Source organism: Kosakonia arachidis (genome assembly GCF_900116535.1).
Taxonomy (GTDB): domain Bacteria; phylum Pseudomonadota; class Gammaproteobacteria; order Enterobacterales; family Enterobacteriaceae; genus Kosakonia; species Kosakonia arachidis.
Genome location: NZ_FPAU01000007.1, coordinates 1 through 115,343 on the forward strand (window position 1 = coordinate 1; position 115,343 = coordinate 115,343).

Genomic DNA, 115,343 nt, shown 5'->3' on the forward strand with positions numbered 1-115,343 from the left:
TCGCTGGCCTGATGTTTCGTCATAACGTAACGCACCAGCTCACGCTTCTCAGGCACCGTCAGAGTTTTTTTGCGACAACATCCTTGAGGATCTCGTGGTCCAGACTCAGGGAAGCGTACATCTGTTTTAGCCGATGGTTTTCGTCTTCCAGCCCTTTCATCCTTTTGATATCAGAAGACTCCATGCCACCATACCGGGATTTCCAGTTATAGTTGCTGGCCTCAGAAACACCGTTTTCCCGACAGACATACTTCACATGCCGACCCCCTTCAACTTCTTTCAGAACCCGCAGGATCTGAGATTCTGTGAAACGCGCTTTCTTCATGATGAGCCTCCATTGGTTGTGTTTTAACCAGAGAACTCTATTGTGCGGTAAGACTAAATTCAGGGGGGACTACAAGATTTTCTCATCCCTGGCGGTACGCTAACTGAGCGATCTGGAGGAGTTATTGACCGTTTAAGGCGCGCTGGATTTATACACAAAACATAGAATGGATTTGAATTATAAACAGATGGAGATAGCTCAATGTCCAGATTCATCCTTCCTGTTGCCGGTACGTTATGCCTGGCAATGGTCAGTCAGGCTGCATTTGCCGCTAATTTTACTCTGACCAGTGACGAGCTTCACTCAGGTAAATTTTCTCAAACCCAACTCTTGAGTGAGCCCTATGGCTTTGGTTGCAGCGGTTCAAACAAATCACCTTCTTTTAGTTGGAGCGGCGCGCCTGCCGGCACGAAAAGTTTTGCATTACAAATTTATGATCGTGATGCACCAACCGGACTTGGTTGGGTCCACTGGCAAGTAGTGAATATTCCGGCAAGTGCAAACGGTATCCCGGCAAGCATTGCGTCAGATAATAAAGGCCTTCCTGCTGGAGCAATACAGTCGCGTACAGACTTTGGCGTTCCGGGTTACGGCGGTCCTTGCCCACCTCAGGGCCAAACACATCGTTATGAAATCACACTGACCGCGCTGAAAGTTGAAAAATTGCCGGGTATCACAGCTGAATCAACGCCTGCATTGGTTGGGTTCATGACCAAAGCGAATGCCCTGGGCGAGGCTAAGATCGTTATCACACAAGGACGCTAATTAAATTTCCCGGGTCAAGGTAGCCTGTGTACCCATTGTTATCATCTCTTCTCTTACCTGGCCCGGGCCAAAGCCAAATCGATGACGAAAGCGAGAGGAAAATTTCGATGGGCTTTCATAACCCACTTCTAAAGCGATTTGCGTCACAGAGAGGTCGGTAACCTGTAACAATGTTAGCGCTCTGCACATACGAACATCCGCTATAAGTTTTGAAAATGAAGTATTCTCTGCCGTCAGTTTTCGCCGCAACGTGGCTTCTGACATTCCCAACTGGCTGGCTACGTGCTTGATATTCCAGGTATGGGAAGCATCAGATGAAATCAATCGCCTGATCTTTCGTTCAATTCCGTTTCTGAGATGCGCGCCAAAACAGATTCCATATTCATCCAGCCAGCCCAACATTTCATGCATGCGGCCAATCGCTAAAGCATCAGGTATCGACGCTGAGTCTGTAAAAACATCGGTCGTGTGATAGAACGATTTTCTGAAGCTTTCGCTGGTAGCTTCCAGTGCATACGCTTCGTTAATCTTGGTGCATCTTGAATTACGGCAGGTATAATCCGTAACGACTTCACTACTGAAGCTTAACCAGTCGGCTTCATAGGTTCCGCTTAACGAGCAGGGAGTATTAATAATGTCAAAAGACTCCCCCTCTCCGACAATCACTGCATCCCCTGAAGTTAATTCAATTTCATTACGTGCCCATCTGATGATTTTTGTACCATGGCGGATAAGAATAATGGTGGGCTCATCCACAGTAATATTTTTAGCTAATAATGGTTGAACTTGCAGTACATGAGCAGAGCTGCCCACACCAGTGCGGCTCGTAATTTTTCTTTCCGTCATATCAAACTCCTCAGGTGATGGCCGGTTTACGACCGGCCATCACAGGTACATTAGCAACTCGCGGTCTGTTCTGTTACTCGTTGGTTTTGATATCCCAGTTTCTCAATATGGATACGGATTCGGTCACCAGCCTTAAGCCAGACAGGTGCTGGCTTCATGCCTAAACTTACTCCGGCAGGGGTGCCCGTAGCAATGAGATCACCGGGCTTTAAAGTCATATAGTGACTAACGTAAGAGACTATTTCTGCTACAGAGAAAATCATCTGGGAAGTGTTGCTCTGCTGACGCTTTTCGCCATTTACTTCCAGCCAGATCTCTAATTCATGTGGATTTCCAATTTCATCGGGAGTGACAATATAAGGGCCAACAGGTCCAAACGTATCGCAGCTTTTCGCTTTATCCCATTGAGAAGACTGGAATTGAAACCCCCGGTCTGAGACATCATTAACAATTGAATAGCCAGCAACAAAACCTAAAGCGTCTTCAACGCTAACCTGCTTTGCCTCACGGCCAATCACAATTCCCAGTTCAGCTTCCCAGTCCAGTTTTGTTGAATGGGGAGGAATAACGATGTCATCATCAGGGCCATTCAGACAACTCGGAGCTTTAAAAAAAACAACGGGTTCATCAGGTACAGGGAGGTCTGCTTCATGAGCATGATCGAGGTAGTTCAAGCCTATTGCGACAAATTTAGAGACCGATTTAATCGGTGTCCCAAGTCGATGATTCCCTTTCACCTCAGGGAAACGGGAAATGTCCTGCTCTTTAATCATCGTCAGTACGAATGGCAGTGTTTCAGGCGTTATATCCTCTACCATCTCAGATAAATCGCGTAATACGTTGTTTGCATCTACTATGCCTGGCTTTTCCAGACCAACATCACCATAACGACATAATTTCATATAACGCCTCTTTAGTTTCTCAGAGTGGATAACTGTAAATGACCCAGGGGAATTCAACTTTTTCCTCACCGCCCGAAAACATGGGGATGCGGTTCAGTTGGGAAGCGGGAAAATAAATCTTTTTATCCGGGCCAACAGACAAGGCGATAGGCCAGACAATACGTCTATCCCTGACAAGAGGAGTTATCTCCCCTTCAACTGACATCACTGATATACCGTTATTTTCGGCATCACTTAGATAGATATTACCGGCAGGGTCGCGGCACATGCCCGCAACCCATGTTCCAGTTTCTCTGTAGACACTGATATCTTTGGCGATCTCATCTTCGCTTTTTGAGAAATCGGTGATGAGTTCAAGATCAACCCGGAAGATTCTTGCTCCAAAAAGACACATAAATAAAAGCGTCTTGTTGTCCTGATGAATTTCTAATAAATCATTGTGAATGTACATCGGCTGACCATTTAATAAATGTATCTTCCGGCCTTCAATCACAGGGACATCTTCTGGCTGACAGCGCAACAGGTTGTGGCCCACCAGGATACGTCTGTAGGAGTTGTCTCTCAGGTCTATAACGTAAAATGAGCCTTCGCGAGATTCAGCCATAACAGCATAATTTCCCCAAAAGCGAATATGGGCCAGCCGGGTTCCCTTGTGTGCATCACTGTGTTTAAAAAAGATCGTGCGAAGGGTATTGCCCGTAGCAATATCCAGTTCGATGAGCTTCACTGCACCCTCGATAGCATCGCTGAAATACGGGGCGGCGGCATCTAAAACCCATAAACTCCCGAGGCCATCGCTAAATATGCTGTTTACATCCACAAAATGCTTTGTCGGATCACCGAGTCCATCCCATCGATTCCAGTCGTTGTTCGGGAAAGGCATCCAACTGCCATCACTGGCAATTTCAACTACGCCGGGTGTTGGCCCCATCCAGCCTGGCATGCTTGCAAACATACGTCCGTCAGGCGAGACAACCACACCATTCCATAAAAATCGTTCAGAGGTAGAGACCTCTCTAAGCTGAGTTGTCATAATGCATTCCTAAAGATGTTTCAGCGCTGCAAAATAGATTTTAAACCTATAAAATCTATTTTTCATAAAAAAGTAGTTTTGCAGATCAAAAAGAAGACTATGAAAGACAACCTTGCGACCAAAGACAGCCTTACCCAATCCACCTATTCACGCCTCAGGACTGCTCTTCTCAGTTGCCAGCTCGTCCCTGGCTCGCGGGTGAATACAAAGGAATTGGCTGAAAAGCTTGAAACAAATGTCGGTGCAATCAGAGAAGCGCTTTCGCGCTTAACGTCCGAGAACCTGATTATCGCCGAACCGCAGAAAGGTTTTCGGGTAACACCCGTATCTTTGAAAGATTTACTGGATCTCACCGCGACACGGAAACTCATTGAAGGTGAGTGCCTTAGCGAATCGATAATGCATGGTGATGTGATCTGGGAAAGTGAGATAATTTCTTCTTTTCATACTCTTGTCAGATATGGTGCTGGGCCGGATGAACAATTAGGTAGTGAAGAATGGAACCGACGGCACAACCGATTCCATGATGCGCTGACAGCGGCATGTCCCAATGAGTGGTTGCTACGAATACAACGCAATTTGTTTGAACAAAATGAGCGATACAGAATGCTTTCTGTCAATCTTACTGCAGGTGAGCGAGACCTTAACGGCGAGCACAAGGCTTTGATGGAAGCGGCTTTGGAGAAAGATGCCGTGCGGATACGTGTACTGATGAGCAACCATATACAGCTAACCACTGATGCCTTGATGCGATTGTTTGACGAAAAAGGTTCACTTCGCCTGATCGTATAGTGAGCGATTGGGGAAACAAAATGCGCGATTCAGCCGGGTATGTTCATTTTAAATGCTCCAGACTCGGAGGTGATATTTATCATGAAGGGAATTTCTATGAAGATAAAACACCTCCTGGGCTGCTTACTGACGCTGATGACATTACCTGCCTGTGCAACTCAGAATTATGTCCTGGATGATGTAAGACTGATTGATGGAACAAACAACCCGGCTCATGAGCACATGAGAATTGTGCTCAGTGAAAATATAATTAGCGCCGTAGGCCCTGCCTCATCGCTTCCTCTTCCGCAAGGCGCTGACGTCAGGAATTTGCATGGCCAAACTGTCATGCCAGGTATCGTTTCCGATCATGTTCACCTTGCACAATTCAATGGGGTCCAGCCTTCTCCTGCTGTATATACCCGGGAAAATATCATTGCTCAGTTAACCCTCTACGCAAAGTATGGTGTGACTACTGTTATGTCGTTGGGTGTAAACCGCCCCTTATTTTATGATATTCGTGATGAATAACATCCGGGAAAAACATCAGGAGCAGATGTCTTGGGTGCTGATCATGGTATTGGCGTTCCACAGGGAGTACCTCCGGTATATGTTGGGGAAGATCAACTGGACCGTCCGACAACTCCCGATGAGGCTCGCGCTGCAGTAAGGGCGGCAGTTACAAGGAAAACAGATGCAATCAAATTATGGCTGGATGATTTTCAGGGGCAGAAACTTGTCAAAATGAAACCTGAAATCTATAAAGCTGTCATCGAAGAAGCGCATCTTCACAACCTGAAAGTATTTGCTCATATATATTATTTGCAAGACGCAAAAGATCTTATTCGCGCGGGTGTTGATATTCTCGGGCATGGTGTTCGTGATAAGCAAGTTGAGAAGGAATTTATCGATTTGCTGAAACAGCATAATACGGTGTATATACCTACGCTTGGTGTGGATGAATCTTTCTATCTGTTTGCGCTTCATCCTGAGTTACTTAATGCGCCAGAGGTTAAAGAAGCGCTTAACCCTGAACAGCAAAAAGGCAGCAGAAACAACTCAACAGCCCGGCATTTAAAACGTGGAAAGCTGGATTTGAGACCAACCGGCAGAATACCAAAATTGTGTTTCGTAGCGGGGCGAAAATGGGTTTTGGTACTGACTCAGGGGCAAAGCCAATGCGTATTCCCGGTTATGCAAAGCGCCGGGAACTGGAACTGCTGGTTAAGGCGGGTTTAACCCCACTTGAAGCCTTATCCCTTGCAACTAATTCGGCTGCACTAACACTGGGGGCAGGTCACCCGTTATGCTCAGTGATACACAATGCCGCACCGCAAGGCCAAAAGAAAAACTCTAAGCTTGATGGATGGGTAAGCAGTACTGACAGCTGTGCTAATGTTTCGTAAACGATGATGCATTGGTGTTTTATTATTGATTAATATAAATATTTATTGATATTTAATTTAAACCTATAATCGACCTATAGTCTCTGTAAACCGTGTATATCAGATCCATAGTGTCGGAATTTTTGTTCAGCATGCGTAGCCAGATACTTATAAGCTCTGCACGTCACATTCCCATTCAAAACCTTTCAAATAAGTTTTCCATATACAGCATGTAAGTTCTACGAATGTCTGCTGAATGCCAGGAGGGGACATTGCAGGCCCCAAGCGAGTTAATCACTAAGGTTGGATATGTTGGTCGTCGACCTGAAACGGAGGTTACACAATTTTGGTGATTCCGTCGGAGAACCTTGATTAAGCGATAAAAGAGATCGCACTGCATTTCCAGAAATAATATTCTCAGCAAGGCAATGCGAGTCCTCGTTTTTTGTAAAAAACACTCTGTCAGATCTGGTTATCCCATGCCCCCTGCTGATGAGCCCTGAGCATATCCTCAACAGCCTGCGGCACGACATTGCGAAATTTACCGGTATCAGCGGGAACGATCTCTACCATACGATCAATCATCTCTTGTGCATCGAGATGACCGAACGGCGATGCGAGAGCCTCATCGAACTGAGCACGCAGTTCATCCCGGCGAGTGACATGTTTCTCATCACTAAGCCAACGGAAAGGTGTGTCTGCCATCGTTTCATTAAACCCGGTGTAAAAGGCTCCGGGATTGATGGTTTGGACCTTAATTCCATAACCAGCTAATTCCTGCTGCATGGCTTCGGCTATAGCCTCGAGGGCATGCTTGGTGGAGGCGTAAACCCCCCAGTTAACCGGGGAAAATAGTCCACTCATCGATGAGGTGAAAACCACTTTTGCCTGTTTTTTCTGGTTGATCCATTTACGAACGAAAGCTTGTGTTAATATCAGTGGAAGAAAAACGTTGACCTCAAAGTTCTTTCTGACCAGATCAATGGGGATCTCAAATACAGGTCCACCTTCCCCCATGCCGGCATTATTCCATAGAACATCAACATCGAAATGCTGGGCGAAATCCATATCATGTGGATCACACAGATCCAGCTTCTCAACCTGTAAACTGGTAAGCCCGAGCTCCCTGGCTTTCATGCGCAAGGGGGTAACCTGAGGCGAGCACTGAACAGTGGCTATAACGTTGTGACCTTCTTGAGCCAGCCTGATAGCTGCTGCTTCACCGAACCCGGAGCCTGCACCGGTAATGAGAATAGTCTTTTGCATGGAAATCCCTCGTTGTTGGGTATGAAATACAGCTAAAACGACTGAATCGATGATGGTAGAACGAAGGTAGAGGCAGAATGGTTCATTGCCGATGACTGTTTAAGCAGAACATTACTTTTCATTTTAACCGGCATATTTTTGACAATTTATTGAATTACGCGAACAATCTATGACTTTGCTTCGGGCTATAAAGCCAACGAATATCCAACATTTGTCATTTTTTAAAAAGCTAACATATGTCTGATTTTGATTCAACCCCTCACAAGAGAAAACCCATTCGACGTCCTGTCCAGGAACGTTCATTAGAACGCATGGTGCGGGTTATCGAGGCCGCCGAGCACATGCTCGTAAAACTCGGACCTGAAAAAACCTCAATACCGGCCCTTGCAGAAATGTCCGGGGTACCGAGAGCCAGCATTTATCCTTTTTTCCCGGATAAGTACGCGTTATTTGCCCATATTTCCCAGATCCATACCCGGTCTATCGGTGAGGCTATTGCTCATTCAGGGGTATCCCGTGCCGGCACGCTCAACGCCTGGGTAGGCACCGTCATAGATATATGTGTGATCTATTACAACGAACATCCTGCTGCGTGCGTGCTTCTCATGAACGGTTTTTTTCGCGATACCGACCGTGCAGCTCACGCAGCCAAGAATATTTCAATCGGACAACTTCTGCGAAATGCAGCAGAGCGATTCAGAGAGTACCGGGAGTTTCCATTGTCACCAGACGTTGCAACAATTGCCGTAGAGATTGGTTTTGCCTGCCTGAAATTTGGCTATGCACAGGAGGGGTATATCAACAACGCGGTGAGAAACGAAGCCTGTCGTGCGGTCATGGCTTATCTGGATCTCTGGCGGGATGCTCCGGGAGAGGATCTCTCTAAACAAAACGCCCTGTGACTTTCAATGTAAACGAGAGGTTTCCGGGTGTGAATGAGTAAAGATGACGAAGCAATCGCCGTTTACACCCGTCTGAAACTTCCACGATATTGCTGGGGTGTGATGCTGATTCGCCGTTGAAAAGCACTACGCATCTGGTCGGGACCGGAAAAACCACAGTTGAAAGCGATTGTCTTGAGGGCCAGTTCTGTCGATTCAAGCAAGTTGCGGGCCTGATTAAGGCGTACCCCTTCCACGAATTCATGCGGCGTGACGCCCAGTTCAGTAACGAAGAGACGCGCAATGCTGCGCGGGCTGACGCCACCAATATCTGCCAGCCGCTCAACCGGAAAGGCCTCGCCCACATGCTCCATGACATAGGTTTGTACCTTTCCCAGCGGAGTTTCAGGATCGCGGCTAACGACGAGCAGCGGGCTGAACTGGGATTGACCACCCTGCCGTTGCGCCACAACAACAAGTGCTTTGGCACATGCAAGCGATATAGCCGGTCCATGATCTTCTCCTACCAAAGCGAGGCTAAGGTCAATGCCGGCCGTAACGCCAGCGGACGTTACAAGGCGACCGTCGCGCGCATGGATTCGATCATGCTCGACCCGCGCTAAGGGGAACTGCCTTGCAAGCTGATCCGAACAAAGCCAATGGGTCGTGACGGTTCGTTCATCGAGAAGCCCGGCATGACCCAGAGCAAAAGCGCCGGTGCAAATCGAACCATATCGCTGGGCCGCAACACCCCATTTCCTTAGCCACGTTGACATGGCAGCGTCGGGTAGAGTGTCAGGAAGGTGCGGGCCGCCTGCAACCAGAACCGTGTGAAAAATGCACTCGGCCTGATCGAAGCTAAGGTCAGCGACCATCCACATTCCGTTGGAGCTGCGCAAACGCTGTGTGCTGGCCGCAACCAGGACACAGTGGTAATGGTCCTCTTCCGGCAAAAAGCCATTAGCCGTTGTGAACACATCCAGCGGGCCGGCAACATCGAGCGCCTGAACGCCTTCGAAAATGACAACTGCAACTTCTCTCTTTGCCATGAGTGCCCTTTTACTTTGTCACATGATCCAGGGTTCCGGTCACTCCCCCCTAAAACAGTCGTTGGCAGTTTATCACAGACGCCTGGCAGCTTTCAGCGTAGCAACGCGATTGCTGCCAGGTTTGGTTACCGCGATGATGAGTAGGTCGGCTACAAGGTCTTCTTCGAAAACCGGCCTCGACATCAGGAGAAGTATCTTGACTCACCTCCACCACGCAGCGTCGGCGATTCACGGCGTAGCTGTTCCCGACAGCACACTGGCCCGCGCCATCACCGAGTTTGTGCGCGACACCGAAACAGAGTTGCTTTTCAACCATTCGAGCCGAGTCTACTTTTTCGGGGCCATCGCCGGACAGCAACACGGCCTGAGCTTCAATCCAGAGCTGCTGTATGCAGCCACGATGTTTCACGACATTGGCTTGATGCCATCGCACAGCAGCGCCGATCTGCGCTTCGAAGTCGATGGCGCGAATGCCGCCCGCGACTTCTTGCAAAGCTACAAGCTTGATCCAGCCGACATTGAAAAAGTCTGGACTGGCATTGCACTGCACACCACGCCGGGCATACCGGAATTCATGCACCCCGTGATCGCCCTGACAACCGCTGGCGTCGAGATGGATGTACTGGGCCTGACTTATGACCGCTATTCCGCTGACATCCGTGAGGCCGTGGTCGCAGCCTATCCCCGTACACCGGCTTTTAAAGAAGAGATCATTCAGGCCTTTTACGACGGCATCAAGCATAAACCCGGCACCACCTTCGGCAACGTCAAGGCAGACGTTATTGCCGACAAAGAACCGCATTTCCATCGCGGTAATTTCTGCTCCCTCATCCGATGCTCACATTGGCACGGCTAACCGTCTTGTCCACCAAATCAATTAGTACCTGAGGAGAAATACCATGAGTACACCTGACATTATCCTTGTTCATGGTGCCTGGGCCGATGGGTCCAGCTGGGCCAAAATCATTCCTCTGCTGAGCGCCAGGGGCATGACTGTCACTGCCGTACAACTCCCACTTACCAGCTTCGACGCCGATGTCGCGGCGGTTAGTCGTGCCATCGCGCTGTCACAAGGAGATATCGTTCTGGTGGGGCACAGCTATGCCGGTGCCGTGATCGGACAGGCTGGCAACGACTCCAGGGTGAAACGGCTGGTCTACATCGACGCCTTTGCGCCGGACGCGGGGGAGTCAGCCGGATCGCTCTTTGCCCAGTTTGCAGCAGCCCCGCTCAATAATGAGATCAGGCCGGACGCAGAAGGCTTCCTGTCGCTAACACCCAAAGGCATTGCCACCTTATTTGCACAGGACCTCGATCCCATTGAGCAGACGATGCTGCATGCAACTCAGGGTCCGATCAATGGTGCCGCACTCGGCGGCACGTTGAGACAGGCCGCATGGCACAGTCGTCCTTGTTTTTATCTGATTGGCGAAAACGATCTGGCAATCCTGCCCGTGGAACAGGAACGCATGGCCACGCGTATGAATGCAACGATCAAACGTGTCGCTTCCAGCCATGTTCCGATGTTGTCACATCCGCTCGCCGTTGCTGACTTCATCGTTATGGCTGCTGCCAGTTCTTGTTGACTACTCCAATGACTGACCAGTTAACCATATTGATACAGCAGAAGATCCCTTGCGAGGATCTTCTTTAGGGGAAAGAAAGTTGTTTATAACGCCACTACGGGTTGCATGCTTCCCTGGTCGGCAATGGAAGCGGACACGGTTAGCGTGACGACTGTTTTGCCATCAACGGCAACGTTTTTTTTGCGTCGCGAGGGAAACAGATTGCAGCAGCCAGCGTTATTGCCGAAACAGCGAACATATAATACGCAGGCGCAGGGGCACCCCAGCTATGCGATAGCCAGGCAACAATAAAGGGAGAGAAACCGCCGAAGGTCATGGTGGCCAGGTTGTAGCTAATCGACAAAGAAGTCACCCTGTTCTCTACCGGGAACAGTAATGTCAGCATGGTCGGCATCGTTGCGAACTGCGCGGCCAGACACAGACCGAGAAGGAACTGCATAATCAGCATATGGGTAAGAGTTGGCGAATGAATAACCCAGCTAAACAGGGGCAACACCATCACAAAATAGCCGATGGTTGCAATAAGGAAAACAAACTTTCGCCCTATTTTATCTGCCAGTATCCCCAATAAAGGGATAATAACGGCCATCATGCTGACGATACCGATTTGGATTGTCAGTACGCTGGTGATGGGCATATCGAGTTGCTTGCTGGCAAAACCCGGCATATTAATCAATAAAACGTAGAAGCCCACTGTTCCACTTACCACCAGGCAAAACCCAAGGATAATCTTACTGAAATCCAGCCTCGTTTTATTGCCAGGCTGTTTTTTCTCGCTCTGTTGATTAACAAACTCGTCAGATTCAGAAAGGTTATTTCTTATCCACAGCCCGACCGGGCAGATAATCAGGCCGACGGCAAATGCAATTCGCCAGCCCCAGTTGTCCAGACTGTCGTTAAATACGTTGAAGATAATCATCGAAACAATGGAGGCTAATACCACCGCAAGGCATTGGCCAAAAAGTTGCCATGAACCATAAAACGTTTTCTTGTTCTCATCCGATCCTTCCACCAGATAGGATGTTGAGCTGGCATATTCGCCACCGGTGGCAAAGCCCTGGATAAGTCGCGCGATGACAATCAATATCGGAGCAGTGATCCCTATCTGATGATACGAGGGGGCGAGTACAAAAAGTGCCACCGCAATAAACATCAACCAGATAATCAATTGCAGGGCGTTCTTTCTGCCAAATCTATCCGCATAGACGCCAATGACTAATCCCCCGATTGGTCGGGTGAAAAAACCTACACCAAATGTTGCCAGTGAGATCAGCAGTGAACTGTATTCATTATCAACCGGGAAAAACTGCCTGGCGATAACGGCTGCAAAAAAACCATAAATAAGGAAGTCATACCATTCAAGGATATTGCCAATGGTGCCAGCAATAATTTTCTTCTTGTTGTTCATTTTATTCCCCCTCGGGTGAATGCGCTAAAATAAAGAGTGAGCTAGCCCACTTTCGTTAATTGCTCCCGGTTTATTTTTTGCGGTCCATTGCGTGGCCTTTTCATATTCACTAGCCAACCGAAGAACGGCCATATCGCTTCGAGGGCGTCCTATTATCTGGATGCCCGTGGGTAGTCCTGATTCATTAAAACCAACCGGAACATTGGCGATAGGGCAACCAGAAAGGCTGCCTAATATTGTGACCTCCATCCAGCGGTGATAGGTATCCATTTCCCGACCGGATATTGTTTGAGGCCAGGGAGTGTTTTTATCAAATGGGAAAACCTGGGCGCTGGGCAATATCAGGTAATCGGTGTTCTCAAAAATTGTAATCAGCTTTTTATAAAGTAAGGTTCTCACCGCCGAGGCTTGTATAAGTTGCATTGCGCTTAACTGTAAGCCATTTTCAATTTCCCAAATGGCTTCTGGTTTAAGCCATTTCCGTTTCTCGGGGACGGAATATAGAGGCTCAAGACTGTGCGCGACGTGAGCATGCCGGAGGGTACGCCACGCGTTCCAGACAGTTTCATAATCGATATCAATAGCGACCTTATGAACGTCACAACCGAGTGATGAAAATGTCTCCAGAGCTTTCTCACACAGGGGAAGAATTCCGTCTTCCAAAGGGAGATGGCCTTGTAGATCACCAAGCCAACCGACCCGAAGAGAAGTACAGTCAATCGCCAGTGATTCAGTAAATTGTTCGCCAGTTTCGCTGAGCGAAAGCGGTGCCCGATCGTCGCGACCGGAAAGGGTCGCCAATAAAAGGGCGACATCCTTAACGCAACGCCCCATGGGGCCTTCATAGGCCATCTGATTAAAGAACAATTCGTTGCTTTCCGTTAGAGGAACACGGCCCTGGGAGGGCCGAAATCCAATCACGTTATTGAAAGCGGCAGGGTTACGTAACGAGCCCATCATGTCGCTACCGTCGGCAATCGGAAGCAGGTACAGCGCCAGGGCCGCGGCGGCCCCCCCGCTGCTACCTCCGGCGGTAAGTTGATGGTTATACGCATTACCCGTCGCACCGAACACTGAATTATACGTCTGTGAACCTAGCCCAAATTCAGGCGTGTTGGTCTTGCCAATGATAATGGCACCCGCTTGTTTAATTCTTTCCACTATTAATGCATCCCGATCGGGAACATCATTCGCGAAAATAAGTGAGCCCCGGGTAGTTGTAATACCACATGTTAATGCAAGGTCTTTAACGGCAAAAGGTATTCCATGCAGCCAGCCGTGATACTCTCCGTTCGCTAATGCGCTATCCTTTTCTTCTGCCGCTTTGAGTAGCTCATCTCTATCCCGCAAACTGACGATGGCATTAACGCGAGCGTTAAAAGTCTCAATATGATCGAGATATATTTCCATGACATCACGGCAGGCTATTTCTTTATTCCTGATCAAGTATGAAAGTTGATGAGCTTCGAGAAGAACAATACTTTTATTATCAAACATAGCCTGACCTTCTATTTTTCTTCATTCAGGACAATACGACCAATGACCTGGAACTTTTTATTGTCAAAAAACTTAAACCAGGTTGCTATGGCCGCACCAATGACAAAACTGGCTAATACAATCCACGGTATGGCCTTATAAAAGAGCGTATTTGCTGCTGTACCTGCTGCGAAATCCATATTGGCAAAAAGCAAATAAACAACGTACACCATACCTGTCCCCCCCATTAACGGTGCAAGGAACGTTTTAAACCAGTGGCTGTTTTTACGGTTTTCTCCATTCGCGTGGAAATAGAAAATAACGGCAAAGGCGCACAGTGCCTGGACTATCATGATCCCCATGGTGCCCAGTATTGCCAGCAGGGTGTAAATATCAGCATAAGGGTCTTTTCCCGCCAGTAGGAACAACACGATGATGATACAGGCAATCACAGTCTGAACCGTTGAGGCGATATGAGGGGAACCATGTTTGGGATGGGTAAGGCCCAGCGTTTTACCCGATAACGGAAACAGGTTTTCCCGGCCCAGCGCATAGATATAGCGTGCGGCGCAGTTGTGAAATGCCATCCCGCACGCGAAGGAACCGGTGATGACAAGGATTTTGAATATTGAAACTGCCCATTCCCCCAGATATTGACGCGCCGGGCCATAGAAGATTTCTGCGGCTTTATTAGGATCCTGCGCCAGCGCGATGGCTTTCTCTGGCCCGGTCCCTGCAATCGCCATCCAGGAAATGAACACATAGAAAAGCCCAATCCCAATTACTGCCAGTAACGTCGCCAGTGGAATGATTTTCTTAGGGTTTTTTGACTCTTCACCATACATTGCCGAGGACTCGAACCCCACCCAGGACCAAAAGGCGAAAAACAGCCCAATGCCTGCATTCGCGCCCGACACACCCGCCGCTGGCGAGAAAGCGTTAAATGGGTTGATCGACTCAGGAACAAAGCCCTGCGGTCCACCACCATGTATTAGTACTGCGCCGGCGACCAGGGTTAGAATGAGTATTTCCAGCACCAGACAACAGCCCAGCACTTTCGACGTCAGTGATATATCAAAATAACTGAGCACCCCATTGGCGATCAGCATGGCCAATGCAAAAACGATCCAGTGGATGTGTATGCCGGAAAGCCCGTGGATTAAGTCTTCGCAGAAAAAAGCGAAAATACCCACAAGTGCGGCCTCAAATACAATATAAGTTACTGTAACCGCAACCCCAGCCGCCATACCGATGATGCGCCCTAACCCATGAGAGATGAAGCCATAGAATGCGCCTGTGGCGGTGATGTACTTCGCCATCTGTGCATACCCGATGGCAAACAGGGCAAGGATAATAGTCGCCACAAGGAAGCCCCCCGGCGCGTACTGCCCGTTTCCGCTGCCGACCGCAATGGGGACATTACCGAGCATCGCGGTAATGGGAGCCGCAGTCGCGACCGTCATGAACAATACGCCGGTTAAACCTACAGCATTAGGCCGCAGGCGCTGGACCGCCGTTGTGCTGGTTTCTTCTCCAGCAGGGCAATTAATGATCTGATCACTCATACGATTACCGCTCCGTCAGGAAATGCAGGAAGATGATTCGGGAAGGATTTGGCCACCATCGACAATCAGTGTCTGCCCAGTGATATACCCGGCTGCCTGAGAGGCAAAAAACAGCGCGGCGGCGGCAATGTCATCAACGCTGCCAAGGCGCTGCAGAGGGACAGATTGCGCCATAGCGGCTATGTAATCGTCCCCCATCCCCGCCAGCCCTTCGGTAATGATATTGCCCGGAAGGATGGCATTGACGGTGATATTATCTTTGGCCAGTTCCAGTGCGGCCGTGCGCATAAAACCCAGTTGCGACGCCTTGCTTGCGGCATAGTGCGCCCAGCCGGGGTATCCCGTGACAGGACCGGTGATAGAAGAAGTAAGGATAATGCGCCCGTGATTGGCTTGTTTCAGCCATGGGATAGCTGACTGTACGCACAGGAATGTGCCTTTACTGTTTACCGCGTGTACGTCATCCCATTCACTTTCCGTCATATCGCTCAGAGCGGCGGAAGGAAAGATACCCGCGTTGCAGCACAGTACGTCCAGACCGCCGAGTTGTTCCGCGCAAATCGCGACGGTCTCTTTCACTTGTTGAGCAACACTGACGTCACAGACGTAACCTTTTATCGTCAAACCTTCTGTACAAGCGATGCTGATGGCTGTCGCCAACTTGTCGGCATTACGGGCGGTGATCGCCACATTGCTGCCATTGCGTGCGAAATGCAGCGCCAGCCCCAGCCCAATGCCGCTACTGCCACCGGTAATCAATATGGTTTTACCTTTTAGATCCTGATACATAAGTTTCGCCCCGTTTAAGTCATGCCATGAATTGTCGGCACACCAACTTTTCGCTGCTCATGTCTGCGAGCTGACGTGCATTTCGACAAAGAATAATCACGCAAATGTTGAATGATCAACATTATTTTGTTGTATTCTTCACGAAATATAATGCGTCAAAATGGGGAACCATATTGGTGCAACACGATGATATTTAATCATCTGATAAATATAAATATTATACTAATTTCATGGAATTTTTATGCCGTATCATCTTCCTGATGCAGGATTCGCTCCTTTTCAGGGCGCTCAGCCTGTGAGACGAGAAAAATTAACTATAATTAATTGATTAAATGATAATTAAATAGAGCGAATAGCTGATGGATTAAATTTTTCGGCTTTTATCTTGCAAAAAAAAGAAACCCAACATAAAAATATTGGCACTTCTGACATTTTGGGTGTTGGCCATGCTATATCACGACAGCTACATAGAGAGAATCAGTGGGTTACTACGCGCAGCGCTACCGCTCTGGGGGCTGAGCGAAAAATCGGAACTGGCGTTGCTCACTTTTTCAGAAAACGCCACATTTCTGGCGACTGAAGCCGACGTCAGACGCCGTTTGGTCTTGCGTGTTCATCGGCCAAATTATTGCCAGCATGCAGAAATTATTTCGGAGCTGGATTGGTTGAATTCCCTGAAAACCAGTCGCGTTATCAACGTTGCAGCGCCGATTCCACAGCTTAACGGCGAGCGGATAGCACGGCTGGAAGATGAGACATCCGTGACTTTTGTGGTGGCGTTTGAATTTGTTGCGGGGGCTGAACCAGACAATACCCGCGATTTGTCTTCATGGTATCGCAGGCTTGGGGAAATCGCTGCGCGCCTGCATCTACACAGCCTGGACTGGCAAAGGCCGCCCGCATTTACCCGCAAGATTTGGACATTTGAAACCATTATTGGCAAACGGGCGTTGTGGGGCGACTGGCGTAGCCTGAGTCATTTCACACCGGAGGAGATCACGCTTTTAGAACAAACAGAGAGACAGCTCAAAGCACAACTTGACGACTATGGGTGCGCCCCGGATCGCTTCGGGCTGGTTCATTGTGATATGCGCCTGGCTAACCTGCTGGTGGAGGGGGAACAAATGACCGTTATTGATTTTGATGATTGTGGCATTTGTTGGTTTGGCTGGGATTTCGCAACCGCGGTGAGCTTTATTGAAGACGACCCGTTACTGGGTAATTACCAGGCCGCATGGCTGGAAGGTTATCAAAGCGTACGCCCGCTTAGCACGCAGGATAAGTCTATATTACCCGCGTTAGTGATGCTGCGCCGCCTGCAACTCAGCGCCTGGATAGCCAGCCATGCGGAGACACCCACAGCACAGCGGCTGGTTGCCAGTTTCCCTGCGGGGACTGTCATGCTGGCCAGGCAATATCTGCATGAGCATGCAGTGAACATGGCTCCGGACGCGCAGCAGGAGAATCTACAATGACAGAAAAAAAACAAATACTGGGTCTCAACCGCTTTGAGAAAAGCGACAGTGCCGCGCTGGATGACGGGTTGGTTAATCAGATCACCCGGCGGCAAAATACCCAGGGCGCTTCTTCGGTTTTATTCTATCAGCAGCCGATTGAGATGGTCAGCGCGCGCGGCGTCTGGATGTATGACGCGGCAGGCAACCGTTATCTGGATATGTATAACAACGTGCCAGGCGTTGGCCATTGCCATCCAAGAGTCGTGGAGGCCATGTCCGTGCAGGCGGGTATGCTCAATACTAACACTCGCTATTTGTTCCCCGTGCTGGAGCGTTATTCCGAAACCTTACTGGCCACCTTTCCGGCGCCGCTCGCTAACGTGGTGTTCACCTGCACCGGCAGCGAAAGCAATGATATTGCACTGCGTATTGCAAGAATGGTGACAGGCAGGCAGGGAATTATCGTCACTGAAAGCGCCTATCATGGCAATACAACGGCGGTGATGGAGGTTTCGCCATCAGGGCTGAAGCGACAATCGTTGCCACCTTATGTCCGTACGGTGCCTGCGCCCGATGCAAATACCTTGCGGCCTGGCCAACAGGTTGCGGAGGTCTTTGCCGATGCGGTGCAATCGGCGATGGATTCGCTCAATGCTGAAGGCTTTGGCTGTGCAGCCCTACTGGTAGATACCATTTTTTCAAGCGATGGCGTATATGCCGACCCTGCGGGTTTTCTCAGCCTGGCTGTGGCGCGTGTACGCGCAGGGGGCGGCTTATTCATTGCGGATGAGGTCCAGCCTGGTTTTGGCCGAACGGGTACACATTACTGGTGCTTCCAGCGTCATGAACTGGTGCCAGATATCGTCACGCTGGGCAAGCCGATGGGGAATGGCTTCCCAATGGCAGGCGTTATCACACGGCCAGCGTTACTCGACAGATTTAGTCAGGAAACGGAGTACTTTAACACCTTTGGCGGTAATCCCGTGTCGGCCGCGGTGGGCCTTGCGGTATTGCAAGTTATTCGGGAAGAAGAATTAATGTCTAATGCAGAGCGTTGTGGTCACTATCTCAGGGCCGGACTGCACAACCTTGCTAACCAATACCCGGCAATAAGTGATGTGCGCGGCGCCGGGCTGTTCAATGCGGTTGAGTTCCGCCAGCCGGACAGCAAGAAACCGGACACCAAATTGACGCAGCAGGTGATCAATGAGCTGAAAGGCGAAGGCATCCTGATTGGTGCTGCGGGGGCGTATGGCAACAGTTTGAAAATTCGGCCTCCACTTTGTTTTAGCATCGATAACGCAGACTTTTTTATCGATAAATTGGCACGCGTAATGAGCCGTTGCGCGCGACGTTAAGCAGTATGGCCCGGTGCAACATTCAGCGCTTTGTGTTTTGTTGCACCGCCCAGATATACTGGGACACGGTGATGTTTTTTCAGGAGAGGTGGCAGTTAATGTCGATAAGGAAAACAGTACGTCAGCAAAATATACTCAGTGCAATCAGCGAGTCTCCCAGCTTACGTATTGTCGATCTGGCGCGGGTTCATCAGGTGACAACAGAAACAATTCGGCGCGATCTGGATGAACTTACCCAAAAAGGATTGTTGAACCGTACTTATGGCGGCGCGGTGCGGGCAATGAACACCGAGCCTACCGTGACAGAACGTCACCGTTTGTTTACCCAGGAGCGAGAACATATTGCGCGGGAAACGGTGCAGCAAGTGGGCGATGGCAAAATGTTTATGCTGGGGTCGGGAGCGACGACAGTGCACGTGGCCAGGCGTATGGCAACCGATCTACGGGATATCACGGTGATTACTCACTCGTTCGGTGTTGCTACTGTACTGTCGATGAACCCGACGATCAGGGTTATTGTGGCGCCGGGCGATTATATTGCTTCTGAAGGGGCCATGGCGGGTGCGCAAACATTGAGTTTCCTGCATCAGTACTCTGCAGATTACGCCATTCTTGGGGCCAGCGGCGTGACAGCTGACGGGCCCAGCGAAGCGTTAATTGATTGCGGTATGATTTATAAGACCATGATTCAACGCGCGAACAAAAGCATCATTGTGGCGGATCATTCAAAGTTCGATATGGTATTTCCTTCCCATTACGCTTCCTGGCAGGCTATTCATCGTATTATTACGGATAAACCGCCTGCAGATCACATACTCACCACCTTGAAAAAAGAAAATGTAGAGATCTCCGTATGTGAATGACGTGCTAATTATTAATCTTTAATGAGCCCCAAGGATTGATGTTCTGACAGGTAGAACCGACTCTCTGTAAAGCTGACAAATAGCGAGGCTGTAAAAGCCATCAAGCTAATATGAGAACAGAGAGTACGGATGCTCATCAGGGCTCACAAAGCCGGCTATATATGTGTGGATACTTTGTCAGAAAAAGACCTGCGGGTGCTTGCATCGGCGAGGTATCCATATAAGCGATTTAGCATCTAGCGTGATTTTACCTGACATTTATTATCCCACTATCATATTGTTAACTGCTATAAGACCTTTTTCGGCCAACTATCCCAGAGTGCTCGTGTCATCATTTTACTATTTTGACTACCTTGTGGTTCGAAATCAGTAGTAATTCCGACCTTATCGAGATTCCATAAGTTAATCTCTTCGGAGGTGTTTTTTATCTTTTTATAATGTGTGAAAGACGAACCCACTTTGCACAGCTCGGCGTTCTTATCACTAATCTTAATCGCGCTGTAATTTATATCATCATCCCCTCTACCAAAGTAGAGGTAGGACGTGACAGGGCCAGCTTCACTGCTTCCGACAATAATTGATACACCGCCCGAAGGGGAGTGTTCAGATAATTTCTTTGCGTCTGTAATCGTTAGGTTATGAACAGGACTGGAGGTATCGCTCGTTTTCATTTTTAGCATTGCAGGAGTGGTACTTGCACATAAGGAGACGCTAATTCCGGATTCAAGAATACAGGAAAAAACATCGATACTTTCTTCTCCACATAAACCGGGATTGTGTTGTGCCTGGCTAGTCACTGAGCCAGGATTAATCATGTTTTCAGCGAAAATAGTTTGACAGGGTAAAATCAGCACAATAAAAGTGGCTGATTTCATTATAGTATTCCAATGCATAATAATACTCAGACAGGTTGTAAAAAAAACAATATTAAAAATCAGATAGTTGCCAATCCGCTTAGTATCATTGTTTTTTAATAATGTGTTTCAACAGAAAATCAACAGAACGATGAACAACATAAAAGTCCGCTAATTATTAACTCGCAGTATAAAGACACTTCTTTTGACCTGCTATCCATTGATAATATACCGCGATATCAGGAATGTCTTCATTAGCACAACATGCGGACAGCACCATGAAGAAGTGTTTCCCGACGAACAGACCATTAGTATTCTTCGCGAGGTTGATGCCAGATGTAAGCGCACCTGTTTTAGTTCCAGGCACTGTTTACAGGGAGGAGAACAATCATCACTATCATCTGAACTAAAAACCACTCTCATTTTTACGGTGGTATTTATTTATCATAAACAAATGAATTTTAGAAAATGTCACTTTTTTACTTTTCTATTGTGGAACGCTTCATAATTTCATATTTTATTTAACTAACTGACAGTCCAGTCACTTTTTGAAGTGGTAAGCATGCCCTCCCCCGCAAAAATAATGAGTAATTTTGAATATCTTTAGTTGCATTAACATCGGGCCGCCGATAAAAGGCCGTTAACGTGGAATCCATCTGAGTTAACGCATAAGCGTTGGAAACACTAATGGTAACTTAGCCAAACATATTCATATACATTGTCTTTATTAGATACACTTTTTATAAGGAAGAACGGAAAAACACAAATAGCACAGATTATTCAATATGTTATAAATGAAAACCAAAAAACACTCACAGATGCGTCCCTCTTTTACCTTAAAAAACCATTATTACACTTTGGCTAAATATTTTTTAAAAAGTTAAATTGTGACCTTGATCATTTAAATGTACCCGTTAGTACATTTAATGTATACTGGTTTTCATTATGGTAAAATGCGCTATTTCAGCATCCACCTGAAAACTTTTTGTTGCATGGAGAAGTAAAACGCCATCACTGAAAAAACAGCATTTATGAAAGCACCATCTCTAAGAAAAACCTGGAGATTACCTATGTTGAAATTAATTGCAGCATCAAGAAGACGACCGGGTCTGACCCGAGCAGATTACCAGCGATACATTGAGTTTTATCATGGTACGATCGCACGCAACACCCGGGGAGCATTGCATCAATATATCCAGAACCATGTCATTGATAGCGCCTTTGGCACGTTACAGGATGAAGCACATCAGCAAATCGCTGATCGCGATGGAATTGTAGAGTTATATTTTAATAACTTTTCTGAAATGATCCAGACACTCGAGCCCCCAGTCCCCAGCGCCACCAGTGATGACGGTAAGTTCTTTGCTGATGAACCCAATAGCATCACGATTATGTCAGAGGAAGAGGAAGTCAGCGTTGATTCTCCGCTACCGCAATTCAATCCCGGTCTTGGCATAGTAAAAAATGTTGGGGCATTGAAAGTGTTCCATTTTATTATGCGTGACGAACACGTATACCCGGAAGATTTCTTTATCTATTGGAAAAAGGCCCATTATGCTGCGCTGGAAAAATCACCGTATGCCAGATCGCAACTCCGCCGGTGTGTCATGAGTAAACGCCTACGGCTAAATGATAACGATGCTGCGGCACGCAATCATTTTAAAATGGTCAACCCGCCAAGATACGATCTTGTTGTCAGTCACTGGTTTGACACCATCGAGCAGGCCGGTGCGTTTCGCGAATATGTCGACAATCTGCAAAACAGCGATCTCCACTTTGCCAACTGGTCAAAATCCTTTTTCTTGTACACCAAGCAAATCGTTATTATTCGTGATACTCCACAATAAATGTCAGGCTAATTAGTCTGAAGGAGAAGATATGAGCCAGATTATCCCTGAACAGGTTCAACCCACTTATGATGAGTATTTAGCAGCGACGAAGCATAGAGCACTACGCCCGGATTTAACCGAGCAGGAGAAACAACGTCCCTTCGCAAAATACTATTATGATGTAATTACTGAACCTGACCCTCAACACTATGCGATGATGGATAAACCGTGCGATCCCAATAAAGCACTCTACCCAGAAAAGAGGAATGATTTACTCAATCCAGGCGATCTGGATATAGAAACCGGGTGGTGTAATTTAAAAAATGGCGGCGGATTTATTGCTAATAAAATGGTATACCCAGACATCACGGCTGACATGATAGATTGGTGGTTTTCTTGGCATCCCCTGGAAGATTTACGCTATCGCATCTGGTATCCACCGCAGCACGGTGGGTTAACCGTCAGCCCGGAAAACCGTAAACGTCTGCTTGATGACACTATTCCGTACCGGGAAAGAAACTGGGGCGTGGTGCACCATGTCACCGAAGACACAAACTGTGGGATGGAAAATATCGATATTCATTTTATGTCGCCACAGGATTTCGGGTTTGATATGACGCGCTGGAAAAAACCCAACGTAGCCACTTTCGCCGGCGGCGTTGGCTGGGGTGTCGCCGTCGATAAAACCGATGACAGCATTACCGCGCCGGCCATTATGTGTCATATTTTCCGTGAAACGAACGAAGGTCTGGAACACCGCACCCGTTTCTGGCTCGGTTATCGGTTTGTTGATGGGCAACCCGAGCTGTCACTACCACCCGGCGTTGCCGTGCCTGCCCCGGCAATTCAGGGGCTGGCACGGCATAATGTCTGCGAATTTACCCGATTCAGAGATTTTCTGCCGAAAATTTATGCAGAACTTGGCGGAAAATCTATTGCCTGATGCCAACGGCCCGCGTTATTGACGTGGGCCATTTTTTAAGCTGGCTACTTTTTACAATACTGAGAGATAAAAACAGCCACGACTTCACGTGTATGCATAGCGATATCCTCAGGGCTTACCGTAAACGTTTTAATCAATAACGATTTAACCAGGAATACGCCCCAACAGGCAGAGACAAAAATTTCCGCGGCGCGATAAGGTTCATTGCCAATAAATTGCGGATGGCTGGCAAGGCAGGCACCGAGATTCTCCACACGTTTTCCTGGGCCTGATTGCCAGAAGTATTCTGCGAGTTCGGGGAAATTCGTTTTCTCTGCAAGAAGAATATTAAACAGGGTGCGTAAATCATCCTGCATTAATGTCATCACCAGACTATTGCTGAACTGTTGCAATATAATGGGCAATTCTTCATCAGCAGAAAGGCTTTCATCCATCTGTTCATTCAGCAAGGTAATACGTTTTGAAATCACTTCTATAAATAATGCCTGTTTCGTCGGATACAGTGCATATAATGAACTTTTTGAGGCCCCGGCCCTGATGGCGATATCCAGCATTTTCGCCTGGCTATAACCGTATTCAAGAAATACATCGGTTGCGATTTCCAGCAGTTTTTCAACACGGACCGCAGCTTCACTCGCTTTTGGCCGCCCCCGCGTATGACGTAAGTTGTTAACCATACGTTATGTCACCCACTATTGCGATTCATGGCCTAATTCTGTAACAAATTGCCCCATATCACCAGCATATTATTACCTTAGGAGAGACGCTCGCGGGAAGTAAAACTGACGATATGCCGTACAGGTTCGCAGTAAAGAATGAATCAGGAGAGGAGGTATAAACAGGGGCGACAACTCATCAACAGACTAACTCATTGACGTACCAACGCCTCAAGCAATACGCTTTATTTATTTTCCCTGCCCGCCCAGCAGACGACCAGTTAATGGCATGCTGATATTAATCCAGAACGTATCCCCGCCAGCTGTATTTTCTGCCAGATAGTCATGCTGGTACTCAGCAATAAAATTAAAATATTTCCAGCGATACGAAACACCCGGTCCAATTGTCAACTTCTGAGCCCGATTACCAATATCTACGCCACCTTGTTTATCTGCAGTCATTTGTTTCCATAATCCGCCGAGAATGGCCGGTTCAAATGGACCGACATGCCACCCGAAAACAAAATCCAGATATAAAGAATCACCACTGGTATAGTTTGTATTATTATTGCGGGTATTAAACGAATAACGAGGATTGATGGCAATATCAAGCCCAGAGGGATTATCATAGCGAATTCCCATCACTGGCTGGATTGACCAGTAATTATTCCCCATGTTGATTATATTATTTTTATCATATGCCCCAGTTGGTAGAACGAAATCAAGCCCTGCTACCATATGTAGCCATGTGGTAAGTTGCCATTTCCCGTAAACCGGATTAAAAATAATATCGCCTACGCCCCGGGCGTAATCTTTACTTTGAGCTGCAGATACCGACATATCAATATAACCCGTTGGGATAATCAGTTGTGAAGAAAAAGTTGACATACCCAATGGGGTCACATCCCATACATTAATAAAACGAAAGCTATTAATAACCCCTTTAACATCGAGCCCAACATTTCGTTTATTGCCATCACCATCATAGAGTGATTTTTGATGAAAATAATTTAGCTGATTAAAATAATATAAACCGGGCGCAGGAGGGATTTCAGCTGAAAAATAACTTGATGAGCCAGGCATGTAAGAATATTTACCATTTTCTGCAGCATCACTGTTACCGCATACCAGAAGTAATACGGATAGCAGCACACTCCAGAAAGAAAATAAATATCGAAAACAACACCGAATAGCGGACACCGACCATCTGGACATATGCCTATAATAGATCGCTAAGGGATAGTCAAAACCATAGTATTTACCCCGTAAAAAGAAATAATAAGTCGCCCACCTGTTATATGTACGATAAAGCATAGTATACGCTCTCATAGATATAGATATGGAATTTCCTGTCATACCGGAGTATCACAGGAAATTGAATAGATACGTTATATCATGGTCGAAATGGGTGGCTACGTAATATATAAACAGGCGATAGTAATCACTCTCTTCCGACCGATTCCCTCGCCGGATTTAATTTACGCCTGCAACAGTCCAGTGTTTATGTAATAAAAATTGATTTTCGACTTCATCAGCAACGGCCATTTGCAGGTCGGGGACAGATATTGACGCCGGAATACCATTATCCATTAACATAAAATCCACCCCGGTTTGATAACCACCCACTTTCTTGCCCGGACGATAAAACCACGGCGGTGATAAGAAGCTCCAGTTAAAACCTTTGTCCGCTTCAAATAAGTCCAGTGCGACGCGACACCCTTCCAGCAAAGGAACGCGTTTCCACCCCGCCACAGCTTGCTGCAGTTCATGATCCGGCTCGCTCCGGGCCAGTAGTCCTTTTTCACGCCGCTCTGCGGCAGCAAAGAAAAATGATTCGTGGGTTATATCGCCCAACCATCGTAAATGCTCTGCTGGCGCAATCCCGAAATACCATTGTGGGAAACGGGGATCGTCGAACATTTGCATTCCGGGTTTGACATATAAACTTGCGGCACCGCCAATATAGATAAGATAGCGACCTTTCGCCTGTTTGAAGCAGCGGATAATTTTACGTGTCGCCTCAACCTGACGGTAATAAACCTGCATATCCACTTCATGCCCACCGGAAAAAGCGCTGACGACAACGTCATGGCCGCGAATATTATTCACTACGGACTCATAACTATCGTCAAGAATATTACAGGTTATGGATGATAAATTTTTTTGTGGCGGGCATTTTTCCGCATCCAGGGCAAGCCCCGTTATGTGATGACCCCGTAGCAGCAACTCCTGAGTCAGGAGTTGCCCCCCCATACCCGTATGGCCAATAATTGCAACTTTCATGACTGCCTCCTCGTTATCAGAACATAATGTTCTTCTGTCTGACATTGTAAACAAATGACATCTTTACAATGTCAATTATTTACTTTCTGGCAGCAATCCAGTTCACCTTTCCCTTATATTTCTCATGTCCGCATCGCGGCTTAATAAAATAACAAGTCAATTACTGAAGAAAATATAAAAAATTTAATTCACCGTTGTGTTTCAGACTTACGTTTCCGTAAATAGCATCCATAAAAAAGCGGCACATCGTCTCAGTGCCGCTGTTATTCCTGCCCCGACAACCTATAATTACAAGGCCTTCAGTATCGCCTCTACACTCTTTTTCGCATCACCAAACAGCATCTGTGTATTCTCCTTAAAGAACAACAGGTTCTGCACCCCCGCGTAACCGGTGTTCATGGACCGTTTGAACACTATCACATTCTGCGCTTTCCAAACCTCCAGTACCGGCATCCCGGCGATCGGACTGTGTGGATCGTTCTGCGCCGCCGGGTTCACCGTGTCATTGGCCCCTATCACCAACACTGTGTCGGTCTGGGCAAAATCCTCGTTGATTTCATCCATCTCCAGTACGATATCATAGGGCACTTTCGCCTCCGCCAGCAGCACGTTCATATGCCCCGGAAGGCGCCCTGCCACTGGATGAATGCCAAAACGTACATTCACCCCGCGCGCTCGCATTCTCTCTGTGATTTCCGCCACCGGGTACTGCGCCTGCGCCACCGCCATCCCGTAACCCGGCGTAATGATGACCGAGTCAGAATTCCTCAGCAGCTCCGCGGTTTCCTCTGCGCTGATTTCACGGTGTTCCCCCGTCGCCTCCTCGCTGGTAGACGCCCCGCCATCCGTGCCGAATCCTCCGGCTATCACGCTGACAAACGAACGGTTCATCGCCTTACACATAATGTACGACAGTATCGCCCCTGACGAGCCCACCAGCGCCCCCGTCACGATTAGCAGGTCATTGCCCAGCATAAAACCTGCCGCCGCAGCAGCCCAGCCAGAATAGGAGTTCAGCATCGACACCACTACCGGCATATCCGCCCCGCCAATCGACGCCACCAGATGCCAGCCAAACGCCAGCGCAATCGCTGTCATCAGCAGTAAGGATACCTGCTGCCCGCCACTCCCCGTGCGCACAAATATCACCAGCAGCACAAACAACATCACCAGTGCCGCAAGATTCAACGTGTGACGGTGCGGCAACATCAGCGGTTTCGAGGAGATTTTCCCGCGCAGCTTGCCGAATGCCACCACCGACCCGGTGAAAGTGACCGCCCCGATGAACACCCCCAGAAAGACCTCCGTCAGGTGAATGTTCTCCATCACGCCTGTTATGCCCGGCTCGTGGTCAATGAAACTGTTGTACCCCACCAACACCGCGGCAAGGCCCACAAAACTGTGCAACATCGCCACCAGCTCCGGCATCTCGGTCATTTCCACCCGCCGTGCCAACCAGCACCCTGCCGTGCCGCCGATAACCATCGCCAGAAGTATCCACACCACCCAACTGACCTCTGTTCCCAGAACCGTCGCCACCAGTGCAATCGCCATCCCGACAATACCGTATAGATTCCCCTGTCGTGATGTCTCGTGCTTCGACAGACCCGCAAGGCTGAAAATAAACAGAATGGCCGCCACAATGTATGCTGCTGTTACCCGTCCTCCGGACATGTGCTACCCCTTAATTCTTACGGAACATTTTCAGCATGCGCTGCGTCACGGTGAAACCACCGAATATATTGATGCTGGCAATCAGGACCGCGATAAAACTCAGCACGCTGACCCAACCACCGTGCCCTATCTGCAGCAACGCCCCTACGACGATAATTCCCGAGATGGCGTTGGTAACCGACATCAGCGGCGTGTGCAGCGCATGGGAAACATTCCACACCACGTAGTAACCCACCACACAGGCCAGCGCGAACACCGTGAAGTGTCCGAGAAACTCCCGTGGCGCCACACTCGCCAGCCAGCCGAACAGAGCAATGGCCAGCGCCATCAGCCCGTATTTCCGCCACGGGCTGCCCGGTTTCTCACTCTCCGCAGTCTGAGCGGCTTTTGCCTGTGTGGCCTGCGGCTGCGGCCTGGCGGACACCTGTACTGCAGGCGCGGGCCAGGTCACTTCTCCCGCCCGCGTTACCGTCACGCCACGCACCACCACGTCCGCAAAATCAATGGTTATCGTGCCGTCTTTGTTCTGACACAGCAGCTTCAACAGATTCACCAGGTTGGTACCGTAAAGCTGGGAGGACTGAGTCGGCAGGCGCCCGGGTAAATCGGTGTAGCCGATAACTTTCACCCCGCCCGGAGTGGTGAACACCTCACCTGGCACGGTGTACTCGCAGTTTCCGCCGTTCTGAGCCGCCAGGTCCACCACCACACTGCCAGCCCTCATGGTATCCACCATCTCGCGGGTAATCAGTTTCGGAGCCGGTTTGCCCGGTATCAACGCCGTGGTGACAATAATATCCACCTCCCTCGCCTGGGCGGCGAACAAGGCCATTTCCGCCAGGATAAAGGCGTCCGACATCACCTTCGCGTAGCCGTCGCCACTCCCGGCTTCTTCATTAAAATTCAGCTCCAGAAATTCGGCACCCATGCTTTTCACCTGATCCTTCACTTCTGGACGGGTGTCAAACGCCCGGACCACCGCCCCCAGGCTACCTGCCGTCCCAACGGCGGACAGACCGGCCACCCCGGCACCAATCACCATCACTTTCGCGGGCGGCACCTTACCGGCAGCGGTGATCTGCCCGGTAAAGAAACGGCCGAACTCATGGGCAGCTTCCACAATGGCCCGGTAACCGGCGATGTTCGCCATGGAGCTGAGTGCGTCAAGCGCCTGAGCACGGGAGATACGCGGCACACAGTCCATAGCCATCACTGTGATATTGCGTGTCGCCAGTTGCTGCAGCAACTCCGGGTTCTGGGCAGGCCAGATAAAACTCACCAGCGTGGCGCCTGCGTGAGGCAGGGATATTTCATGCGCCAGAGGGGCGTTCACTTTAAGAATGATATCAGCCTGCCAGACCTGCGCCCTGTCAGCCACCGTCGCGCCAGCGGCGCGATAGGCATCATCGTCAAAACTGGCCAGTTGTCCTGCGCCGCTTTCCACTGCGACACTGAAACCCAGTTTCAGTAACTGCTCCACGGTCTTTGGCGTCGCGGCTACCCGGGTTTCGCCGCTGAGCACTTCCATGGGGATCCCAATATTCATATGAACCTTTTCCCACAAAACCTTTTCCCGATGTAGCCCCGCCTGCAGAGGCTACACGACGTCCATCCATTCAGGCCGATACTGGCTCCTGGCGAATTAACCCAAGCATGGCGCGGGTTTCATCCGGTGTGGCGATGGTTTTGTCCATTTCAGCCGCAGCCCGTTTAACGCGTTCGACAAACCAGCTATTGGATTGCGCAAGTTCACCCTTGCGATAGAAGATATTATCCTCCATCCCTACCCGGATATTTCCCCCCAGCGCCAGCGCGGCGAACATAATAGGCAGATGCCCACGACCAATGCCCAGCGCCGACCAGGTGAAATTATCACCCAGATGTTGCTGACAGGTTTCCAGCAGGAACATCAGGTTGCGGACTTCGGCGGTCATTCCGCCTGGCGCACCCAGTACAAACTGGAAGTTCGGCGTCCCCGACAGCAGCTCTTTTTTGCGATAGTACAGAACGTTGTAAATCATCCCGGCATCGAAAATTTCGAATTCCGGCTTGACCTTGCATTCATGCATGCTCGCGGCCAGTTTTTCCAGGAAGCGCGGGGTGTTCTCAAATATGGTGGAGTGCGCCCAATTCATAGTGCCCGCATCGAACGACGCTATTTCCGGGCGTAATAGCTGAAATGGTTTCATGCGCACGGCATCATCCAGCCCCAGCCCGCCCGAGGTCGTCAGATTAATCACGATGTCGCTGCGTGCCCGGACCAGCCGGACAGTCTCAGCAAACTTGTCAAAATCCATCGACGCATGGTTCTCATCATCACGTACATGGATATGGGCGATGGAAGCGCCCGCCTCCCAACAGCGCACAATTTCATCCGCCTCTTCCTGGGGGGTTAGCGGGATCCAGGGGGTGTCACTTTTTTGCGGCCAGGCGCCGGTACAGGCGACAGTCAGTATGACTTTATTTTCAGATGACATAATTAACCTCTTGAAAATTATTCTTTTTCAACAATCATAGCCAGCCCCATGCCACCACCGATGCACAGAGTCGCCAGGCCGAAGCGCGCATGGCGGCGCTGCATTTCATGTAGCAGGGAAACCAGGATACGGGCGCCGGACGCGCCAATCGGATGACCCAGGGCAATCGCGCCGCCATTAACGTTGGTTTTCGCCGGATCAATACCTAACCCTTTGATAACGCTCAGGGACTGAGAGGCGAACGCTTCATTGGCTTCAATGACATCCAGATCGTCAACGTGCAAACCCGCCTTCGCCAGAGCATTGCGGGTCGCCGGGACCGGGCCATAGCCCATAAAGTTGGGATCGACGCCTCCGTTCCCCCAGGCGCGGATCACCGCCAGCGGTTGCAATTGCAGTGCGGAGGCTTTTTCTCTGCTCATCAGTACCAGCGCGGCCGCACCGTCATTGATGCCAGACGAGTTCCCCGCAGTCACCACGCCGTCAGAACGGAAGGCCGGTTTCAGGCGAGAAAGTGACTCCAGCGTCGTACCGTGGCGGGGAAATTCATCGGTTTTGACATAGCGTTCCTCTTTGCGGGTGACGATTTTCACCGGTACGATTTCATTATCAAAGCGACCGTTTTTCTGCGCCCACTCGGTGCGCTGCTGGCTCTCTGCCGCATATGCGTCAAGCGCCTCCCGCGAAAGGTGATATTTCTGCGCGAGGTTTTCCGCCGTCATCCCCATGTGCTCACCGGAGAAGGCATCAGTCAGACCGTCGCTTAACATGCTGTCCACCAGCAGACTGTTGCCCATGCGCTGTCCCCAACGGGTCGCCGAGGCAAGGTACATAGCGTTGCTCATACTCTCCGTCCCGCCCGCGACCACGACGTCCACGTCGCCAAGCGCAATGGCCTGCGCCCCCAGAATGACGGCCTTCAGGCCGGAACCACACACTTTGCTGACATTAAACGCACTCTTTTCAAAAGGAATGCCGACCGAAATCGCGACCTGACGTGCCACGTTCTGCCCCAACCCGGCTCCCAGGACATTTCCCATGATGACCTCATCGACATCATCGGGTTTGATGCCCGCGCGGGCGATCGCCGCAGATACCGCGTACTCCCCTAACTGAATGGCGGAAAGCTCTTTCAACACGCCCGCAAAACAGCCAATTGGTGTACGCGCTGCACTGACAATAACAACATCCTTAACACTCATATTTATTACCCCACAGTTGACAGTGTGGCATGCTGTAAATAGCCCAGCAGCCCTCCACGACTTTATTTACGGGATAAACGGTCGGCGCCTGGTAATAGCCACTTTTCCGCAAGGAAATCACCAGTAAAAATAAAATAAAATATTTTTAGACATTACTTTAAAAAATAATCACCCTTCTCGTTTTTTAAACAAGAAATCATACAGACAATAAATAATACCAGGCGCGTTACAGATTAAATACCGTTATCCGGTTGCATGCATTTAAAAATAAATGGAAACACACTTTTTATCGTTTAAATGCAACCTCCGTAACTGTAGGTTCTTTCCGGTACGTCATTGAGATTGTCTTCGTCAATTTCAGCAACACAACGCACCATCGAACCATCGCCCAAATACCAGCGTAGCGGGAAACAAAAGAAGCGGAACCGTTTCCCGGAGACTTTATCTAAATTCCCGCCCAGGTTTTCCACACCGACAATACCATGGCCCAACATTTGTTTATGACAGGGTTCCCATGTCCCCCAACAACCAATTGCTTCCAGATCACCAAATTTCGCCTCGTAGGCATCCTGACCATGAATTTTAATGTACAGTTCTTTATCAAATTCAGCGTAAGCCTCTTCGCCAAACTGGCTGATATATTCATCGGTAATTGGCCGCCCTGATGCGCCGAGCAAATTCATACGGGTCGCACCATTATTTCCCATCGCGGTGTGTAATGGATGATCCAGCGCCTGCATATCCATTGCCACACATTTGACCTGATGTTTGACGAACCATTTTCCGGCCTCAACCCCGGTACCGCAGGAATAATGATAATACTCTTTGGAGTCATCAAATTTACGGTGCATACCAGTATTTAAACACACGACCATTCCGGCCAGTTCTGCTGGTTTAATATTTGCCCGTTGGCAGGCGTCTTCTAAATGTTCAGGGAGAATCAACCCCCAGCGCCCTACCCGGATCTCCAGACAAATGGCATCCCCGGTATAAGCATCCACCGGCATTTCATGCGTATAGCGCGCCCTTTTACCATCAAATTCCATTTCCATTACATGACGCGGTGCATCACAATGCGTCCCTGTGTGCATGGTGCAGGAAATACGCTGCGTTAATACACCGCCTTTTGCCATCGTGTGCGCGTTGTCAATCAGTGGCTTATCGAAATATGGCCAGCGCGGCGTATCAGCGCTAAAGGGATGTGTTAAATCGACAAAGACTTTCTTACTCATTTTTATGACTCCTCTGATGACTGTGTAACACGTTGTAAATAATTCAACAGACGCTCACGGCTTTCATTAATAGTGGTCTCGTCCCAGGTCTGAAACCCTTCGCAGGATTTGAACCCCAGTTTGCCCTCCGCCACGAGGCGTTTTAATAGCGGGGATGGCGTGGTGGCATTATTCAGATGCGGGAAGATATATTCGTGAATCGCCAGCGTCAGATCTGTCCCCACCATATCGGCATTTTCCAGCGGTCCCAGCGTTGGCAAGCGCAGCCCAAAACCAAAGCGAATACCTTCATCGACTGTTCGCGCATCCGCAATCCCCTGTTCCACCAGGTAAATCGCTTCGCGCCACAGGGCATGCTGAAGACGATTGACCAGAAACCCAGGAACATCTTTATTCACCTTGACGGGGCGTTTTCCCGCCCAGCTAAGCAGTGACACTGTGCGTTCAAACAGCGCTTCATCGGTCCACTGGGTGCGGATAACTTCCACCAGAGGGATCAGAAATGCCGGATTCCAGAAGTGCGTTCCCAGCACACGCTCTTTGTGCCGCACATCACGCGCAATTTCGCTGATACTGATAACCGACGTATTTGAAGCCAGGATAGTCTCCGGCGGGCAACAGGCATCCAATTCCCGAAACAATTGCTGTTTCAGCGCCAGTTGTTCCGGTACGCACTCGAACACAATTTGCGCCCCGGCGACACTGGCGGGCAGCTTGTCGCAAAAAATGACCCGGCCCAGGATTGCGTCAATGGTGGCCTCGTCAGTCTGCATACGTTGCAGATTGGCCCTGATCATCTCCGGTGCCTTATAAATACTGGCGTCAACATCATAAATCGTGACGTTAACCCCACGGGCGGCAAAGATCTGAGCAATACCGCTGCCCATCAACCCGCCCCCCAGAATTGTGACCTGCGTGACTGAGCACGACATGATGCTCTCCTTTTAACCCGCGGTGCAGCCACCATCGACATAGATAACCTGGCCGGTAATGAAATCAGCCGCCGGGGAACAGAGATAAATGACCGAGCCGACCATATCTTCCACGACCGCCGCACGCCCCATAGGGATACGGTCGAGGAAGATTTTTTTCAGTTTTTCATCCTCCAGTACTTCCTGAGTCAGCGGTGTCCAGAAAATCGTCGGTGCGACAGCATTAACATTGATGTTGTATTTCGCCCATTCCGTCGCCAGTTGTCGGGTCAGCAAATTAATCGCCCCCTTAGAGGTACCATATGCCGCATAGCCACCAGGATGCCCGGCGAATGCCCGCACCGAAGAGGTATTCACGATTTTGCCGAATCCCTGCTTAATAAAAATGTCACCGAACACTTTGCAGGGAATAAATGTACCGGAGACGTTAATATCAATAACTTTGCGAAAATCGCCAATATCAAAGCTTTCCGCCGGGTGACGAATGGCGATACCCGCGATATTAATGAGAAAGTCGATTTTCCCCCATGTTGCTATCACGTTATCGGCCAGCGCTTTCACTGAGGTTTCGTCGGTCATGTCCGCCGCAAACGCGATGGCTTCGCCCCCGGCTTCATTCACCTGCTGTACCGTTTTGTCCAGCGTCGCCAGCGTGCGCCCCGTCACCGCAATTTTGACGCCAAAATTCGCCAGGCCGCGCGCGACTCCTTCACCGAGAGAACCTGCGCCGCCGGTAATAACCGCGACTTTATTTTCAATATTAAACAGTGCCTTAACTTTATTATCCCAGGACTTGTCCATGCCTTTATTCCTCAATGATTACGCATTGCTGGCGATAACCAGCATGCTGGTCGGGAAGTTGGTGTGGTTGATGACTTCACGTTCTTCGAAAGGGGCGATGAAAACCGCTTCGCCTTTACTGACAATACGGGTTTCAGTTTTGGTCCGGATAGTGATGGCCCCGTCCAGCACCACGTACAATTTCTCTGTCGGGGAATCGGCGTACGCCCACTCGGCCCCGCCGCCGGGCAAAAAATGCGATAACCCGCACCAGAATTGTTTTGCGTTGCATAAAGCGCCGTCGCACAATTTGAGGGCAACCATGCCGTAATGTAACGGCGGGTCGTAGGCTTTTGCTTCGCTCACCTGAATGACTTTCATGGGTATACATCCTTCTTTTATGAAAATTGGGTTAATGTCTCTGAAACCCGCAGCGGTGCCGTAGTCTGCGCGATGACTTCATCGACGGTGGTGTCGCTGGCGATTTCCCGCAAAATCAGCCCGTGTTTAACTTCAATCACGGCCTTTTCGGTCACAATCAGGTTGACCTGGCCCGCAGCGGTGAGGGGCAGACGGCAACGCGGCAGGATTTTTGACTGGCCATTTTTGTCACAGTGTTCCATGGCGATAATGACGCGCTTCGCGCCGTTGACCAGGTCCATCGCGCCCCCCATTCCCGGCACCATCTTGCCGGGGATTATCCAGTTGGCGAGGTTGCCTTCTTCGTCCACTTCCAGGGCGCCGAGCACCGTGACGTCCACATGGCCGCCGCGGATAATGGCGAACGACAGGGCACTGTCGAAAAACGCGGCCCCCGGCACGGCGGTGACGGGTTGCCCACCGGCGTTGGTTAAATCGCTATCCACCAGCTCCATGGCGGGCTCAGGCCCCAGCCCGACCAGGCCGTTTTCCGACTGGAAAATCACGCCGAGGCTGTCGTCCACATAGTTGGCAACCTGCGTCGGCAAGCCGATCCCCAGATTGACCAGGTCTCCTTTTTGCAACTCACGGGCTACGCGACGTGCAATACGTTCCCGGATGGCGTTTTTATCCATGGTGTTATGCCTCCCTCACCAGGTAATCGATGAAAATACCGGGCGTGTTGTAACGATCGGCGGCTGCACAATCCATCGGAACAATGGATTCACATTCCGCGATCACGACGCGGGCGGCAGTCGCCATTACCGGGTTAAAGTTTTTGGTCGTTTTATTAAACAGCGCGTTACCGGCTGTATCGGCGACAGAGCACCGAATCAACGCGATATCCGCCTGGAGCGGGCGTTCCAGCAGCCAGGGCTCCCCATCGATAATCACCTGTTGTTTCCCGTTTTCAACGACAGTACCCAGCCCGGTGCGGGTGAGCACACCGCCCAGCCCGGCCCCACCGGCACGGATACGTTCAACTAACGAGCCCTGGGGGATCAGTTCGGCCTCCAGTTCTCCCTGCGACATTTGTCGGCCCGTTTCCGGGTTTAAACCAATATGAGAGGCGATAATTTTTTTAATTTGTTTATTCGCGACTAATTTGCCGATACCACGATCAAGCAATCCGGTATCGTTCGCGATAACTGTGAGGTCACAGACTCCTTTTTCGACCAGTGCGTCAATTATTTTTTCTGGCGTACCCACTGCCATAAAACCGCCGATCATGACGGTCATACCGTCCTCCACCATGGCAGCCGCTTGTTGTGGAGAAATAATTTCTTTTCCCAGCATGACATTATTTCCTGAATAAAATTGATACCCCATGCGAATACAGAATGGATTAATTATGCAATCGACACATCCTGTTTCCCCTTACATTTATCATTAATCATAAAAATCAATACAGCGGCAATAAGGTCCATAACAATAAATGACATATATGCACCATCATAACCACCGGTATATTTAAGACTAATGGCAATGACAGCGAAACAACTTACTCGAAATAAACAGGCAATCGTGGATACCAGGCGATTCGCTGCCGCAAAATCATAGCGACCAAATACGGTACCAACCATTGATGTGCAAAGCTCTTTTATTCCTGCAATACTGGCACCAACCAGTAGCAGCGTAATATAGGTAAAAACCTCATTTCCCCGAATCAATAAAAAAGAATGAGTAATCGCGAAGAAAAAAGCATAAACAACACTTGTTTTACGGGTACCTATTTTGACGTCCACCCATCCCCAGAAATAACTGAAAATAGCGCAAATCAACGCTGCGGAAGTAAACATCCAGACTGCGGTTTCTTTCTCATAGCCAACCGAGATCAGCCGGGGAATAAGCTGACTGACGACACCAATATCCACCAACCAGAGCAAGCCATAGCCAACGGAGATTAACCACATTTCCCGGTCTTTAAATAAAACCCGGTAGGTAAACGTGCTCTGATAATCGGCCTGCATGGCAAGGTTGGTAGTCTGCTGTTCCCGGGAGATCGGTTCATTATCTGGATAAAGCCCCAATTCCTCAGGCGTATTGCGGATCCAGAATATCGAAATAATACCCAGTGTAATCAGCACGCCGCCGACAACGGCATAAGCGCCTGGGATACCGAACCGGTTGAAGAGAAAGAACATCAGGGGAATTAATGTCGCGGTACAAAATGACATTCCCATTGTTGCCCACCCCAGCGCCAATCCTTTTTTACGCGGGAACCAACTATTTAGTAACGTTGCCGGAACATTAAAACAGCAGCCGGTTGCCAGCAAATTCATTAATGCCAGACCGATGGCATATTCCATATAAGACGTTATCCGGCCGAACCAGATCATGGTCAAGCCAAGCGCTAACAACCCAATGATAGCAATTATTTTCGCGCCGCGTCGTTTAATCATTTCGGCAATAATCAGCGCACCAACAACACCTATCCAACCCGCAGGCGTCGAGAATGATAATAATGTTGCGAAATCCCAGCCATGCAGATCGACAAAACTCTGGACAATAACGTTCAGCCCATCCGCAGTCCAGGCCGCAAAGTTGTAATACATCAACATGCTGAAGCCAACCATGCTCCAACCCCATGCACCAAAATTACTACGTGTGACAGAAGAGTAAGATGTTGTCTGGCTCGTTATATTGTTTGTGTTTTGCATAAACCTCACCCAGTTAATAAATTAAGCCGTCAGTTATCCAGCCAGACATTAGAAAATGATGCCCGGATGCGTTATAAACACATCAAGCCCAGGTAAATGTCACAATGAAAATTAACCAACTGAAATAAGATTAAAAATACTCCTGCGACATTAGAATATTAATGCCTTTTGCAAATATGAAAAACGCTATACAGAATAATGCGTTCCTTCATTAGCCCCCACTTGACTGTAGACCCGAGGGAAGACTCTTTAAGTTGCGATAAAAATGATCACCGGCAGTGGAAGAGATAGGCCCGGTAGTGACCGGATTCCCGAAAAATATCATACGGGTCATGATGTGAGCGTCAGAGAGAGAGGCATCCTCGGATAAGCACGAGACATGCGGCTCGAAATGATAACCTTTGCAGTACATGATCATAACCTCATGTGCAGTGAACATGGATTTATTCTGGCAGTTCACAACGGAGGTGAATGGCAAAGGTTAACATTTGCTGAGCGGTAAAGTTCACAGATTACACAATCTGCCGGAGCGCCACCTCACGCAGACCATCGATATCAAGCACCTCGATGTTGCCATAATTAAGCGCCACCAGTTGCTGGTCCTCGAAATGTTTCAGTGTTTTGGCAACAAATGGACGTGAAAGACGCAGACATTCCGCCATAAATTGCATCGTAAAAGGAATATGCCTGTCCCGCTGAATACCTCTCTGGCCTTCTTCGCAGTCCACTAAAAAAGACGCGATACAAGCCTCACGCGAAGCAACTTTGTGCGTGAATAAAACCCGGTCGAGATCGTTGAGACGCTCAGTCAGCGAGTCAATCACCTGCATTTTCAGTTCATCATACTGGGCCAGCAACTGGATGGCATTGGCGCGCGGAAGTATCAGCAACTCGACATCAGTCATCGCAATAAAATCGCGATCCAGTGGCATGGATTTCCAGACAAAATTAAACAGAATCATTCTCCCAATTGGGACATGCGTTAGTAGTGTACGGTTGCCGCTTGCATGCTGTACGCTGGTAAAAAGGTGTCCTTTTAAAATCCATGCAATGACTTCAACATCCGCTCCCTGATGAAAAACAATGCTGCCAGCCTTCTCATTTCGCACACGGGCCTGGCGGAGCAACACCTGTTGCAGAGCATATGGGAATGTGCTCCATCCGGGAATCGTTGAAATAGTCTCATTAACCATGTTGTTTCCCTCTTTACAGGAAGAGCTAACCCATTCTCTACAATCGGCCTGGGGCCGATAGCACACCACACTGGATTTGTGATTGTTGTCAACAATAAAAATCGCAGGATCGCCGCAGCATCTTTGCCCACTACGCGCCGCGGATAAAACATTCAGGCGGGTACATCTCCTTTTCTGCCAATTGCCAAAATTTGCGTTTAAACGGCCCCCCTAAACTGGTGGTCATATCGCTCTGCGTTTGCGTCATCTATTTTTAATGACAGATAAAAAGAGTCACAACAACACAGTGATTCCTTTCTTTATGAGAATGATTAAACGGAGTGAATAGGTACTTACACCAGGAACAGGCCTTGTTAGCTTCAGCCTGTGTTAATCGTTAATCAAGGTGGGAGCCGAGCGCTTTAACTGCATTCGCCACAATGGAGGTGAAACAAATCGAATAAAAAACACGGCTGGCACGTTTACACACTAAACACATCAAGGATTATCAACATGACGCGTATCGTGCCCCTGATCGCTCTCGGATTTTTACTCAATCCCTTTTCGTTATATGCCAGTACTGCTAACTACAGTATCAACACGCAGAAAACAACGATTACTCTCTCCTGGCATGCCTTTGGGGATATGTCTGAGGCCAGACTCGGAGATGTGACGGGTGATATTGCACTCAATGCCGGAAACGACGAGGGCGATAATATCAATGTTTCCATTCCGGTGGCGACGCTGAAAGCGTCTAACAGGCTGTTAACCTGGCAAATGAAAGGCACGCTTTTTTTTGACGCCGGACGCTATCCGAACATCACATTCATCAGTAACCGCGTGGTGTCATTGGGACCCGGCCATTTTCGGATTTTTGGCACACTGGCGGTTAAGAACGTCTCGCGCCCGGTGATACTGGATGCCCTACTGATGGGGAAAAACACCGGATTCACAGATGCTGCGAATATTTATCTGCATGCCTCAACGACGATTTCACGCTCAGCATTCAATATGGACAGTTTCGCTGCGCTGGTAGATGACAACGTGATAATCAATATTGATATTCAGGCCCGCTTGCATCAGGCCGTATAAACTTCACCGGCAGCCCGTTAATTGGCATACCGGCGTATGCTTTTTGCTATGAAAGTGCAGCCTGCAGCGTCAGTGCGTTTTGTTGCAGTTGGGAAACAGGGTTACGGCCAATCAACACAAACTGATATCCTCTGGAATGCCACCAGACGAGATTCATCTTATGGCGCTGCTCATGATTCAGTTCTGTGCTGGCTGGATGGCGGTCCGGTGATATACACAGCGCCATCGGGCCATAATCGGCATGCATCCAGGCGATTTGCGCAATCGAGGTACTGTCATAGCGCAGCATACGCACCATTTTCAACTCCGCCCCATGCAGCACAAGTTGCTGCTCATTCGTCTGCAAACCTATGTCTTGTGCCGTACGCGTCAGTCCACGCTGCAATGCTGATGGAGAACTGTCTGCATCAAGCAACGTTTCTGCACTGTACAAAGACATATACTGTGCCTCAAGGTCACGAATTTTTTCGCTCTCACCCTGAGCCCTGGTTGCAGGGCGTGTGAAATAGCCCAGCCCCGAACCGATAACCAGAAAACTGAGCGAAGCCGCGATCAACGCGCGTCGGCTGACTCCCGTTGCCCGGGGAGTGGTTACCGATGGCTGGGCGAGCACATTGGTCAGTCGTGCTTCCAGGCGAGACTGCGGTGCCTCTTTCAGGAGTGGTGCGAAAGCGCGGGCAATGTCAGCCTGGTTGAACCTTAACACGTCTGTTCGTTCGGCCAGTTGTTCATCCTGACTGAGCGCGACCGCAAAACGCTCTGCATCACTTGCATGCATTTCGCCATCCAGCCAGGCGACTATCGCCTCATCACTGTACGGTGCTGTAAATCTCATTGGTTTCAATATCGCTTCTCCTGTACAGGGTGCGGCGTGTGAATAACCTGGGCGATTTTCGCCCTCGCCGAAGCCAGCCGGCTCATGATGGTGCCAATCGGAACAGACAACGTATCTGCCGCCTCCTGATAGGTAAAACCTTCGACATACACTAAAAATACCGCATTGCGTTGCGCTTCTGGCAAGGCACTCACGTGCTGCATAATTTTCGCATAGTGCAGGCGAGCCTCATCCTGTTCATAGGTATCCGGTGCCAGTAATTCATCGCTTTCGACGAACCCCTGCCCCAGCCGCACCCGGCGGGAACGCACCTCTGAAATCCAGATGGAATGCAGGATAGTGAATAACCAGCTGTCAATGCGTGTGCCAGGGGTGAACTGCGCGCTTTTTTCAAGCGCGCGGACACAGGTAGACTGAACCAGTTCTTCGGCAACCTCGCGGTTACGCGACAGAACCAGCCCATAGCGCCACAGGCGCGTCAGATGTTCAGCAAGATGCTGACGGACGTCACTGGTAGTGATTTTTTTATCCTCATTGCATTACTCAGGATTCAGGATGGCCGTCGATAGCAGCCTGCAGATCCCTGTATTCCTCGCAACGCTGACCGCAAAGTGTAGCGATGCTTTCCAGTTGCGCTTTTGCCAGGTCAGGACGCCCTTTCACTAACCATGCTTCACCAAGGTATTCACGTACTTTGGCATAGGTCGGATCGAGTGCTATGGAACGTTGATAATAGCCGATACCCTCATCAGTACGACCCAGCTTACGCGTGGCATAGCCCCGGTAATTCCAGGCTTCCGCAGTATCACCATTTTTCAGCGTGTTGAGCAGATCCAGGGCCGCCTGATACTCCCCTTTTTTTGCCAGATGATAAGCATAACGCGTTTTATCTTCATCACTGAGCTGGCTTGTTTTCTCGGCAACGCATTGCCTGGTCGTGCTGTCATACACCTGCCCGGTAGGACAATCCGGCGTTTTGCTGTTGGTATTATCGTCACCTGCGGCAAAAACCGGCGTGGTTAGCAGAACAAACGCCACGGGTAGCAGACGTTGAATAATTGCAGAATGTAAAAACGAAAATAGGTTCATGGTGAACTCCGGATTAACGAAAAGCGCGGCCAGGCAGCATACGACTCAGTACGCTGTCCCGTAACATGTAGTGATGAAAAAGCGCGGCCAGAGCATGTACCAATGCCAGGAAAACCAGTGCCCAGGCCACAGTGCCGTGCCACTGCGCGAGGGTATGTCGTAGCGTTGGTGTAATCTGCACCCACCCTGACAGGTCGAACAGGCCAAAGAACAGGAATGGCTCCTGCTGCGACCAGCGGAAAAGAAAACCGAGTACGATTTGTGCAAAAAGCAGAAGATAAAGCGCGCCGTGCATGCCATGTGCGAGCAGTTTAGCCAGCCTTGCCCCTTCAATTGGGGGCACAGAAAACTGGGCAGAGTACCGGCTGAATAGCCGCCATAACGGCCGGATTACCATTACCACTGCCAGTAGGATTCCGCAGGAAATATGAACGGCCTGCAACGCTTTTCTCAGTGGTGTTCCCCGTTCCAGTTGCTCCCAGATATGTGCGCTGGCAAACAGGAAAATGACACAGGCTGCGGTGACCCAATGCAGTGCCAGGGTAAAACTATCGTAGCGCTGTCGTGTTAACAGTGGCGTTGTCTCAGCCATAGAGTAGACTCCATCAGTTGTTGATGATGGGTAAACGCCACACCTTCTGAATCTATTCGATAAAAAATACTTTTTTTCGCTTGTTTATCCCGGCGCGCAGGTCAAAGGCCGCCTGTTTGTTGTTCTTTTCGTTCTACTTTGCAAAGATGTATTGCACACGATTCCAGGCCAGCCACTCAATCAGGTACAGGATCGATTCTGCACAATCCATCCCTGTGCTCCGGCATTAACGCGCTACGTGGCAACATTGGTGTCGAACTGATTCTGCTTTGAGGATTCCGCTATGACGACCTTTCATCAATTTACAGCCACCCGTCTGGACGGCCAGCTTATCTCTATGAACGACTACGCGGGTAAGGTGGTTCTGGTCGTTAATACCGCAAGCCTCTGTGGCTTCACGCCCCAATACGGCGGCCTTGAAGCGCTCTACATGAAATACGCCGCCCGGGGTTTGGTGGTGCTGGGTTTCCCCTGCAACCAGTTCGGTAAACAGGAACCCGGCGGTGCCGACGACATCGCGCAGACCTGTCATATTCACTACGGTGTGAGCTTCCCAATGTTCGAGAAAGTAGAGGTTAACGGAACCGCAGCGCATCCGATGTTTCGTTATCTGAAAAACGCATTGCCCGGCGTGCTGGGTGGGCGGATCAAGTGGAACTTCACTAAGTTCCTGATCGGGCGCGACGGTAAACCGCTCAAGCGTTTTGCACCGTTCACCACCCCGGAGAAAATGGAAGCCGCAATCCTTGCTGCACTTGAAATTTAAGTGTTTTGGTCATTCAACCCATTAAATTTTAGCGCGTTTGCGTAAAACTCATGTCCATGGGCGGATAACTTCCACTCTTCGCTCACAGCAGACCCGGCTATGTCTGGATTTGCAGCTGCGTGCCAGAAACGAGACTCAACGTCGCTCTCTAAGCTGCTCACGCATGCGAGGATAGTGCGTAATTAATGCAGCCCTGGCCGATTAACGTGGTACGCACAGCCTCAATAAGTGGGGTATGCGGTTCGTGGCCTAAGAAAGCGATCAGTTTTGCATTGTCCATTTGTATTGCCTGTTTCCACAAATAGCGCATCTCCAGCATTTCATGCAGTGTGGCGTTGAAAGGTGCCATCGCCGTGATGAGCCACCAGGGAAAGGATTTTACCTTCGCATTAACACCCGCAAGTTGTACGACACGCTGTATGGCTTCGGCCATTTCAGTACCATCGGCATCCCAGTGTCCTCGCATATGAAAGCAGGCAAAAGGGTCAAGTTGATCCCGACGCGCCAACAACGCAGACAGCGTTTCGGCGACATCCGGCAAGTAGGCCCACTGATGGCCTGTCCCGACTTTGCCTGGGTTTTTAATTATCTGCGGACGTTGCCCCGGTTTGATCAATCCCTGTGAAAACCAGTTGTTGCCCGCGTCAGGGCCAAAGAAGTCGCCAGCCCGCAGAATCAGCACCTTTCCGCCACGCTGCGCATAAGCGAACAGCGCCTTCTCCATTTGCACCCGTATTGCGCCTTTTCTGGTGACAGGATTTTGCGGAGAGTCTTCCCCCAAGAGTGGAAAGGCGTCCGGACCGTAGTTGTAAACGGTACCCGGGAGAACGATTAATGCGCCATTTCGTTCTGCGGCATTGATGGTGTTCTGTAACATTGGCAAAACCAGTTGTTCCCAGTTTCGATAGCCGGGCGGATTAACGGCATGAACAATCACACTACACTCTGACGCGGCAGCCGCGACCTGCTCAGCATTCAGTGCATCACCGTTTATCCACGTCATACTCCCCTGCTCTTCATTCCGCGGAGCGTTGCGGCGCAATGCACGAACGTCCCATTTTTCGCGGGTGAGTTTACGGGCGATTTCGCCACCGATTCCACCTGTTGCGCCCAATATGAGCACCTTGTTTTTGCTTTTCATTGTCTTACCTTTGCTGGATGTCTGCTTGACATCGTAGTCCCGGCGCAAGATAAATGTAATTGCATGACATCAGACAACAGGTATGCATTTTTGTATGAAGCTAAATATTCCATGGGAATGGTATCGAACCTTCCTGGCGGTGATGAAAGAAGGTTCCCTGTCAGGGGCAGCACGCATGCTTGCCATCACCCAGCCCACAGCGGGACGTCACGTGGCAGCACTGGAATCCGCCCTTGGCCTGGTTTTGTTTACACGTTCTCAGACCGGTCTTCAGCCCACGGATGCGGCAATCGCGCTGCAAGGCCATGCGCAAGCGATGGAAAACACGGCCAGTATGATAGCGCGTTCGGCTGCCAGCTTCAGTAACCACACCGCCGGGTTGCATGGCGTGGTTCGCGTATCTGCGAGCGAAATTATCGGTACTGAAGTGCTGCCCCCCCTGATTGCACGAATGAAAGAAGATTATCCACAACTTACCATTGAACTGGTGCTGTCTAACCGAACGCAGGATTTATTGAACCGGGAAGCGGATATTGCGGTACGCATGACCACGCCGGTACAGGAACAACTGATTGCGCGTCGATTAGGCAGTATTGAAATTGGTCTGCATGCCTCACCGTCCTATCTGGCACGCCATGCCGCACCGCAAAATATTGACGAGTTGTTCACCCATACGCTTGTGGGCTTTGATAAAATGACGCCCTTTATTTTACAGGCACTGAAACACTATCCTCAGTTAAATCGTGAACTTTTTACCGTGCGCACTGACAGTGATGTGGCGCAATTGAACCTTATTCGCGCAGGTACGGGCATAGGGATGTGTCAGGTTCAACTGGCCGATTTTCCTGTGGCGTTAGAGAGATTGATGCCTGATTTCTTTGCATTTCATCTCGACACCTGGCTGGTGATGCATGAGGACTTGCGCCACAGTAAGGCCTGTAAAACGGTGTTCGATATTCTCGCAGCGGGATTACAGGTTTATATCAATAATGTGGAGGACATGACGACGGACTCATCAGCGCCAGAAGGTGGCGGAATATCGGGCCTGGCAGGCGGGAATCACACGTAAATACGCCCAACCTCAATTTCGTCAGGGATGTCATAACTGTGAATCTGTTTCAGAAGGCAGAATAGCTGCTGTTCGCTCAGAGCAGACGTGGCTTGTATCGGGCTATGTTGATACCTGAAAAGCCAGCCATTACGCGGCCGATGATATTTGATATCGTCTAAGGAATTACTCATCTAAATAGATGAGGTCACTTGACGTTTACGGGCGAATATCTCGCGGCATATGCCGCTTTTTAAGCGTTGCATGTACCGAGCCTTTAGCAACAGCAGAATTAGATTGCCTTGCGTTTCTGCATCCCCGCAAAAAAGGGATCTTCTGGCATTTTCGTTTCACCCATAACCGATTTTGAAAAAGACAATTTTGCCATTCCCATGGCATCAGAACGCACTTTCAGGATGCATTGGTTTGTTTCGGCCAGAGAGACTAATTGTGGCAAGGTCAAGTTCCGAACAGCCTCGGCAACGCTATCATTCAGGCCAAGCATATACTCTGTCTCAGTGTTACCTGAAGCAGCAAGTCTCTGCACCAACAGAAGATAGGTCATATTAAGTTCTTGTATATCAAGTAAAATACTTCTTTGTGTAGACATGTATCACCAGAAGATAAATTGAGTAGCAATCAGGTACCTCCCTGCGCCTGTTCAAAAAGCGAGCAAATAATACATGTAAAATAAAACTTTTAAATATTTATTTTCAAATAAAAGGGATATATTTAAAAAATTCTTTACCTTCAAGTACTTAAAATTTAATGCCGGTAAAAAGCGCATTAATCCAAATGCGAATTAAAATCATTAAACTCAAAATAATATTTCTTTGTATTGCGTTAAATTTCGCATATTTGCTTTCCCTCATCCTCTCAGGAAAGTTTGATTTAATAACTCGATTCTTAAACACTGAGAATATCAGCAATGGTTGCAGAGGAAATCAGATTTACCAGAGCGGACAAAAGGTATCGCGCTGCCGCTTTCACCTTCAATTACAACAAGTATTACGTTATGCTCGGCATTAAAATCGCCTGAACCGTCTGAATGAAAAATGATAGTCTCCGAGGGCGGTTATCTGCTTTTTTGAGATCCTAAAGTTCACCTTCAGTCAGGCTGATAAGAGATTTAGCATAACGTACTCTACAGGAATACCAATGAAAACTTTACTGGGCAGTGCACTGCTTGTCGTTAGTTCATTTTCTTTTGCCGAACAACCGGCCCCCGTTGTTGATACCGAGGCAGGTAAGGTTCAGGGATATCGCACCGATGAAGGCATCAGCATTTATAAAGGTATCCCCTATGCGGCCAACCCCTTTACCCCTGAACGACGGTTTCAGAACCCCCAGCCCATGCAGCCCTGGCAAGGTATAAAAAAAACCGTGTCTGACTCGCCTGTGCCACAACCGGGAAGAAGCCCCGCGCAACCGCTGGTTGGCCAGGCAGGCGACTTAACCCTCAATATATGGCGCCCTGATGATGCCAAAGGGAAAATGCCGGTCATGGTCTGGATTCCCGGCGGGGCCTGGATCAGGGAAGATGCGACTGAGTCGGTTTATGACGGAAGCGTGTTTGCTAAAAAAGGCGTGATGATAGTCACGGTTAACTACAGAGTGGGGGTGGATGGGTTTATGCATTTTGCTCACCGTCCTGACAACCGTGGTATAGCTGACCAGATTGCTGCACTTAAATGGGTGCAGCGAAATATCGCCAACTTCGGGGGGGATCCCGACAAAGTGACACTCTTTGGACAATCTGCCGGTGCTGGCAGTGTTGCCATACATTTAGGAAACCCGGAGACCAAAGGGCTTTATCAGCAGGCCATTCTGCAGAGCCCTCCCATGCAGTGGCTTAGCCCTGCCGACGCAACACGAATAACCGAACAATTTTCCCGCAACCTACGCATTTCTGCCGATCCTGAGGCTGTGGCCAGAGTACCTTTTGAAACACTGGTTCAGAATGTCTTAAACGTTGGGAATCAAATCAAAGATACCGCGCAGTGGGGAAGGATTTCCCTGGGAGGCACTGCATTTTTACCGGTTGCCGACAATAAAATTATCCTCAAGAGCCCGATGGAAGACCTGGAGAATAACGATAGCAACCGTGTTCCGGTTATTGTTGGCAGCACCGACAGTGAGGCCAGATTATATTTGGTCCCCGGCGGCGGATTGCAAAAAATCTCAGATAAGGATGTGAGCACCTTCATTCATGATCTGGATCTCCCTTCAGGTGCTCTTCAGGCCTATGCAAAAAACAGTATTAATACGCAGAGCCCGGGTGATATTTACGCCCAGATAATGTCGGACTACACGTTCAGAATGCCTGCACTGAAAATAGCCAATATTATGCGTAATAACCAAAAAACATGGTTTTATAACTTTTCCTGGCGGTCGCCAGCTTTCAACGGCCTTCTGGGAGCTGCGCATTTTGTAGACGTCCCGTTTACGTTCGGGACGCTTCATACAAAAGAGGCAGAGAACTTTGTCGGCGTAAATCCGCCGGAGTCCTTGTCTGAAAGTATCAATAACGCCTGGGTCTCGTTTGCTAAATATGGCAATCCGGGGTGGCCGCAATATTCAGATAAAGATAAAAAAACAATGATATTCAACACAACAAGCAGCGTGGCGACCAGCAAAGATCCACACATAATGTCTCTGTGGGAAAAGTTCCGGTTCTGAAAATAACACGCCAGTAAATGACACTGACCGTTGTTCTCTCTGAGAACACCTCAGCGGATAACGGCATTAACACTTTTGCAGTATCATCGGTATCCGGCTTATGGTTACATCGTGCCGGATACCGGTAATCATTTATCCGAAACACGTATTCACTTTTCTGCCGCAAACTGGTTTATGCCCCCGGAACTGCCACCATGCGTATAAAAAGCGAGCTTTCAGTCCGTTAAAACGTGAAAGTTTAACGGGCCGTTTAACCCAATCTGCTACAGGTGGCTGATTTACGTTGTCTGGGTAATTTTAAGGGTACAAATACCCCATTTTGGTGTTTTAAGGAAAATGACCGTAGCCTATTCAAAAAATGAATCAAGCCAGAGGAACCTAATGGTTAATGCTTCCTTTTGTTCCGGTCATGTTCCCTCTGTCACCACTTCATCTCTCCCGTATTGACTTTAGCGCTCAGCTCGAGCGAACTTTTCCCCTGCAAATCAGGCCATTTTTTTTCCATGGTGCTGATAACACCGGCAGAATGTTTTTGTTCCTTCACCGCTGTGTTGAACGCCTTCAGATACTCTGAGGTAAAAGTAATCGCTTCTGCTCCGTGTGGTAGCTGTCCAAGATAGTGGCCCGGAATAACACGAGCAGGAGCAAGCGCTTTCATTTCAGATAAAGTCTTTATCCACGCATCACGGCTTTGCAGCGTCTGGGTATCTGCAGTCCACACATGGATACCCCATGACACGCCAGTTCCCCCCAGGATAGTTTTAGCTGAGGGTACCCATACATAAGCGGCATGGGATTCTGGGCTCCGTATTTCAACTTCTTCGCCATCAACGTAAAAACGTGTCTTGGTCGTCTGCTGCGGCACGATCACTTTAGCGGGCGCACCATCCTTTAACTGGGGGCCCCAGTAAGCAAGTTTTGCTTCCTGGGTCTCTTTAATGTGCTTAACCACTTCCGGAGTGGCCAATACCTGCACATCCGGGAAAGCGTTTACGACAGGTTCAAGGCCAAAATAAAAATCAGGGTCACCCGATGTGATCAGGACTGACTTCAGTTTTTTCCCGCTTGCACGGATCATCTCTACCAGTTTTGCGCCATCTTTAACACTGAACTGTGAATCGATCAGCATCGCTTCTGTGGGACCCGTAATCAGGGATGAGGAGACAGCAAATATTCCTTTATCCTGCGGATTGTAAACTTTAATACTGAGAGGGGCAGCCAGTGCATTGGCACTTGAAATTGAAACCAGCGCTAACAGGGGAATTGATATTTTTCTCATTAAAAACACCTTTCGTGGTTAAACCGAAAATAAACGCTCACAGCGTTTGCATACTGAGAGCGAGTCCGTATTGTCTACACTTCAGAAATCTGCGCCTGCTCAGTCAGTTAACATCCTGGAAAGGGCCTGGGGATCATGGTAGATTGCGGAGTTCTGAAGCAACTGAATTCCGCCCTCAGTTTCAGCGATAAAGGTAGGCACACCACGAGCCCCGTGAGCCTGCATAAGTGCCTGGGCATGGCTTGCACGAGCCTGGATATGAGCATGTAATGCCTCACTGGACGAAACAAAGAGACTGGCAGCCTCCTCAAGTTCCAACAACTGCAGTATGCCGACAAGCGTGGCTTGCGAGGTCACGTCGAGGCCATCCACATAACGCGCTTTCTGTATTGCCGAAAGTGCCTCCAGTTCCCGCTCTCGTTCAGTCAGTGCCACGGCGGTAAGTGCGGCAGTGGCATTACCACTGTCAAACAGTTGCTGGCGGTTGGCCAGAACATTAGCACGATATTTTTCAGTGAAAGGCTGGCCTGTCATTGACTGGATACGTTGATCATTACTCCAGGCATATGCAGCGAAATCGTCGTCCATTACGCTGGCACCATCACCGGAAAACAGGCCAGTGGGCAGTGGTTGAACCACGACATTCGTCGTATTGCGCAGGTAAGTTACTGCGGGCGTGGCCCCATAGCACCAGCCACATAAAGGGTCAAAAAGGTAATAAAGTGTCCTGGTCATAGGTCTGTCCCGAATGTTTGTTTTGCTCAAGACACTTTAATATTACCCTGCTGAAAGTTAAATCCACTCAAAGCGAACACAATGTATGGTAAAAGCAAACAAAGATGCCGATAGTACCGGATCTGATCTTGGTAATTTAAGACGTATGGCCTATTTTGTCGCGGTGGTAGAAACAGGCTCCTTCACCGCAGCGGCTGAACGTTTGAAAATAACCAAGTCGGTGGTCAGCCAGCAGGTCGCACGGCTTGAGAGTGAGCTCAACACCACACTTCTTGTTCGCACAACCCGCAAAATAAAAACGACCGAGGCTGGACATTTATTTTATCAGCGCTGTTCACTTATTCTGCATGAGGCAGAGGAAGCCTTTGAAGAGCTTGCTGATAGATCTGAAAAACCAGCCGGTGTGTTGCGGCTCACTGCACCATTTGATTACGGCATTGGCGTCGTCGTTCCGGCTATAGCCGAATTTACTACGCACTATCCCCACTGTAAGGTCGAAGCGGTCTTTAGCGATGAATGTCTGGATATAATCGACCAGGGGATAGAACTCTCGATACGTATAGGCTGGCTGACGGAATCAGGATTGCAGGCGCGTAAAATTGGCAAATTCCGGCAGGTCCTCGTCGCCCCGGCGAGCATGCGTGCGCAAACTAAGGAATTTTTACTTCCACAAGACATCAGCACGCTGCCTTTCGTAGTCAATACGGCTTTACGTGAGAATCGTCGCTGGAGTTTCAGAAGACATCAAGACGAAAGTCAGACAGTAAACATAACCCCTGCTATCTTTCTCAATTCAACGCTGGCCGTACGTGCGGCTGTGCTGGAAGGCGCAGGACTCTCGGTGCTGCCCGATTTCGTTGTTGAAGATGATTTGCTAACGGGGCGGCTCACACAAGTCCTGCCAGAATGGAGCCTCCCTTCTGGTGATATCAATGTCGTCTTCCCGCCAGCGCGGTTCAGACCCGCTAAAGTCAAAGCTTTTGTCGAATTGCTCAGGGAAAAGGAGTTGCGACGAGCCAGAATTTTGGATAATTACAGACCTGGAAAGAATTCCTGACAGAAGGGACAGCCCTTTCACCTTGCCGCGTTATGCCAGGAACGCACATGGCTAAAATAATGAGGTAAACACTGGCCTGGCCTTGAAGGGGAATACGATGCACCTTTGTAGCAAATTATCTCCGATGCGCCGTACGTTACATCTGAATTGAAGCCTGTTGAGAACAATGCCCTATCATCGGTGATTGGATTGAGCAGCCGATAGCTTTACGTGAGAATAAATCAACAATCAGTGTCACTCAGTCATACATAACTATCTCACTACAGCTACAGAGGCTATTTGGGAATAATGGCGGATACCCTCGTTCGTTCACGAAGCGGTGCTTTTGCGAAATAAGTACACGAATGGGTAAAGACAACATCACTTAATAAAAATTAAAGACATACACAATTAATCACGGTTCAATGTCTTTTGCTTCTGTTGTCTTTTGAGATCTTATCGCATCTCTTAAAGGCCGTTAACCCCCATAACATCACGAGGTTGACAGGATTTTTCTTTTTATGATGTCTCACATAATCTCACTAAAATGCGATAAGAAAAGCGCGTGCAGATGGGTACTTTTCTGCTCATCCTGCGCGCGCTGGAAACTCTTTTTTACGAGCCGGGTCAAGCGTAGACAGCTTCAAAAAAATTAGCGTATTTGTTATATTGTTACTCACTGATTATTCACCTCTGCGGTGCCAAAAAGAAAAAGATTCACCGCAACCCAGGACAATAAAATGTTAGATTACCGCTTCCCGACAGCTTTGCAGATGGTTCTCAGCGTAGCAATGGCGGAGCAATTGGGTGAACGTTCGACGAGTGCGATTCTGGCCTACGGGCTGGAAGCTAATCCGAGCTTTATCCGCAAATTAATGGTTCCGCTCACGCGGGACGGCATTATCGTCTCAACCCTTGGCCGCAACGGTTCTATTCATCTTGGTCGCCCGGCAGAACAGATCACCCTGCGCGATATCTATGTTTCCGTAATAGAAGATAAAAAGCTGTGGGCGTCGCGTCCTGACGTACCGGCTCGCTGCGTGGTCAGTGCCAACACTTGCTGGTACTTTAAATCTATCGCCGACGAGGCGGAGCAGGCCTCGTTAGAGGTATTAGCGCGCCATACCGTGGCAAGTGCGCTGGAAGAGGTTAAAAAAGTCGATTCCTGTGGGTGGGATACAGTACCCGAACTTATTGCTCAGTACAAAAAATCGTCTTAATACTTGGCCTGTTACGAAAAAAAACCGTCTTCACTCCGAAGACGGTTTTTTGTTATCTGCAACGTCCCTACGCAGGCAGAACGTTGCTTACCGGTTTGCCGCGCGTCACGAACTTACGCAACGTAACGTAAAACACCGGCGTCAGGAACAGACCAAACAGCGTCACACCCAACATACCGGAGAACACCGTGATCCCGGTGACGCCGCGTACTTCTGCTCCCGCACCGTGGCCGAGGATCAGCGGGATCGTCCCGGCAATAAAGGCGATAGAGGTCATCACAATCGGGCGTAACCGCAGGCGGCAAGCCTCCAGCGCCGCCTCCATGATACCTTTCCCCTGAATTTCGAGCTCGCGGGCAAACTCAACGATCAGAATCGCATTTTTACAGGCCAGTCCCATCAGTACGACCAGACCGACCTGCACGAACACGTTGTTATCGCCACCGGTCAGCCAGACGCCAAAAAGAGCGGACAGCATTGTCATCGGAACGATAAGGATCACCGCCAGCGGCAACGTCCAGCTTTCATACAGCGCCGCCAGCACCAGGAAAGCCAGCAGCACCGCGACCGGGAAGACAATCAGCGCCGTATTGCCCTGAGTGGCCTGCTGGAAACTCAGATCCGTCCATTCAATATTCATCCCATTTGGCAGTATCTGTTTAGACATTCCGGCCAGTTGCGTCATCGCCTGTGCAGAAGAGAGTATGCGAGGATCGGCATCGCCAATCAGATCCGCAGCCGGATAACCATTGTAGCGGATCACCGGATCCGGTCCGTACGTGGTAGTGATCTTCACCATACTGCCAATCGGCACCATTTCGCCCTGATTATTACGGGTGCGCAAATTAGCAATGTCTTCCACGCTGTCGCGGAATGGTCCATCGGCCTGCGCCATCACGCGCCAGGTACGTCCAAACTGGTTAAAATCGTTGACATAAGACGATCCCAAATAGGTTTGCAGCGTAGCGAAAAGATCGGTCAGTGACACACCCTGCGCTTTCGCCTTATCACGATCGACCTGCACATCCAATTGAGGAACGTTAGCCTGGTAGGTTGAGATAGGGAAATGCATCCCCGGCGTCTGCATAATCGCGCCGGACATGGTGTTGACCGCGTTTTGTAGCGCGCCATAGCCAAGACCGGCACGATCCTGTATGTACAGTGAATAGCCAGACCCCTGACCCAGCCCTAAAATCGGCGGCGGTAAAATGGAGAAACCAAAGCCTTCCTGGATTTGCGCGATTTTAGCGTTGATCTCAGCGTTAATTTGCGCCGCAGTGTGTTTACGCTGGTCGAACGGTTTCAGGCCAAAAAAGACCGTCCCGGTATTCGGCGTATTGGTGAACTGCAGTGCATTAAGCCCAGGAAAAGCGACCGCATAATCCACGCCTTCGGTATTCATACCGATTTCGCTCATTTTACGGATCACCGCGTCGGTGCGCGCTAACGAAGAGCCTTCCGGCATTTTCACGCCGCCAATCAAATAGAGCTTATCCTGTGTCGGAATAAACCCGCCGGGTACGGCTTTAAACATGACGCCAGCAGCACAAAGCAACAGCACATAAACCACAAATACCGCACCACGTCGTCCGAGCGTTTTGCCCACCAGCCCCTGATAGCCGTTCGAGCTGCGGTGGAAAAAGCGGTTGAACGGACGGAAAAGCCACCCGAACAGACGATCGATAAGCCGGGTAGGAAAATCTTTCGGTGCGCCGTGCGGCTTTAACAGCAGGGCCGCCAGAGCCGGAGAGAGCGTCAGTGAGTTGATGGCGGAGATCACCGTTGAAATCGCGATCGTCACCGCAAACTGCTTGTAGAACTGACCGGTTACGCCAGAAAGAAACGCCATTGGTACGAATACCGCGCACAGCACCAGCGCAATCGCGATAATTGGCCCGGAAACTTCACGCATCGCCTGATGCGCAGCCTGAAGCGGAGCAAGCCCCTCTTCGATGTTTCGCTCAACGTTTTCCACCACCACGATGGCATCGTCCACAACGATACCGATAGCCAATACCAGCCCGAACAAACTCAGGGTATTAAGCGAAAAGCCAAGCAGGTAGAGAATGCTGAACGTTCCCACGACCGATACCGGCACCGCGATCAGCGGAATAATCGACGCGCGCCAGGTTTGCAGGAACAGAATCACCACCAACACCACCAGCACCACCGCTTCCAGCAGCGTTTGCACGACCGCGCGGATGGAATCGCGCACAAAAACCGTCGGATCGTAAGGTGCCGCCCATTTCATATCTTCCGGGAAACGCTTAGACAGTTCGTCCATTTTGGCGCGCACCGCGTTAGACAAATCGATGGCATTCGCCCCCGGCGACTGGAAAATACCAATCCCGACCGCGTCTTTATTGTTAAGCTGGGAACGCAGCGCATAACTGCCGGAACCCATTTCTATCCGCGCCACGTCGCGCAGGCGTACCAGCGAGCCATCTTGCGCCGTTTTCAGAATAATATTGCCAAACTCCTCTTCCGTATGCAGACGACCCTGGGCGTTAATAGAGATCAGAAAATCGCTCTCTTTCGGCAGCGGCTCAGCGCCAAGTTGCCCGGCGGAAACCTGAACGTTTTGCTCCTGCATTGCCGTCACCACATCCGAGGCAGTCAACCCCCGCGCGGCCACTTTATTGGGATCCAGCCAGATGCGCATCGCATATTCGCCTGCGCCAAAAATCTGAATTTGGCCGACGCCGGGCAGACGCGCCAGTTCATCTTTCACTTTTAGCGTGGCGTAGTTACGCATATACAGTGAATCGTATTTACCGCCGGGCGAAAACAGATGCACCACCAATGTGAGCGTCGGCGATTGTTTCTGGGTGGTGATACCCAAACGCCGCACATCTTCCGGCAGACGCGCCTCGGCCTGTGATACCCGGTTTTGCACCTGAACCTGCGCCTGATCGGGATCGGTACCCGGACGGAAAGTGACGGTGGTCACCAGTACACCGTCAGAGCCTGCGACAGATTTCATGTACATCATGTTCTCAACACCGTTGATCGCTTCTTCCAGCGGCGTCGCCACGGTCTCTGCAATCACTTTCGGGTTGGCCCCTGGATACTCCGCTCTCACCTGCACACTTGGCGGTACGACGTCAGGATATTCGCTGACCGGCAACAGGGGGATGGCAATTAATCCTGTAATAAAAATCAGAATCGACAGCACTGCGGCGAAAATCGGCCTGTCGATAAAAAAGCGGGAAAAGTCCATGTGTTGGATTCTCAGGTAAGGGATCAGTTGAGGGCGGTGCTGTCGGTCATGGCAACGGTTTTCGCGTTAACCGGCATACCCGGCATAAACACTTTTTGTAAACCATCGACGATGACTCTATCGCCTGGGTTTAGCCCCTGCTGCACGATGCGTAAACCATCGGCCAGACGCCCCTGAGTAATATCGCGACGCTGCGCTTTACCCTCTTTATCCACGATATAAACATATTTTCGATCCTGATCGGTCAGCACCGCTTTGTCGTCGATAAGCGTGGCTTTGAATTCAGCGCTGCCTGGCAGACGTACGCGGGCAAACAGTCCCGGCGTGAACTGACGCTGTGCGTTATCCAACAGCGCACGCATACGGATTGTGCCGGTACTCGGTGTTAACTGATTATCAAGAAAATCCACTTTGCCCTGATGGGGGTAACCCTGCTCGCCAACAAGGCCAATCTCAACCGGTAGCGCCAGATGATTACTGGACGCCCCTTGCCCGCTGCGGGCGAGATTTTGATAGTGCAGGTAGGTCGCCTCATCCACGTCAAAGTAGACGTAAACCGTCTTCTGCGATACCAACGTGGTGAGCACGCTGGCACTGTCACCCGCAGTGACCAGATTACCGCTGGTGATCAACGCGCGACTGGCGCGACCATCAATAGGTGCGGTGACTTTAGTGAAATCCAGGTTAAGTTGCGCGGCATCAACCGCCGCCTGCGCGGCGCGAATGTCGGCCTGCGCCTGGGCGGCGGCCGAACGGCGCTGCTCCCACTCTTCACGGGAGACCAGGTTGGTATTGATTAATTTATCGGTACGGTTAGCCTCACTTTGCGCCAGGCTGGCCTGCGTTTTGGCTCTCGCCAATGTCGCCTGAGCCTGTTCCAGCGCAGCGCGATAGGTTCTGTCATCAATGGTGAACAGCACCTCGCCCTTTTTCACCTCCTGGCCGTCGGTGTAATTCACTTTATCGATATAGCCAGAGACGCGGGGGCGTAGCTGAACACTTTCCACCGCTTCAATCCGACCGTTAAAGCTGTCCCACTGACTAATGGATTTTACCACCACGTTAGCAGCGCTGACGGCGGGAGCTTGTGGTGCGGCATTTTGCGCGACACTGTTATCGCACCCGACGAGCAGTATGGAGAGTAGCATCGCACCCAGCGCATTCAGATGAAAGTTAACCCAAGGTTTTGGCAGGCTCATTATTTTTATTCCGCTAATTGTAGCCGCCGGGCAAGACGCAGCGGGAGACGCCGCGCCACTTCCTTTGTCCGGGCTGGCTTAAGGTCATTTGTGTCGTTCATCGCCACAAAACTGTAACAGTTTCAAATACACTATCGCGGCGATTGTAGGAAGGCGCTTAATTAAGTGCAAGAATAATTGTTGCACTTTATGTGCTATTTGCATCAACGGTAAATAACCCGTTTCGAACAGGGATTTAAATGCAACAATAAAACTTGCAATTAATGCAAAAGCGGGCCACCTTAAATGCAACAAACAAAGATGCTTTTTAATAAGCCTGCGTGGAGAAACAAGATGAATACTGGCGCATTTATGCACGATTTACTCGACTGGATCGACAACAACCTTGAAAGCCGTCTGGACATTGACACTGTATCCAGACGAGCCGGCTATTCGAAATGGCACCTCCAGCGGATATTTAAAGAACATACAGGCTATCGCCTCGCCGAGTATATTCGCGCGCAAAAGCTGCAAAAATCGGTCGAGCGCTTAGCCCACAGCGACGAGCCAATTTTGAACGTGGCCATCGCGCTGGGCTTTGACTCCCAGCAGTCCTTCAACCGCAGCTTCAAGCGTCAGTATGGCCAGGCACCCGGCGCGTGGCGCCGTAGTATCGGCTACCCTAAAGGTACACCTGTGCGCCAGCAGTCAACATAATGATGGGTCGGGGTTTCAGTTCAGGGAAATCGTCGGTCTGACAGTTGCGGGCCAATAATATGATGGTCAGGCCGCCCGGTGTGTCCGGTTTGACGTTTCATTAAAATCGCCGCTTTCTCCGGTATTCCTTTTGCTCATGGTGCATCCGTCACGGGAAAGGGGATCCAGTTTTTTGCGCAATCAGCAGGCGCACTCGATCGCTGTAATGATGCTTCCCCCGGAGGAACAGGTGAAACGCCGCCTGGACCTATGAGGAGCTGCGCCGATTCGATTAGCCAGCGTGCCGCATTGCTGAAATAGACGCCGTCCAGGGCAAAATGCAAAGTATGAGCGGCGTCATAGCCGCGTAACACCAACTGGCCGGTTTCGCCGGCGATGTGACTTAGGGAGATATCACGGTAGACAGGAATGTTGCTACCGCTCGCGTGAACATCGTATCGCGTATCAAAGTCGAGTGGCCGACGATTCCCCCGCATACAAACATCTTCGTAGCGGATATCGCTGACAATTCCGCCCCGGCTGATGTCACTTTTGATGCGCAGCCCTGAGGTCGTACCGTCAAGCGTCAAACCACGCACCCGAATATTGCTGACACCGCCCACCGTCTCGCTACCAATGGACATCCCGTGTCCCCAATAAAAATGGTTGTCTACTAACAGCACATGACGCGTAGGCCCACCAGCGCCAGCTTTAATCGCCACATTGTCGTCACCGGTTCTGATGAAGCTGTGCGCAATCAGGATATTCTGCGACGAAATAGGATCAATGCCGTCGGTATTACGGGCATTCGCCGGTGTATCAATACGTACGCCCCAGAAAGTTGCACCCCGGGCATTTTTCAGGGTGACATGGAAGCCTGGTGAATTTCGCAACGTAATCCCGTGAAAAATAATATTTGAGCCATCGTCTATTTCGATCAAGCGAGGCACATTCTGCGCCGCGCCTTCAGTCTGTGCACGGCGAGCCAGCTGCCACCATGATTCATCCTCTCCTTTCATCAGCTTACCGCCCTGCCCATCAATAACCCCTTCCCCGACAATGCCTCCACCGTCGGTGTTCTTAAAAAGAATAAAAGGCCGGCAGCCATTCCCCTTATGATCGAGAGTTCCACAATGCCCATTTTCGTCGTAAATACGTGGGTCAGTATTGGCTGCCAGTAGTGCCCCATGCGAAATCCAGAGCGTAACGCCAGATTTCATTGTCAAAGGTCCACTGGAGAAACGACCAGCAAGGAGTTGTAAGGCCTCACCCTGTGGGCAGTTATCAATAGCAGACTGGAGTCGTTGGGTATCGTCTCCTGATGAATAAACCTGCCGGGGAACCAGTCTTGCGCAGATATGCGCAGGCAGCACAGGCTCAGGCAAATCAGGGCTATCATGGGCCAATGCCGTCACGCTGAACGCTGATACCAGGACGGCTAACATGCCAGCAATTATTACTTTCAGATGACAGCGAAGAATAGACATAATGATCCTGATAACAGAATTTTTTGAAATAGTGTAGCGTCGACACGAGAAAAAAATGTGGCAAATGTATATTCAGTTGAAGTGGCGTTTATGTTCGTTGAGAAAAAAAAGATATAATTTTTCGTTTCTTCATTTTTAGCACCGTTAGTGAACATAACATAAATTAAATCGTGCTGACTTTAAGAAGTCATACTGTTTTTCATTGTGCTTTCCTTTTTATTTTATGTAAAAGGAGAACTGTTTATGCTTACTCATCGCTTCACGGTTTTGTAAAGACCCGTCCTGATATTGCATCAAGGGCATTAACGGCATGCTTAACCTCTTCGAAATCATGATAAAACTGATTATTTAACGGCATGTGTTTCAGGATCCCAAGACAATAGTTCAGCGCGTTTAACGCATTGTGTATCGGGTAAAGACAAAGCATGGCGTTACTGTTCAGACTGGACCTGGTTAACAGGCGAATATCCTGTTCAATACCGGCCTTGATAACCTCCAGTTTAACGTGCAGCAAACGCAAGGTATCAGGCTCTTCGGGTTCCAGCATCAACACGTTAATCAACCCAATGGCTTCTTTAAAGTTTTTAATGATGGAGTTAATAAAATTACGCGCTTCAGATTCCATGTTCGCTCCGTAAATAGTCATTAATGCCTTCACTGTCATCGGGTATCATTGATGTTTTTAGCTGCAGGCATGCAAAAGTAAACAGAATTGCAATATAAGTAAAAAAACAGCCGGGAAGTTACCTGCCGACGTTCTCATTTTTATTAGATAATTTTAACGCTATAAAAGTAAACTTTACTGCAATAACTTCGTTAAATATCGTTAGCGATATAGTGATAAATGACTTCAGTGAGATAAAAAATGGATATCACATGCGCCTGGAGATAATGGCTAACAAAATATAATGAAGTTATGTCGATCCGTTTTACCTGTGAGAACACCAAGACGCTGTAATGGGAATCAGATAAGGATGAATCGTCGTTAACTTTCAGCGCTTGAATTATCGGGTTTGATATCGCCGCCAGACGACCCTGTCGGATTGAATAATCGTGATAAAATATTTCTTCCGTACCGCATATGCATCCAAAACGTTAATCGAGTCGACCTGAATTATCTGTGACGCGAAAACGCTTATCCGCACGGACGCTGAATCGCCTGGCAGCGCAGCAACGGTCACCTACTCAGCACGCTGAATAAAGCGCATGGTATCCAGTAGATTATCTTTCTCTGCTTCCGTCAGGTTCGGGGAGGCGGTTTTCTCAGCCAACCAGGCCCGCTCTGAATAAGAGAGATGACCTGTGCGAAGTCGCTGGCTGATCATCATAAGCAGATGTTTGTCCAGTTCATTGATACGCTGTCTGATTCCGTCAAGACAACGGTCAGTGACAGATAAATCGGGTTGAGCAAACCCGTCGGCCAGATAGCGATACTGTATCGCTTTTCCCGCATTCATTAACGCACTGATGAACGGCTCCACCGACTGCGGTTCAAGCCCGGCCTCATGCGCAGTATTCCGCGCCGCCGACAGCACTTTTTCTTCCCGCGCTAAATCCTCCACAGGTAAATGATACTTCGCCTTGTAGGCCGCAACATCTCTCATTATCTGCATTCGTTCGGTCAAGATTAACGAAAGGGCATTAAGACAAATGGAAGCAGAGGCTCCCGCAAAAACGCTTCCGGACATGAGTAGATTTGATGCAAAAATCTTCATAACCAGCCCTCAAAGAAAGGTGAGACACTTAATTTACATGCGCGATTATAACTAAAAATTACTATTTCGTTTCTGGATGTAAGAACCTGGCTATAAGCAAAACCAGCTTTGCGTCGCGCTTGTTATCTCGCAGCACTTACGGATCCAGCGCTGGCGGCTAGCAAGCTCTCTTTTCAGGTACCCCTTACGCGATTAACACGGGCTGAACAAAGGCGCCTGCGGAATAATTACCAAACCAAGGTTCTGCACACATCATTCACTTTTCATTAATTTAATTACGTTATTATTTCATCAAAGCGGCTTTAGGTAAGGAAATGTAACACGCTGATATCCATGTAGATTCATTGGCACTCCGCAAGTCTTGTAAGAGGCTGCGATTGAAATGTGGAAAAAACGTTAGCAGGCCTTTCGTGCTGGGGCGATCCGCCGTTTTATGATGACAAAAGCGGGGCGCGTCAGGAGAGGTATTCGCATTTTCTAAACTAACGCCTCGGATTATTCTGTTTTGTTTGTTATGCCTGAGAGGGTATACCTTGCCGGGAATCCATTTCCAGGCAGGCAGACATGAGCACACATACCCGCATTCGCAAATTCAATACGAAAGACACTTACCCAAATCAGTCACTTGATAACGATCTTTGCCAGGCGGTACGTGCAGGCAATACCGTGTACGTGCGCGGCCAGATTGGTACTGATTTCGAAGGCAACCTGGTGGGTCTTGGCGATCCGGCGGCGCAGGCCGAGCAAGCGATGAAGAACGTTAAACAACTGCTGGAAGAAGCAGGCAGCGATCTGTCACACATCGTTAAAACGACCACCTATATCATCGACCCTCGCTATCGTGAGCCGGTTTATCAAGTGGTTGGCAAATGGCTGAAGGGTGTATTCCCGATCTCAACCGGGCTGGTGATTTCTGCACTTGGTCAGCCGCAATGGCTGATGGAAATTGATGTTATCGCGGTGATTCCGGACGAATGGCAGCCGCAATCAGGAGCATAAAGTCATGACGTTATCGATTATCGGACGCTGCGCGCTAACCGGCCAGATTGGCATTGCTATCAGCTCTTCCAGCATCGCCGTTGGCGCACGCTGCCCCTGGCTGCGCAGCAAGGTCGGCGCCGTATCAACGCAAAACATCACCTTACCGGCGCTGGGGCCGCATATTCTTGATCGGTTACAGCAAGGCGACTCTGCCGAAACCGCACTGCAGTTCGGGCTTGGCACAGACGACTACTTCATGTACCGACAGGTAACCGTGCTGACGGCAGAAGGGAAAAGCGCGTTCTACAGCGGTGAAAAGACGTTAGGTGTCAACAACGCACTATGCGGGGAGAACTGCGTAGCAGCGGGTAATCTGCTGGCAAATGCGGATGTCATTAGCGCGATGGTCAACGCCTTCGAACAACAATCCGGGCATCTTGCTGACAGGCTGATTGCTGCGCTGCAAGCAGGCCTGCAAGCTGGCGGGGAAGCTGGCCCGGTGCATTCGGCGGCGCTGTCGATAGTCGATTCGCCCGTCTGGCCGATCGTTGACTTGCGCGTCGACTGGACCGACGCCGATCCGATTGATGAACTTAGTCAGCTTTGGCACGCCTATAAACCCCAGATGCAGGACTATTTAACCCGCGCGATCGATCCCCGCAGTGCACCGGGTTACGGCGTGCCGGGTGATGAGTAACCGCGAGGATATCCGATGATGAGCAGCCGCGAACTGCTGGAACAACTGGTGGCGTTTAACACCACCAGCCGCGAATCTAATCTGGCGCTAATCGACTTTGTTCGCCGCTATTTAACCGGGCTCGACGTTGACTGCGAACTGATTCACAACGACGAACGCAGCAAAGCAAATCTGTATGCCCGCCTTGGCCCGCCGGGTAACGGTGGCGTGATGCTCTCGGGTCACAGCGACGTGGTGCCCGTTGACGGGCAGAACTGGAGCGTTCCCCCCTTTGTGCTGACAGAGCGAGAAGGCAAATTGTACGGTCGCGGCACGGCAGACATGAAAGGCTTTATCGCCTGCATACTGGCAGCCGTACCCCATTTTCTCACGCAGCCGCTGGCACAACCGCTGCATCTGGCGATCTCGTATGATGAAGAAGTGGGATGCCTTGGTGTACGTACCCTGCTGGACGCACTTTCACTTCGCCCGGAAAAGCCCGACATCTGTCTGATTGGCGAACCCACCGAACTGCAACCCGTGCTCGGCCACAAAGGCAAGCTCGGTGTGCGCTGTGAGGTACAGGGCGCAGCCTGCCATTCGGCCTACGCACCACAGGGCGTGAACGCCATCGAATATGCCGCAAAACTTATCCACCAGCTTACGGTGATAGGCCAACGGCTGGCCGCGCCGGAACGTCAGGATGCGCGTTTTGATCCGCCGTTTACCACCGTGCAAACCGGTGTCATCCATGGCGGCCGGGCGCTAAATATCGTGCCTGCCGAATGTACGTTTGACTTCGAGGTGCGCACGTTGCCGCAGGATGACGCGCAGGAAGTGGCCCGGGAACTGGAGTGTTACACACAGCACGAACTCCTGCCACAGATGCACGCCGTGAATGGCGACGCGGCGATCCGCTTTTATCCCATCAGTGGTTATCCCGGTTTGTACACCGCCGCACAAAGCGCCGCTGCGCGGCTGATTGCCCATCTCACTGGTTCTGAAGCATTCAGCACCGTCGCATTTGGTACGGAAGGCGGGTTGTTTCATCAGGCGGGCATCCCCAGCGTAGTCTGTGGGCCAGGCAGTATGGCACAGGGCCATAAACCGGATGAGTTTATCACTGTCGAACAACTGGACGCCTGCGATGCCCTGTTACGTCGTCTTGCTGCGTGGATGTGTCAAAAAGCATGACGTTGCAGCAACTCTGCGCCCAACAAATTTTCAGCGTAAATTTTCTCCGTAAATGCAGAGCGCATCCTGGCCGCTGTGCATTTATCCACCCTGCCCTTTCATTGCTTTAACTTTTCCAAATGCCAGCTTCAGGAAGCACTAACCGCGTGATGCGCCCTTAAGCCGTATGCTGATAGTCAGTATTTGATAGCCCGTTTCTGGAGATTCCATGGTCAGTGCAGAAGTCACCACATTCCCGCAGCCCGAAACGCTGCCCCCCATCACGCACAACGCTAACGTTGCCGTACGGCTTGATGGTGTACTGAAACGCTTTGGCGATGCCATCGCCTTACACAAAATTTCCTTGATGATTGAGGAAGGGGAATTTATTACGCTGCTTGGCCCTTCAGGCTGCGGTAAAACCACGCTGCTGAATCTAATGGCGGGTTTCGCCGAAGCGGATGGCGGCGAGATCTTTATTGATGGCGATCTGGTTACCGATATACCGCCCTGGCAGCGTGAAATTGGCATTGTCTTTCAGAACTACGCGCTGTTCCCACATATGACGGTCGAGAAGAACGTGGGCTACGGACTGCGTATGCGCGGTGTGCCCAAAGCCGAGATCGCTGAACGCGTTGAGCAGGCGCTGGCGCTGGTGAAACTTGCCGGTTACGGTCACCGTAAACCACGTGAACTTTCTGGCGGCCAACAGCAGCGTGTAGCATTGGCTCGCGCGCTGGTGATTCGCCCCAAAGTTCTGCTGCTGGATGAACCTTTCTCCGCGCTGGACAAAAACCTGCGCCTGTCAATGCAGGTTGAGTTGAAAGCGATTCAGCGCAAGCTTGGCGTCACCACCGTCTTCGTGACGCACGATCAAGGTGAAGCGCTGAGCATGAGCGATCGTGTCGTCGTGATGTCGGCCGGTCATGTACGCCAGATTGGCACGCCGGATGAGATTTATCGCCGTCCGCAGGATCCGTTTGTCGCAGGCTTTGTTGGTGATGTAAACATTCTGCCGGGGCGCTACGCCGGTCGCGATGGCGTTGCAATACTGGCGCTGGGCGGTAATGTGCTGCGTCTGCCTGCGGAGCGCGTACATGCCACAATTAGCGACCGCCTTGATGTCTACGTCCGTCCGGAAAATATTCAGTTGGCAGCGCTTAGCCCGCATTCACTGTTTAGTGCAACGGTTATTGCCCATGTCTTTCAGGGCGATCACGTCGATGTACATCTTGATGTGCCCGCTCTGGGCAGCGCCGCGCTGTTTGCACGCCAGTCCGGCCTGAATTCGCTGACGCGCTGGCCGGTCGGTAGCCTGGTTGGCGTGAATGTTGATGATGAAGGCGTGTGCGCGTTTAGCACGGCAAACGAGGGATAGACACCGATGATATCTGAAATGATGAATGCCGTAATTGCGTGCCGTCCAGGAGGCCCGGAGGTGTTAGAACGCATACAGCGCCCTGTACCGCGGCCTGGTGCGGGTGAAGTGCTGATTCGTGTTGCCAGTGCGGGGGTCAATCGCCCCGATATCCTGCAGCGCAACGGCATGCCGCTGCCGCCAGGGGTAACTGATGTGTTGGGGCTGGAAGTCTCCGGCATCGTGGAGGCACTGGGTGCGGGAGTTGAATTCCCCACGGTTGGCTCGCCGGTAATGGCGCTACTCAATGGCGGCGGTTATGCAGACTACTGCGTGGCACGTGCTGAACTCTGCTTATCCGTACCTGAAACGCTGCCGCTCACGCAGGCAGCAGGCGTGCCGGAAGCAGCCTTTACCGTATGGCATAACCTGTTTGAACTGGGGCGTTTGCAACCGGGCGAAACCGTATTGATTCACGGTGCGGCCAGCGGCGTTGGCACGTTTGCTATTCAGTGTGCACAAGCATGCGGAGCGCGCGTGATTGCGACGGCTGGCAGTGATGAAAAGATGACGGCGCTGCAACAGCTCGGTGTATGGCGTGCCATCAATCGCCACAATGAAGATTTTGTCACCGTCGTGCTTGCCACAACCGAAGGACGCGGCGTCGATGTGGTGCTGGATAATGTCGGTGGTGATTACGTGGCGCGTAACCTGAGCGTGTTAGCACCAGGCGGACGTCATGTCAGTCTTTCATTTATGCAGGGCGCAAAGATTGAACTCGATCTGCAACTGGTGATGCGCAAAGGACTGAGCCTGACCTCTTCTACCCTGCGCCCCAAAAGCGCGGCCGAGAAAATGCGTCTGGCACAGAGTATCAACAAACATCTGTTGCCGCTGATCGCCGCAGGAAAAATCGCACCGACGCTGTATCAAACCTTGCCGTTAGCGCAAGCCGCAGATGCCCATCGTATCCTTGAAGCCAACGCCAACATCGGCAAAGTGCTGCTACAGGTGGCCTAATGATGCAACTCTTTTTTGCCGCCACGTCCGCTTATGTACGCAAAGTAATGGTGTGCGCAACCGTATTGGGTCTTGCTGCCGAGATAGAACGGCTGGACTCTGCCGCCCATCCGATCGAACGCGACGAACGTATCGCCGTGTTTAATCCTCTGGCAAAAGTACCGGCACTGCGCACCGAAAACGGCATCAGTCTCTATGACAGCCGGGTAATTTGCGAATACCTCAACGCGCGGGCCGGGGGCGATTTATACCCGGAACAGGGTGATGCGCGCTGGAGAAGTCTGGCACGACAGGCACTGGGTGACGGGATGATCGATGCCGCATTACTGGCGCGCTACGAATACAGTGCGCGTCCACCTGAGAAACAGTGGCAGAACTGGGCTGACGCACAGCTGAAAAAAGTTACCGCCGCACTGTCAGAGATCGAAGGCCAGGTCAGTGATTTCAGCGAAAATCCCGACGACATTGGACTGATTGCTATTGGCTGCGCGCTCGGTTATCTCGACTTCCGTTTTGCCGAACTCAACTGGCGCGTTGGCCACCCGCTGACCGCCGCATGGTTCGCCGTCTTCGATGCGCATCCGGCGATGGCCGCGACGCGTCCGTATTAATCAGGAGTGTGCATGTCACAGCAGATCTATTTTCTCAATGGACCGAACGCCAACTTGTATGGGCTGGATAAAAACGGCACCTACGGCAGCGAAAGTTTTGTCAGCATCGGAGAGCGCTGCCAGCGGCGCGCCGCGTCACACGGTGTGATATTGCATTTCCGCCAGAGCAACCATGAAGGCATCCTGGTTGACTGGATCCAGGAAGCACGCCAGAACGCCGTGGGGTTAATTATCAACGCTGCGGGTTTGACCTACAGTTCGGTGCCCATTCTTGATGCGTTGCTGATGTTTGATGGCCCAATCATTGAAACGCATATGAGCAACATCTGGAAGCGCGAGCCGTTCCGCCATCACTCGTTGGTGTCGAAAGCAGCAACCGGTGTCATTGCCGGGCTGGGCGCAGTCGGTTACGAGCTGGCAATTGATGCAGTGGTCAACCTGGTAGGAACGCGCGCTGCATGAGTACATTAGTGTTTTACAGCGAATTCGACAGCTTCGAAGAGTGGTCACAGTTACTAGCCCCACACTTGCCCGGGGTGACAATTTGCCGCGCCGAAACGGTGCAAAACCCCGATGAGGTGCACTATGCGCTGGCATGGAAGCCGCCACATGGATTCTTTGCGCCGTACCGCAATCTTAAACTGTTGGTGAATCTCGGTGCGGGCGTTGATTCGCTGGTGGGACGCGACGATCTGCCGAATATTCCGATAATTCGTCTCTCCGACCCTGATATGGCGCGCATGATGGCCGGGTACGTGCTGTTTGCCGTCCTACGCTACGCGCGCGATATCCCGGCATTTGAGCGCGCGCAGCGTGAACAGCGCTGGCATTACCTGCATCCACGTAAGCCCTCCAGTATCCGTGTCGGTGTGCTGGGACTGGGAGAGTTAGGCGCGTATACGGCGCAGGAACTGGTACGACAGGGGTTTGACGTACGCGGCTGGTCGCGTTCGCCAAAAGAGATGACGGGGATAAGGTGCAGCAGTGGGCTGGCATCGTTGAATGATTTTCTCAGCCAGAGCGATATTCTGGTGGTCATGCTGCCACTCACACCGCACACGGCTGGCTTGCTCAGTGCAGAACGGCTGTCGCGCCTTCCAGATGGCGCAGCGTTCATTAATGTTTCGCGCGGGGCGATTGTCGATCAGGCAGCGCTGACTGACGCGCTGCGCTCAGGACAGATTGCTGAAGCCACGCTGGACGTGTTTGACCGCGAACCGCTGCCGCCCAACGATCCGCTGTGGCAGATGGAAAACGTGCTGATTACACCTCATCTGGCATCTGTCGCCATCCCTGCCAGCGCCGCACAACAGGTGGCAGAAAACATCCAGCGCGCTGCACGTGGTAAACCGGTGACCAATCAGGTCTTCCCGGAGCGGGGGTATTAACGCAAAAACACGCGTCTCAGCGCGGCGCAATTTATTACGCAATGTCTGGCAGGCTTGCTGCCGACAAAGCAGTATGCGTGACATTGCGCCGCCAGATATCTGCCGTGTCACGCCACTCGTACCACCTGCGGATCGAAATAGCTTGGCGCCGCCATGCCAGGAATATACTGGTCGGAAATAAAAACGTGGCAGCGCTCAGCAAAGGCGTTAACCACCATGGAGTGCTGGGTATGGGCGGCGGTCGCGTAACCGAGTTGCATCGCCCTGTTCGTCCCCGCCAGCCGTACGCGAATCAGGCGTTTGCCATCCTGGGAGAGATGCGCCTTCGGCCGCACGTTGGCGATACCAAACCCTACGCCGTTTGCCACCATCGCGCGCACCACTTCCATATTGCTGGAGCGCATTACGACATTCGGCGTAACACCCGCCTCGCTAAACAGCCCAAGGAAATATTCGCGGCTCCACGGCATATCCAGCAACACCATCGGCATCGTCGCCAGATCCTGAATGGTCACCGCCGATTGCGTCGCAAGCGGATGATGCTCCCCCACCATCACATAAGGTGGCAACTGTGCCAACGAGGTAAACGCGATGTCGCTGGCGGGGACTAAATCGTAGGTCAGCGCGATATCAATATCGGCGGTGCGCAACTGTTTCAGTAACTGTTCATGGTTGCCTTCTACCAGCGTAATGCGCACACCGGGAAATGCGCGACCAAAACCGAACACCAGTTCAGGGGTTAGCATGGGTGCCAGCGTATCCAGACAGCCCACCCGCAGCGGGCCACGCACATTGTTCATCGATTCCGAGGCGATAGTATAAAGATTCAACATCTGCTCCAGAATGAGCTTCGCCTCTTTCAGAACCTGATGACCGATAGCCGTAAGCGAAACGCCCTGTGCGTGATGGCGCACAAAGAGCTGTACGCCGAGCTCAGATTCGATGTGGGTGATGGCGGCAGAGATCGACGGCGATGAAACGTGGATACGTTCTGAGGCGCCAATGATGCTGCCGGCCTCTCCGGAGGCGACAAAATATTCCAGCTGACGCTGGGTAATGCGACTGAGCATGCAGGTTCTCCTGAGATCGCCGACGCGATCATGTCGCGCCAGTCATTCTAATAGTGTTAATTTTTATGCATTTATCATGCCAAATGAAAATTAACAGCATAATCCCCTGCTTTTGTTGTGCTCTTCTTCCCTTCTGCCTTATCACTGGTTAAGAAAATCCGTTGCAAAGCAGCACCTTTTTTAGCCTCAGAAATTCTGATGCAACGGCGAGGAAAAGGCTGTTTTACGCAACGCGTTCGCCACGTCATTATCGGTTTCACACCAGGGAACACCGTTTGCACCGTTCTGGCGCGCCGGGTTTCAGATTTCTACAACAACCATTTCATAGATGGGGATGAAAATATGTTGCGTAAGATTTGTGCCTTAACGTTGTTGACCACCTGTGTGCTCAACGCAGGAAATGCAATGGCCGCTGACAAGCTGATTGTCAGCACCTGGGGCGGCGGTTTTAAAGATTTGATCGATGAAACCATTGCAAAAGAGTTCACCAAAGAAACCGGCGTAGAAGTGCAGTTTGTCACCGGTGGCACCATTGATCGTCTCAACAAAGCCAAGCTGGCGGGCGGCTCACCGGAAACTGACGTGACCTTTACCACCGCGCATGTGGGCTATCTGTATGCCAATTCTGGCCTGTTTGAAAAACTCGATATGAGTAAAATCCCGAACGCCGCCAACCTGGTGCAACAGGCGAAAGTCAGCCCCTATCACCTCGGCGTGTGGGGCTACGTTTACACCATCGGCTATCGACCGGATCTGGTGCCGAAAGGCGAAACGTTTACCAGCTGGAACGATCTGTGGAAGCCCGAGCTGAAAGGCACGCTGGCGCTGCCGGACTGGGATCCGAGCCATATCATTGCGGTGGCCGCCAAACTCTCCGGCACCGATGCGGCGCACTGGCAGCAAGGCCAGGCAAAGCTGAAAGCGCTGATCCCGAATATCAAATCGTTCTATACCGATGATGCCAACAGCCAGCAGTTGATCTCCACCGGCGAAACCCCGGTACAGGTGATGCTGTCAATGAACGCCTACAACATGATGGCTGAAGGGGTGGACGTCAAACTGGCGATCCCCAAAGAGGGGGCGATTTTGGGTGTCGATACCATTGGTATCAACAAAGGCACCAAACATAGCGACCTCGCGTATAAGTTTATGAATATTGCCCTGAAGCCCGATATTCAGGAGCAAGTGGCAAAGATTTATCACGGCAGCCCAACGGTAACCAACGCGCATATCGATCCTGAACTGGCGAAATTGCCGGGCATGCTCACCACGCCTGAGCAGTGGAATGCCACTATCAATACCGATCCGCAACTGCGTGCCGAGAAAACCGCTGAGTGGCGTCAGTGGTTCTCTGAAAACATCATGTCTCATTGATTTATCGGGCGACTGGCAGGTCGCCCGGGTTCTACCGGCAGCACATTCATCAGGCAGCAAGGGCTATGACGAGAAAACCGACATTTTTACCCTGGTTCATTATTCCCGCTACGCTGGCAGCAGTTGGGCTGGTCATCGCGATGTTCGCAGTGATGCAGTTCAGCGTACGCGCTTATATTCCCGGTTCGCTCGACGTGGGCGGATTGACGCTGGCGAACTTCAAAGGCCTGTTCAAAAGTATCTATGCCGATGCTTTTATTAACACCGTCATGCTGAGCGCGAAAACCGCTATTTTTGGCTTGTTGATGAGTTATCCGCTGGCGTATGCACTGGTGCGCACCCGCACCATGTGGATCAAATCCGCGATATTGATTATTGCGATTACCCCGATGTTTCTCGGCGAAGTGGTGCGCACCTATTCCTGGATTATCGTGCTGGGTAACAGCGGCTTCCTTAATAGTCTGCTGCTGGCGTTAGGCGTCATCTCAACGCCGATTCAGTTTATGTTTACGCAAACCGGCGTGGTTCTCGCCCTGGTACACGTTACCATGCCCATTATGGTGTTGATGCTGGCGACCGCGTTGTCACACATCAACCCGGATTATGAGAAAGCCGCCGCCAGCCTCGGTGCAGGGCCGATCCGCACCTTGCTGACCGTGACTATACCCCTCTCAATTCCCGGCATTGTCTCCAGCCTCACTACCGCGTTTGCCTGGACCTTTAGCGCCTTTGCCACACCGCAACTTATTGGCGGCGGACGCGTCAGCACCGTGGCAACCATGGTCTATCAACTGGGTTTCTCATCGATGAATTTCCCGTTTGCCGCCGCGCTGAGCATCGCCGGGTTAATCCTGACCATCCTGTTACTGATGGCACTCAAACGCATGACCCGATTCCTGCACACGATGGGGGAGCATTGATATGACCCGTTCGATCAACGACAAACTGACTGTACTGGCGGGCCGCCTGCTGGTCGCGGCTATTCTGCTCTTTGTGATGCTACCGACTATCGTGGTATTTATCTCTTCATTCAGCAGTACCGCCGTGTTGTTCTTCCCGCCGAAAGGCTGGTCGCTGCGCTGGTTCGAGCGCGCGGTGAATTATGATGATTTCCGTCACGGTTTCTACTCCGGGCTGATTGTCACCGCATGGGCATCGTCACTGGCGGTGATCATCGGCACCACGCTGGCGATTGCCATCGAACGCTATTCGTTTCCGTGCAAACAGGCGCTGGAAGGGATTCTGATGTCACCCCTGTTTATCCCACACTTCACCATTGGCCTGGGCCTGCTAATGCTGGTGTCGCAACTCAACCTGGGGCGCGGTTATCCGCTGGTGATTTTCTGCCATATCGTGCTGATACTGCCGTTTGTGTTGCGTAGCGTTTATGTGTCGTTAAAAAACCTTGAACAGCGCATTGAACTGGCGGCAGCCAGTCTTGGCGCATCGCCGTTGCGCGTGGTATGGACTATCACCGTGCCATTAATTTTGCCGGGCCTGTTTGGCGGCTGGCTGTTTGCCGCGATCCTCTCCTTTAACGAATTCACTGCGTCGTTGTTTATTACTACCCAGGCAACACAGACCTTACCGGTGGCGATGTACAACTATGTGCGTGAATTTGCTGACCCGACACTGGCAGCTCTGTCGGTTATTTATATTACTGTCACCGCCACGCTGCTAATTATCACTAATAAGTTTTTAGGACTGGGGAAAATATTAAATGTTGAGAGAAGACATTAATAAAGGGTGAATGAATGCGCACGGTTTTTTCCACTGCGCTGCCTCAAAAACCTGATTGTCATTAATACGACACCCGATTACGCTTAGCGATAAAACTATCGGGGGTCGCCTATATTTAGGGATTCAACATGTCAGTAGAAAAAATGAATACTGTAATCGTCGGCGCAGGTCAGGCCGGTATTGCCATGAGCGAGCACCTGGCATTAATGGGTGTCCCCCACGTCGTCCTGGAGCGCAGCCGTATTGCTGAACGCTGGCGATCTGAGCGTTGGGATTCGCTGGTGGCGAATGGCCCAGCGTGGCATGACCGCTTCCCATCGTTGAAATTCGGCAATATTTCCCAGGAAGCGTTTCCGCCGAAAGAGCGCATGGCGCAATATTTTGAAGACTATGCCCGGATGATTCATGCCCCGGTTCGCACCGGTGTTGACGTGCATCAAGTTGTGCGTCTGGCAGGGCGCAGCGGATTTAAAGTAGTGACCTCGGCCGGTGAATTTGAAGCTGACAATGTGGTGGCCGCCACGGGCCCGTTTCAGAAACCGTCATTCCCGCAGATCGTGCCAGAAAGCGCAGGTGTGCACCAAATTCACTCTTCCGTCTATAAAAATCCGCAGCAACTGCCCGCAGGCGGCGTGCTGGTGGTGGGTGCAGGCGCTTCCGGTACGCAAATTGCCGAAGAGCTGCGTCAATCAGGCCGGGACGTTTATCTGTCGGTCGGCGAACATTATCGTCCTCCCCGCACCTACCGCGACCGTGATTACTGCTGGTGGCTAGGCGCGCTGGGTCTGTGGGACGAAGTGAAAATAAAGCCGAAAAAAGAGCACGTTGCTTTTGCGGTAAGCGGCTATGAAGGCGGTAAAACCGTGGATTTCCGTCGCCTGGCACATACAGGTATTACGCTGGTGGGCATCACCCAAAGCTGGGAGAACGGTATCCTGAGTTTTGCCGAAGGCCTGGCGGAGAATATCACTGCGGGCGATAACGCCTACTTTGACGTACTGCGCGATGCAGATGCTTATATCGAACGCAACGGGCTGGATCTGCCACCTGAGCCGCAGGCGTGGGAACTCCTGCCGGATCCGGAATGTCTGCGTAATCCGCTGGCGCAATTAGATATTGCCGCAGCGGGAATTACGACGATTATTTGGGCAACGGGTTTTAAATTTGATTTCAGCTGGCTACAAGTAGATGCCTTCGACGAAAAAGGCCTGCCATTCCATAAACGCGGTATTTCCGCCGAGCGTGGTATTTATTTTCTCGGCCTGCCCAATTTAGTAAACCGTGCTTCGTCGTTTATTTATGGTGTATGGCACGATGCTAAATATATTGCCGATCATATTGTTTTACAGAACGCTTATACCGACTACGTTAAATCATAACTGTCTACGTATTCTGACTGTCACCGGTGGCTAAATCATCGTTATTTAGAGCCTATCCCAAGCGGCGTTCAAAATGCCAACACATCTTGTGTGAGCACTGCTCTGGTCCAAAATGGTAAATAAAATAGCCTAATGGGATAGGCTCTTAGCCACATCGTCCTGGATAACCGATATGATCATCACCTGCATTGAAGATCTACGACAATTGGCGCGTAAGCGGGTGCCAAAGATGTTTTATGACTATGTGGATGCCGGCTCCTGGAGCGAATATAGCTATCGCGCCAATGAAGCTGATCTACGTCGTCTGGAGTTTCGCCAGCGAGTGGCTGTCGATATTTCCGCTCGCAGCACCGCCAGCATGATGCTCGGACAAGCCGTTACGATGCCCGTGGCCATTGCTCCCACGGGGTTAACCGGCATGATCCATCCCGACGGCGAAATCCTTGCGGCGCGTGCAGCGAAAACGTTCGGCATCCCGTTTACGCTTTCGACCATGAGTATTTGTTCCATTGAAACCGTAGCGCAGGCCACCGATTACCATCCCTTCTGGTTCCAGCTCTACGTCATGCGCGATCGCCAGTTTGTCGCGAATCTTATTGATCGCGCGAAAGCCGCCAACTGCGGCGCGCTGGTCGTCACTATGGATCTCCAGGTGTTTGGACAGCGCCATAAAGACATCAAAAATGGCCTGTCGACCCCACCTAAAATGACGCTGCGCAATCTGCTTAATATTGCCAGCAAACCACGTTGGTGCCGCAATATGCTCTCCACACGCAACCGTAACTTTGGCAATATTATTGGTCACGCCAGCGGCGTAAATAACATTGATGCCATGATGGAGTGGACTGCGCAGCAGTTCGATCCGCATCTCTCCTGGCAGGATATTGAGTGGATTAAACGGCGCTGGGGCGGCAAGCTGATCGTGAAGGGTATTATGGACGTGGAAGATGCGCGCCAGGCAGTGGCAGCAGGCGCGGATGCGCTCATTGTCTCTAATCACGGCGGCCGTCAGTTGGATGGCGTGTCGTCATCGAGCACCTTATTGCCAGAGATTGTCGCCGCAGTGGGTAATGATATTGAAGTCCATTTCGACGGCGGGATACGCTCCGGTCAGGATGTGCTGAAGGCGATTGCGCTGGGGGCTAAGGGAACTTACATCGGGCGCAGTATGCTGTATGGATTAGGGGCGATGGGCGAAACAGGTGTCACCATGGCGCTAAATATCATTCGTAATGAGTTCGATTTGTCGATGGCTTTTTGCGGCAAGACCCATGTAGCGTCGATTGATAACGGGATCCTGCGGCACAGGTTGTTTGACTGACTTCCCCCATTTGGCTGTTATAATCCTGCTAATACTCCAACGGATTTAACAGCGACGATGACAAAACTTACCTTGCAAGAGCAGATGTTAAAAGCTGGATTAGTTACCAGCAAGAAAATGGCCAAAGTCCAGAGAACGGCGAAAAAGTCCCGCGTTCAGGCGCGTGAGGCCAGAGAGGCGGTAGAAGAAAATAAGAAAGCGCAACTTGAGCGTGATAAGCAACTCAGCGAACAGCAAAAGCAGGCTGCGTTATCGAAAGAGTATAAAGCGCAGATCAAGCAGCTTATTGAGATGAATCGCATCACAATCGTGAAAGGCAATATCGGCTTTAACTTCACCGACAATAGTGTGATTAAAAAAATTGAGGTCGATAAACTCACTCAGGCGCAACTGATGAATGGCCGTCTCGCTATTGCACGTCTGCTGTCTGACAACGGCGGTGATACCCAATATGCCATCATCCCGGCGGCTGTCGCCGATAAAATTGCCCAGCGCGATGCAAACAGTATTGTGCTGCACAGCGCGCTAACTCAGGAAGCACAGAATGAAGACGATCCGTATGCGGACTTCAAAGTGCCCGATGATTTGATGTGGTAATTAACGTTTCAGAATGGGCTGTCATTACGGGCGATGATCCGCCTGTTGCTGATGGGATGAACAAAATGCAACTCGCTGGCGTGCAGCATCAGCCGCGGTGCCAGCTCAGTACCCGGCCTAAGCCGACCACCATAGAGATCGCACCCCAGAATCGGATATCCAAGGTGCTGGCAGTGGACGCGAAGCTGGTGTGTGCGCCCGGTTTCAGGAATAAGCTCAACACGCGACAGCGGCAGTAACCTGCCCTCTTCCTGCGCCCGGTAAAAACGCTCAATGACCCGAAAACGGGAACGCGCTGGCTTGCCGCGAACTGCACAAATCGACATCAGCGGGAAGCTCGCCGGGTCTTTGGCGATTGCAGCCTCGATCACCCCTTCGTCATCGTTCACGTGCCCACAGAGCAATGCGCTGTAAACCTTGGTGACGCTGCGCTGGCTGAACTGCTGGCAGAGCGCGGCGTTAATTGCTTTATTGCGGGCAACCACCATCAACCCGGAAGTGCCGAAATCAAGGCGATGAACCAGGGTGCAACCGGGGAATATCTGCACCAGTCGATAATGCACGGAATCGAAATTTTGTGGGTTTTTCCCCGAGAGGCTGAGCAATCCGCTGGGTTTATTGATCAGCACCAGGTGCTCGTCCTGATAAAGCATTTCAATGTTGTCGTGACACGGCGGGGCAATAAAAGTATCGATCATAGACATCGGGCTGCCCGAGTGGAGAGTGGCAGCGGATAATAACGGATTTTCACCGAGCTGGCGAATCCGGCGGTTGGTTTGAGGGAAGTGACAGGCATTTTACCCCTTTGGCTTAGTGTCCCGCGCATGGCAAGCGGGCATTCCCCACTCGCGTAGCAGAAATTTATCATTCACACTTAACCAGACGTGGCCTGCGCAGGCATTGTGCTTTACACTGCGCGCTGCAAAAAAACTGAGTAGATAAACGATTAACCAGGCGGTATAGCGATGAACGGAACGATCACAACATGGTTTAAAGATAAAGGTTTTGGCTTTATCAAAGATGAAAACGGTGAGAACCGTTATTTTCATGTGATTAAAGTCGCGAACCCTGAGCTAATTAAGAAAGATGCCGCAGTGACTTTTGAACCCACCACCAATAACAAGGGGTTATCGGCTTACGCGGTGAAAGTCATTCCTGACAGCAAATACATCTATATTGCGGGCGAACGTCTCAAGCTTGCCTCGATCAAATCGTATCTGGTGTACAGCGAAGAAGTCCCTGCTGATACCCGCATCGATAAAGAAAATGCCGTGTTGTCTGTGGGTCTGCTGATGGGAAATATCAGGCCGAAAACCACCACCAGACCGGGTGAAATGCGTTCAGTGAAAAAATTAGCGATCACCACCTTCCAGGGAACAACCTCTCTCTTCTCGGAAGATGAAATTGATATTGATGCAACAGTGAAAATGCTCAAGGTCTGAGCCGCGCCGTTGGCCCTTCAGACAACTTTTTGAGTATCACACGCTGGCTTACAGGTATCCAGTGCGGACAATTATGTGAGAAGAAGTGACAGTATGTCACTTCTTCTCTTGCCGGGAAAACCACGTTAATCCGGGCGTTTGCCTGGCATCATTCTCAGTAATGTATTATCACGCAGTATGTAGTGGTGCAGTAGCGCCGCCGCCGCATGCAACCCGATGATAAAATAGCCCGCATTAGCCAGTAATTCATGGACCTCTTTCAGACTGTGCTGCAGTACACCATTTTTTTCCGCCGCAATCGGCATGTTAATAAACAGAAAACTCCACTCTTTCTGGCCATAATAGAGCGAGCCCCCCCCCAAAAGTGGAAGAAAAATAAACAGTGCATATAAAATAAAATGCACAACAGTGGCACTGAGTTTTTGCCATTGTGGCAGAGCGGGAACAACCGGCGGTTCCGGGAAGATAAATCTAAACACCATTCTAATTAGCATCAGAATAAATACACTGACACCACACGTGTAATGTGTTATTGCCATCCAGTAACGACCGACAGAATCTTTAGGGAAAATCCCCTTGAATTCCATCGCGGCGTACGTGATCACGATCAGCAATAAAACCAGCCAGTGTAGTGCTATCTGTCCACCTGAGTATTTCTTCATTTTTTCTGTCCTGAGTTTTCTATCCTGAGAATGAAACGATTATTTAAGCCAGCGCCTGTCCGGCGAGCGAACCTGCACCCATAGACAAAGCCATCGCCATGGCGCTCCAGAAGGTGATTCTACTAATCGCTTTCAATGGCGGCGCTTTGCCTGCCACCGACGATATATAGCCAAGCAGCGCCAGTGAAAAAAGTGTGGAAAGGATGATGAATAGCAAAACCCGTGGTGCTGGCGTTAACCACGCCACCAGAACCGGCAACAGCGCACCGGCAGAAAAACTGATGGCTGAAAAAATCGCGGCCTGCAGCGGCCGTGCTGAATTTGTCTCCGTCAGTCCCAGCTCTTCACGGGCATGCGCGTCGAGCGCGTCCTTTGCCATCAGCTGTTCCGCAACCTCGCGAGCAAGCTCAGACGCCAGTCCCCGTTGCATATACAGTGAAGTCAGTTCCTGTACCTCCCCATCATAATCCGTCGCCAGTTCCCTTTTTTCCTGGGCAATCGCAGCCTTTTCGGTATCGGCTTGCGATGAGACGGAAACATATTCTCCGGTCGCCATAGACATGGCGCCTGCAACCAGCCCGGCAACGCCCGCCAGCAACACCCCGGAGGAGGAGCTTCCCGCAGAGGCAACCCCGAGAACAAGGCTGGCCGTCGACACGATGCCATCATTGGCTCCCAGCACTGCCGCCCGGAGCCAGCCGACTCTTCCGATGCTGTGTAGTTCCCGATGCATGCTTATTTTGCCTTTTGTCAGTGAATGAATCTGTCTGGCAGTGCCGATATTAAAAATATCGTACTGATAGTTTATTATGTCAGTCTTAACGCCAGATTAAGAAGAAATGAATAAACCTCAGGAACTGCTGATTTTCATTTCCCTGAACGTTTATTTCCGAAATGATAATAGCTATCATGCTCGTTTATAAATGCCTCAGGAATAATTTTACCCGCATTGCTGTCAATTGTATTTTATCATTTATGCGGGTTCAGCCAGGCCATCTTTTAAGTGTCAGCATTAATTTCCGAGGTGATTCATTCACAGTCAAAACTTATTGTCGCCGTTACCGTGTTGTCAGCCGACAAGAGACATAAACTGGCAGCAAACGTTTACACTAACGTAATAACGCACAGCAACGCTATGTCAGCCCTAACGATACACGCAGATCGCTGGCGATTTCAGCTTCTCTCAACCATGCCGCCCAAGATGAAAGAACAACTCGATTATCTGAATCAAAACAACATCACTTTCCTGCAAGGTTACTGCTTCTATAAGCCGGTCAGCTTTCAGGAACTGCTCAAAATTCTACTGTCGAAACCCAGAGTGAAAGTGGTGGTTGATGGTTCGCCTCGCCCGAAAGACGATGCAGACAATGTGGTGGGCTGAATAACCTTGTCGTGCGGTCAATGTACCGTGAACGTTTACTGTGTGACTAAGGTGGCTTTTTCGCATGATAATTCCGACATAATAACGCCGTATCCTTTATCACTTCGCACCTTTTGCTTTCATTTCAGGCTGAGTCCCACGGCATTGACGTAATATATTATACGGTGTGTGCCTTCACCATAAAATTTTTAGTACGCAAATATTATATATCAAGTAATCGTGCAGCTACGCTTATTGTACCCACGCACTTTGCGGGGGAACACTTCCTCCGTGCTGCCATGGATATTATCGATTAATACTTTAACTCACAACTGTGGTAGCCCTGACGAAATAAGACCATTGGCATGAGGTAAATGTGAATAATACAATACACGATGTTTTATTACAGGATTATCCTTTGCTATTTTCCGGCTTGCCAGCAATAAGCTCTGAAAACGAAAAGGAGTTAGTGCAGTTCTGCGAGAAACATAAGGAACATGTTTTATCTGCAATGCCATGGGCGGCTTCAGAGATTGCAGGAACTTGCGGATTTAAATCCCTTTTCCAACTAATCTCTCATCATGGCGGGCGAAAAATATATATTCCTAAAGATGCCTCAAAGTTCTATAAGTTATATGAAGTTGAGATTCCTAAAAAACAGTATTCCCGGTTATGCAAATATGCGGATTCGGCCGGGAACATCGAAATGCCATCGGCATGGGGCGTATTCGTAGCCATTCGTCGCGCGGCCATGCAGATAGCTATGCAGGACCAGGTTTCACCAAAATATTTAGTGAAAACGTTTGGCGTCACCATGAGGAGTATAAGGCTCATAAAATCACGAAACACCTATATGTAAGCAGGCAGTTGTTATCACGTTATTTTCACTCAACAAACAAGGTGGATATTATGTCTCAGCAATACACTGTCAATGTTACCAATAATTCAACGATTTTTGGCTCTTTCTGTATCTATCAGTCATTACCGGACATCAGTAATCCGAATATTATGTCACTGGCCTGGCTGACAAAATCGGCTTTTCCTGGCACACAACTCTCTTTTACATGGGGAATTGACTACAGCTTTGTCTGGGATGATTCAGGGCCGCTGAATGTGGGCAGCGTATTCACAGCGTCGCAAAGTGTTCCCTGCGATCCCTCCGGCAGTAATAATATCACGCTGATGTACAGCAACGGCGCTTACAATTTTAGCGGGCTGAATAATGGGGGGCGTAATGGCACATTATTTATTACCGGCCATGAAAGTATTAACCCCGTTAATAACGCTGCAGTCGGGATCGCCATGTCGGGCGCAGGAACATTTGTCCAGCCGGCGCAACCAAATATGGATCTGGTATTTTCTGTTACGCCGACGTACTGGATCACTTATGGTAATTATATCCCCGGCCAGGTTATTCAGATCAGCGATATCAGCAATGCGCAGCAATTAACTTTCCCGATGGGCAGCTATGAACTTGATGTGGCGCTGCAAAGAAATAATAGCTGGGTTGTCACCAGCAATAGTTAAGCGTTAACAACAGCAGGGAAAGGTTTGAGGCCATTATTTTATCCCTCGCGCCCTTCCCTCTTTATAATTCCTTTCAGAAGGGGAATAAAATGGACAAAGAACAATATGACCGGCAGAAAATTAATGAATTTCTCCAGTTGGTGAGCAATGAAGATGAAGTCATCACCTCTACCGGTGCCAATGTCGTCAATATTAGCGGCACACTTTATAACGTTGATGGCAGTACGCCGGATCCCAAAAGAGTGCCGGGATATAAAGATAAAAGCTGGAAGGATTTACTCATTGCAAAAGGCATTTCACCAGGCAGCGCTTGCTATATTACCAACGCCGTTCCTGCGGGCACCAGCCACCCCGAATTTTCCGTCGGTGGTCACATGACGCCCTCCAGCGACGGAAAGGTGTCTGTCAGCGGGAGCTGTTATTTGATGCCCGAGTGCCATTGGCATAACAACAAAGCCCGGGACGGTATCGCGTTTTATCACAGCGAAACGGCAATGCTTCAGCTCACCGGCTATATGCAGGGCGAGCTGGGAGCCACATTCCAGATACGGCTACCGTGCAGCGAAGCTTTTGGCCTGCTGTACAACCTGGAAGGTGACTGGCAACATCAAAACTTCGCCACTAAAGCAGACGCAGACTCTTTTCTCGCCCAGTTGAATGGCGGCAAGAAGGTGGAACACCACCTTTTCGAACGTCACATCCAGCTCCAGGGTCAAAGCCAGCGGCTGAAGCTGGTCAAAGTCTGAGTAAACCGTTCCTGCCGACGGAATAACCGGCAGGAACGACTCCCCTTCAAATCGCCACCAGTTGTCTTACGCCCTGCGCTTCCATCTCATCGCCGCGCCCACGCTGGATAATGGTGCCGCGCGACATCACCAGATACTGATCCGCCAGCTCGGCGGCAAAATCGTAAAACTGCTCCACCAATAGAATGGCCATATCGCCGCGATTCGCCAGGCTGCGGATCACCGCGCCAATCTCCTTGATAACCGAAGGCTGAATACCTTCTGTCGGCTCATCGAGGATCAGCAACTGCGGCTTACAGGCCAGCGCCCGCCCGATGGCAAGCTGCTGCTGTTGTCCGCCGGAGAGATCGCCGCCCCGCCGCTGCTTCATCTCGCGTAGCACTGGAAAGAGTTCGTAAATCTCGTCGGGAACCGTTTTCGCCTGGCGTCCCGGAAAACGCGACAGCCCCATTAGCAAATTCTCTTCGACGGTCAGACGGGGAAATATCTCCCGTCCCTGCGGAACGTATGCGATCCCCTGCTGTACCCGCTGATGCGGCTTACTGTTATTGATCAGTTTACCCTGCCAGTGTACCGTGCCAGACTTCGCCGGGATCAGCCCCATCAGGCACTTCAGCAGCGTGGTTTTCCCCACGCCGTTGCGGCCCAGCAGGCAGGTGATTTCCCCCGGCGTGGTCTCGAACGACAAGCCGCGCAAAATGTGGCTGCCGCCGTAATACTGGTTTAACTCTTTCACCTGCAACATATTAGCGCCCCAGATAAACGTCGATAACCTGCTCGTTGGCCTGCACCTCGCGCAGCGAACCTTCCGCCAACACCTGCCCCTGATGCAGCACTGTCACATAATCAGCAATGGTTTCGACAAAGCCCATGTCATGTTCCACTACCATCAGCGAGTGTTTACCCGCCAGTGTGCGAAACAGCTCGGCAATATAATCCGTTTCAGCATCCGTCAGTCCGGCGGCGGGCTCATCCAGCAGCAGCAAATGAGGCTCCTGAACCAGCAGCATGCCAATTTCCAGAAACTGTTTTTGCCCGTGGGAGAGCAGCCCGGATGGGCGATGTCGATGTTCCGTCAGCCGCAACAACAGCAGCACTTCAGCAATGCGATCCCGCTGCTCGCCGCTGAGCCTGGCTCGCAGGCTGGTCCACACCGACTTATCCATTTTCAGCGCAATTTCAAGGTTTTCCGTTACACTGAGTGCTTCAAACACGGTGGGTTTCTGGAACTTACGCCCAATGCCGGCGCGGCTGATTTCCACCGGTGACATTCCGGTAAGATCGATGTTCTGATCGTAGGTTATCCTCCCGCTATCCGGGCGCGTTTTACCGGTAATGATATCCATCAGCGTGGTTTTGCCTGCGCCGTTTGGCCCGATCACACAGCGCAGTTCCCCAACGCCAATCGACAGTGACAAATCAGTCAGAGCGCGAAACGAATCAAATGTCACGTTGATTTTTTCCAGTTGCAGCACTGGATCGGTGGTTTCCCGGTAACGATCCTGCAACTGCGGCTGGGTAAAGAGAGTCTCAGTCATGCTTCCTCCGTTTGAGCAAGCCAATCACGCCATGCGGCAGGAACAGCGTCACAAGGATAAACATCAGGCCAAGGAAAAAGAGCCACACATCCGGGAAAGCGACGGTAAACCAGCTCTTCGCACCGTTAACGATCCCGGCGCCGAGAATCGGTCCAATCAGCGAGCCGCGCCCACCGAGTGCCACCCAAATCGCCGCTTCAATTGAGTTGGTCGGCGACATTTCGCCAGGATTGATAATCCCCACCTGCGGCACATACAGTGCGCCCGCCAGCCCGCACAGCACGGCAGAAAGCGTCCAGACGAAAAGCTTGTAGCCTTTTGGATCGTAGCCGCAGAACATCAGCCGGTTTTCCGCGTCGCGCACGGCAGTGAGCACCCGGCCGAACTTGCTACGCGTCAGCATCACACCGATTACCAGCGACCCTGCCAGCAGCAGAACCGTCGCGACAAAGAGTGCGATACGCGTACCGGTCGCTGAGACCGGGAAGCCGAGCAACGTGGTAAAGCCGGTAAAACCGTTATTGCCACCAAAGCCGGTTTCGTTGCGAAAAAACAGCAGCATCCCGGCGTAGGTCAGCGCCTGGGTCATGATTGAGAAGTAAACATCTTTAATACGCGAGCGGAAGGCGAAATAGCCGAACACCAGCGCCAGCAGGCCTGGCACCAGAATCACCAGGCACAGCGCCCAGGCGAAATATTGCGTTCCGGCCCAGAACCACGGTAATTCCGTCCACGAGAGAAACGACATAAATGCCGGCAACCCGTCACCGGCGGCCTGGCGCATCAGATACATCCCCATCGCATAACCACCGAGGGCAAAAAATAATCCGTGGCCCAGCGACAGCAGTCCCGCGTAGCCCCACACCAGATCCAACGCGACCGCCACAATGGCATAGCAGAGGATTTTGCCAATCAGCGTCAGCGTGTAAGTAGAAATCGCCAGCGGATTTTCCGCCGGAAGCAGCGCGAAAAAGGGCAGTATCAGCAGCGCGACCAGCAGCAGTGAAGCGAGCATGCCGGTCAGGCGCGGCGCGCGTCGGGCGATGGTTAACGTAATAGGTTGGCTCATCAGTCAATTACCCGCCCTTTGAATGCAAACAACCCTTGCGGTCGTTTCTGAATAAACAGCACGATCAACACCAGGATCGCGATCTTGCCCAGCACCGCACCGATTTGCGGCTCGAGGACTTTGTTCAGCACGCCCAGACCCAACGCCGCCACTACCGTGCCCGCCAGTTGCCCCACGCCGCCGGTGACCACCACGAGGAAAGAGTCAATAATGTAGCCCTGTCCCAGTTCCGGGCCGACGTTACCGAGTTGCGACAACGCTACCCCGCCCAACCCGGCAATACCGGAACCTAAACCGAAAGCCAGCATATCGACGCGCCCGGTCGGTACACCGCAGCAATCCGCCATCCGGCGGTTTTGCGTCACCGCCCGCACATTCATCCCGAGCCGGGTTTTGTTCAGCAGCAACCAGGTGAGGATCAGCACGCCAATAACAAACACAATCACCGCAATACGGTTCCAGGGCAGTACCAGGTTCGGCAACACCGACCAGCCACCAGAGAGCCACGCCGGGTTGGCGACTTCCAGGTTCTGCGTGCCGAACAGTACGCGCACCAGTTGAATCAGCATCAGGCTAATCCCCCAGGTAGCAAGTAGGGTTTCCAGCGGCCGCCCGTAGAGGTGGCGAATAATGGTGCGCTCCAGCAGCATGCCGATAATGGCGGTGATAAAAAACGCCACCGGTAGCGCCACCAGCGGGTAAATCGCCAGCCAGTCGGGGGCAAAGCGCTGAAACAGATCCTGCACCAGCCAGGTGGAGTACGCGCCCAGCATGAGCATTTCGCCATGCGCCATATTAATCACCCCGAGCAAGCCGTAGGTGATTGCCAGCCCCAGCGCCGCCAGCAGCAGGATCGATCCAAGCGAAATCCCACTGAACGCTTGTCCGAGCCAGTCGCCCCATTTCAGGCGTTGCTGCACCTGTTTCAGGCTGGCAGCGGCGGCTTCGCGCACTGCGGAGTCGGGCTCATTTTGCGGCTGCGTCAGACGTTGCAGGCTGGCCTGCACCTGCGGATCGCTGGTTTCGCCCAGCAGTTTTACTGCCTGCAGGCGCCGTTCGGCGCGGCTGTCAGAAAGTTGTAAATTCGCGACCACAATGGCGAGTGCAGTATGCACGCCGTTATTTTTCTCCGCCGCCAGCCGTGCGCTGAGAAACGGCAACTGATCGGCCTGCGCGCTGTTTTGCAACGTCAGTGCCGCATGCAGGCGTACACTGTCGTCCGGGCTGACCAGTTGTTGCGTCGCCAGCGCGCTGGCTACCAGCCCGCGTATACGGTTATTCATAAACACTTTTTTCGTCGTGCCAGCAGGCGCTGCGTCGCCTTCCAGCGGCGTCAGTTTGCCGTTCTGGTCGGTAAAGAGTTGACCATTCGCATCGGTGACCACCGTTTCGTCATTCAGCGCCTGCAACAACGGCAAGCGCGATGCCTCCGGCGCGGCGGACCACTGCTGAAGCAGTTGCGCCTGCTGTGTGCGGCTGGCCTTGCCATAATCAGCGGCAGGCCCGGCCTGCGCCGTCGTAGTCATCAGCAGGCAGCCGAAAAGGAGAAAGCCCAAAGCCGGGAATATTTTCATGTGTCAGCGTCTTTTGATGGTTATCCGGTCAGGCCGGAACATTCAACCACTGCCAGGGGCAGAACGCCTGCCCCTGGCACGTACCGCACGGGCTTATTTACCGCCGGTTTTTACCGGGTAATCCGGTTTTTTATCGTTGCCCGCAATATACGGACTCCATGGCTGAGCGCGGATCGTCTTATCGGTATTCCACACCACGTTGAACTGACCGTTCTCTTCAATTTCACCAATCATCACTGGCTTGTGTAAGTGGTGGTTTGTGGCATCCATGGTCAACGTAAAGCCGCTTGGTGCGGCAAAGCTCTGACCTGCCATCGCCGCACGAACTTTATCCACATCGGTGGTACCCGCTTTCTCTACCGCCTGCGCCCACATATGGATGCCAACGTAGGTCGCTTCCATTGGATCGTTAGTCACCACGGTGTCGGCGTTCGGCAGTTTGTGCGCTTTGGCATAGGCACGGTAATCCGCAACAAACTTGGTGTTCACCGGGTTGCTGACCGACTCAAAGTAGTTCCACGCCGCCAGATGGCCGACCAGCGGTTTGGTGTCGATACCGCGCAGCTCCTCTTCGCCCACCGAGAAGGCCACCACCGGCACATCGGTGGCTTTGATACCCTGATTTGCCAGTTCTTTATAGAACGGCACGTTGGAGTCGCCATTGATGGTGGAGATCACAGCAGTTTTGCCGCCTGCGGAGAATTTTTTGATATTGGCAACAATGGTCTGGTAATCGCTGTAACCGAACGGGGTATAGACTTCTTCAATGTCTTTATCCTGGACACCTTTGGAGTGCAGGAAGGCGCGCAAAATTTTGTTGGTGGTACGCGGGTAGACATAGTCAGTACCGAGCAGGAAGAAGCGTTTTGCACTGCCGCCATCTTCACTCATCATGTATTCCACCGCCGGGATCGCCTGTTGGTTGGGTGCCGCGCCGGTGTAGAACACGTTCGGCGACATCTCTTCGCCCTCATACTGCACCGGGTAGAACAGCAGGCCGTTCAGCTCTTCAAACACCGGCAGCACCGATTTGCGCGAAACCGACGTCCAGCAGCCAAAAACCACCGCGACTTTATCCTGGGTCAGCAGTTGACGCGCTTTTTCCGCAAACAGCGGCCAGTTAGAGGCGGGATCGACCACTACCGGCTCCAGCTTTTTACCCAGCACGCCGCCTTTGGCGTTAATTTCATCAATGGTCATCAGCGCCATGTCTTTCAACGGCGTTTCTGAAATGGCCATAGTGCCGGAGAGAGAATGCATGATCCCTACTTTGATGGTGTCTGCTGCGTATGCCTGTAACGATAAGCCCATGCTCAAAAAAGTGGCTGACAGGGCAAAAGCTTTCAGTAAAGAACGTCTTTTCATTACAAAACCCCTAAATGATATTGAGTCATTAAAATTCCCCGCCGGACGACGGGGCGGAACCACGGCTACGGTGAAACGGGTTGTAAACTTGCCTGCTGGAGCATGTGCAAGGTGATTTTCCTGACCTCGGCTTTGCTCTGGGAAATGTGCTCGGTCAGAATGCGCTGCGCCTCCTCGGTTTGCTGTTTCAGGATCGCCTGTAAAACACGGGCATGTTCGTTGTAGGTCGCATCCACACGGTCATTGCGGGTGAAATCAAGATGGCGAATAATGCGCATCTTCTCGGTCAACTCCACATGTACCCGTACCATTTCACTGTTGCCGCTGGCGCGTACCAGCGTGGTGTGAAATTGCTCATCCTGAAGCGATAACGCTTTGCTCGGCTCCATGCGTGGCGCGTCAATCCAGAAACGGGTAAGCGGCGCCAGATGTTCTGAACAGATGCCCGGCGGCATGCCGCACAGGCGACGTACCGCTTCCCTTTCCAGCACGATACGAAAGTCGTACAGCGCCTCGAAATACTTGAAATCAAAAGGTTTCACCTGCCAGCCACTGCGCGAGTAAACCTGCACATAACCTTCATGCTCAAGCCAGAACAACGCCTGTCGCACCGGAGTACGGCTGGCAGACATCCGCTCAGAGATCTCGTTTTCACTAAAATGCGCCCCCGGCATTAAGCGAAAATCAAAGATGTCGTTTTTCAGTTCGTGATAAATGCGCTCCGCCAGGCCAACGGCGCGTTTTTTACTGCCCTTCTCGCTCATCATCCGTCTCCCTTATTCCAGCCACAGCAGCGTGTCGCCGGGGCTAACCGGACGCCCTGGCTGGCAGGCAATGCGTTTCACCTTGCCGCTCTGCGGTGCGCTAATAGCCAGCTCCATCTTCATCGCTTCGACGATGACCAGCGGCTGGCCTTCCGTCACCACATCGCCCGGAGCGACCAGCACTTTCCAGATATTGCCGCTCATATCGGCGCAAACTGGCAACGCGTCGTCATCTTCTGCGATCACTTCCGGCAGCAGGATTTCCGTTACATTGGTCTGCTCGTCCAGTTGCCAGCGTTCCACTTCCGCCTCGAAAGCTTCGGCCTGGCGCGTGCGGAATTCGGCAATGTCGGCGGCGTTATCGCGCAGGAACTGCAAATGCTGCGGGAAATCAAACACCGTCTCTTCAATACGGATGGTCGCACGGCCTTCGCGGAAATCGTCACGCAGCTGTGTGAGTTCTGCTTCGCTCACCGGGTAGAAACGCACCTGATCGAAGAAGTGCAGCAGCCACGGCTCACCGGCAGCGAATTGCGCATTTTTGAGGAACTTGTTCCAGATAGGCAGCGTACGGCCCACCAGTTGATAGCCGCCGGGGGAATCCATGCCATAGATGCACATGTACATCCCGCCGATCCCGACGGTGCCTTCGGCGGTAAAGGTGCGCGCCGGGTTATATTTGGAGCTAAGCAGGCGATGGCGCGGATCGATTGGCACTGCGCAGGGCGCACCGAGATAGACATCGCCAAGACCCAGGATCAGGTAGCTGGCGTCAAAAATCGTCGTCTTCACCGCTTCACGACTCGCCAGGCCGTTAATGCGCTGAATAAAGTCCACGTTATTGGGCAACCACGGCGCTGTCGCGCGCACCGTATCTTTGTAACGGCTGACCGCATCCAGCGTGGCGCTGTCTTCAAACGCCATCGGCAGATGCACAATGCGTGATGGCACTTTCATCTGGCTGACATCGCCAATATGCGATTCCAGTTCCAGCAGCAGCGCCACCAGTTCCTGCTGGCTAATGACGAGACTGTCATAACGCACCTGCAAAGAACGTACGCCCGGAGACAGCTCTTTCACACCCGGATGCGCCCGCATACGTAATTGTTCCATCAACAGGTGGACACGCAGACGCAGCGCCAGATCCAGCACGTTGTCGCCATACTCAATCAGAATGTAGTTATCCCCGGCCTGACGATAAACAATGGCGGGCGCACCCGCAGCGGCGGGCAGCGACACCAGTGCGGCGGCGGAAACCCCGTCGCGATCGGCAAGCGATGGTGTAATGAATTCTGCCAGTTGGCTGGCATGCAACGTCTCAATACTGCGCTCCTGCGCTTTTTCCCGCGCCACCGCCTCTTCCACGCTGATCGGGTAGAAGCGGATGCGATCGCCCGGTTTCACCTGCCCGACTTTCCACAACTCCGCTTTAGCGATGGTGACCGGGCAGACAAAACCGCCGAGACTCGGGCCATCGCGGGTGAGGATCACCGGGAAGTCGCCGGTAAAGTTAATTGCGCCAATGGCGTATTCGCAGTCGTGAACGTTCGAGGGATGCAGACCGGCTTCGCCGCCGTTTGGTCGCGTCCAGCCTGGTTTAGGACCGACCAGCCGCACGCCGAGGCGGTTAGAGTTGTAATGCACCTGCCAGTCGCTGGCGAAGAACTCGTCGATCGCATCCTGAGTAAAGAAATCCGGCGCGCCATGCGGCCCGTACAGCACACCGATGCGCCACAGTTCGCCATACTCCGGGATCAGCGACGGGCTTATTGCCTGGGGTTCACTCACCGGCGCGGGCGTGGTACATGCTGCCAGTTGCGGGCGTGAAATCGGCAGCAGATCGGCGACTTTCAGCGTGCGTCCGGCGTGGCCGCCAAACTGCCCAAGTGCAAAGGTGGAGCGGCTACCAAGATATTGCGGCACATCAATGCCGTTACGTACCGCGAGATAAGCGCGGCAGCCGACCTGCGCGCGACCATACGCCAGCGTCTGCCCGGCGTTTACGGTGATCGGTTGCCATAATGGCACCGCTTCGCCATCCAGCGTCGCCTGGCAATCTGCTCCGGTCAGGGCGATCACCGCTGCGCTGTGAAATTGCAGCACCGGGCCTTGCAGAGTGAACTCCAGCCCCGCCGCTGCGTCGTGGTTACCGACAATACGGTTGGCCAGGCGGAAAGCAAAATCGTCCATCGGGCCGGAAGGCGGCACGCCAATATCCCAGTAGCCGAGGCGGCCCGGATAATCCTGAACGCTGCTCCAGGTACCCGGTTGCAGCACCTCAATCACCGCCGAGTGCGCTTCATAGCTGTCGAGCATCCGCGTCCACATGCTGCCGTTGCGAAAAGCCTCGCTCGCGGTGATCTGGCGCAAATAATCAAGATTAGTGGTGATACCGTGCAGGCGGGTCGCATTGAGTGCAGCCTGCAATTTTGCCAGCGCCTCGTCACGGCTGGCGCCCTGTACAATCAGTTTGGCGATCATCGGATCGTAAAATGCCGACACTTCACTGCCGGTGGTCACCCCGGTATCCACGCGCACACCTTGCGGGAAAGCGACTTCGGTTAATACGCCCGGGCTGGGCTGGAAATTTTTCAGCGGGTTTTCGGCGTAGATACGCACTTCGATGGCCGCACCCTGCGGTGCCTGCTGCAGACGCGCCCAATCAATCGCTTCATCCGCCGCTATGCGTAGCATGCACTCGACCAGATCCAGCCCAGTGACGCACTCAGTGACCGGATGTTCCACCTGCAACCGGGTGTTGACCTCCAGAAAGTAGAACGCATCCCGTTGCGCGTCGTAGATAAATTCCACGGTGCCTGCGCTGCGGTAATTGACCTGTTTACCAAGCTTCACCGCAGCGCTGAGCAACGCTTCACGGGTCGCGGCAGGCAGGTTTGGTGCCGGGGTTTCTTCCACCACTTTTTGGTTGCGCCGCTGCAACGAGCAGTCGCGTTCGCCAAGTGCCACCACATTGCCTTTGCCGTCGCCAAAGATCTGCACTTCAATATGCCGCGCACGATCGATACAGCGCTCGACAAATACCCCGGCGTCACTAAAAAACTGTTCTCCCAGACGCCGCACACTCTCCCAGGCATCGCTGAGCGCCTGCGCATCGGCGCAGCGCGTCAGGCCAATACCGCCACCGCCTGCCGTACTTTTCAGCATCACCGGATAGCCAATATCCGCTGCTGCTTCAAGCGCCGCTTCCCGCGAGTCGAGCAGCCCGGTACCTGGCGTCATCGGCACGCCGGCCTCGGCGGCCAGCTCACGCGCACGGTGTTTCAGCCCAAACTCGCCTATCTGCTGCGCAGTCGGCCCGACAAACACAATGTTGGCCTGTTCACAGGCGGCGGCAAACGGCAGGCTTTCCGACAAAAATCCGTAGCCCGGCCAGATAGCCTGTGCGCCCGTTTCCTGCGCCGCCGCAATGATTTTGTCGATGTGCAGGTAACTGTCGCTGGCCTTCTCACCGCCCAATGCAACGGCGATATCGGCCTGTTTGACATGTTCGGCGTTTTTATCAGCATCGGAATAGACCGCCACGCTTTTAATACCCAGACGTTGCAGCGTGCGGATGGCGCGGCAAGCAATTTCGCCCCGGTTGGCAATCAGTACAGTGTTAAACATGTTTGCTCTCCTGGCGGGCAATCCAGTTACGCCAGCCTTTAAATTCAGTAATGTCGGTGGCCTCGTGCAGCGCTGCCGGTTCGCAGATAAACCCTTTCACCCAGCGTCCATCAGCCAGCTCCAGCGAACCGATGCCGAGCGGCGCGGGGATCTCCGCGACAAATTCGCCAAAGCGTGCCAGCGGGATATCCCACAGCTCTACCGCAATGGCCGCCCCCTGCGCATGGCGGGCAATCCCAGGTTTGGGCGGTTTTGTGTTTGCCAGTGCATACAGTCGGTAGCACGGCGCAGTTTCGGTGGCTTCGACAAATGCGGCATCACGGGTAGTGAGCTGGAAGTTCAGCGGCATGCCGCGCAGATGAGCACCCACTACGGCAACGCGAACATGGTGTTGAGAAACCGGTAATGCCGCCGCCTGCGGGGAGAATGGCAGGCCTGTCGCGCCAAGCGGCAGCGCCAGTTGCTGCTGCCAGCGCAGGCCGAAATCCGCCAGAGCGCGGTCATGCCAGGCCGGGGCGATCAGTGTGATCCCGGCAGGTAAACCGTCGGTGCGAAAAGGGGCTGGCAAAGCCAGTGCGCAGAGATCCGCAAGGTTAGTAAAGTTGGTGTAGGTACCGAACTGCGAGTTGAAGAGGATAGGTTCCTGCTTCATCTCTTCCAGTGTACGAATGGTGGGCGATGTCGGTACCACCAACGCATCAACGTCGCTCAGGGCGAGCTGAATTTTTTGCGTCAGTTCTGCGCGCAGGTATTCTGCGTTAAAAGCATCCACCGCGCTGTAGTTAAGCCCGGCGGAAATAATCGTGTGGACTGTGGGATCCATCTGCTCCGGATGGTGCAGCATCTCGCCAACAGATGCAGTACGTTCCGCCACCCACGGCCCCTGATAAAGCTGTTCGGCAAGCTGGTAGAACGGCGTAAAATCAATCTGCTGCAACGTCGCGCCGGTGGCCCGCAATGCCTCCAGCGCGCTCAGCCAGGCGGCTTGTGCTTGCGTATCGCCGAAGAAACGCAACTCTGCCGGGATCGCGAAAACCGGGTTTTGCGGGATGGCCGCAGGCGCAGTTGCCGGGTTAACGCGCGAATAGGCGTCTTCACTGTCTGCGCCGCCCGCCAGCGTCGCGATATAAAACGCGTCTTCCACCGTCAGGGCAAACACCGACAGCGTGTCATTCAGACGGCAGGCGGGCAGTACGCCGGTTGCAGAAAGCCAGCCTTTGGTCGGCTTCAGACCGACAATATTATTAAACCCGGCAGGCACGCGGCCCGAACCGGCGGTGTCAGTACCAAAGGCAAACGGCACCAGACCACGCGCCACCACGGAAGCCGAACCCGAACTGGAGCCCCCGCTGACATACGCCGGGTCAAAGGTGTTCGGCACCGCGCCGTAAGGCGAACGCGTACCAACCAGACCGGTGGCGAACTGATCAAGGTTGGTTTTCCCAATCACAATCGCCCCGGCCGCTTTCAACCGGGCGACAGCGGTAGCATCTCTACCAGCGATAAATTCGAGCGCCGGGCATGCCGCCGTGGTTGGCCAGCCCGCCACATCCACATTGTCTTTGACGGCAAAAGGAACGCCAAACAGCGGAAACGCATCGGGGTTATTGCGGTACAGCGGCAGCAACGCATTAATCTGCGCCTGTAACTGCGCGTCGCTGGCGATAACCAGCCAGGCATTATCCTCAAGGGATAACGCATCAATATGCGCTTTTAAAAGCGAATAAACCGACTCACTCTCCTGCCGCATTCGCTGCTGCCATGCAGTCAGTGTTTTTCCTGTCATTAACGCCATTGTTGAATTCCTGCTGGTATACAAGATGGAATTCAATCAGCAAGCGGCATGCCAAAAATTCAATATATTGTTTTTGAAGTAAAAACGTTATTCCCCGGGTATTTTCCCATTACCCGCCTGCACCCTTTCAGAACATATACGCGCAATGGCAGTGCAATTATTATTGCAAAAACAGATACCTATAACCCGTATCAGAATATTTTGTTATGTCAGTATGCAGCTATTCTTTGCTGAGCCGCACATTAATCTGCGCCAACCCTTTGCGTTATAGCGAAGAGAAAAGATGAAAGTCGCTGTCTCTTTTCAGTCCGCAAAACCGCACGTATTGCGATATGTCGACGTAACGCAGACGAGGTGTTGATTGGTTTGGATTGGTGTTAATGAAGGTTGACGCGATCGCCCTGCAAGGAGGCAATGTGATTAATCGCACAATCGCCGTTATCTGCATGTGCGCACAACGCTGCGCTTACGGAGCAGGTTCCACACTCTCTTTCTGTAGGTTGTCACTGCCAAGGCCACCGATAAACGGCAAGCGCAGGCGCAGAGGTTTGAAACCTAGCCCGACATTCAGCCCCAGCAGATTAAGTTCAAACCCCTCTTGCGCCCCCAGCGTTACGCCCGCCACACCGAGCAGAGAAACCTGCACGCCGCGACCGGAAGGCGGCAAGCCAATTGGGTTGCGCAGCGAGCGGAAATCTTTGCCGACCGCATTGGCAGGCAGATCCAGCTTCAGCGCCGGAACTTTGCGCCCGATATGCGCGAGAAAAGTATTACTGTTCGGCCCAGGCCAGGCGTGGTAGGTCTGCGGCCACGGGTAGGAGGCAATCGCCGCTTCAATCTGTGGAATCATCGCTTCGGCCTGCGGGCCACGGTGATCGACCAGCAGGCGCGGCTGTGCGCCGTACCAGTAGCCATCAGGAATATTGCTGTTACGCCGAACTTTATCTCCTGCGCCCCAGCTAATCACCTCGTAGCGGTTATAGTGCGTTTCCCCGGCGCGCTTGAAAATGATCCACGGATGCACCGCGACTGCGCCTTTCCAGCCCCAGGTGGGTGCGGCATAAACCTGCACGATAGCGAGTTGGGCATTTTTGCGCGCATCGGGAGCGATGCCAGCAGAATCACGCCGGGCATCCCACCACCCTTGCTGCGTGCGTGTGTCCCGCGGGTGCATCGCCTGGGCGAGGCTGACGGCAAGGGAGATCAGTGTGATGCACAGCAGGCACAGGAAAAAGGTTTTTATTACGATCATGGCGGCCTGCTATCAGAAAGGAGAATTCAACGTCTGGCCATTGTACGGGTGATTTTTCGCCCAGCAAGACGCCGCCGGGCTGGCGAGCTGGAAAACGAGCCAAATAGCATAAAAATCCAAAAAACAGCCAAGCCCGGAAGAATAAAGCATTACGGTATACAAGCGAATTGCGCCGGCAATAATCGAACCATACGCCGCATGGAGTTACTTACCGGACGCAGGAACAGTTAACAACCAGAGGATTTCGCCTGCCTACCCTTCAATGGGAATAATGGAAATATGCCCGTTGCGTTCAAGAATGGCATAGCGGATTTTGCTCAACTCGGTAATACCCTGATTCTGTCGCGCAGCGACCAGAATATCATCGCAGGAGACATCCACTTTCTGCAGTTTATCCACAAGGGGAATGCCATTCTCAACCAGGATAACCGGCGAACTATCCATTACCGACTCTGCCCCGGAGAGATATTTTTTCACCAGTCCGAACAAGATATCGACCGCCACCAGCGTAATAATGGTCAGCATTGCGCCGGTAACGGAAAAGTCGTTGCCGAGGAGTGCCTGCTGCGTGGCTTCACTAATGATCAACAGCAGAATGAGGTCAAAACTGGTCATCTCTAATAACGCGCGGCGTCCCAGCACTTTAAAAACCAGTAACAGGATTAAATAGATCGCCAACGCCCTCAGCACCATTTCCAATTTGTTCTCCTACGGATAAATGAACTGCCAGAACCGGACGGCCGCTTCATCGTTAACCGCGACAGTATTAATCGATTTTCCCGGCTTGTCCGGCGTGGTAGTCAGCCACACCGTAAAGTTGCCGCTGTGAGTGATGTTGTTATAAACCAGGTATAGCGTTTCTCCCCGGCTGTGCATGCTGTCGGGCTGAGGCCAGACATTGCCGTGTTGATAATTCTCATTAAACGCGCCCCCGAGACTGATGACATATTTCTTCGCAGCCTGGGTTTGCAGGGTGATTTTTAGCGTCTCTTCGTTTTGCAGACGCCCGAATCGCTCATAGTGTATTTTCAGTGTCTGATCAGCATTTGATTTGTCAGCCGAGCTAAAATAACCACCGGAAAAAACGCCGCTCAACGCGGCGATAATCATCGCCAGTAACACCAAAGCGCCGACCCGGCGAAACCCGGCTTCGAAATTCAGCGCACGGGCGTTTTCAGACACGCCGGGCAACATCTCATCGTGTTTCATTATTCCGCCCCTCGCCGTTTCGATTTCCAGAGATAGCATTCACTATCCAAAAGCCTGGCAGCCTGGCTCGCTTTCGGTATCAGATTCAGGCGAAATCTTCGGACGGCCCATCCAGAGGACGTAGCGGCGGAAAAATACGGGCAATTTCATCAGCAACATCAAATTCGGTTAAATTTTCTTCGGCAATCAACAGCCAAATCGAACCCGCTGGCGATTTCCATTCGGTAACAAAAAGTTGCGCGTCCGGGCGTAACTCGATTTTCTCTCCGCTGTCGCGCATATGGAACTGCCTGCCGCGTTTATCGTTATCCGGCAGCGTTAACCAGAGCGCCGGGTAAACGCCGCACCAGACTTCGCCATGGTGCTCGCCGCCCAGAACCAGATATTCCTGCATCACTGTTTTCGCCATTGACCTTCTCCACCGGGTGAACATTTATCAAGCTTACAACATAGGCCAGAAATCGCGTCCCGACGCCTCTCCTTAACATCTATGCCAGGCTTAAGGAGACTCAATTTCTACAGGCGTTACCTCTTCTCACCTCATCGCAACAACACAAAAGGAGAACGCATGACGGCATCTTCCCTTTCTGAACATGACATTAAATTGATCGATCGCTACTGGCGGGCCGCTAATTACCTCTCCGTCGGACAAATTTACCTGATGGATAACCCTTTATTGCGCGAACCTCTCAGGCCAGAACACATTAAGCCGCGCCTCTTGGGACACTGGGGGACCACGCCGGGTCTTAACTTTATTTACGCCCATCTCAATCGCGTTATACGCCAGCGCGATCTCGACATGATCTATATCTGCGGTCCAGGGCATGGCGGGCCAGGCATGGTGGCGAATACCTGGCTTGAAGGCTCCTACAGCGACATTTATCCGCAGGTAAGCCAGGACGCTCAGGGGATGAAAAAATTGTTCCGCCAGTTCTCTTTTCCGGGCGGGATCCCCAGTCACGCCGCGCCAGAAACGCCCGGATCCATTAATGAAGGCGGCGAACTGGGTTACTCGCTGGCACATGCATTCGGCGCGGTATTTGATAACCCGTCGCTGATTGCCGCCTGCGTAATTGGCGATGGCGAAGCGGAAACCGGCCCGCTGGCCTCAAGCTGGCATGGGATTAAATTCCTCAATACCGTGCGCGACGGCGCAGTGCTGCCGATTTTGCATCTTAATGGTTACAAGATTGCTAACCCGACCATCCTCGGGCGCGCCAGCGATGAAGATCTGTTTCAACTGTTTCGCGGCTACGGGTATGACCCCCTGCTGGTCAGCGGCCATGAGCCGGAGCAAATGCATCGCGATATGGCGCAGGCGCTGGATAGCGCACTTGACCAAATTGCGAATTTTCAGCAGCAGGCGCGCAGCCATCAGGCCACAGATCGTTTACCGCGCTGGCCGATCATTCTGTTACGCAGCCCCAAGGGCTGGACGGGTCCACAAACGGTGGACGGCAAAAAGGTGGAAGATTTCTGGCGCGCGCACCAGGTGCCGGTTTCATCATGTCGAGAAAACGACGAACATCGCCAGATCCTGCAACGCTGGATGCGAAGCTACCAGCCGGAGAATCTCTTTGATGAACACGGGCAGTTAAAGGCTGAATTGCGCTCGCTGGCACCGGTCGGTGATAAACGCATGGGCGCATCGCCATGGGCGAACGGTGGCCGTTTACGTCGCGAACTGATGACACCGGCCCTCCAATCTTACGCCGTAGAGGTGATATCTCCCGGTGAAACCCAGGCAGAATCCACTGCGGCACTTGGTGACTATTTGGCGGGCATCTTCCGGGAAAATGCGGATAACTTCCGTCTTTTTGGTCCAGATGAAACGGCATCTAATCGCCTGAGTAAAGTGTTCGATGTCACAAGCCGCACGTGGCTGGCGGCGCAAAAACCATGGGATGAACAGCTCGCACCCGATGGCCGGGTAATGGAAATTCTCAGCGAACATCAGTGCCAGGGCTGGCTGGAAGGGTATCTGCTCACCGGGCGGCATGGCCTGTTTAACTGCTATGAAGCTTTTATTCATATTGTCGATTCGATGTTTAACCAGCATGCCAAGTGGCTGAAAGTCACACGCAAATTACCGTGGCGGGCACCCATCTCCTCGCTGAATTACCTGCTTTCGTCCCATGTCTGGCGCCAGGATCACAACGGTTATAGCCATCAGGATCCTGGCTTTATCGATCACGTTGCTAACAAGAAAGCCGATATTGTTCGCATCTATCTGCCGCCGGATGCAAACACGCTGCTCTGCGTGGCGGATCATTGCCTGAAAACCTGGGATCGCATCAATGTGATCGTCGCCGGGAAACAGCCTTCGCCACAGTGGCTGACGCTGGACGACGCCGTAAAGCACTGTGCGGCCGGAATGGGGGTATGGTACTGGGCGGGCACGGTTGAGGAAGGGGAAACGCCGGATGTAGTGATGGCCTGCGCCGGTGACGTACCCACCATTGAGACACTCGCGGCGGTCGATCTGCTGCGTGAACACCTGCCAGCGTTACGTATTCAGGTAGTGAACGTGGTCGATTTAATGGCTTTACAGACCCGCGATCAGCACCCACACGGCCTGAGCGAGCAAGTGTTTGACGCCCTTTTCACCGCCGATAAGCCGGTCATTTTCGCCTTCCACGGCTACCCTGGTTTGATCCACCGGTTGACCTATCAGCGCAACAACCACCGCAACTTTCACGTGCACGGTTTTAGGGAGGAAGGCACCACCACCACGCCGTTTGATATGACGGTGCTGAACGAACTGGATCGCTTTCATCTGGCACAGGAAGCGATATTACGCGTGCCGTCACTGCAGGGTAAAACGGACGAGTTCCTTGATGTATTGCAGGAGAAAATCGCTGCCCACCATCGGTATGTCCGTGAATACGGTGAAGATCTGCCGGAAGTGCAGAACTGGAAATGGCCGTCACAGCAAGGCAGCGACGCTGCACCGGAATAGTCATGCCGGGTCAGCGCCACCGCACTTATGACCTTATCAAGCGGCCATTTGCAGGCAGGCCTGCGCGCAGGTTCGACACGCCTGTGCGCACTGCTGGCAATGTTCATTTTGGTGCCTGCTGCACTCTTCAGCGCAGGATTTGCAGATATCCACACATACCCGGCACAGGGGCTGCAGATATTCATTCTCCAGCGCCATAAACTGCCCCACCAGCCGACAGAGCGCCGCGCACTGGAGATCCAGTTTGATGCAGTCGCGCATCATGGCCATATCCTCGTCATTCAGACAACTCGCGGCGCAATGCTCACAGGCAATGGCGCATTGATAACAGGCATCGCTACAGGTTTGATGTTCGGTTTGCATAAATTTCTCCTTCTGACGTCGAAGGTATTAAGTGTGTACGCAGGCTGTATTTCTGCGAATGATTAATTTATCTGCACAATAAAAATGGCCTTCAGCCACGAGGTAAATATTTATCACCAGAAATGCCAGATGACAAAAAGTTCATTAAATTTATTTAAAATCAATATATTAAAAATTGCGCAGGATACCTACCCTACGAATAAACGACAATAAACGAATAGTAACGTTTACTAATAATACGATTTAACCAGGACTATTCTTAGTGTATTTTTCTTAATTATTAGCAGACTAATATTTGTAACGAATATGCATTTGCATACCTTCAGGGCCGGTCCGGATTTCCTGTTCCTGAAGGTTTTTTTATTGCTGCTAAACTTTCGACGCATCCTCCTTGTCGTAAAACAAGCTCATGGCACACCACATCACCGTCAGGCCTCATCTCCCAGTAAGATTTATCTTAAAATAATTAAAAAAACTTATGTATTTTCTTTTCAGGATAATGCAAACGAGTAAACAAAAGTCAGTATTGCGACTATTTTTCCGTCACTTTATGAATTTTGTAACCATGGTTATTATTCAATATCTATAAAAAATAGCTATAACCTCTTTATCTGCAAAGATATATAATCTATACAACAATTTTAGAATATACAGCCAGTGACTGATTTTTCATTGCGTCAATTTTTCCCGCTTCGGTTTGACTAACTTTAGATAGCGACTAACTTTAATTACGAACACCGACGACATTGAGATGCAGAATATGTCGTTTATTTTAAACAACGAAACTGGAGAAATAACATGACTGAACATCGTGGCGGTTCTGGTAATTTCGCAGAAGATCGTGAAAAAGCATCTGAAGCAGGTCGTAAAGGTGGTCAACATAGCGGCGGTAATTTCAAAAATGATCCGCAGCGTGCATCTGAAGCCGGAAAAAAAGGCGGTCAGAACAGTCATGGCGGCGGCCGCAAATCAGGTGAATGACGCATTATCACCTCGTTTCAAGCATCTTATAAATTAGTACATTACGGCGAGTCTACATGGCTCGCCATTATTTTCTCTGGCATGAAAGGTAATTCTCTATGCAGATTAATTCTCCCACTGAGCTCTTTATTCATTCTCTCTCTGATATTTATAGTGCAGAGAAGCAATTGACCCGCGCGCTCTCAAAACTGGCACGAGAGTCTTCGAGCAGCGAGCTGTCTGAGGCTTTCAAAAAGCACTATGAAGAAACCCAGGGGCAGATTGAGCGCCTTGACCAGTTAGTAGAAGCCGAGCCCAATATCAAGCTTAAACGCATGAAATGTCACGCAATGGAAGGGTTGATTGATGAAGCCAATGAAGTCATTGAAGCCACGGAGAAAGGCAGCGTACGCGATGCCGGACTGATTGCAGCTGCGCAAAAAGTGGAACATTACGAGATCGCCTCCTACGGTACGCTGTGTACCCTCGCCAGTCAGTTAGGGCTGAAAAAGGCGCAGAAATTACTTGCTGAAACGTTAGAAGAAGAAAAAAACACCGATACGTTACTTACCAAAATAGCGACTTCAAGTATTAATCAGAAAGCCGAAGTCTAATAATCACCAGCAAACCAGCAATATGTTATCCCTGATAATATTATTCTTCAGGGTCGATAAGACAACTCCAAAATAGAGGAATGTACTATGACGCCGCAAGAAAATTATCATGACTGGTTACGTGACGCGCACGCTATGGAAAAACAAGCGGAATCGATGCTCAATGCAATGAGCAGTCGCATCGATAATTATCCCGATCTACGCGCAAAAATTGAGCAGCACTTAACTGAAACTCAAGGACAAATTAAACTTCTGGAAGAAGTGCTCGACCGCAATAATATTAATCGCTCACTAATGAAAGATGCCACCAGTAAAATGAGTGCAATGAGTCAGGCTGTTGGAGGTATGTTTGCTTCTGATGAAGTTGTCAAAGGTTCAATTAGCAGCTATGTATTCGAGCAATTTGAAATTGCCTGTTATACGTCGTTAATTACGGCGGCTGAAAAAGTCGGCGATATTGCCAGCATCGATATTTTCAAACAAATCCTCGCTGAGGAAAAAGCGATGGCTGAATGGGCGTTCAATCATTTGCCCGACGTTACCGAACAATTTTTACTTCGCGATGCCGCTGCCGGTGTGGAAGCTAAAAAATAAACAAAACCATCAGGAGAATTTATGTTTAGACACGTAAAACAACTACAGTACACGGTGCGCGTCAGTGAGCCAAACCCAGGACTGGCGAACCTCTTACTGGAACAGTTCGGCGGCCCGCAAGGCGAGCTGGCGGCCGCCTGCCGTTATTTCACCCAGGGTCTGGGTGATGACGATATTGGCCGTAAAGAGATGTTGATGGATATTGCTACCGAAGAATTAAGCCATCTGGAAATTATTGGAACCCTGGTCGGCATGCTGAATAAAGGTGCGAAAGGCGAACTGGCCGAAGGCACAGAAAATGAAGCGGAACTTTATCGCTCATTAACCGCCAATGGCAATGACAGCCACATTACTTCGCTGTTATATGGTGGCGGCCCTGCTCTGACGAATTCAGGCGGTGTGCCGTGGACGGCGGCTTATATTGATACCATTGGCGACGTCACGGCGGATATGCGCTCCAATATTGCGGCGGAAGCGCGCGCGAAAATTATTTATGAGCGGTTGATTAATGTGACGGATGATCCGGGAGTTAAAGATGCGCTGGGTTTCCTGATGACGCGAGAAGTGGCGCATCAGCTCTCCTTCGAGAAAGCGCTCTATTCCATTCGCAATAATTTTCCGCCAGGTAAATTGCCGCCCATCGAACAGTACAGTGACGTTTATTACAACATGTCCGAGGGCGACGATCCGCGAGGAAGCTGGAACAGCGACGAGAACTTCGACTATGTAGCCGATCCACAACCTGCCGTTGATGGCGGCGATGGTCTCGCCACGGTACAACTCAACAATAAACAGCGCGCGCTGGTGAAAGCAATGGCGGAACGGACGCAATCCGATCCCAATGTTGATCCGCTGACCGGTGCTGAACTGGGTAGCGGAAAGCCGCAAGAGAAATAATACTTACTGATAACCTGTCGTATTCACCCCTTTTGTTTAGGGGTGTTTTTTTGTGGGGTAACCGGGCATGTTTGGGTTCGATGCATTCCATCTGGCAAGGCTTCAGTTCGCTTTTACGGTCTCGTTTCATATTATTTTTCCTGCCATCACTATCGGGCTTGCCAGCTATCTGGTGGTGCTTGAAGGGTTATGGCTAAAAACTAAAAATCCCGACTGGCGCGCAATGTATCATTTCTGGCTGAAGATCTTTGCTGTCAACTTCGGTATGGGCGTGGTTTCCGGGCTGGTAATGGCCTATCAGTTCGGCACCAACTGGAGCGGCTTCTCCCAGTTCGCAGGCAGTATCACCGGACCATTACTCACTTATGAGGTGCTGACCGCCTTCTTCCTTGAGGCGGGTTTTCTTGGCGTAATGCTGTTTGGCTGGAATAAAGTGGGGCCGGGGCTGCATTTTTTCGCTACCTGCATGGTGGCGCTGGGCACACTGATGTCCACGTTCTGGATCCTTGCATCTAATAGCTGGATGCATACGCCGCAAGGGTTTGCCATTGAGAATGGTCAGGTAATTCCTGTGGACTGGTTCGCGGTCATTTTTAACCCCTCGTTACCGTACCGTTTACTGCATATGACCATTGCCGCGTTCCTCAGCACCGCCCTCTTTGTCGGCGCTTCCGCCGCCTGGCACCTGCTGCACCGCAATGACACACCAGCAATCCGCAAAATGCTGTCGATGGCGATGTGGATGGCGCTGGCCGTTGCGCCACTCCAGGCTTTTATTGGCGATATGCATGGCCTGAACACGCTGAAACATCAACCAGCGAAGATCGCTGCCATTGAGGGACACTGGGAAAATCCCCCCGGCGAAGCCACGCCGTTATTGCTGTTTGGATTGCCGGATATGCAGCAAGAACGTACGCGATACGCAGTGGAAATCCCTTCTCTTGGCAGCCTGATCCTCACCCATTCACTGCATGAACAAGTGCCTGCACTGAAAGATTTTCCGAAGGTGGATCGGCCCAACTCCACGATTGTCTTCTGGTCATTTCGTCTGATGGTTGTTATGGGGCTATTGATGATCGCGCTCGGTGTGGTCGCTTTATGGTTACGTTTTCGCCACAGGCTGTGTGAATCGCGTCCCTTCCTGCACTTTGCACTGTGGATGGGCCCGGCGGGGTTGATTGCCATTCTTGCCGGTTGGGTGACTACCGAAGTCGGGCGGCAACCCTGGGTCGTTTACGGGCTGCTGCGCACGGCGGATGCGGTTTCCCTGCACAGCACCTTGCAGATGAGCCTGAGTCTGCTGGCCTTTATCGTGGTGTACACCTCGGTCTTCGGCGTCGGTTACAGCTATATGGTGCGGTTGATTAAGAAAGGGCCGCAGCCCTGGGATGAACACGCAACTGACGGCAGACCGGCCCGCCCGCTCTCTGCGGCGGGTGAATGTTTGCAGGCGGAGGAGAAAAAATAATGGGCATCGATTTATCGCTTATCTGGTTTGTCATTATCGTCTTTGCCACGCTGATGTATATCGTGATGGACGGCTTCGATCTGGGCATCGGTATTCTTTTCCCGGCAATTCAGGATGGCGGCGAACGGGACATTATGGTGAACAGCGTCGCGCCGGTGTGGGATGGCAACGAAACCTGGTTGGTACTCGGTGGCGCCGGACTTTTCGGCGCGTTTCCTCTCGCTTATGCGGTAATCGCGGATGCGTTGGCCATCCCGCTGACATTCATGCTGATCGGTCTTATTTTTCGCGGCGTGGCCTTTGAGTTTCGTTTTAAAGCAACATCGAATCACAAGCCATTCTGGGATAAGTCCTTTCTCGCCGGATCGCTGCTGGCGACCTTTATGCAGGGCGTGGTAGTCGGTGCAGTGATCAACGGTTTTGCCGTCACTGGCCGTACCTTCAGCGGCAGTTCTCTCGACTGGCTGACGCCCTTTAATCTGTTCTGCGGCATTGGGCTGGTCGTCACATATGGCCTGCTGGGTGCCAGTTGGCTAGTGATGAAAAGTGAAGGAAACCTGCAACAGAAAATGCGCGTCGTTGCCAGAACGCTGCTGCTGGCGCTGCTGGTGACGATGGCCGTGATCAGCCTGTGGACGCCGCTTTCTCATGCAGCGATCGCCGAACGCTGGTTTAGTCGACCAAATATCTGGTTCTTTGCCCCGGTTCCGCTGCTGGTGATCTTCTTCAGCATCGTGTTATGGCATACGCTGAGCAACGTGCAGTACCATATTTTGCCGTTCGTTCTGACGCTGGGGCTGATTTTCCTCGGCTTTAGCGGGCTGGGCATCAGTATCTGGCCGCATATTATTCCGCCGGATATCACGCTGTGGCAAGCCGCCGCGCCGCCGCAAAGCCAGGGTTTTATGCTGGTTGGCGCACTGCTGATTATTCCTGTGATCCTGGTGTACACCTTCTGGAGCTATTACGTGTTTCGCGGAAAAATCCAGCATGGCGCGGGGTATCACTGATGTCATTTAAACGTATCGCACCGAAAATCATGTGGTTTGTTGGCCTATGGTTTGCCAGCGTGTTGGCGCTGTTTCTCGTCAGCGCCATGCTCAGGCTACTGATGTCGATGGCCGGGTTACGTGCTTAAGGCAACGCGGGAGGGTTTACTCAATCTTCCCGCTGAAAACGCGAAATCCCCAGCTGTTATAAAACAGCGTGATAGGTGCCAGTATCGCAAAACTGATCAGTAGAAATTTTTGCGTTTCTGGTGGTGCGGCCGCCTGGTGAATCATCACGTTAACCGGAACGATAAATGGAAACAGCGTAAACACCAGTGCGCCTAACGCGCAGCTCACCAGAATGAGAATCAACGCCAGCGGCATAAATGCGTAGCGCCGCACAAGGCTGAACCCTAACCCGACGGCAGCGATAACCACCACGCTGAGCAACGGTAGCCACAGCCATGGGTTCAGCAGATGGCGGCGCCAGGTTTCCTGTAATTGCCCCGTCCAGAAGAGTAACCCTGCCACCACTAACGCAGCGAGCGCGGCAAGCAGCGGGATCGCGCGTGTGGCCCACTGCTGCAATGCACCGGTGCAGCGCCAGTTCAGCCAACCGGCGCCCATCAGGCAGTAACCGACCACCAGCGCCAGCGCACAGTATAAAGGAAACGGGCTGAACCACTCGCCGCCGGTGCCGTTAAACTGCTGCCCGTCATTCGGAATGCCTTCAATCAGGCAGCCGACAATGGTGCCCTGTGCGAGGCTCGCCAGTAACGAGCCGCCCACCAGCATTGCATCGAACAGGTGCGGGGCGTGGTGACGATACTCGATCGCCATCCCACGCACGACCAGCGCAAGCAGCATGACGAAAACCGGGACATACAACGCGCTGAGGATAATGGCGTACGCCAGCGGGAACAACCCGAGCAATCCACCAGCCGCGAGTACCAGCCAGGTTTCGTTACCGTCCCACACCGGCAGCAATGAGAGATTAATCGTTTTGCGGGAGGCGGTATCGCGCTGCAACCCACACAGCATACCGGTGCCGAGATCGGTACCATCGAGCAGCACGTAAATCCACACACTCAGTGCCAGCGCCGCGGCCGACAGCGTTTGCAGCCAGGGTAACCCCAACATATCATTCATTCATCGTCCCCTCTTCGTGGCTATGCTCTTCTCCTCTGCCCGTGCGTTGCGCCACTTCCGGCATCGCGCTCGTTTCGTCCGGCTGCGGTGGATATGCGAGCAAACGCAGCAGAAACCCTAGCCCAAGACCGAACAGCAACAGATAAACAATGACAGTAGCCACCAGCGAACCAAGCAGTAAACCCGGGGCTATCGGCGATGCGCTTTCGTCGGTGCGCAGCAGACCATACACAGTCCACGGCTGGCGTCCGGCTTCCGTCACTACCCAACCCGCCAACATCGCGATAAACCCGGCGGGCGCCATCAGCACCATCAGCTTATGTAGCCAACGCGTGTGCCACAGACGTCCGCGCAGACGCACCACCAGCCCGGCAATACCCGCGGTGGCCATGAACAGACCAAGGCCGACCATCAGGCGAAAAGACCAGAACACCAGCGGCACCCATGGTCGCTCGTCAGCGGGATATTGATTGAGGCTATGAATAGTGCCACTCAGGTTATGGCGCAGATAGAGCGAACCGATATCGGGGATCGAGACTTCATAATGGTTACGCTGTTCGGCCATATCCGGCAGCGCAAACAGTCGCATCGGCTCACCTTCTCCCGGCGGCGGCGGGTTCCAGCTCCCTTCCATCGCCGCCAGTTTTATCGGCTGGTGATCGCGGGTGTTTTCGCCATGCAGATCGCCAAGCACGATTTGCAGCGGCGCCATCACCACCAGCATCCACATGCCGAGAGAGAACATTTTGCGCGCCGCCGGATGACGCGCATCGCGCAACAAATGCCATGCGCCACTGGCCGCGACCAGACAGGCGGTGCCGAGCAGCGCCGCCACCACCATATGCGCCATCCGCCATGGAAATGAGGGGTTAAAAATGACCGCCCACCAGTCAATGGGACGAAAACGGCCATCCGCGCCGATGGCAAAACCGTCCGGCGTTTGCATCCACGAGTTCGCTGCGAGGATCCAGAAGGCGCTGAAAAACGATCCCAGAGCCACAATGCAGGTCGCCATGAAATGGACCCACGGACGCACCTTGCCCATACCGAACAACATCACGCCCATAAAACCGGCTTCCAGAAAGAACGCCACCAGCACTTCCATATAAAGCATCGGTCCGAGCACGGCCCCCGTCCGGCTCGCCAGCCCGCTCCAGTTGGTACCTAAAGCAAACTCCATCACCACGCCGGTCACCACGCCGACGGCAACATTGAGGGCGAAGATCTTGCTCCAGTAGCGCCACAGACTGAGCCAGACCTGCTGCCTGCGCCAAAGCCACATTCCTTCCAGCAGCATCAGAAACTGCGCGAGGCCAATAGTGAACGCCGCCAGCACGATATGGAAGCCGATGGTGAAAGCGAATTGCGTACGCGCCAGCAGCAGGGCCGTTTCTGGACTGATGTCAGGCATCGCTGGGCTTACCGGTAAAGGCGGAGATCGGCTTGTCTACTGGCTCCTCCATACGCCGGGAAAATGCCGCCAGCCCCTGGATCAGCGGCCGCAATGCACGCCAGAGCTCGTCATCCTGCAGCATCTTCCACGCCCCATGTACACCGGGCGCTTTTTCCTCGTCATCCGCTTTTGGCTGGCTTATTGCCTCTGCCAAATCACGCAGGCCAAAGGCCAGTTTATAGACACGATCCGGCGGCAGTGAAGAGAGCGCCATCAGCATCAGTGAGATATTCTGGATGACATTCAGCGTTCCCTGGCGCTGTAAGCCATTGACGAGGATCTGCGCCACTTCGTTGTTCGCCGCGACCAGATCGTTCAGTAGCCGCAGCACGCCGTGCTGATGCAGAGTTTCCAGCAGGCGATCCAGTTCTTCATGGGCGTCCGGCCCGATTTTCGCCGGTTCCGGCTGATACTCAATCGATTTTGCCATTAAAATTTCTCCGGATGAGGTTCATGTTCCGGCGGCTCGCGGTAATCGTCGCGACGCCATTTCGCTTCCACCGACACCCCGGTGCCAGGAGTACGCTTTCCGTGGCGGAAGTTATGTTCCGGTAAAGGATTGGGATGGGGCGTTCGGTCGAGCGCGTCGAGGCGGATAGCGATCTCTTTATAGGCTGGCGTGTTCACTGTCGGATCGTGATGCTCGCCAGTCAACTTATTGATGCCCTCTTTACCCTGGTGAATCGAGATAAACAGCACCTTGCCCTGCACCCGATCGGTGACTACCACCGGGATCTCCAGTGCGCCACGGCGGGAACTCAGCTTGACCCAGTCACCGGTGTTCAGGTTACGGCCCGCAGCCAGTTCAGGGCTGATTTCGACATACCATTCGGGGGATAAGCTGGTAGTGCGCCCGCCTCTGCCGCTCTGATTGGTGGACTGAAAATGCTCCAGCATGCGGCCATTATTTAGCAGCAGATCGTAGTTGGCATCGGTTTCTTCCGCCGGAGGCTGCCAGCTCACCGGGTAGAGCGTGGCGCGGCCATCCGCGCTTTTGAACTGCTCGGTATAAAGCAACGCCGTGCTGCTACCATCCGCTTTCACTGGCCAGAGTTGCGATTTCCAGCCCGCCAGCCGCTCATAACTGACGCCCGCAAAACTGTCGGCGATGCCTGCCACCTCGGCCATGATTTGCCCCGGATGGGTATATCCCCAGTCGAAGCCCATTCGCGCGGCAAGCTGGGTCAGGATCAGCCAGTCCGGACGGCTGTCGCCGAGGGGCGGCATTACCGGGTAGAAACGCTGAATGCGCCGCTCAGTGTTGACAAACGAGCCTTCTTTTTCCACGCTTGGGCAACCCGGGAGCACCACGTCAGCGAACTGCGCAGTACGGCTGAGAAACAGATCCTGCACCACCAGAAAATCCAGCTCGCTAAACCCCTGATGCACATTCGTGGTATCGGCATCGGAAAAAGCCGTCTCTTCGCCAATGACATACATCGCGCGAAGCTGACGGCTGCTGGCGAGTTTGACCATCATAAAATTGTCTTCGCCTACCTCCAGCGAGAGCCGCTGTGGATCTACGCCCCAGGCGCGCGCCCACTTTTCGCGCACCTGCGGATCGCTGACCGATTCATATCCCGGATAAAAATTTTTCAGACAACCGAAATCGCTGGCTCCCTGCACATTGTTATGCCCACGCATCGGATAACCGCCGGTTCCCGGCCGACCGTAGTTGCCGGTCACCAGCAGCAGATTGGAGAGCGCCGTGCTGGTATCTGCGCCGTGGCTGTGCTGGGTGATCCCCATCGCCCACATAATGCAGACGCTGCCCGCGCGGCCAATCCGCTCCGCCGCTTCGCGCAGATCCGCTTCCTGAATGCCGGTAATTTGCGCGGCATAATCGAGAGTAAAGGGGTCGAGTGAGCGGCGATATTCCTGCACATTGTTAACGCGCTGTGTGAGAAACGCCTCGTCGGCGTAGCCGTGGTCAAACATGTAGCGGGACATCGCCGCAGCCCAGACCAGGTCGGTGCCAGGGTGAATACGTAAGTGCTGATCGGCGCGCTCGGCCATTTCGTGGCGACGCGGATCGACCACCAGCCACTGCTGGCCGCGCTGTTTTTTCGCGGCCTTCAGCCGTGAGGCAATCACCGGATGGTTTTCTGCCGTATTGCTGCCGACGATCACCACCAGCTCCGCCTGCGCCAAATCCGCAATGGTGCCCGCATCGCCGCCATAACCCACAGTGCGAAATAACCCTTCAGTGGCCGGATTCTGGCAGTAGCGCGAGGAGTTGTCGACGCTGTTGGTGCCAATGATCAACCGGGCGATTTTTTGCGTCAGATAGGCTTCTTCATTACTGCCTTTGCTTGAGCCTATAAAACCGATACTGTCCGGCCCGGTTTCATCGCGGATCGCCAGCAGCCGGCTGGCGACCAGATCCAGTGCCTCCTCCCACGAGGCGGGCCGGAAGCGGTCGTTTTCGCGGATCAACGGCGTGGTCAGACGCTCCGGGCTGTTAATAAAATCCCAGGCGAACTTTCCCTTCACGCAGGTGGAAATGCCGTTGACGGGCGCCTCGGTGACGGGCTGGACTTTCAGCAGATGACGGTCGCGGGTCCACATCTCAAAGCTGCATCCCACGCCACAGTAAGTACAGACCGTTTTAGTGCGTTTAATCTCCTGCTGTCGCAGTTGAGTATCGATAACAGACACCCCGGAAACGATCTCCGCGCCGAGGGTATTTTCCAGCGCCTTCACCACGTCGATTAACGGGCGTTTCAGCGACTGGCGCATGGCGGTAAACGGCCCGGCATCGGGTTGCATGGTTTTTTCCAGCAGCGCGTTACAGGGGCAAACCGTGACACAATGACCGCAACTGACACAGCTGGAGCCCGCAATCCGCGTGCCGCCATCCCACAAAACGCGGGGATGTTCCTGCGTGTAATCAATGCTCAACGTTTCGTTCACTTCCACATTCTGGCAGGCTTCCACGCAGCGCCCGCACAGGATGCACTGATCGGGATCGTAGGTGTAAAACGGATTGGATTCGTCCTTCACGTAAGGTTTACGCTGCCAGGCATAGCGCTGAATCGGCACATGCATGTCTACCATGGTGTTGTGCAACGTGCAGTCGCCGGTGTTGTGTTCGCAGACCGTGCAATAGAGTTCATGTTTTGCCAGCAGGCGATCCATTCCCTCTTCGCGGGCGGCGCTGGCGTGCGGGTCCGCGCTGTTGATCACCAGGCCTTCATGGCTGCGCAGCGTGCAACCGCGCACCAGTTTCCCCGCCTGTTCCACCCAGCAGACATCGCAGGTTTGCAGCGGCTCCAGCGCCGGGTGGTAGCAGACATGGGGTAAGGTCTTGTTACAGGCATCCAGAAAATCGATCAGGGGGATGTCCGCCGGGCCAACAAGGGCCTGGCCGTCGTAAATCACGGTACATTTTTGCAGGCTCATTTTGCTTCCTCAGACCCATCTTCTACGCCCATTCCCTTCTACGGGAATACCATCACCTTTCCGCGTGGGTATGCGACGAATGTTTTTACATGACGTATCGATGATGTTTAAAAATAGCCGCTACAACATGGCAGCCAAATTGTCAGGCGATTGTCGCCTTATCCAGAGATATTTAGGTATTTTCTTATGTCGTTAAAAAAGGCCACGCGGGTGGCCCTGTTCACGATTATTTTTCTGGCGGAACGGGTTTTTTATCGCCGGATTCCGGTGCTTCATGGGGATCGTCTTTTTCAACCTGTAACATGGTTACCTCCTCATTATTTACGCAGATTTTTCACTATAGCCAGGTAAAGTCAAAAACAGCCAGGCGGCAGCAAGCAGATTATATTTCCCGTTGCGCTTGTTTATTTCAGCATGCGCAATTGAGCATTTAATCAGACTCGACTAATAAACGAATTAATCTCCCGAGGGCATAATTGGTCGCCTCTTTAATATTCGCTTCGCTGTCACCGGTAAACTGTTTCACCCGAGTATGAACGCTGTTGTCGGCAAGCTGCCACGCAAACCAGATCGTGCCCGCTGGCGTGCCATCTTCGCCGCCGTCCGGCCCGGCGTAGCCGCTGACCGCAATGCCGATATGCGCCTGCGACTGGCGCACAGCGCCTGCCGCCATCTCGATAACCGTTTGTTCACTTACCGCGGTGTGTGCAATAAGTGTTTCGCGACTGACGCCAAGCATGATCATCTTAGCTTCATCGGTAAAGGTCACAAACCCGCTGCCATAGAACGACGGGGTGTTTTGCGCTGCGCACAACGATGAGGCGATCAACCCGCCAGTGCAGGACTCCGCCGTCACCAGTTGCAGCTTCTTTTCCGTTAACAACCGCCCCAGTTCATTGGCAATAGATACTGAAGGTGTGGTCATCAAATCGCTCTCCAGAGTGACGGCACAGACGCCGCAGCGCCTGTGCCTGACGAGGGATCAAACGGTGGCTTTTTCCGCATTCATGCCGGGGACGAGGATCACTTTGCGGCACTCTTGCTGGCGTTTTTCGAATATTTCATACCCACGAGCCGCCTCTTCCAGCGGCATATGGTGGGTAATAATCTCCTCCGGCGTCAGGTGTCCCTGTTCGATAAGCGCCAGCAATTCCGGCAACCAGGCATGAACATGCGTTTGCCCCATTTTGAAGGTCAGCCCTTTATCGAAAGCATCGCCGAACATAAAGCCGTGGATAAACCCGGCGTACACACCCGGTACACTAACGATGCCGCCACGCCGCACCGCAGCGATACATTGCCGCAGCGCTTTCCCGCTGCTGCCTTCAATTTTGAGCGTGCTCAGCACGGTTTCCGTGATGCTGCCTTTCGCTTCAAAGCCCACGGCGTCTATCACTGCATCAACGCCCCGGTTGCCTGGCGTATTTTCGATAATCCACGCCGCGGGATCGTCGTTTTTATCGAAATTAATCGGGATCGCGTCATAGCGTTGACGGGCGAACTCCAGCCGGTAATCGTTGTGATCGACGATAAAAATCTGCTCCGCGCCTTTAAGACGCGCACAGGCCGCCGTCAGCAATCCCACCGGTCCGGCACCGTAAATGGCCACCCGCGAGCCCGGTTTCACTTCAGCATTGATCACCGCCTGCCAGGCCGTCGGCAGAATATCGGAGAGGAACAGCACCTTCTCATCCGACAGAATGTCCGGGACTTTAAAGGGACCGGTGTTGGCTTTCGGCACGCGGACATACTCCGCCTGCCCACCAGGAACACCGCCGTACAGGCTGCTGTAACCGAACAGCGCGGCGGGCGGCGTGATGCTCTTGCGATTTAGCGCCGCGCCCTGCCCGCTGTTGGTGCTTTCACAGGCCGAATATTGCTGCAACCGACAGAAAAAACAGTCACCACAGGCGATAACAAACGGGATCACCACGCGATCGCCTTTGCTGACGTTCTTCACTTCCGGCCCGGCTTCGACAACCTCGCCCATAAACTCATGGCCGAAGATATCGCCATGATGCGTACCCGGAATTTTGCCGCGATACAGATGCAAATCAGAGCCACAAATCGCCGTCGCGGTCACGCGCAGAATGATGTCGTCCGGAGCTATTAACCCTGGATCGTCGACGTTATCGACTTTGACGCTGTGAGGTCCATGATACGTTAATGCTTTCACAGGCGATTCTCCTGGCGTTGATAGTTAATAGAAGAGAATTGCGCATTACACGGTTCCCGTACCACCGTCAGAACACCAAACCTGGCCTGACGCATAGCTGTTTTCAGACGAAGCCAGGGTGACATACAGCGGCGCGATCTCTGCCGGCTGGCCTGGACGGCCGAGCGGCGCTGAAGCGCCAAACTGCTCAATTTTTTCCTGCGGTTGCCCGCCACAACATTGCAGCACCGTCCAGTACGGGCCTGGTGCAACAGCGTTCACGCGGATCCCTTTCGGCCCCAGCTGTTTGGCAAGGGATTTGGTGAACGTCGCAATGGCTGCTTTGGTCTGGGCATAATCGAGCAGTATTTCGCTCGGTTCGTACGCCTGAACGGAGGTAGTATTAATAATCGCCGCCCCACGGGACATCTTTTTCAGCGCGGCTTTGGTGATCCAGAACATGGCGTAGACGTTGGTTTTGAACGTGGCATCAAACGCTTCGGTGGTCAGATCTTCTATCGATTCACAGAACTGCTGACGCCCGGCGTTATTCACCAGCAGATCCAGCCCGCCTAACGCTTCACTGGCCTGTTCCACTAACTGCTGGCAGAACGTTTCATCGCGGATATCGCCAGGGATCGCCACCGCCTTGCGCCCGGCTTCTTTGATCAGGGAAATCACTTCCCGCGCATCCTCCTCTTCCGCTGGCAGATAGTTAATGGCCACATCAGCGCCTTCGCGGGCAAAGGCAATAGCAACAGCGCGGCCAATACCAGAATCCCCACCGGTGATCAGCGCTTTACGGCCATTCAATCGGCCACTGCCCTGGTAACTTTTTTCACCGTGATCGGGACGCGGCTCCATTTTCCCGGCAAGGCCAGGGAAGGGCTGTTTTTGATGTGGGAATGGCGGAACTGGGTAGTTTTCGGTATTAGTCTGATTTGTGGTGTGCTTCGGGTTATTTATGCTATCCATTCGCTTACCTCTCAATGTTTAATTACCACGAACGTAAAGGGTAGAACAAAAATAGCAATGAATGAAAATAACGGAGCTGAAAATAATATTTTTACGCTTACAATGCCCAATTTACCGCTTCGCTTTGCAATATTCTGGAATATCGTCTCTTCAGCAGCTATACCCTTTAATATAGCTAAACGACACAGTGGAGAGATATGGGATATTTGGCGTGGACGGCAGCAACTGGCTGTTTATTATTATTAATGTCACTCTCTTATGGCTGGATAAACCGTGCACCGGTGTCGGTTTTTGGCCTTTATCTGCTGGTAGGCGTTGCCTGCGGCCCTTGGGTATTTAATATCCTCAATATTGATATTGCCGCGCACGCCATGTTGACCAGCCGGGTTACCGAAATCGCTATGGCAGCTTCGCTGTTTATTACCGGGTTAAAAATTCGCCTGCCGCTGACGTCGCCTTACTGGAAGATGGGTATCACACTGGCTCTGCCTGGCATGTTGCTCACCATCGGGGGAATGATGTTGGCCACCCATTATATGGCCGATCTCTCCTGGCCGCTGTCGTTGGCGCTTGCCGCGATCCTCGCCCCAACCGATCCGGTGCTGGCAAGCCTGGTCTCCATTAACGATGCCAGGGATGGCGACCAGCTGCGAATCGCTCTTTCCAGTGAAGCCGGGCTTAATGACGGCACCGCATTGCCTTTTCTGATGCTGGCGCTCATCTGGCATCGGGCGGGCGGCAGCATCAGCACCGATGAGTGGCTTAGCTGGTTAAGCATCGATCTGGTATGGGCGTTGGTAGGCGGGCTGGCTATCGGTTTTTTGCTGGGACGCAGCATTGGGCTTATCGCCACCCGATCCCGACATGCTCAGGGCGAAGTGGCACCCAGCGATTTTGTCGCGCTTTCACTGATCTGTCTCAGTTTCTCTCTTGCCATGGCCGTCAACGCGTCCGGTTTTCTTGCCGCGTTTGCCGCCGGGGTTGGGCTACGCAGTGCCGAAGTCAGTGTGCAGAAAAGACATCCGGACCAGAAGGAAGTTGAGCATGACTTACCGGCGGAAATGCAGGTGAATCCCCACGCGCGCCACGCGCTGGAAGAACATAATCCCATCAAATCGGTAGGGCTGGTGATTGGCGATGCACTCTCCTTTGGCGATACGGTTGAGCGGATCTTTGCGGCGGCACTGGTGATTATTCTGGGCGTCACGCTGGCACAGCACTGGAATATGACCGCGCTGCCACTGGCTTTCATGCTGTTTGTCATTATTCGACCGCTGTCGGTGCTGTTGTTGACCTGGCGTTCGGGAGAGTCGCTGTTTCATCGTCTGAGCCTCGGATGGCTGGGGATCCGCGGCATCGGCAGCCTGAATTATATTGCGTATGCGTATATGCACGGCTTAGACAGCGTCCACGCGGGCGAACTGGCAGATATCGCTGTTACGATAGTGACTTTTAGCGTGCTGATCCACGGCATCTCGGTCACGCCATTGCTGACGTTGCGCCGCAAACGAGGACAGGAATAAGGCGGGGCTTACACGTCGCCGACATATGAACCGGATGCTTCTTACATAAGAGAAACTGTATCAAAAACGTCTCGTTCAAATGCAAAAAAGGAGGACAGAACACTTTTTTACGCTGATGTTCTTGATATCCATTGGGATTTATCTGAATTGAATCTACTATCGAATTCCCGGAACCCGCATATTCTAAAGAGTTACTTTATGTTCTTTCGCATAATATCAGGAACGATGCTCGCCATTCTGTTAGCTCTATCACCTTTATCCAGAGCCGCAAATTCAGTTCCAGCCGCTCAGGAAGGCGATTGGGTGGCCAACGAATTCACCTTCAATAGCGGTGAGAAACTCAACGATCTGCGTATTCATTACTACACACTCGGCGATCGCAGTAAACCAGCGGTACTACTTCTGCACGGAACGAACCAGCCGATTAAAGCGTTGCTGGCACCAGGTTTTGCCGGTGAGTTATTTGCGCCCGGCGCAGCGCTCGACAGCAGTAAATATTTCATCATCATCCCGGAAAGTATTGGCTCCGGGAAATCCTCCAAACCATCAGATGGTTTGCGCATGAATTTCCCGCATTA

The 115,343-nt window shown here is 51.8% G+C and carries 108 protein-coding genes and 3 pseudogenes (1 of these 111 running past the window's edge); 48 read left to right on the forward strand and 63 right to left on the reverse strand.

Going from position 1 to position 115,343, the window contains the following annotated elements; genetic code table 11:
- Positions 1-325: pseudogene (locus BM427_RS20475) on the reverse strand (transposase); the annotation flags it as partial.
- 201 nt (positions 326-526) lie between these two features.
- Between BM427_RS20475 and BM427_RS20480 the strand changes: the two are divergent.
- On the forward strand, positions 527-1,090 hold the full coding sequence (locus BM427_RS20480) for a YbhB/YbcL family Raf kinase inhibitor-like protein (protein WP_090125041.1): 564 nt from the start codon (positions 527-529) through the stop codon (positions 1,088-1,090).
- Here the strand turns inward: BM427_RS20480 and BM427_RS20485 are convergent, their stop codons facing one another.
- From BM427_RS20485 to BM427_RS20495, 3 genes are read right to left on the reverse strand one after another with little or no spacing between them, the layout of a single operon-like run.
- Entirely contained in the window at positions 1,091-1,936 is an 846-nt protein-coding gene (locus BM427_RS20485) for a helix-turn-helix transcriptional regulator (RefSeq protein ID WP_090125043.1), read from the reverse strand. It abuts the gene before it with no gap.
- 50 nt (positions 1,937-1,986) lie between these two features.
- Positions 1,987-2,838, reverse strand: coding sequence for a fumarylacetoacetate hydrolase family protein (locus BM427_RS20490; RefSeq protein WP_090125046.1), 852 nt, complete (start codon positions 2,836-2,838; stop codon positions 1,987-1,989).
- 19 nt (positions 2,839-2,857) lie between these two features.
- On the reverse strand, positions 2,858-3,871 hold the full coding sequence (locus BM427_RS20495) for an L-dopachrome tautomerase-related protein (protein ID WP_090125049.1): 1,014 nt from the start codon (positions 3,869-3,871) through the stop codon (positions 2,858-2,860).
- 99 nt (positions 3,872-3,970) lie between these two features.
- On the opposite strand from BM427_RS20495, the gene BM427_RS20500 reads away from it, so the two are divergent.
- The 3 genes from BM427_RS20500 to BM427_RS20510 all read left to right on the forward strand — a co-directional run bounded on the left by BM427_RS20500 (position 3,971) and on the right by BM427_RS20510 (position 5,881).
- Entirely contained in the window at positions 3,971-4,663 is a 693-nt protein-coding gene (locus tag BM427_RS20500) for a GntR family transcriptional regulator (protein ID WP_090125545.1), read from the forward strand.
- Between the two features lie 96 nt (positions 4,664-4,759).
- Complete coding sequence (locus BM427_RS20505) at positions 4,760-5,173, forward strand: amidohydrolase family protein (protein ID WP_139234438.1); 414 nt, start codon at positions 4,760-4,762, stop codon at positions 5,171-5,173.
- A 30-nt stretch (positions 5,174-5,203) separates the two neighbouring features.
- Positions 5,204-5,881: an amidohydrolase family protein gene (locus BM427_RS20510; protein WP_139234439.1), complete on the forward strand. Its 678-nt coding sequence runs from the start codon at positions 5,204-5,206 to the stop codon at positions 5,879-5,881.
- 608 nt (positions 5,882-6,489) lie between these two features.
- Here BM427_RS20510 and BM427_RS20515 read toward each other — a convergent pair.
- Positions 6,490-7,293: an SDR family oxidoreductase gene (locus BM427_RS20515; RefSeq protein WP_090125058.1), complete on the reverse strand. Its 804-nt coding sequence runs from the start codon at positions 7,291-7,293 to the stop codon at positions 6,490-6,492.
- Between the two features lie 236 nt (positions 7,294-7,529).
- Here BM427_RS20515 and BM427_RS20520 point away from each other — a divergent pair, with 236 nt between their 5' ends.
- Entirely contained in the window at positions 7,530-8,195 is a 666-nt protein-coding gene (locus tag BM427_RS20520; RefSeq protein WP_090125061.1) for a TetR/AcrR family transcriptional regulator, read from the forward strand.
- A 62-nt stretch (positions 8,196-8,257) separates the two neighbouring features.
- On the opposite strand, the gene BM427_RS20525 is transcribed toward BM427_RS20520, so the two are convergent.
- The gene (locus tag BM427_RS20525; RefSeq protein WP_090125064.1) at positions 8,258-9,223 is read right to left on the reverse strand and encodes a GlxA family transcriptional regulator; all 966 of its coding nucleotides are present in this window, start codon (positions 9,221-9,223) and stop codon (positions 8,258-8,260) included.
- Positions 9,224-9,419: 196 nt separating this feature from the next.
- Here BM427_RS20525 and BM427_RS20530 point away from each other — a divergent pair, with 196 nt between their 5' ends.
- Both BM427_RS20530 and BM427_RS20535 read left to right on the forward strand, forming a co-directional pair.
- On the forward strand, positions 9,420-10,079 hold the full coding sequence (locus BM427_RS20530) for an HD domain-containing protein (RefSeq protein WP_090125067.1): 660 nt from the start codon (positions 9,420-9,422) through the stop codon (positions 10,077-10,079).
- Between the two features lie 43 nt (positions 10,080-10,122).
- Positions 10,123-10,809, forward strand: coding sequence for an alpha/beta fold hydrolase (locus BM427_RS20535; protein WP_090125070.1), 687 nt, complete (start codon positions 10,123-10,125; stop codon positions 10,807-10,809).
- Positions 10,810-10,948: 139 nt separating this feature from the next.
- Here BM427_RS20535 and BM427_RS20540 read toward each other — a convergent pair whose 3' ends face one another.
- The 4 genes from BM427_RS20540 to fabG are packed head-to-tail and all read right to left on the reverse strand — an operon-like array spanning position 10,949 to position 16,047.
- A complete protein-coding gene (locus tag BM427_RS20540) occupies positions 10,949-12,217 on the reverse strand; it encodes an MFS transporter (RefSeq protein WP_090125073.1) in 1,269 nt (422 codons plus the stop codon).
- Positions 12,218-12,241: 24 nt separating this feature from the next.
- Positions 12,242-13,714, reverse strand: a complete 1,473-nt coding sequence (locus BM427_RS20545; protein ID WP_090125076.1) for an amidase — start codon at positions 13,712-13,714, stop codon at positions 12,242-12,244.
- 11 nt (positions 13,715-13,725) lie between these two features.
- Complete coding sequence (locus BM427_RS20550) at positions 13,726-15,258, reverse strand: APC family permease (protein ID WP_090125079.1); 1,533 nt, start codon at positions 15,256-15,258, stop codon at positions 13,726-13,728.
- Between the two features lie 15 nt (positions 15,259-15,273).
- Positions 15,274-16,047, reverse strand: coding sequence for a 3-oxoacyl-ACP reductase FabG (fabG, locus tag BM427_RS20555; RefSeq protein WP_090125082.1), 774 nt, complete (start codon positions 16,045-16,047; stop codon positions 15,274-15,276).
- A 446-nt stretch (positions 16,048-16,493) separates the two neighbouring features.
- Between fabG and BM427_RS20560 the strand changes: the two genes are divergently transcribed.
- The 3 genes from BM427_RS20560 (at position 16,494) to BM427_RS20570 (ending at position 19,725) form a co-directional block, all read left to right on the forward strand.
- On the forward strand, positions 16,494-17,522 hold the full coding sequence (locus BM427_RS20560) for a phosphotransferase enzyme family protein (RefSeq protein WP_090125548.1): 1,029 nt from the start codon (positions 16,494-16,496) through the stop codon (positions 17,520-17,522).
- Positions 17,519-18,862 carry an aspartate aminotransferase family protein gene (locus BM427_RS20565; RefSeq protein WP_090125085.1) on the forward strand — a complete coding sequence of 448 codons (1,344 nt, stop codon included), beginning with the start codon at positions 17,519-17,521 and terminating at the stop codon, positions 18,860-18,862. The genes BM427_RS20560 and BM427_RS20565 overlap by 4 nt, the downstream gene beginning before the upstream one ends.
- A 71-nt stretch (positions 18,863-18,933) precedes the next feature.
- Positions 18,934-19,725, forward strand: coding sequence for a DeoR/GlpR family DNA-binding transcription regulator (locus BM427_RS20570; protein WP_244316577.1), 792 nt, complete (start codon positions 18,934-18,936; stop codon positions 19,723-19,725).
- A gap of 287 nt (positions 19,726-20,012) precedes the next feature.
- Here the strand turns inward: BM427_RS20570 and BM427_RS20575 are convergent, their stop codons facing one another.
- A complete protein-coding gene (locus tag BM427_RS20575) occupies positions 20,013-20,600 on the reverse strand; it encodes a hypothetical protein (RefSeq protein ID WP_139234440.1) in 588 nt (195 codons plus the stop codon).
- A 1,049-nt stretch (positions 20,601-21,649) separates the two neighbouring features.
- Between BM427_RS20575 and BM427_RS20580 the strand changes: the two genes are divergently transcribed.
- Both BM427_RS20580 and BM427_RS20585 read left to right on the forward strand, forming a co-directional pair.
- Positions 21,650-22,426, forward strand: a complete 777-nt coding sequence (locus BM427_RS20580; RefSeq protein ID WP_090125097.1) for an EthD domain-containing protein — start codon at positions 21,650-21,652, stop codon at positions 22,424-22,426.
- Positions 22,427-22,457: 31 nt separating this feature from the next.
- Positions 22,458-23,351: a DAPG hydrolase family protein gene (locus BM427_RS20585; protein WP_090125100.1), complete on the forward strand. Its 894-nt coding sequence runs from the start codon at positions 22,458-22,460 to the stop codon at positions 23,349-23,351.
- 44 nt (positions 23,352-23,395) lie between these two features.
- On the opposite strand, the gene BM427_RS20590 is transcribed toward BM427_RS20585, so the two are convergent.
- The 15 genes from BM427_RS20590 to BM427_RS20660 form a co-directional block, all read right to left on the reverse strand.
- Positions 23,396-24,028 (reverse strand): TetR/AcrR family transcriptional regulator, encoded by a 633-nt coding sequence (locus BM427_RS20590; RefSeq protein ID WP_090125103.1) that lies wholly within the window; start codon positions 24,026-24,028, stop codon positions 23,396-23,398.
- Between the two features lie 228 nt (positions 24,029-24,256).
- On the reverse strand, positions 24,257-25,159 hold the full coding sequence (locus tag BM427_RS20595; protein ID WP_167518505.1) for a SphA family protein: 903 nt from the start codon (positions 25,157-25,159) through the stop codon (positions 24,257-24,259).
- Positions 25,160-25,480: 321 nt separating this feature from the next.
- A complete protein-coding gene (locus tag BM427_RS20600; protein ID WP_167518504.1) occupies positions 25,481-26,290 on the reverse strand; it encodes an NAD(P)-dependent oxidoreductase in 810 nt (269 codons plus the stop codon).
- Between the two features lie 288 nt (positions 26,291-26,578).
- Positions 26,579-27,964, reverse strand: a complete 1,386-nt coding sequence (gene pntB / locus BM427_RS20605; protein ID WP_090125114.1) for a Re/Si-specific NAD(P)(+) transhydrogenase subunit beta — start codon at positions 27,962-27,964, stop codon at positions 26,579-26,581.
- Positions 27,965-27,974: 10 nt separating this feature from the next.
- A complete protein-coding gene (gene pntA, locus BM427_RS20610; protein ID WP_090125117.1) occupies positions 27,975-29,510 on the reverse strand; it encodes a Re/Si-specific NAD(P)(+) transhydrogenase subunit alpha in 1,536 nt (511 codons plus the stop codon).
- A gap of 70 nt (positions 29,511-29,580) precedes the next feature.
- The gene (locus tag BM427_RS20615; RefSeq protein ID WP_175539147.1) at positions 29,581-30,441 is read right to left on the reverse strand and encodes a beta-keto acid cleavage family enzyme; all 861 of its coding nucleotides are present in this window, start codon (positions 30,439-30,441) and stop codon (positions 29,581-29,583) included.
- 17 nt (positions 30,442-30,458) lie between these two features.
- Positions 30,459-31,643: an acetyl-CoA C-acetyltransferase gene (locus tag BM427_RS20620; protein WP_090125125.1), complete on the reverse strand. Its 1,185-nt coding sequence runs from the start codon at positions 31,641-31,643 to the stop codon at positions 30,459-30,461.
- A 293-nt stretch (positions 31,644-31,936) separates the two neighbouring features.
- A complete protein-coding gene (locus BM427_RS20625) occupies positions 31,937-32,875 on the reverse strand; it encodes a cyclase family protein (protein WP_090125128.1) in 939 nt (312 codons plus the stop codon).
- A 2-nt stretch (positions 32,876-32,877) separates the two neighbouring features.
- The gene (locus BM427_RS20630; RefSeq protein ID WP_090125130.1) at positions 32,878-33,807 is read right to left on the reverse strand and encodes a 3-hydroxyacyl-CoA dehydrogenase family protein; all 930 of its coding nucleotides are present in this window, start codon (positions 33,805-33,807) and stop codon (positions 32,878-32,880) included.
- Positions 33,808-33,819: 12 nt separating this feature from the next.
- Complete coding sequence (locus BM427_RS20635) at positions 33,820-34,608, reverse strand: SDR family NAD(P)-dependent oxidoreductase (protein WP_090125133.1); 789 nt, start codon at positions 34,606-34,608, stop codon at positions 33,820-33,822.
- Positions 34,609-34,626: 18 nt separating this feature from the next.
- Positions 34,627-34,968: a cupin domain-containing protein gene (locus tag BM427_RS20640; protein ID WP_090125137.1), complete on the reverse strand. Its 342-nt coding sequence runs from the start codon at positions 34,966-34,968 to the stop codon at positions 34,627-34,629.
- Between the two features lie 17 nt (positions 34,969-34,985).
- Positions 34,986-35,642 (reverse strand): 3-oxoacid CoA-transferase subunit B, encoded by a 657-nt coding sequence (locus BM427_RS20645; protein ID WP_090125140.1) that lies wholly within the window; start codon positions 35,640-35,642, stop codon positions 34,986-34,988.
- A gap of 4 nt (positions 35,643-35,646) precedes the next feature.
- Positions 35,647-36,300 (reverse strand): 3-oxoacid CoA-transferase subunit A, encoded by a 654-nt coding sequence (locus tag BM427_RS20650; protein ID WP_152406450.1) that lies wholly within the window; start codon positions 36,298-36,300, stop codon positions 35,647-35,649.
- A gap of 56 nt (positions 36,301-36,356) precedes the next feature.
- A complete protein-coding gene (locus BM427_RS20655) occupies positions 36,357-37,667 on the reverse strand; it encodes an MFS transporter (protein ID WP_090125146.1) in 1,311 nt (436 codons plus the stop codon).
- A 512-nt stretch (positions 37,668-38,179) separates the two neighbouring features.
- Positions 38,180-38,860: a Crp/Fnr family transcriptional regulator gene (locus BM427_RS20660; RefSeq protein ID WP_090125149.1), complete on the reverse strand. Its 681-nt coding sequence runs from the start codon at positions 38,858-38,860 to the stop codon at positions 38,180-38,182.
- A gap of 492 nt (positions 38,861-39,352) precedes the next feature.
- Between BM427_RS20660 and BM427_RS20665 the strand changes: the two genes are divergently transcribed.
- Positions 39,353-39,931: a YceI family protein gene (locus tag BM427_RS20665; RefSeq protein ID WP_090125152.1), complete on the forward strand. Its 579-nt coding sequence runs from the start codon at positions 39,353-39,355 to the stop codon at positions 39,929-39,931.
- Between the two features lie 46 nt (positions 39,932-39,977).
- Here the strand turns inward: BM427_RS20665 and BM427_RS20670 are convergent, their stop codons facing one another.
- The 4 genes from BM427_RS20670 to BM427_RS20685 are packed head-to-tail and all read right to left on the reverse strand — an operon-like array spanning position 39,978 to position 42,447.
- Complete coding sequence (locus BM427_RS20670) at positions 39,978-40,775, reverse strand: anti-sigma factor family protein (protein ID WP_090125155.1); 798 nt, start codon at positions 40,773-40,775, stop codon at positions 39,978-39,980.
- Entirely contained in the window at positions 40,772-41,287 is a 516-nt protein-coding gene (locus BM427_RS20675; protein ID WP_090125158.1) for a sigma-70 family RNA polymerase sigma factor, read from the reverse strand. Before BM427_RS20675 ends, BM427_RS20670 begins: the two co-directional genes overlap by 4 nt.
- A 22-nt stretch (positions 41,288-41,309) precedes the next feature.
- Complete coding sequence (locus BM427_RS20680) at positions 41,310-41,855, reverse strand: tetratricopeptide repeat protein (protein ID WP_090125161.1); 546 nt, start codon at positions 41,853-41,855, stop codon at positions 41,310-41,312.
- 13 nt (positions 41,856-41,868) lie between these two features.
- Positions 41,869-42,447 carry a cytochrome b gene (locus BM427_RS20685; RefSeq protein ID WP_090125164.1) on the reverse strand — a complete coding sequence of 193 codons (579 nt, stop codon included), beginning with the start codon at positions 42,445-42,447 and terminating at the stop codon, positions 41,869-41,871.
- A gap of 283 nt (positions 42,448-42,730) precedes the next feature.
- On the opposite strand from BM427_RS20685, the gene BM427_RS20690 reads away from it, so the two are divergent.
- The gene (locus BM427_RS20690; RefSeq protein ID WP_090125167.1) at positions 42,731-43,213 is read left to right on the forward strand and encodes a glutathione peroxidase; all 483 of its coding nucleotides are present in this window, start codon (positions 42,731-42,733) and stop codon (positions 43,211-43,213) included.
- Positions 43,214-43,370: 157 nt separating this feature from the next.
- Here the strand turns inward: BM427_RS20690 and BM427_RS20695 are convergent, their stop codons facing one another.
- The gene (locus BM427_RS20695; protein WP_090125170.1) at positions 43,371-44,354 is read right to left on the reverse strand and encodes an NAD-dependent epimerase/dehydratase family protein; all 984 of its coding nucleotides are present in this window, start codon (positions 44,352-44,354) and stop codon (positions 43,371-43,373) included.
- Positions 44,355-44,448: 94 nt separating this feature from the next.
- Here BM427_RS20695 and BM427_RS20700 point away from each other — a divergent pair.
- Positions 44,449-45,339: pseudogene (locus BM427_RS20700) on the forward strand (LysR family transcriptional regulator); the annotation flags it as partial.
- Positions 45,340-45,694: 355 nt separating this feature from the next.
- On the opposite strand, the gene BM427_RS20705 reads toward BM427_RS20700, so the two are convergent.
- Positions 45,695-46,012, reverse strand: a complete 318-nt coding sequence (locus BM427_RS20705; RefSeq protein ID WP_090125173.1) for a flagellar transcriptional regulator FlhD — start codon at positions 46,010-46,012, stop codon at positions 45,695-45,697.
- Positions 46,013-46,560: 548 nt separating this feature from the next.
- Between BM427_RS20705 and BM427_RS20710 the strand changes: the two genes are divergently transcribed.
- Complete coding sequence (locus BM427_RS20710; protein WP_090125177.1) at positions 46,561-48,081, forward strand: carboxylesterase/lipase family protein; 1,521 nt, start codon at positions 46,561-46,563, stop codon at positions 48,079-48,081.
- A gap of 421 nt (positions 48,082-48,502) precedes the next feature.
- Here the strand turns inward: BM427_RS20710 and BM427_RS20715 are convergent, their stop codons facing one another.
- Positions 48,503-49,360, reverse strand: a complete 858-nt coding sequence (locus BM427_RS20715; protein WP_090125180.1) for a Vmh family MBL fold metallo-hydrolase — start codon at positions 49,358-49,360, stop codon at positions 48,503-48,505.
- A gap of 99 nt (positions 49,361-49,459) precedes the next feature.
- Complete coding sequence (locus tag BM427_RS20720; protein WP_090125183.1) at positions 49,460-50,095, reverse strand: DsbA family protein; 636 nt, start codon at positions 50,093-50,095, stop codon at positions 49,460-49,462.
- Between the two features lie 85 nt (positions 50,096-50,180).
- Here BM427_RS20720 and BM427_RS20725 point away from each other — a divergent pair, with 85 nt between their 5' ends.
- A complete protein-coding gene (locus BM427_RS20725) occupies positions 50,181-51,152 on the forward strand; it encodes a LysR family transcriptional regulator (RefSeq protein ID WP_090125186.1) in 972 nt (323 codons plus the stop codon).
- Positions 51,153-51,871: 719 nt separating this feature from the next.
- The gene (oqxR, locus tag BM427_RS20730) at positions 51,872-52,351 is read left to right on the forward strand and encodes an efflux pump transcriptional repressor OqxR (protein ID WP_090125189.1); all 480 of its coding nucleotides are present in this window, start codon (positions 51,872-51,874) and stop codon (positions 52,349-52,351) included.
- A 67-nt stretch (positions 52,352-52,418) separates the two neighbouring features.
- Here oqxR and oqxB read toward each other — a convergent pair whose 3' ends face one another.
- Together oqxB and oqxA are read right to left on the reverse strand one after the other, a co-directional pair.
- On the reverse strand, positions 52,419-55,571 hold the full coding sequence (oqxB, locus tag BM427_RS20735; RefSeq protein ID WP_090125192.1) for a multidrug efflux RND transporter permease subunit OqxB: 3,153 nt from the start codon (positions 55,569-55,571) through the stop codon (positions 52,419-52,421).
- Positions 55,572-55,594: 23 nt separating this feature from the next.
- Positions 55,595-56,770, reverse strand: a complete 1,176-nt coding sequence (gene oqxA / locus BM427_RS20740; RefSeq protein WP_090125195.1) for a multidrug efflux RND transporter periplasmic adaptor subunit OqxA — start codon at positions 56,768-56,770, stop codon at positions 55,595-55,597.
- 333 nt (positions 56,771-57,103) lie between these two features.
- On the opposite strand from oqxA, the gene BM427_RS20745 reads away from it, so the two are divergent.
- Positions 57,104-57,466 carry a helix-turn-helix domain-containing protein gene (locus BM427_RS20745; protein WP_090125198.1) on the forward strand — a complete coding sequence of 121 codons (363 nt, stop codon included), beginning with the start codon at positions 57,104-57,106 and terminating at the stop codon, positions 57,464-57,466.
- 134 nt (positions 57,467-57,600) lie between these two features.
- Here the strand turns inward: BM427_RS20745 and BM427_RS20750 are convergent, their stop codons facing one another.
- The 3 genes from BM427_RS20750 to BM427_RS20760 form a co-directional block, all read right to left on the reverse strand.
- Positions 57,601-58,932 (reverse strand): glycoside hydrolase family 28 protein, encoded by a 1,332-nt coding sequence (locus BM427_RS20750; protein ID WP_090125201.1) that lies wholly within the window; start codon positions 58,930-58,932, stop codon positions 57,601-57,603.
- 259 nt (positions 58,933-59,191) lie between these two features.
- Entirely contained in the window at positions 59,192-59,557 is a 366-nt protein-coding gene (locus BM427_RS20755) for a hypothetical protein (protein WP_090125204.1), read from the reverse strand.
- A gap of 556 nt (positions 59,558-60,113) precedes the next feature.
- Positions 60,114-60,647: a chorismate mutase gene (locus BM427_RS20760; protein ID WP_090125208.1), complete on the reverse strand. Its 534-nt coding sequence runs from the start codon at positions 60,645-60,647 to the stop codon at positions 60,114-60,116.
- Between the two features lie 564 nt (positions 60,648-61,211).
- On the opposite strand from BM427_RS20760, the gene BM427_RS20765 reads away from it, so the two are divergent.
- From BM427_RS20765 to BM427_RS20800, 8 genes are all read left to right on the forward strand, one after another.
- Positions 61,212-61,646 (forward strand): RidA family protein, encoded by a 435-nt coding sequence (locus BM427_RS20765; protein WP_090125211.1) that lies wholly within the window; start codon positions 61,212-61,214, stop codon positions 61,644-61,646.
- A gap of 4 nt (positions 61,647-61,650) precedes the next feature.
- Positions 61,651-62,325: a DUF1028 domain-containing protein gene (locus BM427_RS20770; protein WP_090125214.1), complete on the forward strand. Its 675-nt coding sequence runs from the start codon at positions 61,651-61,653 to the stop codon at positions 62,323-62,325.
- Between the two features lie 15 nt (positions 62,326-62,340).
- Complete coding sequence (argE, locus tag BM427_RS20775; RefSeq protein ID WP_090125216.1) at positions 62,341-63,498, forward strand: acetylornithine deacetylase; 1,158 nt, start codon at positions 62,341-62,343, stop codon at positions 63,496-63,498.
- Positions 63,499-63,706: 208 nt separating this feature from the next.
- Positions 63,707-64,855 (forward strand): ABC transporter ATP-binding protein, encoded by a 1,149-nt coding sequence (locus BM427_RS20780; RefSeq protein ID WP_090125219.1) that lies wholly within the window; start codon positions 63,707-63,709, stop codon positions 64,853-64,855.
- Between the two features lie 21 nt (positions 64,856-64,876).
- Entirely contained in the window at positions 64,877-65,854 is a 978-nt protein-coding gene (locus BM427_RS20785; RefSeq protein ID WP_302848383.1) for an NAD(P)H-quinone oxidoreductase, read from the forward strand.
- Positions 65,854-66,465 carry a glutathione S-transferase gene (locus BM427_RS20790; protein ID WP_090125225.1) on the forward strand — a complete coding sequence of 204 codons (612 nt, stop codon included), beginning with the start codon at positions 65,854-65,856 and terminating at the stop codon, positions 66,463-66,465. The genes BM427_RS20785 and BM427_RS20790 overlap by 1 nt, the downstream gene beginning before the upstream one ends.
- A gap of 12 nt (positions 66,466-66,477) precedes the next feature.
- The gene (locus BM427_RS20795) at positions 66,478-66,927 is read left to right on the forward strand and encodes a type II 3-dehydroquinate dehydratase (protein WP_090125228.1); all 450 of its coding nucleotides are present in this window, start codon (positions 66,478-66,480) and stop codon (positions 66,925-66,927) included.
- Positions 66,924-67,853 carry a 2-hydroxyacid dehydrogenase gene (locus tag BM427_RS20800; RefSeq protein ID WP_167518503.1) on the forward strand — a complete coding sequence of 310 codons (930 nt, stop codon included), beginning with the start codon at positions 66,924-66,926 and terminating at the stop codon, positions 67,851-67,853. The genes BM427_RS20795 and BM427_RS20800 overlap by 4 nt, the downstream gene beginning before the upstream one ends.
- A 107-nt stretch (positions 67,854-67,960) precedes the next feature.
- Here BM427_RS20800 and BM427_RS20805 read toward each other — a convergent pair whose 3' ends face one another.
- Positions 67,961-68,923: a LysR family transcriptional regulator gene (locus BM427_RS20805; protein WP_090125235.1), complete on the reverse strand. Its 963-nt coding sequence runs from the start codon at positions 68,921-68,923 to the stop codon at positions 67,961-67,963.
- Between the two features lie 342 nt (positions 68,924-69,265).
- On the opposite strand from BM427_RS20805, the gene BM427_RS20810 reads away from it, so the two are divergent.
- The 6 genes from BM427_RS20810 (at position 69,266) to BM427_RS20835 (ending at position 75,334) form a co-directional block, all read left to right on the forward strand.
- A complete protein-coding gene (locus tag BM427_RS20810; protein WP_090125551.1) occupies positions 69,266-70,297 on the forward strand; it encodes an ABC transporter substrate-binding protein in 1,032 nt (343 codons plus the stop codon).
- A gap of 65 nt (positions 70,298-70,362) precedes the next feature.
- Positions 70,363-71,217, forward strand: coding sequence for an ABC transporter permease (locus tag BM427_RS20815; RefSeq protein ID WP_090125237.1), 855 nt, complete (start codon positions 70,363-70,365; stop codon positions 71,215-71,217).
- A gap of 1 nt (position 71,218) precedes the next feature.
- On the forward strand, positions 71,219-72,037 hold the full coding sequence (locus tag BM427_RS20820) for an ABC transporter permease (RefSeq protein WP_090125240.1): 819 nt from the start codon (positions 71,219-71,221) through the stop codon (positions 72,035-72,037).
- Between the two features lie 128 nt (positions 72,038-72,165).
- Positions 72,166-73,416 carry a flavin-containing monooxygenase gene (locus tag BM427_RS20825; RefSeq protein WP_090125243.1) on the forward strand — a complete coding sequence of 417 codons (1,251 nt, stop codon included), beginning with the start codon at positions 72,166-72,168 and terminating at the stop codon, positions 73,414-73,416.
- A gap of 172 nt (positions 73,417-73,588) precedes the next feature.
- The gene (locus tag BM427_RS20830) at positions 73,589-74,737 is read left to right on the forward strand and encodes an alpha-hydroxy acid oxidase (RefSeq protein ID WP_090125245.1); all 1,149 of its coding nucleotides are present in this window, start codon (positions 73,589-73,591) and stop codon (positions 74,735-74,737) included.
- Between the two features lie 57 nt (positions 74,738-74,794).
- On the forward strand, positions 74,795-75,334 hold the full coding sequence (locus BM427_RS20835) for a DUF2058 domain-containing protein (RefSeq protein WP_090125248.1): 540 nt from the start codon (positions 74,795-74,797) through the stop codon (positions 75,332-75,334).
- Positions 75,335-75,342: 8 nt separating this feature from the next.
- Here the strand turns inward: BM427_RS20835 and BM427_RS20840 are convergent, their stop codons facing one another.
- A complete protein-coding gene (locus BM427_RS20840; protein ID WP_090125252.1) occupies positions 75,343-76,038 on the reverse strand; it encodes an RluA family pseudouridine synthase in 696 nt (231 codons plus the stop codon).
- Between the two features lie 255 nt (positions 76,039-76,293).
- On the opposite strand from BM427_RS20840, the gene BM427_RS20845 reads away from it, so the two are divergent.
- On the forward strand, positions 76,294-76,776 hold the full coding sequence (locus tag BM427_RS20845; RefSeq protein WP_090125254.1) for a cold-shock protein: 483 nt from the start codon (positions 76,294-76,296) through the stop codon (positions 76,774-76,776).
- A gap of 125 nt (positions 76,777-76,901) precedes the next feature.
- Here the strand turns inward: BM427_RS20845 and cybB are convergent, their stop codons facing one another.
- Entirely contained in the window at positions 76,902-77,438 is a 537-nt protein-coding gene (gene cybB, locus BM427_RS20850; RefSeq protein ID WP_090125259.1) for a cytochrome b561, read from the reverse strand.
- 43 nt (positions 77,439-77,481) lie between these two features.
- A complete protein-coding gene (locus BM427_RS20855; RefSeq protein ID WP_090125262.1) occupies positions 77,482-78,171 on the reverse strand; it encodes a VIT1/CCC1 transporter family protein in 690 nt (229 codons plus the stop codon).
- 471 nt (positions 78,172-78,642) lie between these two features.
- On the opposite strand from BM427_RS20855, the pseudogene BM427_RS20860 reads away from it, so the two are divergent.
- The 4 genes and pseudogenes from BM427_RS20860 to BM427_RS20875 all read left to right on the forward strand — a co-directional run.
- Positions 78,643-78,819, forward strand: a pseudogene (locus tag BM427_RS20860) (hypothetical protein); the annotation flags it as partial.
- A 355-nt stretch (positions 78,820-79,174) separates the two neighbouring features.
- Complete coding sequence (locus tag BM427_RS20865) at positions 79,175-79,657, forward strand: hypothetical protein (RefSeq protein ID WP_139234441.1); 483 nt, start codon at positions 79,175-79,177, stop codon at positions 79,655-79,657.
- A 50-nt stretch (positions 79,658-79,707) separates the two neighbouring features.
- Entirely contained in the window at positions 79,708-80,325 is a 618-nt protein-coding gene (locus tag BM427_RS20870; protein WP_090125271.1) for a RhiA family protein, read from the forward strand.
- Positions 80,326-80,414: 89 nt separating this feature from the next.
- Positions 80,415-81,071, forward strand: coding sequence for a hypothetical protein (locus tag BM427_RS20875; protein ID WP_090125274.1), 657 nt, complete (start codon positions 80,415-80,417; stop codon positions 81,069-81,071).
- 46 nt (positions 81,072-81,117) lie between these two features.
- Here the strand turns inward: BM427_RS20875 and urtE are convergent, their stop codons facing one another.
- From urtE to BM427_RS20940, 12 genes are all read right to left on the reverse strand, one after another.
- Complete coding sequence (gene urtE / locus BM427_RS20880) at positions 81,118-81,816, reverse strand: urea ABC transporter ATP-binding subunit UrtE (RefSeq protein WP_090125277.1); 699 nt, start codon at positions 81,814-81,816, stop codon at positions 81,118-81,120.
- A 1-nt stretch (position 81,817) separates the two neighbouring features.
- Positions 81,818-82,609 carry an urea ABC transporter ATP-binding protein UrtD gene (urtD, locus tag BM427_RS20885; protein ID WP_090125280.1) on the reverse strand — a complete coding sequence of 264 codons (792 nt, stop codon included), beginning with the start codon at positions 82,607-82,609 and terminating at the stop codon, positions 81,818-81,820.
- Complete coding sequence (gene urtC / locus BM427_RS20890; RefSeq protein ID WP_090125282.1) at positions 82,602-83,678, reverse strand: urea ABC transporter permease subunit UrtC; 1,077 nt, start codon at positions 83,676-83,678, stop codon at positions 82,602-82,604. Before urtC ends, urtD begins: the two co-directional genes overlap by 8 nt.
- A complete protein-coding gene (urtB, locus tag BM427_RS20895; RefSeq protein WP_090125285.1) occupies positions 83,678-85,252 on the reverse strand; it encodes an urea ABC transporter permease subunit UrtB in 1,575 nt (524 codons plus the stop codon). The genes urtC and urtB overlap by 1 nt, the downstream gene beginning before the upstream one ends.
- Positions 85,253-85,345: 93 nt before the next feature.
- Positions 85,346-86,617, reverse strand: a complete 1,272-nt coding sequence (gene urtA / locus BM427_RS20900; protein ID WP_090125287.1) for an urea ABC transporter substrate-binding protein — start codon at positions 86,615-86,617, stop codon at positions 85,346-85,348.
- A gap of 65 nt (positions 86,618-86,682) precedes the next feature.
- Complete coding sequence (locus BM427_RS20905; protein ID WP_090125290.1) at positions 86,683-87,384, reverse strand: GntR family transcriptional regulator; 702 nt, start codon at positions 87,382-87,384, stop codon at positions 86,683-86,685.
- A 9-nt stretch (positions 87,385-87,393) separates the two neighbouring features.
- Positions 87,394-91,008, reverse strand: coding sequence for an urea carboxylase (gene uca / locus BM427_RS20910; RefSeq protein ID WP_090125293.1), 3,615 nt, complete (start codon positions 91,006-91,008; stop codon positions 87,394-87,396).
- Positions 91,001-92,803, reverse strand: coding sequence for an allophanate hydrolase (atzF, locus tag BM427_RS20915; RefSeq protein WP_090125297.1), 1,803 nt, complete (start codon positions 92,801-92,803; stop codon positions 91,001-91,003). Before atzF ends, uca begins: the two co-directional genes overlap by 8 nt.
- A gap of 466 nt (positions 92,804-93,269) precedes the next feature.
- Positions 93,270-94,055 (reverse strand): DUF3750 domain-containing protein, encoded by a 786-nt coding sequence (locus tag BM427_RS20925; protein WP_090125302.1) that lies wholly within the window; start codon positions 94,053-94,055, stop codon positions 93,270-93,272.
- 252 nt (positions 94,056-94,307) lie between these two features.
- Complete coding sequence (locus BM427_RS20930; RefSeq protein ID WP_090125305.1) at positions 94,308-94,754, reverse strand: DUF421 domain-containing protein; 447 nt, start codon at positions 94,752-94,754, stop codon at positions 94,308-94,310.
- 9 nt (positions 94,755-94,763) lie between these two features.
- Positions 94,764-95,264 (reverse strand): hypothetical protein, encoded by a 501-nt coding sequence (locus BM427_RS20935; RefSeq protein WP_090125308.1) that lies wholly within the window; start codon positions 95,262-95,264, stop codon positions 94,764-94,766.
- A gap of 85 nt (positions 95,265-95,349) precedes the next feature.
- The gene (locus BM427_RS20940; protein ID WP_090125310.1) at positions 95,350-95,673 is read right to left on the reverse strand and encodes a hypothetical protein; all 324 of its coding nucleotides are present in this window, start codon (positions 95,671-95,673) and stop codon (positions 95,350-95,352) included.
- A 159-nt stretch (positions 95,674-95,832) separates the two neighbouring features.
- Between BM427_RS20940 and BM427_RS20945 the strand changes: the two genes are divergently transcribed.
- On the forward strand, positions 95,833-98,223 hold the full coding sequence (locus BM427_RS20945) for a phosphoketolase family protein (RefSeq protein WP_090125313.1): 2,391 nt from the start codon (positions 95,833-95,835) through the stop codon (positions 98,221-98,223).
- Between the two features lie 36 nt (positions 98,224-98,259).
- On the opposite strand, the gene BM427_RS20950 is transcribed toward BM427_RS20945, so the two are convergent.
- Positions 98,260-98,586 carry a four-helix bundle copper-binding protein gene (locus BM427_RS20950; RefSeq protein ID WP_090125316.1) on the reverse strand — a complete coding sequence of 109 codons (327 nt, stop codon included), beginning with the start codon at positions 98,584-98,586 and terminating at the stop codon, positions 98,260-98,262.
- A 798-nt stretch (positions 98,587-99,384) separates the two neighbouring features.
- Here BM427_RS20950 and BM427_RS20955 point away from each other — a divergent pair.
- The 7 genes from BM427_RS20955 (at position 99,385) to BM427_RS20985 (ending at position 104,257) form a co-directional block, all read left to right on the forward strand.
- Complete coding sequence (locus BM427_RS20955) at positions 99,385-99,567, forward strand: con-10 family general stress protein (RefSeq protein WP_090125319.1); 183 nt, start codon at positions 99,385-99,387, stop codon at positions 99,565-99,567.
- Positions 99,568-99,665: 98 nt separating this feature from the next.
- Positions 99,666-100,160, forward strand: a complete 495-nt coding sequence (locus BM427_RS20960; RefSeq protein WP_090125322.1) for a YciE/YciF ferroxidase family protein — start codon at positions 99,666-99,668, stop codon at positions 100,158-100,160.
- A gap of 87 nt (positions 100,161-100,247) precedes the next feature.
- Entirely contained in the window at positions 100,248-100,754 is a 507-nt protein-coding gene (locus tag BM427_RS20965) for a ferritin-like domain-containing protein (RefSeq protein WP_090125324.1), read from the forward strand.
- Positions 100,755-100,775: 21 nt separating this feature from the next.
- On the forward strand, positions 100,776-101,651 hold the full coding sequence (locus BM427_RS20970) for a manganese catalase family protein (protein ID WP_090125327.1): 876 nt from the start codon (positions 100,776-100,778) through the stop codon (positions 101,649-101,651).
- 67 nt (positions 101,652-101,718) lie between these two features.
- Positions 101,719-103,119 (forward strand): cytochrome ubiquinol oxidase subunit I, encoded by a 1,401-nt coding sequence (locus BM427_RS20975; protein ID WP_090125330.1) that lies wholly within the window; start codon positions 101,719-101,721, stop codon positions 103,117-103,119.
- Entirely contained in the window at positions 103,119-104,129 is a 1,011-nt protein-coding gene (gene cydB, locus BM427_RS20980; RefSeq protein ID WP_090125333.1) for a cytochrome d ubiquinol oxidase subunit II, read from the forward strand. Before BM427_RS20975 ends, cydB begins: the two co-directional genes overlap by 1 nt.
- On the forward strand, positions 104,129-104,257 hold the full coding sequence (locus tag BM427_RS20985; protein ID WP_090125336.1) for a DUF2474 family protein: 129 nt from the start codon (positions 104,129-104,131) through the stop codon (positions 104,255-104,257). Before cydB ends, BM427_RS20985 begins: the two co-directional genes overlap by 1 nt.
- Before the next feature lie 16 nt (positions 104,258-104,273).
- Here BM427_RS20985 and BM427_RS20990 read toward each other — a convergent pair whose 3' ends face one another.
- From BM427_RS20990 to BM427_RS21020, 7 genes are all read right to left on the reverse strand, one after another.
- Complete coding sequence (locus BM427_RS20990; RefSeq protein WP_090125338.1) at positions 104,274-105,257, reverse strand: cytochrome d ubiquinol oxidase subunit II; 984 nt, start codon at positions 105,255-105,257, stop codon at positions 104,274-104,276.
- On the reverse strand, positions 105,250-106,668 hold the full coding sequence (locus tag BM427_RS20995; RefSeq protein WP_090125341.1) for a cytochrome ubiquinol oxidase subunit I: 1,419 nt from the start codon (positions 106,666-106,668) through the stop codon (positions 105,250-105,252). Before BM427_RS20995 ends, BM427_RS20990 begins: the two co-directional genes overlap by 8 nt.
- Positions 106,661-107,140 carry a helical membrane plugin domain-containing protein gene (locus tag BM427_RS21000; RefSeq protein ID WP_090125344.1) on the reverse strand — a complete coding sequence of 160 codons (480 nt, stop codon included), beginning with the start codon at positions 107,138-107,140 and terminating at the stop codon, positions 106,661-106,663. The genes BM427_RS20995 and BM427_RS21000 overlap by 8 nt, the downstream gene beginning before the upstream one ends.
- Positions 107,140-110,112: a formate dehydrogenase subunit alpha gene (gene fdhF, locus BM427_RS21005; RefSeq protein WP_090125349.1), complete on the reverse strand. Its 2,973-nt coding sequence runs from the start codon at positions 110,110-110,112 to the stop codon at positions 107,140-107,142. The genes BM427_RS21000 and fdhF overlap by 1 nt, the downstream gene beginning before the upstream one ends.
- A 430-nt stretch (positions 110,113-110,542) precedes the next feature.
- Complete coding sequence (locus tag BM427_RS21010) at positions 110,543-111,037, reverse strand: 2-oxo-tetronate isomerase (RefSeq protein WP_090125352.1); 495 nt, start codon at positions 111,035-111,037, stop codon at positions 110,543-110,545.
- 57 nt (positions 111,038-111,094) lie between these two features.
- Positions 111,095-112,288 carry a zinc-dependent alcohol dehydrogenase gene (locus BM427_RS21015; protein ID WP_090125354.1) on the reverse strand — a complete coding sequence of 398 codons (1,194 nt, stop codon included), beginning with the start codon at positions 112,286-112,288 and terminating at the stop codon, positions 111,095-111,097.
- Positions 112,289-112,333: 45 nt separating this feature from the next.
- Positions 112,334-113,242 (reverse strand): SDR family oxidoreductase, encoded by a 909-nt coding sequence (locus tag BM427_RS21020; RefSeq protein ID WP_090125357.1) that lies wholly within the window; start codon positions 113,240-113,242, stop codon positions 112,334-112,336.
- A 197-nt stretch (positions 113,243-113,439) separates the two neighbouring features.
- On the opposite strand from BM427_RS21020, the gene BM427_RS21025 reads away from it, so the two are divergent.
- Together BM427_RS21025 and BM427_RS21030 are read left to right on the forward strand one after the other, a co-directional pair.
- Positions 113,440-114,765 (forward strand): cation:proton antiporter, encoded by a 1,326-nt coding sequence (locus tag BM427_RS21025; RefSeq protein ID WP_090125360.1) that lies wholly within the window; start codon positions 113,440-113,442, stop codon positions 114,763-114,765.
- Positions 114,766-114,963: 198 nt separating this feature from the next.
- Positions 114,964-115,343, forward strand: partial view of an alpha/beta fold hydrolase gene (locus BM427_RS21030; protein WP_090125363.1) — the 5' portion only. The gene runs 697 nt beyond the window's last position; only the first 380 of its 1,077 coding nucleotides appear in the window; it begins with the start codon at positions 114,964-114,966; its stop codon lies off the right edge, out of view.

Excerpts from the sequence above, each read along its gene's own strand:
- BM427_RS20785 (WP_302848383.1), top strand. The coding sequence starts at position 64,877 with ATGAATGCCGTAATTGCGTGCCGTCCAGGAGGCCCGGAGGTGTTAGAA.
- BM427_RS20535 (WP_090125070.1), top strand. The coding sequence starts at position 10,123 with ATGAGTACACCTGACATTATCCTTGTTCATGGTGCCTGGGCCGATGGG.
- BM427_RS20830 (WP_090125245.1), top strand. The coding sequence starts at position 73,589 with ATGATCATCACCTGCATTGAAGATCTACGACAATTGGCGCGTAAGCGG.
- BM427_RS20490 (WP_090125046.1), bottom strand. The coding sequence starts at position 2,838 with ATGAAATTATGTCGTTATGGTGATGTTGGTCTGGAAAAGCCAGGCATA.
- BM427_RS20545 (WP_090125076.1), bottom strand. The coding sequence starts at position 13,714 with ATGTTTGATAATAAAAGTATTGTTCTTCTCGAAGCTCATCAACTTTCA.
- BM427_RS20495 (WP_090125049.1), bottom strand. The coding sequence starts at position 3,871 with ATGACAACTCAGCTTAGAGAGGTCTCTACCTCTGAACGATTTTTATGG.
- BM427_RS20795 (WP_090125228.1), top strand. The coding sequence starts at position 66,478 with ATGTCACAGCAGATCTATTTTCTCAATGGACCGAACGCCAACTTGTAT.
- BM427_RS20615 (WP_175539147.1), bottom strand. The coding sequence starts at position 30,441 with ATGTCATCTGAAAATAAAGTCATACTGACTGTCGCCTGTACCGGCGCC.
- BM427_RS20950 (WP_090125316.1), bottom strand. The coding sequence starts at position 98,586 with ATGCAAACCGAACATCAAACCTGTAGCGATGCCTGTTATCAATGCGCC.
- BM427_RS20710 (WP_090125177.1), top strand. The coding sequence starts at position 46,561 with ATGAAAACTTTACTGGGCAGTGCACTGCTTGTCGTTAGTTCATTTTCT.
- BM427_RS20560 (WP_090125548.1), top strand. The coding sequence starts at position 16,494 with ATGCTATATCACGACAGCTACATAGAGAGAATCAGTGGGTTACTACGC.
- BM427_RS20640 (WP_090125137.1), bottom strand. The coding sequence starts at position 34,968 with ATGAAAGTCATTCAGGTGAGCGAAGCAAAAGCCTACGACCCGCCGTTA.
- cydB (WP_090125333.1), top strand. The coding sequence starts at position 103,119 with ATGGGCATCGATTTATCGCTTATCTGGTTTGTCATTATCGTCTTTGCC.
- BM427_RS20945 (WP_090125313.1), top strand. The coding sequence starts at position 95,833 with ATGACGGCATCTTCCCTTTCTGAACATGACATTAAATTGATCGATCGC.
- BM427_RS20655 (WP_090125146.1), bottom strand. The coding sequence starts at position 37,667 with ATGCAAAACACAAACAATATAACGAGCCAGACAACATCTTACTCTTCT.
- BM427_RS20660 (WP_090125149.1), bottom strand. The coding sequence starts at position 38,860 with ATGGTTAATGAGACTATTTCAACGATTCCCGGATGGAGCACATTCCCA.
- BM427_RS20600 (WP_167518504.1), bottom strand. The coding sequence starts at position 26,290 with ATGAAAGTTGCAATTATTGGCCATACGGGTATGGGGGGGCAACTCCTG.
- BM427_RS20905 (WP_090125290.1), bottom strand. The coding sequence starts at position 87,384 with ATGATGAGCGAGAAGGGCAGTAAAAAACGCGCCGTTGGCCTGGCGGAG.
- BM427_RS20755 (WP_090125204.1), bottom strand. The coding sequence starts at position 59,557 with ATGGAATCTGAAGCGCGTAATTTTATTAACTCCATCATTAAAAACTTT.
- BM427_RS20685 (WP_090125164.1), bottom strand. The coding sequence starts at position 42,447 with ATGGCTGAGACAACGCCACTGTTAACACGACAGCGCTACGATAGTTTT.
- BM427_RS20750 (WP_090125201.1), bottom strand. The coding sequence starts at position 58,932 with ATGTCTATTCTTCGCTGTCATCTGAAAGTAATAATTGCTGGCATGTTA.
- BM427_RS20925 (WP_090125302.1), bottom strand. The coding sequence starts at position 94,055 with ATGATCGTAATAAAAACCTTTTTCCTGTGCCTGCTGTGCATCACACTG.
- BM427_RS20540 (WP_090125073.1), bottom strand. The coding sequence starts at position 12,217 with ATGAACAACAAGAAGAAAATTATTGCTGGCACCATTGGCAATATCCTT.
- BM427_RS21010 (WP_090125352.1), bottom strand. The coding sequence starts at position 111,037 with ATGACCACACCTTCAGTATCTATTGCCAATGAACTGGGGCGGTTGTTA.
- urtB (WP_090125285.1), bottom strand. The coding sequence starts at position 85,252 with ATGAAAATATTCCCGGCTTTGGGCTTTCTCCTTTTCGGCTGCCTGCTG.
- BM427_RS20505 (WP_139234438.1), top strand. The coding sequence starts at position 4,760 with ATGAAGATAAAACACCTCCTGGGCTGCTTACTGACGCTGATGACATTA.
- BM427_RS20625 (WP_090125128.1), bottom strand. The coding sequence starts at position 32,875 with ATGAGTAAGAAAGTCTTTGTCGATTTAACACATCCCTTTAGCGCTGAT.
- BM427_RS20590 (WP_090125103.1), bottom strand. The coding sequence starts at position 24,028 with ATGGTTAACAACTTACGTCATACGCGGGGGCGGCCAAAAGCGAGTGAA.
- BM427_RS20960 (WP_090125322.1), top strand. The coding sequence starts at position 99,666 with ATGCAGATTAATTCTCCCACTGAGCTCTTTATTCATTCTCTCTCTGAT.
- BM427_RS20485 (WP_090125043.1), bottom strand. The coding sequence starts at position 1,936 with ATGACGGAAAGAAAAATTACGAGCCGCACTGGTGTGGGCAGCTCTGCT.
- BM427_RS20550 (WP_090125079.1), bottom strand. The coding sequence starts at position 15,258 with ATGAGTGATCAGATCATTAATTGCCCTGCTGGAGAAGAAACCAGCACA.
- BM427_RS21020 (WP_090125357.1), bottom strand. The coding sequence starts at position 113,242 with ATGGATAGCATAAATAACCCGAAGCACACCACAAATCAGACTAATACC.
- BM427_RS20665 (WP_090125152.1), top strand. The coding sequence starts at position 39,353 with ATGACGCGTATCGTGCCCCTGATCGCTCTCGGATTTTTACTCAATCCC.
- BM427_RS20875 (WP_090125274.1), top strand. The coding sequence starts at position 80,415 with ATGGACAAAGAACAATATGACCGGCAGAAAATTAATGAATTTCTCCAG.
- fdhF (WP_090125349.1), bottom strand. The coding sequence starts at position 110,112 with ATGAGCCTGCAAAAATGTACCGTGATTTACGACGGCCAGGCCCTTGTT.
- BM427_RS20825 (WP_090125243.1), top strand. The coding sequence starts at position 72,166 with ATGTCAGTAGAAAAAATGAATACTGTAATCGTCGGCGCAGGTCAGGCC.
- BM427_RS20690 (WP_090125167.1), top strand. The coding sequence starts at position 42,731 with ATGACGACCTTTCATCAATTTACAGCCACCCGTCTGGACGGCCAGCTT.
- BM427_RS20575 (WP_139234440.1), bottom strand. The coding sequence starts at position 20,600 with ATGAAATCAGCCACTTTTATTGTGCTGATTTTACCCTGTCAAACTATT.
- BM427_RS20585 (WP_090125100.1), top strand. The coding sequence starts at position 22,458 with ATGAGCCAGATTATCCCTGAACAGGTTCAACCCACTTATGATGAGTAT.
- BM427_RS20760 (WP_090125208.1), bottom strand. The coding sequence starts at position 60,647 with ATGAAGATTTTTGCATCAAATCTACTCATGTCCGGAAGCGTTTTTGCG.
- BM427_RS20570 (WP_244316577.1), top strand. The coding sequence starts at position 18,934 with ATGTTTTTTCAGGAGAGGTGGCAGTTAATGTCGATAAGGAAAACAGTA.
- urtD (WP_090125280.1), bottom strand. The coding sequence starts at position 82,609 with ATGACTGAGACTCTCTTTACCCAGCCGCAGTTGCAGGATCGTTACCGG.
- fabG (WP_090125082.1), bottom strand. The coding sequence starts at position 16,047 with ATGTATCAGGATCTAAAAGGTAAAACCATATTGATTACCGGTGGCAGT.
- BM427_RS20520 (WP_090125061.1), top strand. The coding sequence starts at position 7,530 with ATGTCTGATTTTGATTCAACCCCTCACAAGAGAAAACCCATTCGACGT.
- BM427_RS20635 (WP_090125133.1), bottom strand. The coding sequence starts at position 34,608 with ATGGACAAGTCCTGGGATAATAAAGTTAAGGCACTGTTTAATATTGAA.
- BM427_RS20525 (WP_090125064.1), bottom strand. The coding sequence starts at position 9,223 with ATGGCAAAGAGAGAAGTTGCAGTTGTCATTTTCGAAGGCGTTCAGGCG.
- BM427_RS21025 (WP_090125360.1), top strand. The coding sequence starts at position 113,440 with ATGGGATATTTGGCGTGGACGGCAGCAACTGGCTGTTTATTATTATTA.
- urtA (WP_090125287.1), bottom strand. The coding sequence starts at position 86,617 with ATGAAAAGACGTTCTTTACTGAAAGCTTTTGCCCTGTCAGCCACTTTT.
- BM427_RS20680 (WP_090125161.1), bottom strand. The coding sequence starts at position 41,855 with ATGAACCTATTTTCGTTTTTACATTCTGCAATTATTCAACGTCTGCTA.
- cybB (WP_090125259.1), bottom strand. The coding sequence starts at position 77,438 with ATGAAGAAATACTCAGGTGGACAGATAGCACTACACTGGCTGGTTTTA.
- BM427_RS20790 (WP_090125225.1), top strand. The coding sequence starts at position 65,854 with ATGATGCAACTCTTTTTTGCCGCCACGTCCGCTTATGTACGCAAAGTA.
- BM427_RS20720 (WP_090125183.1), bottom strand. The coding sequence starts at position 50,095 with ATGACCAGGACACTTTATTACCTTTTTGACCCTTTATGTGGCTGGTGC.
- BM427_RS20780 (WP_090125219.1), top strand. The coding sequence starts at position 63,707 with ATGGTCAGTGCAGAAGTCACCACATTCCCGCAGCCCGAAACGCTGCCC.
- BM427_RS20705 (WP_090125173.1), bottom strand. The coding sequence starts at position 46,012 with ATGTCTACACAAAGAAGTATTTTACTTGATATACAAGAACTTAATATG.
- atzF (WP_090125297.1), bottom strand. The coding sequence starts at position 92,803 with ATGGCGTTAATGACAGGAAAAACACTGACTGCATGGCAGCAGCGAATG.
- BM427_RS21000 (WP_090125344.1), bottom strand. The coding sequence starts at position 107,140 with ATGGCAAAATCGATTGAGTATCAGCCGGAACCGGCGAAAATCGGGCCG.
- BM427_RS20935 (WP_090125308.1), bottom strand. The coding sequence starts at position 95,264 with ATGAAACACGATGAGATGTTGCCCGGCGTGTCTGAAAACGCCCGTGCG.
- BM427_RS20995 (WP_090125341.1), bottom strand. The coding sequence starts at position 106,668 with ATGCCTGACATCAGTCCAGAAACGGCCCTGCTGCTGGCGCGTACGCAA.
- pntB (WP_090125114.1), bottom strand. The coding sequence starts at position 27,964 with ATGTCCGGAGGACGGGTAACAGCAGCATACATTGTGGCGGCCATTCTG.
- BM427_RS20695 (WP_090125170.1), bottom strand. The coding sequence starts at position 44,354 with ATGAAAAGCAAAAACAAGGTGCTCATATTGGGCGCAACAGGTGGAATC.
- BM427_RS20805 (WP_090125235.1), bottom strand. The coding sequence starts at position 68,923 with ATGCTCAGTCGCATTACCCAGCGTCAGCTGGAATATTTTGTCGCCTCC.
- oqxA (WP_090125195.1), bottom strand. The coding sequence starts at position 56,770 with ATGAGCCTGCCAAAACCTTGGGTTAACTTTCATCTGAATGCGCTGGGT.
- BM427_RS20770 (WP_090125214.1), top strand. The coding sequence starts at position 61,651 with ATGACGTTATCGATTATCGGACGCTGCGCGCTAACCGGCCAGATTGGC.
- urtC (WP_090125282.1), bottom strand. The coding sequence starts at position 83,678 with ATGAGCCAACCTATTACGTTAACCATCGCCCGACGCGCGCCGCGCCTG.
- oqxB (WP_090125192.1), bottom strand. The coding sequence starts at position 55,571 with ATGGACTTTTCCCGCTTTTTTATCGACAGGCCGATTTTCGCCGCAGTG.
- BM427_RS20870 (WP_090125271.1), top strand. The coding sequence starts at position 79,708 with ATGTCTCAGCAATACACTGTCAATGTTACCAATAATTCAACGATTTTT.
- BM427_RS20630 (WP_090125130.1), bottom strand. The coding sequence starts at position 33,807 with ATGTCGTGCTCAGTCACGCAGGTCACAATTCTGGGGGGCGGGTTGATG.
- BM427_RS20820 (WP_090125240.1), top strand. The coding sequence starts at position 71,219 with ATGACCCGTTCGATCAACGACAAACTGACTGTACTGGCGGGCCGCCTG.
- BM427_RS20810 (WP_090125551.1), top strand. The coding sequence starts at position 69,266 with ATGTTGCGTAAGATTTGTGCCTTAACGTTGTTGACCACCTGTGTGCTC.
- BM427_RS20480 (WP_090125041.1), top strand. The coding sequence starts at position 527 with ATGTCCAGATTCATCCTTCCTGTTGCCGGTACGTTATGCCTGGCAATG.
- BM427_RS20990 (WP_090125338.1), bottom strand. The coding sequence starts at position 105,257 with ATGAATGATATGTTGGGGTTACCCTGGCTGCAAACGCTGTCGGCCGCG.
- BM427_RS20940 (WP_090125310.1), bottom strand. The coding sequence starts at position 95,673 with ATGGCGAAAACAGTGATGCAGGAATATCTGGTTCTGGGCGGCGAGCAC.
- argE (WP_090125216.1), top strand. The coding sequence starts at position 62,341 with ATGATGAGCAGCCGCGAACTGCTGGAACAACTGGTGGCGTTTAACACC.
- BM427_RS20565 (WP_090125085.1), top strand. The coding sequence starts at position 17,519 with ATGACAGAAAAAAAACAAATACTGGGTCTCAACCGCTTTGAGAAAAGC.
- BM427_RS20975 (WP_090125330.1), top strand. The coding sequence starts at position 101,719 with ATGTTTGGGTTCGATGCATTCCATCTGGCAAGGCTTCAGTTCGCTTTT.
- BM427_RS20715 (WP_090125180.1), bottom strand. The coding sequence starts at position 49,360 with ATGAGAAAAATATCAATTCCCCTGTTAGCGCTGGTTTCAATTTCAAGT.
- oqxR (WP_090125189.1), top strand. The coding sequence starts at position 51,872 with ATGTTAGATTACCGCTTCCCGACAGCTTTGCAGATGGTTCTCAGCGTA.
- BM427_RS20840 (WP_090125252.1), bottom strand. The coding sequence starts at position 76,038 with ATGTCTATGATCGATACTTTTATTGCCCCGCCGTGTCACGACAACATT.
- BM427_RS20800 (WP_167518503.1), top strand. The coding sequence starts at position 66,924 with ATGAGTACATTAGTGTTTTACAGCGAATTCGACAGCTTCGAAGAGTGG.
- BM427_RS20580 (WP_090125097.1), top strand. The coding sequence starts at position 21,650 with ATGTTGAAATTAATTGCAGCATCAAGAAGACGACCGGGTCTGACCCGA.
- BM427_RS20745 (WP_090125198.1), top strand. The coding sequence starts at position 57,104 with ATGAATACTGGCGCATTTATGCACGATTTACTCGACTGGATCGACAAC.
- BM427_RS20645 (WP_090125140.1), bottom strand. The coding sequence starts at position 35,642 with ATGGATAAAAACGCCATCCGGGAACGTATTGCACGTCGCGTAGCCCGT.
- BM427_RS20835 (WP_090125248.1), top strand. The coding sequence starts at position 74,795 with ATGACAAAACTTACCTTGCAAGAGCAGATGTTAAAAGCTGGATTAGTT.
- BM427_RS20620 (WP_090125125.1), bottom strand. The coding sequence starts at position 31,643 with ATGAGTGTTAAGGATGTTGTTATTGTCAGTGCAGCGCGTACACCAATT.
- BM427_RS20955 (WP_090125319.1), top strand. The coding sequence starts at position 99,385 with ATGACTGAACATCGTGGCGGTTCTGGTAATTTCGCAGAAGATCGTGAA.
- pntA (WP_090125117.1), bottom strand. The coding sequence starts at position 29,510 with ATGAATATTGGGATCCCCATGGAAGTGCTCAGCGGCGAAACCCGGGTA.
- BM427_RS20855 (WP_090125262.1), bottom strand. The coding sequence starts at position 78,171 with ATGCATCGGGAACTACACAGCATCGGAAGAGTCGGCTGGCTCCGGGCG.
- BM427_RS20725 (WP_090125186.1), top strand. The coding sequence starts at position 50,181 with ATGGTAAAAGCAAACAAAGATGCCGATAGTACCGGATCTGATCTTGGT.
- BM427_RS20765 (WP_090125211.1), top strand. The coding sequence starts at position 61,212 with ATGAGCACACATACCCGCATTCGCAAATTCAATACGAAAGACACTTAC.
- BM427_RS20985 (WP_090125336.1), top strand. The coding sequence starts at position 104,129 with ATGTCATTTAAACGTATCGCACCGAAAATCATGTGGTTTGTTGGCCTA.
- urtE (WP_090125277.1), bottom strand. The coding sequence starts at position 81,816 with ATGTTGCAGGTGAAAGAGTTAAACCAGTATTACGGCGGCAGCCACATT.
- BM427_RS20515 (WP_090125058.1), bottom strand. The coding sequence starts at position 7,293 with ATGCAAAAGACTATTCTCATTACCGGTGCAGGCTCCGGGTTCGGTGAA.
- BM427_RS20965 (WP_090125324.1), top strand. The coding sequence starts at position 100,248 with ATGACGCCGCAAGAAAATTATCATGACTGGTTACGTGACGCGCACGCT.
- uca (WP_090125293.1), bottom strand. The coding sequence starts at position 91,008 with ATGTTTAACACTGTACTGATTGCCAACCGGGGCGAAATTGCTTGCCGC.
- BM427_RS20815 (WP_090125237.1), top strand. The coding sequence starts at position 70,363 with ATGACGAGAAAACCGACATTTTTACCCTGGTTCATTATTCCCGCTACG.
- BM427_RS20500 (WP_090125545.1), top strand. The coding sequence starts at position 3,971 with ATGAAAGACAACCTTGCGACCAAAGACAGCCTTACCCAATCCACCTAT.
- BM427_RS20970 (WP_090125327.1), top strand. The coding sequence starts at position 100,776 with ATGTTTAGACACGTAAAACAACTACAGTACACGGTGCGCGTCAGTGAG.